The 115343-nt window shown below is 43.1% G+C and carries 89 protein-coding genes, 1 other RNA gene and 1 pseudogene (2 of these 91 running past the window's edge); 42 read left to right on the forward strand and 49 right to left on the reverse strand.

All coding sequences use genetic code 11. From position 1 onward, the window contains the following. The 3 genes from JKP82_RS05475 to sbcD form a co-directional block, all read right to left on the reverse strand. On the reverse strand, positions 1-931 hold the 5' portion of the coding sequence (locus JKP82_RS05475; protein ID WP_159528994.1) for a sensor domain-containing diguanylate cyclase. 629 nt of this gene lie to the left of the window's left edge; 931 of the gene's 1560 nt are visible here — the first part of the coding sequence; its start codon is at positions 929-931; its stop codon lies beyond the left edge, outside the window. 252 nt (positions 932-1183) lie between these two features. Next, positions 1184-4855 (reverse strand): AAA family ATPase, encoded by a 3672-nt coding sequence (locus tag JKP82_RS05480; RefSeq protein ID WP_218396146.1) that lies wholly within the window; start codon positions 4853-4855, stop codon positions 1184-1186. Beyond that, complete coding sequence (gene sbcD, locus JKP82_RS05485) at positions 4852-6198, reverse strand: exonuclease subunit SbcD (protein ID WP_218396148.1); 1347 nt, start codon at positions 6196-6198, stop codon at positions 4852-4854. Before sbcD ends, JKP82_RS05480 begins: the two co-directional genes overlap by 4 nt. A 644-nt stretch (positions 6199-6842) precedes the next feature. Here sbcD and JKP82_RS21040 point away from each other — a divergent pair. From JKP82_RS21040 to JKP82_RS05495, 3 genes and pseudogenes are all read left to right on the forward strand, one after another. Beyond that, positions 6843-7154, forward strand: a pseudogene (locus tag JKP82_RS21040) (PAS domain-containing protein); the annotation flags it as partial. Positions 7155-7337: 183 nt separating this feature from the next. Beyond that, positions 7338-7685 (forward strand): methyl-accepting chemotaxis protein, encoded by a 348-nt coding sequence (locus tag JKP82_RS21045; RefSeq protein WP_373996585.1) that lies wholly within the window; start codon positions 7338-7340, stop codon positions 7683-7685. Between the two features lie 88 nt (positions 7686-7773). Then, positions 7774-8379, forward strand: coding sequence for a YigZ family protein (locus JKP82_RS05495; protein ID WP_159528986.1), 606 nt, complete (start codon positions 7774-7776; stop codon positions 8377-8379). Between the two features lie 118 nt (positions 8380-8497). Here the strand turns inward: JKP82_RS05495 and JKP82_RS05500 are convergent, their stop codons facing one another. The 3 genes from JKP82_RS05500 to JKP82_RS05510 all read right to left on the reverse strand — a co-directional run bounded on the left by JKP82_RS05500 (position 8498) and on the right by JKP82_RS05510 (position 11717). Then, on the reverse strand, positions 8498-9034 hold the full coding sequence (locus tag JKP82_RS05500; RefSeq protein ID WP_159528984.1) for a peroxiredoxin-like family protein: 537 nt from the start codon (positions 9032-9034) through the stop codon (positions 8498-8500). Between the two features lie 137 nt (positions 9035-9171). Continuing rightward, positions 9172-11103, reverse strand: coding sequence for a M1 family metallopeptidase (locus tag JKP82_RS05505; RefSeq protein ID WP_218396151.1), 1932 nt, complete (start codon positions 11101-11103; stop codon positions 9172-9174). Positions 11104-11288: 185 nt separating this feature from the next. Then, the gene (locus tag JKP82_RS05510) at positions 11289-11717 is read right to left on the reverse strand and encodes an organic hydroperoxide resistance protein (RefSeq protein WP_218396153.1); all 429 of its coding nucleotides are present in this window, start codon (positions 11715-11717) and stop codon (positions 11289-11291) included. Between the two features lie 205 nt (positions 11718-11922). Between JKP82_RS05510 and JKP82_RS05515 the strand changes: the two genes are divergently transcribed. From JKP82_RS05515 to JKP82_RS05540, 6 genes are all read left to right on the forward strand, one after another. Next, on the forward strand, positions 11923-12402 hold the full coding sequence (locus tag JKP82_RS05515; RefSeq protein ID WP_218396283.1) for a MarR family winged helix-turn-helix transcriptional regulator: 480 nt from the start codon (positions 11923-11925) through the stop codon (positions 12400-12402). Between the two features lie 473 nt (positions 12403-12875). Beyond that, on the forward strand, positions 12876-13334 hold the full coding sequence (locus JKP82_RS05520) for a DUF3291 domain-containing protein (protein ID WP_159528978.1): 459 nt from the start codon (positions 12876-12878) through the stop codon (positions 13332-13334). Positions 13335-13367: 33 nt separating this feature from the next. Further along, positions 13368-13523, forward strand: coding sequence for a PhzF family phenazine biosynthesis protein (locus JKP82_RS05525; RefSeq protein ID WP_201299237.1), 156 nt, complete (start codon positions 13368-13370; stop codon positions 13521-13523). A gap of 246 nt (positions 13524-13769) precedes the next feature. Further along, positions 13770-13982 carry a hypothetical protein gene (locus JKP82_RS05530; protein WP_218396155.1) on the forward strand — a complete coding sequence of 71 codons (213 nt, stop codon included), beginning with the start codon at positions 13770-13772 and terminating at the stop codon, positions 13980-13982. A 473-nt stretch (positions 13983-14455) separates the two neighbouring features. After that, complete coding sequence (locus tag JKP82_RS05535; protein WP_159528974.1) at positions 14456-14773, forward strand: DUF6957 family protein; 318 nt, start codon at positions 14456-14458, stop codon at positions 14771-14773. 54 nt (positions 14774-14827) lie between these two features. Continuing rightward, a complete protein-coding gene (locus JKP82_RS05540) occupies positions 14828-15094 on the forward strand; it encodes a hypothetical protein (RefSeq protein WP_159528972.1) in 267 nt (88 codons plus the stop codon). A gap of 146 nt (positions 15095-15240) precedes the next feature. On the opposite strand, the gene JKP82_RS05545 is transcribed toward JKP82_RS05540, so the two are convergent. The 4 genes from JKP82_RS05545 to JKP82_RS05560 form a co-directional block, all read right to left on the reverse strand. Next, the gene (locus JKP82_RS05545) at positions 15241-15666 is read right to left on the reverse strand and encodes a hypothetical protein (RefSeq protein WP_159528970.1); all 426 of its coding nucleotides are present in this window, start codon (positions 15664-15666) and stop codon (positions 15241-15243) included. Beyond that, entirely contained in the window at positions 15666-22148 is a 6483-nt protein-coding gene (locus JKP82_RS05550; protein WP_218396157.1) for a toxin TcdB middle/N-terminal domain-containing protein, read from the reverse strand. The genes JKP82_RS05545 and JKP82_RS05550 overlap by 1 nt, the downstream gene beginning before the upstream one ends. 23 nt (positions 22149-22171) lie before the next feature. After that, positions 22172-22492, reverse strand: a complete 321-nt coding sequence (locus JKP82_RS05555; protein WP_159528966.1) for a hypothetical protein — start codon at positions 22490-22492, stop codon at positions 22172-22174. A gap of 392 nt (positions 22493-22884) precedes the next feature. Beyond that, positions 22885-25482, reverse strand: a complete 2598-nt coding sequence (locus tag JKP82_RS05560; RefSeq protein WP_218396160.1) for a glycoside hydrolase family 3 C-terminal domain-containing protein — start codon at positions 25480-25482, stop codon at positions 22885-22887. 461 nt (positions 25483-25943) lie between these two features. On the opposite strand from JKP82_RS05560, the gene JKP82_RS05565 reads away from it, so the two are divergent. Together JKP82_RS05565 and JKP82_RS05570 are read left to right on the forward strand one after the other, a co-directional pair. Further along, positions 25944-29000, forward strand: coding sequence for a TonB-dependent receptor (locus tag JKP82_RS05565; protein ID WP_218396162.1), 3057 nt, complete (start codon positions 25944-25946; stop codon positions 28998-29000). A 63-nt stretch (positions 29001-29063) separates the two neighbouring features. Next, positions 29064-30569 carry a tryptophan halogenase family protein gene (locus tag JKP82_RS05570; RefSeq protein WP_218396164.1) on the forward strand — a complete coding sequence of 502 codons (1506 nt, stop codon included), beginning with the start codon at positions 29064-29066 and terminating at the stop codon, positions 30567-30569. A 41-nt stretch (positions 30570-30610) separates the two neighbouring features. On the opposite strand, the gene JKP82_RS05575 is transcribed toward JKP82_RS05570, so the two are convergent. Further along, a complete protein-coding gene (locus tag JKP82_RS05575; protein WP_232370577.1) occupies positions 30611-31588 on the reverse strand; it encodes a helix-turn-helix domain-containing protein in 978 nt (325 codons plus the stop codon). 510 nt (positions 31589-32098) lie between these two features. Between JKP82_RS05575 and JKP82_RS05580 the strand changes: the two genes are divergently transcribed. Next, a complete protein-coding gene (locus JKP82_RS05580) occupies positions 32099-33784 on the forward strand; it encodes a glycoside hydrolase family 9 protein (protein ID WP_159528954.1) in 1686 nt (561 codons plus the stop codon). Between the two features lie 294 nt (positions 33785-34078). On the opposite strand, the gene xylA is transcribed toward JKP82_RS05580, so the two are convergent. Then, entirely contained in the window at positions 34079-35398 is a 1320-nt protein-coding gene (gene xylA, locus JKP82_RS05585; protein ID WP_159528952.1) for a xylose isomerase, read from the reverse strand. Positions 35399-35459: 61 nt separating this feature from the next. Further along, positions 35460-36920 carry a xylulokinase gene (xylB, locus tag JKP82_RS05590; RefSeq protein ID WP_218396165.1) on the reverse strand — a complete coding sequence of 487 codons (1461 nt, stop codon included), beginning with the start codon at positions 36918-36920 and terminating at the stop codon, positions 35460-35462. A 172-nt stretch (positions 36921-37092) separates the two neighbouring features. Between xylB and JKP82_RS05595 the strand changes: the two genes are divergently transcribed. From JKP82_RS05595 to JKP82_RS05610, 4 genes are all read left to right on the forward strand, one after another. Further along, positions 37093-38307: a XylR family transcriptional regulator gene (locus tag JKP82_RS05595; RefSeq protein WP_218396168.1), complete on the forward strand. Its 1215-nt coding sequence runs from the start codon at positions 37093-37095 to the stop codon at positions 38305-38307. Between the two features lie 32 nt (positions 38308-38339). Further along, positions 38340-39758 (forward strand): sugar porter family MFS transporter, encoded by a 1419-nt coding sequence (locus JKP82_RS05600; protein ID WP_159528946.1) that lies wholly within the window; start codon positions 38340-38342, stop codon positions 39756-39758. A 309-nt stretch (positions 39759-40067) separates the two neighbouring features. Next, positions 40068-40703 carry a PAQR family membrane homeostasis protein TrhA gene (gene trhA / locus JKP82_RS05605; protein WP_159528944.1) on the forward strand — a complete coding sequence of 212 codons (636 nt, stop codon included), beginning with the start codon at positions 40068-40070 and terminating at the stop codon, positions 40701-40703. After that, on the forward strand, positions 40700-41215 hold the full coding sequence (locus JKP82_RS05610) for a protein-tyrosine phosphatase family protein (protein ID WP_159528942.1): 516 nt from the start codon (positions 40700-40702) through the stop codon (positions 41213-41215). Before trhA ends, JKP82_RS05610 begins: the two co-directional genes overlap by 4 nt. A gap of 60 nt (positions 41216-41275) precedes the next feature. Here JKP82_RS05610 and JKP82_RS05615 read toward each other — a convergent pair whose 3' ends face one another. From JKP82_RS05615 to JKP82_RS05630, 4 genes are all read right to left on the reverse strand, one after another. Continuing rightward, positions 41276-42187 (reverse strand): hypothetical protein, encoded by a 912-nt coding sequence (locus tag JKP82_RS05615; RefSeq protein WP_218396170.1) that lies wholly within the window; start codon positions 42185-42187, stop codon positions 41276-41278. Between the two features lie 16 nt (positions 42188-42203). Beyond that, complete coding sequence (locus tag JKP82_RS05620) at positions 42204-42926, reverse strand: hypothetical protein (protein WP_159528938.1); 723 nt, start codon at positions 42924-42926, stop codon at positions 42204-42206. Continuing rightward, positions 42927-43457 (reverse strand): RNA polymerase sigma factor, encoded by a 531-nt coding sequence (locus JKP82_RS05625; protein WP_159528936.1) that lies wholly within the window; start codon positions 43455-43457, stop codon positions 42927-42929. A gap of 93 nt (positions 43458-43550) precedes the next feature. Next, entirely contained in the window at positions 43551-44459 is a 909-nt protein-coding gene (locus tag JKP82_RS05630) for a hydrogen peroxide-inducible genes activator (RefSeq protein ID WP_126873054.1), read from the reverse strand. 200 nt (positions 44460-44659) lie between these two features. Here JKP82_RS05630 and JKP82_RS05635 point away from each other — a divergent pair, with 200 nt between their 5' ends. Further along, complete coding sequence (locus JKP82_RS05635; RefSeq protein WP_126873053.1) at positions 44660-45658, forward strand: universal stress protein; 999 nt, start codon at positions 44660-44662, stop codon at positions 45656-45658. Between the two features lie 105 nt (positions 45659-45763). On the opposite strand, the gene JKP82_RS05640 is transcribed toward JKP82_RS05635, so the two are convergent. From JKP82_RS05640 to JKP82_RS05660, 5 genes are all read right to left on the reverse strand, one after another. Next, the gene (locus tag JKP82_RS05640; RefSeq protein WP_013785310.1) at positions 45764-47032 is read right to left on the reverse strand and encodes an inorganic phosphate transporter; all 1269 of its coding nucleotides are present in this window, start codon (positions 47030-47032) and stop codon (positions 45764-45766) included. A 290-nt stretch (positions 47033-47322) separates the two neighbouring features. Then, the gene (gene phoU, locus JKP82_RS05645; protein WP_013785311.1) at positions 47323-48039 is read right to left on the reverse strand and encodes a phosphate signaling complex protein PhoU; all 717 of its coding nucleotides are present in this window, start codon (positions 48037-48039) and stop codon (positions 47323-47325) included. A gap of 36 nt (positions 48040-48075) precedes the next feature. Further along, positions 48076-48882 (reverse strand): phosphate ABC transporter ATP-binding protein PstB, encoded by an 807-nt coding sequence (gene pstB, locus JKP82_RS05650; protein ID WP_218396171.1) that lies wholly within the window; start codon positions 48880-48882, stop codon positions 48076-48078. An 8-nt stretch (positions 48883-48890) separates the two neighbouring features. Continuing rightward, a complete protein-coding gene (pstA, locus tag JKP82_RS05655) occupies positions 48891-50468 on the reverse strand; it encodes a phosphate ABC transporter permease PstA (protein ID WP_159528934.1) in 1578 nt (525 codons plus the stop codon). Further along, complete coding sequence (locus tag JKP82_RS05660) at positions 50461-52644, reverse strand: ABC transporter permease subunit (protein ID WP_159528932.1); 2184 nt, start codon at positions 52642-52644, stop codon at positions 50461-50463. Before JKP82_RS05660 ends, pstA begins: the two co-directional genes overlap by 8 nt. Positions 52645-52894: 250 nt before the next feature. On the opposite strand from JKP82_RS05660, the gene JKP82_RS05665 reads away from it, so the two are divergent. The 3 genes from JKP82_RS05665 (at position 52895) to ppx (ending at position 57167) form a co-directional block, all read left to right on the forward strand. Next, positions 52895-53401 carry a glycine cleavage system transcriptional repressor gene (locus JKP82_RS05665; RefSeq protein WP_159528930.1) on the forward strand — a complete coding sequence of 169 codons (507 nt, stop codon included), beginning with the start codon at positions 52895-52897 and terminating at the stop codon, positions 53399-53401. Positions 53402-53547: 146 nt separating this feature from the next. Continuing rightward, entirely contained in the window at positions 53548-55629 is a 2082-nt protein-coding gene (gene ppk1 / locus JKP82_RS05670; protein ID WP_218396173.1) for a polyphosphate kinase 1, read from the forward strand. An 8-nt stretch (positions 55630-55637) separates the two neighbouring features. Further along, the gene (ppx, locus tag JKP82_RS05675; protein WP_218396175.1) at positions 55638-57167 is read left to right on the forward strand and encodes an exopolyphosphatase; all 1530 of its coding nucleotides are present in this window, start codon (positions 55638-55640) and stop codon (positions 57165-57167) included. Positions 57168-57296: 129 nt separating this feature from the next. Here ppx and JKP82_RS05680 read toward each other — a convergent pair whose 3' ends face one another. The 4 genes from JKP82_RS05680 to tkt form a co-directional block, all read right to left on the reverse strand. After that, positions 57297-58196, reverse strand: a complete 900-nt coding sequence (locus tag JKP82_RS05680; protein WP_218396177.1) for a fructose bisphosphate aldolase — start codon at positions 58194-58196, stop codon at positions 57297-57299. A 122-nt stretch (positions 58197-58318) separates the two neighbouring features. Next, positions 58319-59494, reverse strand: a complete 1176-nt coding sequence (locus JKP82_RS05685; RefSeq protein ID WP_159528904.1) for a phosphoglycerate kinase — start codon at positions 59492-59494, stop codon at positions 58319-58321. 77 nt (positions 59495-59571) lie between these two features. After that, the gene (gene epd, locus JKP82_RS05690) at positions 59572-60582 is read right to left on the reverse strand and encodes an erythrose-4-phosphate dehydrogenase (protein WP_159528903.1); all 1011 of its coding nucleotides are present in this window, start codon (positions 60580-60582) and stop codon (positions 59572-59574) included. A 17-nt stretch (positions 60583-60599) separates the two neighbouring features. Beyond that, positions 60600-62594 (reverse strand): transketolase, encoded by a 1995-nt coding sequence (gene tkt, locus JKP82_RS05695; RefSeq protein WP_218396179.1) that lies wholly within the window; start codon positions 62592-62594, stop codon positions 60600-60602. Between the two features lie 388 nt (positions 62595-62982). Here tkt and metK point away from each other — a divergent pair, with 388 nt between their 5' ends. After that, the gene (metK, locus tag JKP82_RS05700; RefSeq protein ID WP_218396181.1) at positions 62983-64128 is read left to right on the forward strand and encodes a methionine adenosyltransferase; all 1146 of its coding nucleotides are present in this window, start codon (positions 62983-62985) and stop codon (positions 64126-64128) included. A gap of 118 nt (positions 64129-64246) precedes the next feature. On the opposite strand, the gene JKP82_RS05705 is transcribed toward metK, so the two are convergent. Next, positions 64247-64774 carry a CYTH domain-containing protein gene (locus JKP82_RS05705; protein WP_159528897.1) on the reverse strand — a complete coding sequence of 176 codons (528 nt, stop codon included), beginning with the start codon at positions 64772-64774 and terminating at the stop codon, positions 64247-64249. Positions 64775-65092: 318 nt separating this feature from the next. Between JKP82_RS05705 and JKP82_RS05710 the strand changes: the two genes are divergently transcribed. After that, positions 65093-65563, forward strand: a complete 471-nt coding sequence (locus JKP82_RS05710) for a hypothetical protein (protein WP_159528895.1) — start codon at positions 65093-65095, stop codon at positions 65561-65563. 27 nt (positions 65564-65590) lie between these two features. Here JKP82_RS05710 and JKP82_RS05715 read toward each other — a convergent pair whose 3' ends face one another. Together JKP82_RS05715 and JKP82_RS05720 are read right to left on the reverse strand one after the other, a co-directional pair. Next, positions 65591-66145, reverse strand: a complete 555-nt coding sequence (locus tag JKP82_RS05715; RefSeq protein ID WP_232370576.1) for a 3'-5' exonuclease — start codon at positions 66143-66145, stop codon at positions 65591-65593. Positions 66146-66334: 189 nt separating this feature from the next. Then, positions 66335-67483, reverse strand: a complete 1149-nt coding sequence (locus tag JKP82_RS05720) for an iron-containing alcohol dehydrogenase (protein WP_159528893.1) — start codon at positions 67481-67483, stop codon at positions 66335-66337. A gap of 84 nt (positions 67484-67567) precedes the next feature. Between JKP82_RS05720 and JKP82_RS05725 the strand changes: the two genes are divergently transcribed. The 4 genes from JKP82_RS05725 to JKP82_RS05740 all read left to right on the forward strand — a co-directional run bounded on the left by JKP82_RS05725 (position 67568) and on the right by JKP82_RS05740 (position 74748). Next, positions 67568-68470, forward strand: coding sequence for an AraC family transcriptional regulator (locus JKP82_RS05725; RefSeq protein ID WP_218396183.1), 903 nt, complete (start codon positions 67568-67570; stop codon positions 68468-68470). Between the two features lie 121 nt (positions 68471-68591). Further along, on the forward strand, positions 68592-69833 hold the full coding sequence (locus JKP82_RS05730; RefSeq protein WP_258544342.1) for an ABC transporter substrate-binding protein: 1242 nt from the start codon (positions 68592-68594) through the stop codon (positions 69831-69833). Further along, entirely contained in the window at positions 69833-72703 is a 2871-nt protein-coding gene (locus JKP82_RS05735) for an ATP-binding protein (RefSeq protein ID WP_159528889.1), read from the forward strand. Before JKP82_RS05730 ends, JKP82_RS05735 begins: the two co-directional genes overlap by 1 nt. 155 nt (positions 72704-72858) lie before the next feature. Further along, entirely contained in the window at positions 72859-74748 is a 1890-nt protein-coding gene (locus JKP82_RS05740) for a putative bifunctional diguanylate cyclase/phosphodiesterase (RefSeq protein WP_218396185.1), read from the forward strand. 42 nt (positions 74749-74790) lie between these two features. Here the strand turns inward: JKP82_RS05740 and rnpB are convergent. The 4 genes from rnpB to JKP82_RS05760 form a co-directional block, all read right to left on the reverse strand. Further along, positions 74791-75140, reverse strand: an RNA gene (rnpB, locus tag JKP82_RS05745) — RNase P RNA component class A. A 53-nt stretch (positions 75141-75193) separates the two neighbouring features. Further along, complete coding sequence (locus JKP82_RS05750) at positions 75194-76654, reverse strand: potassium/proton antiporter (RefSeq protein WP_159528887.1); 1461 nt, start codon at positions 76652-76654, stop codon at positions 75194-75196. A gap of 90 nt (positions 76655-76744) precedes the next feature. Beyond that, positions 76745-79330, reverse strand: coding sequence for a protein translocase subunit SecD (secD, locus tag JKP82_RS05755; protein ID WP_218396187.1), 2586 nt, complete (start codon positions 79328-79330; stop codon positions 76745-76747). Positions 79331-79399: 69 nt separating this feature from the next. Next, positions 79400-79795, reverse strand: coding sequence for a hypothetical protein (locus JKP82_RS05760; protein WP_218396190.1), 396 nt, complete (start codon positions 79793-79795; stop codon positions 79400-79402). Between the two features lie 499 nt (positions 79796-80294). On the opposite strand from JKP82_RS05760, the gene JKP82_RS05765 reads away from it, so the two are divergent. The 6 genes from JKP82_RS05765 to JKP82_RS05790 all read left to right on the forward strand — a co-directional run bounded on the left by JKP82_RS05765 (position 80295) and on the right by JKP82_RS05790 (position 85142). Further along, positions 80295-81119 (forward strand): hypothetical protein, encoded by an 825-nt coding sequence (locus JKP82_RS05765; RefSeq protein WP_159528881.1) that lies wholly within the window; start codon positions 80295-80297, stop codon positions 81117-81119. Between the two features lie 125 nt (positions 81120-81244). After that, positions 81245-81973: a phage tail protein gene (locus tag JKP82_RS05770; RefSeq protein ID WP_232370572.1), complete on the forward strand. Its 729-nt coding sequence runs from the start codon at positions 81245-81247 to the stop codon at positions 81971-81973. Between the two features lie 18 nt (positions 81974-81991). Further along, the gene (locus JKP82_RS05775; protein ID WP_159528879.1) at positions 81992-82702 is read left to right on the forward strand and encodes a phage tail protein; all 711 of its coding nucleotides are present in this window, start codon (positions 81992-81994) and stop codon (positions 82700-82702) included. Positions 82703-82721: 19 nt separating this feature from the next. Continuing rightward, complete coding sequence (locus JKP82_RS05780; RefSeq protein ID WP_232370571.1) at positions 82722-83429, forward strand: phage tail protein; 708 nt, start codon at positions 82722-82724, stop codon at positions 83427-83429. Continuing rightward, entirely contained in the window at positions 83387-84382 is a 996-nt protein-coding gene (locus JKP82_RS05785; protein WP_218396191.1) for an SEL1-like repeat protein, read from the forward strand. The genes JKP82_RS05780 and JKP82_RS05785 overlap by 43 nt, the downstream gene beginning before the upstream one ends. 235 nt (positions 84383-84617) lie before the next feature. Further along, positions 84618-85142: a DUF421 domain-containing protein gene (locus tag JKP82_RS05790; protein ID WP_013785336.1), complete on the forward strand. Its 525-nt coding sequence runs from the start codon at positions 84618-84620 to the stop codon at positions 85140-85142. Positions 85143-85170: 28 nt separating this feature from the next. On the opposite strand, the gene JKP82_RS05795 is transcribed toward JKP82_RS05790, so the two are convergent. Further along, positions 85171-86370, reverse strand: a complete 1200-nt coding sequence (locus JKP82_RS05795) for a helix-turn-helix domain-containing protein (protein WP_218396193.1) — start codon at positions 86368-86370, stop codon at positions 85171-85173. 199 nt (positions 86371-86569) lie between these two features. Here JKP82_RS05795 and JKP82_RS05800 point away from each other — a divergent pair, with 199 nt between their 5' ends. Continuing rightward, positions 86570-87469, forward strand: a complete 900-nt coding sequence (locus JKP82_RS05800; RefSeq protein ID WP_218396194.1) for a DUF2306 domain-containing protein — start codon at positions 86570-86572, stop codon at positions 87467-87469. A 585-nt stretch (positions 87470-88054) separates the two neighbouring features. On the opposite strand, the gene JKP82_RS05805 is transcribed toward JKP82_RS05800, so the two are convergent. From JKP82_RS05805 to JKP82_RS05835, 7 genes are all read right to left on the reverse strand, one after another. Further along, entirely contained in the window at positions 88055-91168 is a 3114-nt protein-coding gene (locus JKP82_RS05805) for an efflux RND transporter permease subunit (RefSeq protein WP_039991983.1), read from the reverse strand. 53 nt (positions 91169-91221) lie between these two features. Next, a complete protein-coding gene (locus JKP82_RS05810; protein ID WP_007984752.1) occupies positions 91222-92160 on the reverse strand; it encodes an efflux RND transporter periplasmic adaptor subunit in 939 nt (312 codons plus the stop codon). After that, complete coding sequence (locus tag JKP82_RS05815; RefSeq protein ID WP_218396196.1) at positions 92157-93479, reverse strand: TolC family protein; 1323 nt, start codon at positions 93477-93479, stop codon at positions 92157-92159. The genes JKP82_RS05810 and JKP82_RS05815 overlap by 4 nt, the downstream gene beginning before the upstream one ends. A 72-nt stretch (positions 93480-93551) precedes the next feature. Continuing rightward, positions 93552-93947, reverse strand: coding sequence for a hypothetical protein (locus JKP82_RS05820; protein WP_007984747.1), 396 nt, complete (start codon positions 93945-93947; stop codon positions 93552-93554). Between the two features lie 87 nt (positions 93948-94034). Beyond that, positions 94035-94922, reverse strand: coding sequence for a cation diffusion facilitator family transporter (locus tag JKP82_RS05825; protein ID WP_218396198.1), 888 nt, complete (start codon positions 94920-94922; stop codon positions 94035-94037). Then, entirely contained in the window at positions 94909-95274 is a 366-nt protein-coding gene (locus JKP82_RS05830) for a DUF3703 domain-containing protein (protein ID WP_159528159.1), read from the reverse strand. Before JKP82_RS05830 ends, JKP82_RS05825 begins: the two co-directional genes overlap by 14 nt. Then, on the reverse strand, positions 95271-95906 hold the full coding sequence (locus tag JKP82_RS05835) for a cation efflux transmembrane domain-containing protein (protein WP_159528161.1): 636 nt from the start codon (positions 95904-95906) through the stop codon (positions 95271-95273). Before JKP82_RS05835 ends, JKP82_RS05830 begins: the two co-directional genes overlap by 4 nt. 81 nt (positions 95907-95987) lie before the next feature. Between JKP82_RS05835 and cadR the strand changes: the two genes are divergently transcribed. Next, a complete protein-coding gene (gene cadR / locus JKP82_RS05840; protein WP_013755210.1) occupies positions 95988-96377 on the forward strand; it encodes a Cd(II)/Pb(II)-responsive transcriptional regulator in 390 nt (129 codons plus the stop codon). Between the two features lie 476 nt (positions 96378-96853). On the opposite strand, the gene JKP82_RS05845 is transcribed toward cadR, so the two are convergent. The 7 genes from JKP82_RS05845 to JKP82_RS05875 form a co-directional block, all read right to left on the reverse strand. Then, positions 96854-97159 (reverse strand): hypothetical protein, encoded by a 306-nt coding sequence (locus tag JKP82_RS05845; RefSeq protein WP_159528867.1) that lies wholly within the window; start codon positions 97157-97159, stop codon positions 96854-96856. Positions 97160-97416: 257 nt separating this feature from the next. Continuing rightward, entirely contained in the window at positions 97417-97680 is a 264-nt protein-coding gene (locus JKP82_RS05850) for a hypothetical protein (protein WP_159528865.1), read from the reverse strand. Next, positions 97667-99277, reverse strand: a complete 1611-nt coding sequence (locus JKP82_RS05855) for a TnsD family Tn7-like transposition protein (protein ID WP_258544343.1) — start codon at positions 99275-99277, stop codon at positions 97667-97669. The genes JKP82_RS05850 and JKP82_RS05855 overlap by 14 nt, the downstream gene beginning before the upstream one ends. A gap of 9 nt (positions 99278-99286) precedes the next feature. Beyond that, positions 99287-100201: a hypothetical protein gene (locus JKP82_RS05860; protein WP_218396201.1), complete on the reverse strand. Its 915-nt coding sequence runs from the start codon at positions 100199-100201 to the stop codon at positions 99287-99289. Then, positions 100191-101489 (reverse strand): ATP-binding protein, encoded by a 1299-nt coding sequence (locus tag JKP82_RS05865; protein WP_218396203.1) that lies wholly within the window; start codon positions 101487-101489, stop codon positions 100191-100193. The genes JKP82_RS05860 and JKP82_RS05865 overlap by 11 nt, the downstream gene beginning before the upstream one ends. Next, a complete protein-coding gene (locus tag JKP82_RS05870; RefSeq protein ID WP_218396204.1) occupies positions 101482-103689 on the reverse strand; it encodes a TnsB C-terminal domain-containing protein in 2208 nt (735 codons plus the stop codon). Before JKP82_RS05870 ends, JKP82_RS05865 begins: the two co-directional genes overlap by 8 nt. After that, positions 103677-104585 carry a TnsA endonuclease N-terminal domain-containing protein gene (locus JKP82_RS05875; RefSeq protein WP_218396205.1) on the reverse strand — a complete coding sequence of 303 codons (909 nt, stop codon included), beginning with the start codon at positions 104583-104585 and terminating at the stop codon, positions 103677-103679. The genes JKP82_RS05870 and JKP82_RS05875 overlap by 13 nt, the downstream gene beginning before the upstream one ends. Positions 104586-104877: 292 nt before the next feature. Here JKP82_RS05875 and JKP82_RS05880 point away from each other — a divergent pair, with 292 nt between their 5' ends. From JKP82_RS05880 to JKP82_RS05915, 8 genes are all read left to right on the forward strand, one after another. Further along, complete coding sequence (locus JKP82_RS05880) at positions 104878-105042, forward strand: hypothetical protein (RefSeq protein ID WP_218396207.1); 165 nt, start codon at positions 104878-104880, stop codon at positions 105040-105042. An 83-nt stretch (positions 105043-105125) separates the two neighbouring features. After that, entirely contained in the window at positions 105126-105302 is a 177-nt protein-coding gene (gene mads1, locus JKP82_RS05885) for a methylation-associated defense system helix-turn-helix domain-containing protein MAD1 (protein ID WP_218396209.1), read from the forward strand. Then, on the forward strand, positions 105299-106237 hold the full coding sequence (locus tag JKP82_RS05890; protein ID WP_218396211.1) for a restriction endonuclease: 939 nt from the start codon (positions 105299-105301) through the stop codon (positions 106235-106237). Before mads1 ends, JKP82_RS05890 begins: the two co-directional genes overlap by 4 nt. Positions 106238-106245: 8 nt before the next feature. Then, a complete protein-coding gene (locus tag JKP82_RS05895; protein WP_218396212.1) occupies positions 106246-109071 on the forward strand; it encodes a type I restriction endonuclease subunit R in 2826 nt (941 codons plus the stop codon). Then, on the forward strand, positions 109068-110822 hold the full coding sequence (locus tag JKP82_RS05900) for a restriction endonuclease subunit S (protein WP_218396213.1): 1755 nt from the start codon (positions 109068-109070) through the stop codon (positions 110820-110822). The genes JKP82_RS05895 and JKP82_RS05900 overlap by 4 nt, the downstream gene beginning before the upstream one ends. Beyond that, positions 110822-112576 carry an AAA family ATPase gene (locus tag JKP82_RS05905; RefSeq protein ID WP_218396214.1) on the forward strand — a complete coding sequence of 585 codons (1755 nt, stop codon included), beginning with the start codon at positions 110822-110824 and terminating at the stop codon, positions 112574-112576. Before JKP82_RS05900 ends, JKP82_RS05905 begins: the two co-directional genes overlap by 1 nt. A 2-nt stretch (positions 112577-112578) precedes the next feature. After that, complete coding sequence (locus tag JKP82_RS05910) at positions 112579-113463, forward strand: HNH endonuclease family protein (protein WP_218396215.1); 885 nt, start codon at positions 112579-112581, stop codon at positions 113461-113463. A gap of 29 nt (positions 113464-113492) precedes the next feature. After that, positions 113493-115037: a class I SAM-dependent DNA methyltransferase gene (locus JKP82_RS05915; RefSeq protein ID WP_218396216.1), complete on the forward strand. Its 1545-nt coding sequence runs from the start codon at positions 113493-113495 to the stop codon at positions 115035-115037. A gap of 112 nt (positions 115038-115149) precedes the next feature. On the opposite strand, the gene JKP82_RS05920 is transcribed toward JKP82_RS05915, so the two are convergent. Then, positions 115150-115343, reverse strand: partial view of a YebC/PmpR family DNA-binding transcriptional regulator gene (locus tag JKP82_RS05920; protein ID WP_159528847.1) — the final stretch only. It continues 529 nt past the right edge of the window; only the last 194 of its 723 coding nucleotides appear in the window; its start codon lies off the right edge, out of view — the gene reads right to left on this strand; the stop codon is at positions 115150-115152.

Here is a 115343-nt window from a genome sequence, read left to right on the forward strand (position 1 = left end):
AGAACCTAGCCAGCATAGCAACCATTATTATCGACACCCCCAATAATACTAACTTTGCGCAGTGTACTTTATGATAAGCCGCATAAAGTATGGCTGATAAAATACCAGCCATGATAACCAGAGTTAGTTTCGACATGACCTTGTTTATCATCATGCTTACATCACTACTTAACACTAACTGAACGCTCACCAAAACTAATATGATTAGCGATAAATAGTGCAGTGCGCTTCTTTGCCACTTTTTTAGCAACGCCTTAAAATCGAGCAATTGATCTAAAAATCGCAAAGAAGCAAAGATGGTCAGCCCGGCAAAAAATACACTTAGCTGAATGCTATTTAACCACTGCACATTGGGTAATAAGGTGTAAATTACCCCTTCCTGCAACAAGAAAAAGATGGCCGCACTCGCCACGTAGAAACTGTAGGAATAGAACCCAAGACTTCGCATGCTATTGCCCAGCACCCCAACATAAATTGCTAAGGCAAAGCAGAAGCCTGCAAATGCACTCAGTGTTAACGTATGTATGGTATTAAATGCGTAGAAATCAGGCACTGAGGATATACTGGGGTACAGCGCCCTATCAAACTGGGCTTCTATATCTAAGTAGTAAGACGCTGCGCCAGTGGGAAGCATATAGGCGTGCCGCGCGCTCGGCAGTTCGATTGGCTGGGTTAAAGTAGGTGCTGCTGAACGCTGGGTTTCTAAGGTACCGGTTACAGAAGCATCAACCTCTAACCGATACAGCTCGGATTTATTAATGAAGTTGCGGGGAAAATGGAATATATGCGGGTGTGCTAAATCACAGCTTAGTGTTAAACGCTGCTCGCCTTTCACCATTGGAATAGGTGTGCCCACTTTGCTGTTTAATGGTGAGGTTATAACGCACGACGCGAACACACTCTCACTGATAAAAATGCACAAAACTGCCATCAGTAATTTTACTGACCTTCTTACATTCAGGTCGCACATGGAAGGTTACTCGCCCCCAACAATCTGTACTGATGCAAGATCCAATTTGCATGGAATTACCTTATAAACTTCACCCTGACTAAACAATATGCGCCGTTAAAATTACAACACAGATTAGTCGGCATCACCTCTAAAACCGCCGTGTTGTATGCGATAGTCCATTAAAGGCTATTTTTAGTGTAGCTTCAAAAAATAGAACCTGCCAAATATCCGTCAATTTTCTGTCGCAGAGTAACGTTTTTCCAGCGCGCTTAATCCTACGCCATTTCGCTTTATCACTTTAAGCTGGGTAGGAATACGCTCTTTCATCGCTTCTATGTGGCTAATAACACCAATCATTTTACCGCTAGCATTTAGGTTATCTAATGCATCTAAGGCAACATCTAAAGTTTCGGCATCTAGCGTACCAAAGCCCTCATCAAGGAAAAGAGAATCTATGCTCGTTTTAAAACTCACTAAATCAGACAAGGCCAGCGCTAACGCTAAACTCACCAGAAAGCTTTCGCCTCCCGATAGGGTTTTAGTATCGCGCACCACATCCCCCTGCCACGTGTCTAATACACTCAAACCTAAACTGTCTTTTGTGTTGCGGGTAAGCTGGTAACGCCCGTGCAACCTATCGAGTTGTTGATTGGCTAAACGAACTAAATTATCTAGCGTTAAGCCTTGTGCAAATCGTCTAAATTTATCGCCGCTGGCTGAGCCAATAAGAGAGTGCAAATAAGCAATATCATCATACGATGTTTCAAACTCACGCATTTCATTGATTAAGCTTTGCTGTTTTTCAATCGCCTGCCTATTACTCTCTAACTGTTGAGATAGTTGCCCTTGTTGTGCCAGTAACCGATCTTTTTCATCATCTTTCTCATTCAAACTTGCCTGTGTCGCTTCTGCAGTCGATTGTTGCCATTTCGTGGCGTGTTCATGTGCTAGTAAAGTGCTGTGCTTTTGCGTGGCGGTATTTAATAACAACTGCGCATTCTGCTGCTCACGCTCAATTAATTGCTTCCTTTGAAGTAAACGCTGGCGTTCTTCATAGGGCAATAATGCACTTAAAAATTCGGTTTCATCAGCAAACGGGCTTTGGCTTAATGCGGAATCGAATTCGACTTGCTTTGCTTCCTTGGCTTGTTGTTTTTCTTCTAACTCTGCAGTGAGTATTTTTAGTTGGGCGGTAGTATTTTCTAACGCTCGTTGCACCTCGCGAAGGGCAGTGTCACATTCTTTATAGCGCTGCTCTTTTGCTGATAGGGTGTGCTGAATTTCACGTCTAGCAGCGCCAATATCCCCTTGGGGGAACAAATCATGACGTTTAGCACGTTGCGCTTCACGCTGGGCTTCAATTTCTTGAATACGTGTATTGTATAATTGGGCTTCTTTATCTGCAGCCGCTTTAATTTCACTTTGCTCAACCACTTTATCTTTAAGGGCTTTTAACTCGTGAGACAAGGTACTGTGCAGACGAGTTTTCTCTTGAAACGCTTCCACATCTTTATGTTTTTGAGCAAGCCACTCAGCCATATTGGCACCCGGTGTTAAACCCACGCTTTCAATCTCATCAATAAGCGTGCGGCGATTATGGGCAAGTGCGGTCTCAATACTAGATTTAGTCGTGTGGAAGTCGTCTAGTTGCCCTTCTAGTTGCGAGACTTTTGCCGTTAAAAGCGCCATCTCACTGTTTATTGATTCTATTTGCTGCTGATGCAAAAGCGTCTTATTTTTGGCTTCGGCTAATTTTTCCTCGCTAGCGCGTATATTGCTAAGCTGGGCGTTTAAGCGAGATTGACGTGCTTTGCAGTTCAGCTGAAGCTGGTGAAAAGACTCAACATCTGAAATAACAACGCTAGCCTTCAAAGACGTCATTGCCCCTTGCCAGTCGGCTTCAAGTTGAGAAAAGGCTGCGAGTGCTTCTGCGATCACCTTCTCGCACTGCTGTTTTTCGAACTCGGCGGTGTTGATTTGCTCTCGCTTTTGCGTACCTAGTTTCTCTATATTCTCAAGTGAGCGGGTTAGTTCGTCGCGCTTGGCAATGGTTTCAGGCACATCAATATTCATCAAAGAAGCATCGTGCTCAGTGGCACCGCACAAGGGGCATGCCTCGCCTTGTGAGAGCGTTTGGCGTAAATGTGCAAGCTCAGCATCTAACTTAATTAACGATTCAACGTCTTTTAAATGGCTGTGCGTGGCTTTATAACTAGCCACTAACTCTGCCCGCTCTTGTTCAAGGGTTTCAATATTGGATAACAATGACGTTAGTCTTTCAGACTTTTCAGTATGGCTATTTTTATGATTGATATAAAGCCGCTGCCATTGTTCGCACGACGCAAGAACAGGCCAGTTATTATTAAGCACTGCGATATCTGCATTAACGCTGGCTGTATCACCATTACTAAGGAGTTGATTGAGGCTAGATTCACACAGTGAAACGTTATCTGCGCTTTGTTGATGTAACGCCACCACATTAGTTTTGGCGTGTTGTTTCTCAGCTAAATCGGCCACGGCACCGTCTTTAAGCTGCTGCGTTGCGGTTATTTTCTTGGTTATTTCCGCTAGCGTACTTTCGTCATCGCTAAATCGAGCCGCTTTTTCTTTCCAGCCACTGATTTCGCCTGCCATCTTACCATTTGCCGCATGAACATTAAGGTAGGTGGTTAACTCATCCAGCGTGCGCTTTTTACCTTCAAGTTCATCAGAGTATGCTTGCTGGCTTTCTTGCGCTCGGCCCTGCTTTATTTTCGCATCAGCTAGCGACTGCTGGTTTGTCTCAATGCGATTGGTAAGCTTATTGATTTCAGTATCAATCGGAATGATTTGTTCGTTAATCAGGGTTTCAATACGCTGCTGGTCGGCTCTTGCTTTGGTAAAGTTCGCCTCACTGCTTTCAAATTCGGCCTGCCGAGTTTGTTGCTGGCTTTCTAAACCTGGCAGTTGCTGTTGTTTCAGGCTGAGATTGTTGGCAATACGCTGCACATCGTCACTTAGCTGACTAAGAGCCAAGTGGGGTAAGCGAAGCAATTCCGCCGGCTCACCAGCAACTAATAGCGCTAGTTCGCCTTTTGCCTGCTCGAAAATGTTATTTGCTTCAACTAATGCCGCGTTCGCCTTAGTAAGCTCTTGTTGATTTTGCTCACACGCCTGTTGCCATTGCAACTGTTCTCGTAGCGAGACAATCTCGGTATTTACAGTAAGTAGCTGGGTTTTAAATTGGTCCAGCTGCGAACTAAGTTCGCTATGTTGCGCTTCACTGAGTAATGCTACGCCTTCCAGTTTTAGCTTGAATTCCCGTTTTGTGGTTTCTGCTGCCTTATATTTCTCATGAATCGCTTGAGATAACTGACCATAAATTTCTGTGCCAGTAAGCTCTTCTAATAATTCAGCCCTATCGCCTTCGTTTGCATTTAGAAAGGCCGCGAAGTCGCCTTGGGAGAGCATCATTGATTTTGTAAAGCGCGCAAAGTTAAGACCCGTCAGGCGTTCAATCTCTTCACACTTGGGTCTGACTTGGGTGGCCAACACTTTGCCAGATTCTACTTCTGCTAATTCCACGTCAGCAGACTGCAAATTACCATCAGCCTTCCCTCTAGCGCGCCGCATACTCCAAAACGCGCGATACGCTTTGCCCTTTATATCGAATTCAACTTCAGCTAAGCACTCTGACGTACCACGGGTCATAATATCGTTCGAGGTAGTCGAAATAGTGCCCAAGCGCGGCGTTTGGTGATAAAGCGCTAAACAAATAGCATCAAGCAATGTAGTTTTGCCTGCCCCTGTTGGGCCGGTAATGGCAAACAAACCGTTGTCGATGAAAGGAGACTGGGTGAAATCTATCTTCCACTCCCCTTTTAAAGCATTTAGATTTTTGAGCCTAAGGGTAAGAATTTTCATAGGTTCCCCTCACTTGCAGGTGAGGTATTAACAGGTGCGTTATTTTGCTTTTCATCAATAGCGCTGTTCACATCGGTAGCATTGGCATTATCTGCGGCTTCATTGCCCTTATGTGATAACTGCACATCGTCTACCACCTGCTCGAACAAGGTTTGTATTCGCTGTTTGCGTTGTTGGTCGTCGTCAGACTCAAACGCTTCCAGTGACAATCTTGCATCAAAAACCTCATGCACAGACAACTCACTTAAGTTAACCTTATTTTCTGCTGAAATAGCGCTGGCTCTTTGTTTACGCATTCGCTTTAATTGCAAAATTTCCGCGGGCTTGTCATCTATTAATGCTTGAATACGCTGCTGTAGGTCGGTTAAGTAATCTTGGGTTTCTACTTCAATACACAGCCATGCAGGGTGCTCTGCGCTTGCGGCTTGCATTACCTCGTTTTGCTTTAAGGCAAGCTCAATATCCTCTAAGTTACCTCGTAAAACTGCCATCGCTTGAAAGCGGGGAATAGGTTTACTTTCTACCTGCACTAATGTTTTGTTTTCGAACGTGGCTATCAATACTTGTTTTTGTGACTTTAGTTCATCGAAGCTTAACGGAAGAGGCGAGCCAGAATATCGAATATGGTCGCACCCTGCCACTTTTTGGGGTCGGTGAATGTGGCCAAGCGCAATATAATCTGCCGGAGGAAACCCTTCGGCTGAAAAACCCTCTAGTGTTCCTATATAAATGTCGCGCACACTTTCACTTTCACTCACCCCTAAAGCCGTTAAGTGTCCAGTGGCAATAATTGGCACTTCTACATGCAATTCCTTGCGTTTATCTAACGCAATCTGAAAAAGGTTGACGTAGTGCTGCTTTATAGCCTCGCCCAGCGCCTGACGTTTTTCAATTGCCGATTCTCCTGCTTCGCTTCTTAAAACATCCCGAGCACGGATAAAAGGCACAGCACACAGTATTGCGCCTATTTCCCCACCCCTGGTGTGTAAAGGCAGTACTTGCGCTTCGCTATCGCCATAGGTGCTAGCAATAACATGGCAGTTTAGGTAAGACAGTAACTCCCTGCTTTCATTTAATACCGACACCGAGTCATGATTGCCCCCTAATACCACTAAAGTGCATCCCATACCCTGAAAATCACCCACTAGTTGATGATACAGCTCCCGTGCGTAACTTGGCGGTGTACCAGTGTCAAAAATATCACCGGCCACAACAACAGCATCTATATTTTCTTGATCAACCACCCCAAGCAGCCACTTAAAAAATTGCTCATGTTCATTCTTGCGACTTTTAGTAAAGAAACTTTGGCCTAAGTGCCAATCTGAGGTGTGAAGAATTTTCATGTAAGTTGACTCTAAAATGCAGTTAAAAATGGATAAAAAGTGTTCAAGTATAAAAAAATAGTAATTTTGAACGTTTAGTTATTAAATGACATACCCAAAAAAGTACTAATTTCATCTATTGTCTAAACGCGTTTTAAAATTAACCGTTCTATACTCTCCGTACTTTATTAGAGATTAACGGAGCCATCATGTTTGTATCCAGTTCACGATATAATAAGGAAGTTGCTTCACTCACGGATGAGAACGCCAGCTTAGCAGCTACGCTAAGTGCATTGAAAGATAACCTTGCGTACGCGGTTTATTCAGAAAGAGGAGATTGTCTGTTTGCATCGTCTCCGCTTTTAAATATTTTAGCGCGCCCCAATACGGCTACGACTTCTTTCAACCACAAAGATCTTCGTGTCCCAGGTATTCAGAGTGATAACGATTATCGTATATTTTGGCAGTCGTTGGTAAATGGAGAATCTTACACGAATACCGTTGCGATGAAAGCAGAGACCGGCGAAACAAAGTGGCTGAATGCCAGCTATGTAAATGTGGTAAATAATAACGGCGTTGAAATTCATGCTGTTTATCATGATGTTACCGAGCAAGAAAATGCACTATTTTCTGGAAAGTCTATTACCGACGCACTTAACAAATCGATGGCCGTTATCGAGTTTGAACCAGATGGCACCATTGTTACTGCCAATGAAAACTTTACCGCGACCGTTAAATACAGTCTTGATGAGATCAAAGGTAAACACCATCGCATGTTCTGTAAAGACGACTTTTATCAGAACAACCCACAGTTTTGGCAAAACCTAGCAAGTGGTCAATTCTCTTCGGGAAGTTTTGAGCGTATCAACGCTGATAGAGAAACTTTATGGCTCGAAGCAACGTACAACCCCGTTTTTGATGGCGCGGGAAAAGTGGTGAAGGTAATTAAGTTTGCTTCAGATGTTACCGCCCAGGTTCAAGAAAAGCATGCTATTGCGCAAGCCGCCGAGCTTGCTGTATCTACCGCAGAAGAAACGTCGCAAATTGCCTCAGATGGCGCCTCTTCTCTTCAACGTAGTATTGATGTATTCCAAGTTGCGTTAGACGAAGTTGATCAAACTAATAAGTTAATGCACGAACTCAGTGAGCAATCGCTGAAAATTGAAACTATCGTAACCACAATTAGCGGAATTGCCGATCAGACCAACCTTCTTGCACTGAATGCTGCTATTGAAGCGGCCCGCGCAGGCGAGCAAGGTCGTGGCTTCGCCGTAGTTGCTGATGAAGTTCGTCAACTTGCACAGCGTACTAGTGATTCAACAGTAGAAATTGAATCTGTAGTGGCTGAAAACCGCAAACTTGCGAATAAATCGACGAGCAAAATGGCAGTAGTGAAGGACAACGTAGACCTTAACAGTCAGCAAATCACCCAAGTACAGGGTGTGATGGATGAAATCCTTAAAGGTGCGACAAACGTATCGGAAACGGTTTCAGGCATTCTACGTTAATGTAAAGTAGTTTCTAGTAAAGTAGTAAAACACAAAACGTTGTTGTACCTGTATTTAGCCTAACGCGAAATTCAGTTACAATGACGTGATGTCGTATCCCGTCCCCGCTCAACAGATTGAAACCCTGTACGAGATTAAAAAAAGTAAGTTTATTGCCTTTGCCGCTTTCGCCGATAGCCGCGAAGCCGCTATGGCACACCTCGCAAATGTAAAGCAACAATACCCAGATGCTCGCCATCATTGTTGGGCGTATTTACTTGGTAATCCCCATTCCCCATCCAGCGCAGCAATGGCCGACGACGGCGAACCAAGTGGCACAGCCGGAAAACCCATTCTTAATGTTTTACAGCACAAAGGTGTGGGCGATGTCATGGTGATTGTTACCCGCTACTTTGGCGGTATTAAGTTGGGTGCAGGTGGTTTAGTGCGAGCTTACTCAGCCTCGGCGCAGCAAGCTATGGAACAACTTCCCACGCGAGAAGAAGTGCGTCTTTATGATGTCTCTATTAATATCGATTTTAAGCACGAGCAATTTATCCGGCATTTATGCGAACAATTTTCGGGCAAGGTAGTTAGGTGTAACTATGCACAGCACGTTACCGTTGATGTGCAATTGCCAAGTCACGCCATCGACGAGTTTCAAGAAAAAACTGCTGCCATGGCTATTAGTTTAACGCGCTCTGACAATGACTAATCATTGTTGGTAATCCCAGCACTTATCTAAAATATGTAACGAGAATTTATGACGAGCATTAAAAAGCCCGCTCAGCGGGCTTTTTGTTCTTAAACATTCCATATAGCGGCGATATTAACTATCCGTTAAAGGTGCCGCGAATTGGGTAATCATTTTCTGGGTCGCGAATAAATTCCAATCCGGATACCAGCTGTTCTAAATCAGGGCGTACAAAAGGTGCATTCGCCAACTCACTGATTTGAATTGTGTTGTTTTGATTTAAAATAAACAAGGCAGGCTCAGCGAAATTATGGTCGGTTTCCTTTTCGCTGCGAGGCACAGAAATATACAAACCTAACCCTTTCATATCATCTTCGCTTAAACCCGAAGCAATAGGGAACGTAATCGATAAGTCTTCAAGATGCTCATTCAACTGAGATTGACTGTCAGCAGATACCGCGATTACATCAACGCCTAGCGCTAACAAACGCCCTTTGTAGTCTTCAAGCGCGTTTAGATACTTGGTACAAATTGGACAGTGCTTACCACGGTAAACAACCACCATCTTCCAATCGCAACCTTCACGTTTGTTGCTTAATGAAACGGCCTCACCAGTGCTCAGTGTTACCTGCACATCGGGAAATGAGGAATCAGGTTGTAGTTTTTGCGTATACATACAGTCTCCTTAATTGCGTATTAGCTACATGAACCAATTACATCGGTAATATCAGTTATCAGTAGCGCTAACCATCCCGCTAGTGCTACCAATAATACCTAATTAGTTCTACGCCTTAAGGCTTGTAAAGATCGCTTTTATTCCACAAAGCCCTCGTTGGCTCTTATGGTTAACGGGTGATAACCCGGCCTCGCTTGTTCAAAGGCACGTTTAGCAAATGCTTTACCTTCTGGGGTTTTCGATAACTCGCGATACAGCGGTTTAACCAATTTATTACGGCCAATGTTAACAAGGTACTCGTACAATCTGTCGTAGGCTGGTTTGTATTCATTTGCCACCGCAATCATCAACCAACTGTGGGCTATTTCGTTATTTTGCGTGGTGGTTAACGAGAATGCGGTATCTAATGCAGCTAATTGCTTTGCTGATAGTTCATTTGGCATATTGTTCAAGAAATATAGCCACTCATGCACAGTCCATAGTTCTGTATCTATATTTACCGCTTCTTCGTCGCCTCCTAACCAAGCACTGCGAGTAGTATCAATTTTATCAAAGGCATCCGATTCAGGTACTGGCGCACCTTCAGGAATTCCAGGTTCAAAAACCCATTTGTGAATACGAACTTTACTCAGCTTATCTGGGTATTGCACCAATAAGGTTTCATCCAAATAGGCCAAGAACGTATCGGTGGTAATACTCTTAAACGCGAAGTCTTCAAAGTACTGCATTAAAAACGCATCGAAATTTCCACGTCCGATTTTGTTTTCAATTTCGCGTAAAAAGAGCGCACCTTTTTCGTAAGGGATATTTGAGAAAACATCGTCTGGGTTTCTGCCGCGAAGGTCTATAGCTAAAATTTCATCTTCTTCGTTTAGGGCCTGTATATCGTTTTGTAAATCTTGATACCCCAACACCGCTTCTTTTTTAAATCGGTCGTGGCCGTATATCATTTCCATAATGCGGTAAGTTAAATAAGTGGTAAAACCTTCGTTTAGCCACAAGTCGCGCCACGTAGCATTGGTAACCGTATTGCCCGACCAGCTGTGTGCCAGCTCATGAGCAATAAGCGATACTAAGCTTTTATCGCCAGCGATGACGGTAGGCGTAATAAACGATAAGCGTGGGTTTTCCATACCACCAAACGGGAAAGAAGGCGGTAAAATCAGTAGGTCGTAGCGATCCCATTGATACGGACCATAGTTTTTTTCCGTGACTTCTAACATGGCTTCAGTATCTTCGAATTCTTTTGCCGCGGCATCTAATACGCTAGGTTCAGCATAAACGCCCGTGCGCTTGCCCATTGGCTTAAATTTCAAATCACCAATTGCCAATGCAATTAAGTAAGACGGTACAGGCTGCGGCATAGTAAACGCGTATTCACCATCGCGAGCAGTGGTGGGGTCGTTTGAAGCACTCATCACTGCCAATAAGTCTTCAGGCGTATGAATAGTGGCAGTGTAGGTTACCCGTACTTGAGGAGAATCCTGTAGCGGTATAAAGCTTCTCGCATGCATAGCTTGCGCTTGGGTAAACAAGAAAGGATGTTGTTTTCCGGCAGTTTGCGCTGGCGTTAACCACTGTACACCCGACGCCTCAGGCGACGTTGAATAGACGATAGTTAGCTTATCAGCACCTTCAGGCAACTCAACAGATAGCGGCGTACCAAGTTCAGGATCGGCGTCGCCCATAGTAAAAGGCACTGCATCGCCGTTTACCGTTACCGATGTAATATCCAGTGCACGAGTATCAAGAACAACCGTGTTAAAGCTAGGCGCGCTGCGTTCAACCGATAGCGTAGCACTACCGGATAATTTTGACGTTTCAAAATCTGCCGTTAAGTCTAAATCTAAGTGAGTGACTCGCACTTCTGATGGATTCGCGAATGAGTGGTAATCTTTACCCGCTTCAATTTCACTAACCACATCAACTTTAGATACTGCGCTCTGTGCAGCTACTTTGCTATCGGCGCTATCAGAAACCGCAGATGGTGTTTTAGTTTCTTGTGAGGGTTGTTCGCTACACGCAAACAATATTGGCGCACAAATGGCTACCCAGCCTATATTCTTCATAATACTTCCAGTTATTTTTTCTGTCTTTTCCATAATAACAAAGAAGTACCCTATTGCTTAAGCCCAAAAACGACAAGCAACGACACCAAAAGTTAAATTGACGATTCACGCCCTCCCTCACCTGTAAATTGCAGTGCGATAATTCGGTGAGAAAGGGAGTAAGGAGGAAGCAAGTAGTAGACGTTTTAGGCTACTGAAATTTGCACATCAATATTGCCACGAGTGGCATTTGAGTAGGGGCAAACTTGATGCGCTTTTGCCACTAGGCTTTCTGCTGCAGATTTCTCCATATCACCTAAGTCGACATTCAGTTTTACTGCAATAGCAAAGCCTACTTCGATGGGCCCAATAGATACATCGCCAGTTACACTAATATCGCTGCCCAATTTGATTTTTTCCGCAGCAGCTACATGCTTGAGCGCACCAATGAAACACGCTGAATAGCCCGCTGCAAACATTTGCTCTGGGTTAGTACCACTGCCACCCGCTCCACCTAATGCTTTTGGTGTTGAAAGGGCTACATCTAAGTTTCCGTCACTTGATTTTGCTGTACCTTCACGACCACCTGTTGCAGTTGCTGTACCGGTATAAACCACCTGTTGAAGTGTGTGCATTGTATAAATCCTCGTTTGCCTTGCTCATAGTGAGCATTCTGTTGAACATAAATAATGAATAAGAAATGCAAATTTATTTTGCATGCAAAATAAATTAACACTAATGCGGCTTGTAGATCAAGTCTTTTGCATGCAAAATATTAATCATACCCTTTACACCCTTTTAGGAGCACTCATGTCTGATAACGCTAGGCTTGATGAATATATGCCCGACGACTGCGGGGCTGAAGCGCTTTCATCAGAAGCACTTAGGCCCGATTCGCTCAAGTTAGAAAGCCAGTTGTGCCATCGGTTTTACACGCTATCTAATGCGTTTACTCGCGCCTATCGTCCACTGCTGAAAAGCCTTGATATTACCTACCCACAGTATGTAGTGATGATGGCTTTGTGGGAGCAGTCTAATGTGACCATTGCCGAGCTACTCGCTAAAACCGTGATAGACGGCGGCGCTATGACACTGATCCTTAAAAAGCTAGAGCAAAAAGGGTTATTGGGTGTGGTCAAAGATGAGCATGATAAGCGTGTACGCCGAGTTGTGTTGTCGAAAGCAGGTGAAAATGCCAAGCTGAAAGCGCTTGATGTGCCTGCGCAAATGTTATGTAAATTGGATGGCATGTCGAAAACTGAAGCGAAGCAACTTGTTGTATTAATGGATAAACTACAAGGGTGCTTTAACGTAGATTGAATACACGGTTAGCGAGTCCCCCAAACATTGCTAATGCCAATTTCGCTTTAGCACTTGTGTATAGTGTAGTCATAGTTTGGTTGGTCGTAACTTTTATCGCTACAAGGACTGTCACTTCTGTTTATGAAGAGCATCATCGTTTCCAACATTTTTGGAAGAACTAACCATCATTTCGTACTACCCTTATATTCCCAGCATCAGAATTGTATTTTTCAGTGAAAGAACTAATGGATAAGTTAGGCTGCAACAGCACCATAAAATGTAGACTAGTTTTGTATCTTCATGGGTTTATGAATGCTCATTCTGTAAGTTATAATCTGCAGGGTTGTAGGCAAGAAATGTTGGTGTTGCGCGAAACATTAGAGGGGGTTATAGAAATCACATAACTAGACGCTCGCTAAAATTGATACGTCCGCCTATTATCCAAGACGATATGCTGCACCTGAACTTAGTAGACATCAAAGAGAACTCATATGCATCTTGCACAATTAAATATTGCCAAAGCAAAGTATTCTTTAGAATCTACTGAGATTAAAGAATTCGTAGATAATTTAGACCCTGTTAATCGTATAGCAGAATCAAGCAGCGGCTTTATTTGGCGATTAAAGGACGACAGTGGAAATGCTACTGAAATTCAAGCTTTTTCAGATCCGAATATTATCGTAAATATGTCAGTGTGGGATTCGGTCGATGCGTTGAAGAACTTTATGTTTAGAACTCACCATAAAGACTTCCTTAGTCGTAAAAAAGAGTGGTTTTTTGAAATTCCCGAAGATACTTATGTTTTATGGTGGATTCCAGTAGGTCACATCCCTTCACTTGAAGAGGCGGTAGAAAAATTAGAATATCTACGGAGTAATGGCGAGACTCCAAAAGCATTTTCTTTTAAATGTAATTTTAGTGCCACTGAATTCATCCTGAGTAATACCTAACACATTGGCCAAAAAATCGAAAAGAGACTATTGATGAATATCGATGTTGCATTGGTAAGTTCCTTTACTGAAAATGGTAAAGTCGGGAACCCTGCGGGTGTTGTCTTGAATGTTGATGGCTTGTCTAATGCGCAAAAACTAAAAGTCGCGCAAGCGGTAGGCTATTCAGAAACGGCTTGTTACCGATGATGACGAAACAGACCAAGTTGGTGTAGCGTCTGGTGCTCATTTTGTGTTTACTGCCGGTAATCACTTTTTGAAAAACGACAACTGATGACTATCGTTAATCAGTAAGTGTTTACCGTAACCGTAGAACACATCGAAGACCTCCACGCGTTAAAATGGCTATCGACGAGTAGCATCAGCCATTGAATCATTTCTGTCTATTTTACCTGCTACACTTACAAGGCGTTTACCGATTAATGGGGAATAGAAATGGCTCAGCACAACAAATCAGAGGTGACACTTGAAGCGTTAGAGGCAGAAATAGCCGACCTTATCGATGACCCTGCACTCAGAGAAGAATGGCTAAATAGCAACGTTCCCATTCTGGAATCAAAAACGCCTAAAAGCTATTTCCACACTCCCTCGGATAGAACGAGGCTTATGCAAGTTGTGCTTGAAATGAAATTTGGTGAGATGGCTTAGTAACACTTCAACATTTCTCTGGGCGTCCAGAGCGGAAACGGGAACAATCCTCCCCATTGAATGCAAATCCGCCTGAGCGGGTTTGGTTTCAAACAAAGAATGTTTAAATTAATCAGTTACTTTCCACGATTCGAGTCTAGAAAAAACGACACTCGAAATAACCTGTAAGTTTTCAACCATGTTTTTTTCAGACGACGTGAACCTAAACACAAGATTTTCACTGCTTATAGTTATTGCATACTCCGGTTCTAACAGCGCACCAGTTCATATTAGATAGCGGCTTAATCCAGTTAAGCCAGCGCACGATTCCGTCTGAAAAAACGCAGTTGCTTTTTTAATTAATTCAGCAAACAAATTTCCTTTGGAACGAATCATGCTGAAGAAAAAACTCAAGATTAGAACCACGCATTTGATATGTTTTTAATCCATATTTTTCTAACATAAGTCATCAAGCAAAAAGCGAGGAGCGGCTTATGAAAACCACCGTAGAAAATTGGTACATTGTTACTGTTATGGATAGTGAGCAATTGGTCGGTGAAGTGCTGTACGGTACAGTTATAGAAGATGCGACCATCCGCTTTTATGAAGGGGACTATGTGACCACCTCTCGTATAGTAAGCAAGAACTTAAAAGAACATACGGTTGTTACTGCAAGTAACTCATATTATCAGCTCAAAGGAAGTGGCAAACGAGCTATTATTGATTTAGACGATTTCGAACTCCTACGGCACGGATTTTCGCCAGAGCAGATTCGAGCGTTAAACAGTTCATCGCCTCTTTTAGCCCATTAGCTTTTGCACCAAGCTGATTTTCATCGTTCAACCACTACTAAGTTGGAGCAAATAATGCCGACAAGCAAAATTGATTTTCACAATGCCGAATGCTCGGCCTGCTGCAAAAAGCATGTCGATATTAGAACTGAAATAATTGCGCCATCACCAGAAAGGCCAAATGCTATTCGTAAGAAAATAATCTTTCGATGCGAAGATCATCTCGATTGCGATGTCGATGAGATTGAAAAGCTTGCGCTTGTCAAAAAGCGTTTTCAAAATCTAGACGAAAATGACCTTGTTGATGGCGAAACATTTTTTAATCAATTGGACTCTGAATAGATATAGCTGCGCCTCCCAGCTTTGGCACCAACCCAAAGGAAGCGAAGCGCCAACCCAAAAGTTAAACGCCAGAAAAAAGAAAACCAGCTCCCGCTGGCTTTCCTTTGCTTAGTTCCGCCTAGATTTGCACCCGACAGTGTGTACTTTTAATTAATAAGACATTTTTGAGTATCGTCATCAATTATAATAACGAGAGGTTTAACACTCCTTTCAAAAACTAGTTTTTCACCCGCTAAGTCACAGACATTTCTTTTAATTTCTGCTGCCGCTACTACTGAGTGATCAACTATAATTGCAATTAAAGTTATGTCATCCCTTACCTCAATATCAGCAAAATCTAGCGAATAATCATTATCTACACCATGTTTTCTAAGCACTTGTTTACTATTGTCGTAAGGCTTTAAAATAATCATCTTTTCCCAATTATTTACATAGTCATCTATAGATGCTTTTCCATTTTTTAGGTCCTGATAAATTCTTTCACTAAAATCTGAAATATTTGACTCATTGGTGCTTTCAGAACATCCCTGCAAAATCAAAAAAATTGAAAGTATTAAAAATATTCTTTTCATTAATGTGATACCAACTGCCCATCTTTGATATACCAAAGTTGGCCGCTATTTAAGCTATTAGTTACCGCTGTTTGCAATGATAGCCTCATAGCACCATCTCCGTACCTATGAGTAAATCCACTAGGTAACCATGTCGTCTCAGTGGCTAACGCTCTACCTATAGCATTGTTATGCATATCCATAGTATTTTCTATTGCTGGACCACCACCAACTTGTTCATGCAATGAAGTAAATGCCTCTGCATGTTCTGCCGAAGTATACCGCGTTATCAGTGCATTCCAATATGCATGTCTAAATGCATCACCTTCCCCGTTATGTAGTGAATTGGGGTAAAGCTCGGCTGCTTTGTTATATGCTTGAAGAGTTGCTGCCGCAATTCCGGGAGCGGCAAGTTTATTATCCATCAAATATTGCCACTCTTCATCAGAAACTCGGTCTTTCAATCTCATTAACAATTTATGTGAATCTTTTGCATAGCTTTCACCATTAAACATTTGAGAGAAGGCACCAGTTGTAGCTCCGTTCGCAAATTTACCTCCCGAAATTACCGAGGCAGTACCGCCAATTACAGCAGCCGTAACAACCCTTGCACCAGCGTTTTCAGGAGCATAACCAAACTTTTCGTAAATCATTGGCTTAGCTGCGGCAGAAAAACCAGCAGCAAAGAACCCATGTCCAAAATTTCCTCCTTGCAGATCGGACATAACACCACCAACAACGCCATTTCCAACAATATTTCCAAATGTTCCGGGATCGAACATTTGTCCTACGCCATAGAAAGCGGCTGCGCTAAATGCGCCCCTTAAGGCCCCTGTTAGGATGTTTCCTCCATTAGCAGCGGCACCAACAGCGCCAGAAATTGCTCCGGCTGCCGCAGCACCATACCAACTACTTACAAACCAACTTGCTGTTCCACCGGTAAAATATATAAGAGCAGCTCCAGCTATAACCCCAGCAAATTTCTTAACGCCTTTCCACAACTTGCTAAAGAAATACCCACTAGGATCGGTATAGCTCATAGGGTTATTCAGAACATACGAATAACGATTGTAGTTCTGGCTATTTAACGGAGCCTGAATAAACGGATCAGCCTGTAAGAATCGACCCAAAGTTGGATCGTAGATCCGACCGTTCATATGGATAATCCCAAGCCCATCCATCATATTATGGCCAGTATAGCCTCGGTCGGTCGGCTGCATGTAACTGGCATTCGCAAATACCGATGCTTGGTGGATTTGAGTGCGCTTTCCAAACGGGTCAAAGAATGCCTGCTGTACTACAGTGCCATTAACGTTCGTTACCGTGGTAATAGATCCCTGATGGTCTTTATGTAAATAAGAGTATTCTTTTGTCCCGTTACTTCGGTGTGAAATAACAATGTCTCCGGCTACGTAATACTTGTGTTCCGTTGATGAGCCACTACCACCGGTCCTTCTCACTTCTTCATAATTGCCAAGGTAGATAGTTTGATATTCGTTCGTCTTTCCGGCTTCGACACGTTTCTCTTTCTTAAAGTAAAGTTCACGATCCACACCGTACTTCATGTCTGCGTATAGGCCACCTTTGGTAATTCGAGTAGGCTTATCGTAGGTGCCATAGTTGAATGTGCGTCCAGTGCCGTCACTACGGATGTTACCGTTATTGTCGTAGGCAAACGAACCAAAACCTGTAGCTGAGGTAAGGCGATGTACGCGGTTTGCATCACTATAATTATAGTTACTAACACCATTTTTCTTTTTCAAATTACCGAAGCCGTCATATTGATAATCGATGTTATCATCGAAAATTGAGGGCATGTTAGCCCCCCAATCGGCTACGCTCACTGAGCGGTAATCGAGGCGGTTCAGGTCATCGTAAGTGTAAGTCTCGGTAAACTTCGCCCCCACACCTGGGTTGGTACCGTACTCTGTCGTTCGAGTTTTTACGTTACCCATTTCATCGTGAGTCACCCCCGAGTAGAAAATTGCCGAAGATGAACGCATTACGCGCGTACTCGTGTGCCAACCAGTATCTCCACGGTAACCAAAGTGAGTGCGAATATTGTTTCCGTAAAGAATCTCAACTGCTTGACGTCGTCGATCGAATTCTTTTACTTCTTTAAGCAACGCACCAGTGGCGTTATTGGTAATCTTATAGAGGGCTCCGGACGACGTCTTGTAATGCATTTTCACTTGCAGTCGGTTGCCTTGGCTGTCTGCTGGAAAGGTTTTTAAAGAAGGACGGCTATAACCGTCAAAACTGGTATTCTGGTAATAGGTTTTTCCACCTGCGTAAGTACGGGTTTCAATTGGGCGTTCTGCACTGTCATACTTGAAGTACTTACGTATTGTGGCCGCGGTGGTGGGCGATGTACCGCAAGACTGGTTTTTACCATCATATTTTGCAGTCGCAAAGAGTCTACCCGCTTTGTATGCATCTCTGTTATCGCTGTTATTAGTGGCGTAATGCCAACAAAGTGTTCCTTCGTTCGCTTGGTAACTACGAATCTTTCTGCCTAATTTGTCGTAATTAAGCGTGAAGGTATGTCCGCGAGCAGTTTTCTGTGTATACAACTCACCAAACGCATTGTAAGTGTAAATCCAAGTACCTTTATCAGGGTCGGTCATCTTGGTTTTGCGGCCGTACGTATCGTACCAGTTCTGAATTTTGCTGCTCTTACCGTCGGCTTCGGTAATGGTTTCTTTCAGGTTACCATACGCGTCATATTTAAATTGTACCTCTCCACCTAATGCGTCAATGGTTTTAGTTGTCTGACCAAAACCGTTCGCATATTTGAAATAGGCATTGCCACGCTCGTCTAAAGTAGATTGCTCCAAACCATTAACAAAATAAGTGACTATTTCACCGTTGGGCTTGGTGACTTGGTCAACCTGCCCAAGTGCATTATAAGAATAGGTGGTCCGGTAACTGGTAGAGGATGGCTCGGTAACATAATCTACTCGCCCCTGATCATCATAGTACGTAAATACTTTATCCCAATCCTCTTCCGCGCTTCGAACATAACGAGCGACTTCACGCCCCCACTTATCATAATAAGCCTTAACCGCAGATTTGCCCGATTCTGTCTTTGACTCGTAATAGTAAGATCCAGAAACACAATTTAAACACCAATTTCGGGTTATCAAAGTAATGCGACTATCTGGATGGTCAATTTTGTAAGCCCGCCCAAAGTCATCATAGAATGTTTTGGTAGGCCGTGAATTAACAGAATATACCGTTGAGTTTTTAATCAAGCCAGATACAGCGTTTCCATACACACCGTTATACTGGTAGGTAACATAGTTGCCCATAGCATCGTGCTGACGGTGTACGAAGCGCCCATTCCCTTGATATTCAGTTTTTGTTGTACGAGTCTGTGTGCTGCCCGTATTCGTAGAATATCCTGCAACTGAAACCTGTGTTTTATTCCCGTAAGTATCATAAGAGTAAGTAGTGGTTGTTTTGTATTTGGCGTTATCCGGCGACACAATTGCCTGATGAAGATAATTACTACTGTTGTAAGTGAATCGGCTATTACGAGTAATTTTACCTCCACCATTTACGGTTTTTTCAACTCTCGTCGTTTCCAACCGTCCCCAGCGTCTGTCCTTGTACGTATTTACCGTATAGGTCTTCTGGTTGTCACCATATGTACCACTGAAATCGTTACTATCTTTATCGTAAACCGTAACACTGATGTTATCGACATTGCCCCAGGTGTCTTTTACCGTTCTTGTGTTAGTCTGGCTTACGAATTGTGTATTAACCCCGTCATATGTGTAACTTTTCTCAAAGGAATCATAAATATAAGCGTGATATCCCCCCTGTGCAGTCTTCATCGCTTTCAGGTTATTTTTCGCCCACGAGAGAGCATGTGTGCCGATAAATTGCGCCGTAATACGAGGAATACCCGTCAAGACAAAATTAGTATTACCGTGATATTGGTGGTTATAGGTTTCTGTGACTACCCCAGTTTGCTGGTCAATGGTTCTTAGTACTTCAAACCCCAAACTTCCACGGCCTTTTCGATGAAGTAACAATCCACCGTACTGATATTTCACAATAAGATCTTTACTACTTGTGACATCGGTTCGTACTTCAGATACCAGCTTCCCTCCAGCAAATGGTGAAAAGACGTTAGTATGCGTGTTGTATGAAGAGTCTTGACGGAAATATAACGCCGTGTTTGTCATTGGCGTGTATTTAATATTGGTCGCAACACCAAAGCCGTTGGTGATTTTATTCACCGTATATTCGTTTTGGTTTACACGTATGGAGTAACGCCGCCAGTCACTTGAAGAACCAATGTATAAGTCGAGATTTCCATCTCCGTTACCGTCACCAAAGCGAATAGTATTGTTACTGCCGAAACTCCGAGTTCTCACATAAGTAAAATTAACTTTGCTTGGAGATGTGGTTAGACTGCTAACATAAATAGTCCAAGAAGAGTTGCTTGTTGCGTAAAGCATATCTGCCTTACCATCGTAGTTAACATCAACAAACTGAGAGTAATTTGCGCTGTCAGTATCGTATGGCTGCGTCAATATCTGCTCGGCACCGAACGTTTTTCCATTTGATAAACGGTAGCGCCATTTACTCGCATAGGAATAAATCATATCCGTCAAGCCATCACCATTTAAGTCGGCATAACGAATATCTTTATAAGAGGCGGAGAGCGTTTGTACTTTACTGAAATAGGGGTCATTTGCACTGTTGGTTTTGGAAATAAATACCTGTCTATTCGACGTTGTATTCTCTTGCCACGTGCCCATCAAATCACCTTCACATTCTCGCCGAGTTTGGGCGAACAACCGGTCTCCACGGGAGTTGGTACAGTATCCGTCGGTTGACGTGACTTGAAGAATAATATCTGATAAGCCATCACCGTTAATGTCTATAGCGCTGGCGGATTTGATGGTAGCGCGATACATCTGAGCGTGCCCAAATAATGCGTCGCCGCTCAACTCTGAACTAAAAGTGAAAAGGTGATTGTCGGTAAACGATTTATTCCCCGTGTTTAGATAAGCACGAACCTCTTTACCTTTGCGGTAAACAATATCCTCAAAACCGTCGCCATTGACATCCATCACGGCGGCACCACCTTTAAAACCCCAGGCACGCAAGTTAGCCCCTGACGAATTTTTAATATATCCTTTTTTCAAGCTTCGACTTACGGTATGGCTGGGGCATTTGCTCGTACCTTCACATCGAGCTGGTGCTGACTTAGTATTTTCGTAGTACACGATATACCAGTTTTTATCCTCACCATCGGCAACTAGAAGGTCGCGTACACCATCGCCGTTATAATCAATGTTGAGTGCATATTGGCGCTGTGAACCACTATCTCCAATATTTGTTAGCGTAGTGGTTGAAGTAGAGGTCGCCGACTTTAAGCGCCAGTAACCGCTTTTTACGTACATCAGATCAGATTTTCCGTCGCCAGTTAAATCGAAAACCTGAGCTTCATAGCGGTTGTGCTCATCCCCAGTAATGTAAGAATATGCGTTAGTATAATCTACTGCTGTCGTAGTATTTGGGTGTGTCCAAGTTAGGGTCGTAGGTTTTAAACAGTTAGTAGTAGAAGAAGCTAGCGTCGGGCATTCTTGAACAGATGTGAGCATTCTGCGCTTGCTCTCATTATATGCCAATTTGTAAGCACGATATTCAACACCGTCAACTTTGGATACCACACTGGTAAGTACCTTGCGACGCATAGAATAGCCTTTATTGTTGTAGCCCGATGCGTAGAAGCTTTTATTAGTATAATTAAAATTGATAGACGCGAATGGCGCTAGCTTCTTTCCCAGGTGCCCCGAATATTCCACTTTGCTGATATAAGATGAGCCATATTCCTTAAGATAAGAAAAGCGAATATAATTACCCTTACGGTCTCGAATAGCTTTTAACATCCAAGTATTTGCTCTGGCGCTAGAAGCTCCAGAAGCAGTAATAAAGGCATCTGTTCCTGGGGTTACGCTTCCCACAGTCGAATCGTTTCGAGTATCTCCGTAATAGAAAAGCTCACCAGACTTTTTCCATACGACAAACCAGCGAGGGCCGTTTTCAGTATCGCCACCCAATGCTTTCGCATGACTAAAATCGTCATTCTCCAGATAATAGTTAGTGTTTGGCGCACCGTAACTGCCACTTTTAACTTTCATTTTCTGGCCATCAAGACAGAAGCGATCGTTTTTATTAATATTGACCCCTTCAATTCTGCCATCTTGAGAAAGGTTTTTCGGACAGCGCGATATGGCAGACAGACCACTAATATTCCAGCCTACGCCCAAAGGGCCTTCAAACGAGTTAGATGATGAATAAGACAACGCCATCTGTGGCTGAACACCTGCTCGACCAGTAGGCGCTGCTATTGGAATTGTGTAAGTTGCCGACCCACTTTCATCTACTCGAAAATCACCGGGTGTGAGCCCGACTTTTTCTGCAAAGGCAAAAGTTGGCAATACCGCCAGCACAATGGCAAACAATGAATGCAAAGCTTTCATCGGATCTTCCCTGTTCTGTTTTTTTAATTAAAGGATGTAATTACATCTGTCGCACAGTCTATGTATGGCAGCTCGACTGTGAACGTGTTGTCGTTGTTATGAAGGGTAATACTCGTATCATAAATGACGTCATTTCCTGACATCACCTGAATTAAAAGGCTCGCATAACGGTCATCTTTGAGATCATATTCAATGAATGCAGCAATGGGGCCGCTCACGGGACATTCTTCAGAATCTTCATTATCTAGAATGGAAACAGAAAGTACCTCAGGGATCAGGTTTTCTGCGGCACAAATTAGCGGGAATATTAGGAATAAAGATAACAGCGTTGGTTTAATTTTCATTGTAAACAAATCCATGTTTTCATTTTTAGAATGAGTCTTTCCATATATCACTCGTCGACAATATACGTAGTTTTACCTCACCTCGCGTTCAAAAATCAACCAGAAACTAACAGCTTTAATAAAAATTTAACATTTATGTAGATAGCAACTTCAATAAGGCGGGTTTGAAATGGTTTAACGCTTTTGTGCACGTAAGTGAACTGACGCGCCGAAATGTGAGCTTTCTCCATTATTTGATGTGTGCGAGAAAAAAAACTTTTGCATTCAGATGTACCTATCTACTCGTACACCCTTCTTGGTAGAGGTAGTCAGTGCCATCGTTAAGGCACTGACTATTGCAATATTATGAGGATAACCGTTCAACCATTTAATAGGGAAGAACGAACATAATATCAGGGAAGATTAATGGTATGTTGCACAACGTTATCGCTACGCTTCACACCTTGTCCCCCACCTATAGTTACCCGTAACTTACCCTTATAAGGTTGGCGCTGACCCTGTTCATCAACATAAATAAGTTGAGAATCATCAATGATGAATTGCATTGACTGGCTTTCTCCCCCCCCTAAGCTTACTCGTTTAAAAGCAACCAACTCTCGCTGTGGCGTACGAGTGGGCGCATCAGGCATTCCAAGGTAAACTTGAACAACTTCTTGGGCACCTACATCACTTTTGTTGGATAACGTGGCGGCAATATTAAGCCCGTTGTCGGAGTGGGTAACATTGAGCTTATCGTAATGAAAGTCTGCATAGCTAAGGCCGTACCCAAACGGATAAAGCGGGGTACCCTCGAAGTACTTATAGGTTCGATTTACCATACTGTAATTTTTAAAGTCGGGTAAGTCTTCGACAGACTGATAAAAAGTGACTGGCAGTCTGCCAGAAGGGCTAGTGTCACCATAAAGAAGATTCAGCAATGCCGGCCCAGTTTGCTCCCCAGGATAGAAACCTTGAATGATAGCGTTCAGGTTTTTGTCCTCCCAGTTTAGTGCTATTGCGCTTCCGCTCATGTTAACCATAACAATGGGTTTGCCCAGTTTATGAAGCGCTTTTAGTAGTGATGATTGGCTCTTGGGCAGTTTGATATTCGTTCTATCTCCATGAGAGAACCCATCAATCTCCAGAGGCATTTCTTCTCCCTCCAGTTCAGCGCTAATACCACCAACAAAAACAATAACATCAGACTGTTTTGCCACTCTAATGGCTTCACTCTCTAAATTTTTATCTTCTAATAACCATTTGAAACTGATTTCTGGTTCAATCACATTACTGTGCCAGAACCGCTGAATAAGTGACTCAGCCTTAAAGTCATAGGGTTTACCTGCCTCAAGATAGCGACTTTCGGTTGTCAGTTCTCCGTCTAGATAGACCTCGACATTTTTCATTTTAAAGTAATAATTTCCAGATTCTTGTGGGGTAATTTTGCCCGTCCAACGCACTGCAAACTCTTGATTTGATGATTTGTTAAACGGTATATCTGCGTTCGTAACATTGATGTTTTTTTCAATTTGACGCTTGCTAGGCTGGAGATTGAAGTGACTTGAAGAGTAATAGTTAGCGACTAAACCTGAGTTTGATTCGCCTTGCATATTTACATGGGTGAAAACCGTGGAAGGCACAGGACTAAAATGCGTAAAAATGGTTTCCGTAATACTGCTCCCTGGCGCGTAACCTAATTGGTCTGAAGGCAGCGCCTGCGAAAAGGCTTCTTTCGGCGTAACAGGCGTCACGGGAGTGCCATGGTAATTACCCACAAGTATGGCGGGATTGTCGGCATTCGGCCCGATAAGCGCTATTTTACTATTACGTTTTAGGGGCAACACACCATCATTTTTAAGTAAAACCATGGATTTCTCTGCCGCTTCTCGTGCCAATTCAGTATGGTTTTTAGCACCCACCACAGACATAGGGATTTTGGTATAAGCATGTGTACTGCTGCTATCAAACATTCCCAGTTTCATGCGTGCAGTCAGCAAACGAGTAAGCGCTCTGTCAACATCACTTTCATCAACCAAATCTTCGGCAACAGCTTTTATTAGATAACTAAAGGTGTTGCCGTGGTGGTCTCCGCAATTTAAGTCCGTACCAGATTTCAAAGCACTCGCTGCCGCGTGAGCAGGGCTATCAACTACATGATGGGAATTTTCATCATAGAAGTCAGCAATAGCACCGCAATCTGATACAACATAACCGGAGAAATTGAATCTTTCTCGTAGGGTATTTTGAAGTAGTTCTTCACTACCACAGGCAGGCGATCCGTTTACTCGGTTATACGCGCACATCACAGATGATACATTTGTAGCCGCAATGGTGTCTTCAAAGGCTCTCAGATAGGTTTCAGTCAAATCTTTTTCGGACGCGGCGTAATCGTCGCTGTGTCGAGAAACTTCAGGGCCACTGTGCACCGCATAATGCTTCAAGGTGGCGACCGATTTAAGGTAGTTTGAGTCATCACCTTCAAGGCCTTTTACAAAATTGATCGCCATTCGAGAAGTTAAATACGGATCCTCTCCGTAGGTTTCTTGGCCTCTGCCCCACCTAGGATCGCGAAAGAGATTAATATTAGGAGACCAATAAGTAAGGCCTGTGTACATCGCATTAGTATCTTCGCGCGAAAACGCGTGGTGCTTAGCACGTCCTTCGTCTGAAATTGTAGACGCTATCCTATAGATAAGAGGCTCGTCGAAGGTTGCAGCCATGCCGATAGCTTGGGGAAATACGGTGGCTTTACCTGCTCTTGCCACGCCGTGTAACGCCTCGTTCCACCAATAATATTCGGGAATGGAAAGGCGCTCTATTGCTGCTGATTTATCAAATAATTGACTCACTTTTTCTTCCAAGGTTAACCGGTCAACTAAATCTGCGACACGAGTCTCAACCGGCAGCGATTGGTTTTGAAATGGCAGTGTTTCAGCATAACTGAGGGAAGTAATTAAAAAGCAGGCGGATATGAGAATTCGCTCAGGCAGTTTTTTGATTATTCGATTCATGAATGTAAATGTCTCATGTCTTTCCTAAGGGACAGTTACGCTAATCATTTGAAATGAAAAAATCGTCAAAACAAAGTTACTTTTGCGTATTTGAACGTTCACGTCATCTCGGATTGATGTGAAAGGGCGCGGAGTAATTCCACAACGCGTCCTATGGGAAGCAACCTCAACAAAACGGCTACTCTCACCACATCACAATGATAACAAAATGTAACAAATATGTTTATTTATTGCCTCACCCAACTCATTCGTCGTTCATTTATACGTTTTTCACAATATTGAACTGTTTTTTTAAATTCATAAAATCAACAAGTTGAGAACAACCCCCTATCTTAAAATGAGATCTTTCGTTCAAATTAGCCGTTCACATCTACGCTGGGCGAAATGTTGTATTTATGTTGTTATTTTTAAATGGAGATTAAACGCTTTGGTGTTTATTAGAAACATGACTAGGGAAAAAAATGAAAAAATATAATAAATCGACGATAACTAATATAGTGAGAAAGCCTAGCTTTAAACTCTCGCTTGTTTCCAGCGCCCTCTTAAGTACGCTATTAGCCTTCCAACCCCAGCTCGCCTTTGCGCAGTCAAACTTCCCCTCAGAAGACAGTAAAAAAAACCAAACTGACGAAAATGTAGAAGACCTTGAGGTCATTGAGGTGCGAGGAATAAAGGAAAACTTAGCAGACGCACAGTTACTTAAGCGCTACGGTGATACCTTTCTTGATGCAATCTCAGCAAAAGATATCGGCGCATTGCCTGACAGAAGTGTGTTGGAGGCTATCGTTCGATTGCCTGGTGTTTCCATCGAACGTTTTGCAGGTGCCAACGATCCAGACCATTTTAGCGTTGAAGGAAGTGGCGTCGTGGTTAGAGGGTTAACCCACACCAGAAGTGAATTCAATGGTCGCGATACCTTTACCGCCGACTCAGGAAGAGGACTTAGTTTTCAGGATGTTCCCCCTGAATTAATGGGCGGTGTCGAATTATATAAGAATCAATCTGCAGAAATGATTGAAGGAGGTATTGCGGGTACCGTAAATTTAATCACTCGCAAACCCTTTGATAGCGACAAGCGTATTTTAGCTTTTTCTGCCGATGCCACCTATAGCGATTTTATAGAAAAAACTACGCCAACCTTTTCTGCATTGTATTCGGATGTGTTTGAAAGTGACTACGGCAAATGGGGCCTGTTGCTAAACTTTTCAGATTCCACGCTTAAAGCGCAATCAGACGGTACCCAAGTCGGTCGATTTGAAACACAAAACCAGCTAATTGACGGCGAAAGTGTCATGGTACCTCGCACCACACGGTTAACTCGAAAGCAAGATCTTAGGGAACGTCAGGGGCTAGCAGCAGCGCTTCAATGGGAGAGCGTAGACGATACTATACTCGCCACAGCACAGTTTATACGGTCAGATTCCTCGTTGTCGTGGACAGAACGCGCCATTGAATTGGCAGACGATGCCGTCATTAATGACTTAATCCCAGCAGAGGGTACAACATTTGATATCGACGAGCAGGGGCTGTTCGAGTCTGGAATAATTACGTCTAACGCGGGTTGGAGAGGAGATGATGCCGAGCGCCAGCCTGGCGGTATTTTCGGTGCTCAACACGCGATGATCACACGCGCCAGAGAGCAACATTCTGTGGTTGATGATATCGGATTAAATGTACGGTACCGCCCCAATGATGAGTGGGCATTTAGCGCAGACTTACAATACGTAGAGTCAACGTCAGATATTGTTGATTTCTCGGTAATGGGCGCTACACGTGCCGTGGTTGGAATCAACAATAATGGAGGCAGCACGCCTGATATATTTCTGACCGACCCAGCTAACGCCGGCGACGAAACGCATTTCTCCAACCCTTACAATTATTTTTGGCGCAGTGCGATGGACCATATTTCAGCCAACGAGGGGGATGAAACCGCAGTAGCGTTAGATGCAAAATATACCTTCGAAGATGGACTGTTTACGTCTATGAAAATAGGAACCCGCTACGCACAAAGACAACAGACCACCCGCCAGTCCACCTATAACTGGGGGTGGTTGTCAGAAGCTTGGGCGGGGAACGGCAATGCTTGGTTCGATGCACAAGGTGATGAGCTTGGCGCTGGACTAGGCGACTTATACGAGGCCGTGTCTTTCCAAGACTTTGCAAGAGGTGGTGTATTAACAACATCAGGAGGAAATACCTTTCTTTTCCCTAAAGAGTCTATCGCTGATAACTATCGTGATGCTGAGTCTACGTTCGCCAGCCTTTCGCCAGGCTGGGCTTCCTTAGCAAGCAGGCCAGGTGCCATAGGTGATTTTTTGCCAAATGAAATTAATGAGACTACCGAAACAAATAACGCATTTTTCGTTCAAGGTAATTTTGAGGGGGAAGTTAAAGGGCTCTTTTTCAGCGGTAACGTTGGTGTGCGCTACGTTAAAATTGAGAATAAGACAGACGGGTTTATTACATTCCCCGATAATCTAGCGGTTCAAGATGATGATCCTGAAAACTTTTTACCGCCTGACCAAGCCGCATTCGGCAATGCTGCCTCAAGGGAACAAACAGCGGTTAGTGATTACAGTAAATTATTACCAAGCTTCAATCTTAAATTAAATCTAAACGACGATATGCTGCTGCGTTTTGGTTACTCCAAAGCCATTGCCCTTCCTGATCTTGGAAACCTTCGCAATTACGTCGAAATACAGGGCGATGATTTGCAGGTTGAATACTCAGGTGAAGGCGATGATAGAGAAATAACCAGTGCGCAATACCAACGCTATACCGCAAAATCTGGCAACCCCTTTCTTAAGCCGATGGAAGCCAACAACTACGACTTCGCCTTTGAATGGTATTTTCCAGAAACCGTTGGCTCGTTGACCACATCATTCTTTTATAAAGATTTAAGTAACTACTTTATCAACGGTTCCACCGATCGCGTATACGAAAATAACGGCGTGTCGCAAATTGTTCAAGTTGATGGCGCTACCAATGGCGATGAGGGCAGCGTTCAAGGTGTGGAGATTGCTTATCAGCAGTTTTTCGATTTTCTACCAGGTGCGTGGAGTGGTTTGGGACTGCAATTTAACTATACCTATGTTGAAGATGAAGGCTCACCCAATCCGGGGTTATCACCAGACAAACCAGATTCTTCTGAAGGTGAAGGCATTGCTTTTGATAACTTACCGCTTGAGGGGCTTTCCAAAGACAACGTGAATATTGTAGCGATGTACGAGAAAAACGGCTTTAACGCCCGCCTTGCTTATAATTGGCGCTCTGAATACCTGTTAACCACGAAAGATGTCATCACTCAGCTTCCCATTTTCAATGAAGCAAATGGGCAGCTTGATGGTTCGTTCTTCTACCGGTTCTCAGACAATATTGAATTGGGGCTACAGGGCACAAATTTAACCAATACGGTCACACGTACCTCCATGCAAATTGACGCTGAAGGGAATCAAGTGGGCCGGTCGTGGTTTGTTAACGATCGCCGAATAAGCTTGGTCGCTAAAGGGACTTTTTAAAAGTTTGAGGATAAAACAGGCATGCCACATATAATGGCATGCCTTTAACGTTATGGGGAAGTTATGTCTCAATCAATGTCTATAAAGTCTATCGTGATTGTAGGCGGTGGGTCTGCAGGCTGGATGACCGCAGCGACCCTCAGCAAGGTCTTAGACCTATCAAAATATAGTGTCACGCTTATCGAAAGCAAGGACCTTCAAGGGGTTTCTGTGGGTGAGGCGACTATCCCTCAAATTACTTTATTTAACCGAATTTTGGGTATTGATGAAGCTGACTTTATCCGTGCCACTAACGCGACGTATAAGCTGGGTATTGAATTTAAAGACTGGAAGCATCAAGGTCATGCCTATTTTCATCCCTTCGGCACGTTCGGTATTAATATGGAAGCATTGCCGTTTCATCATTTCTGGCTTAAGCGTTTTAACGAAGGTGCTGGTGGCGACCTTTGTGCGTATTCCGTTGAAGCGATGGCGGCTAAAGGTGGGCGATTTGGCAAGGTTAAGGCGCAGAACAATTCCCCCCTCGCCAATATGAGTTATGCATATCATTTCGACAGTACTTTGTATGCTAATTTTTTACGCGACTTTGCAGTAACGCGCGGAGTTCGGCATGTTAGTGGTAAAGTTGAAACGGTTTCAAAACACCTTAATGGCCATATTAATACGCTTACCTTGCAAGATGGCCAATGTATTGATGGTGAGTTTTACATAGATTGTAGTGGTTTTCGAAGTTTACTTTTGGAAAAAGAAATGGGTGCGACGTTTAGCGATTGGAGCGACCTATTGCCCTGTGATAGTGCCATTGCAATCCCGTGTAAATCTGCCGATAGCATGTTAAAACCCTACACCCAATCAACAGCGAAAGCCGCAGGTTGGACATGGCGAATTCCTTTGCAGCATCGAATTGGTAATGGTTATGTGTACTCGAGTAAATTTACGGAAAAAGACGTCGTGCTAGATGAGCTCATGGCGCAATTGGAGGGAGAACCTTTAGCGGAGCCAAACTTTTTAGCCTGGAAGACAGGAATGCGCCCTCAAAGTTGGATAAAAAACTGTTTAGGCATAGGATTATCTGCTGGGTTCATTGAGCCGCTAGAGTCTACTGGGTTACATTTAATTCAATCGGGGATAGCGAGATTGATGACACTCTTTCCAAACAATCGGTTTTGTCAAAGCGACATTGATATGTACAACCGCCAGACTGAAAAAGAGTTTGAACAGATTAGAGACTTTATCGTGTTGCATTATGCTTTGACAGAAAGAAACGATAGCGAATTTTGGCGATACTGTCGCAACATTTCATTGAGTGAGTCGTTGAATCAAAAAATGCAATTATACAAAGATTCAGGTCGTATTTTTCGCATAGACAATGAGTTATTTAATGAAACATCGTGGCTTGCCGTCATGCATGGGCAAGGGTTACGAAGTGAAGGATATCACCCGTTAGTGGATAGAATGAGCACATCACTCATTGATGAACGACTTACCCATATCGCGAGTGTAATCGATAAGTCAGCTGCTGTACTTCCCGAACACGCACAATTTATTGCACAACTAAGTTCAAAGTAGCTCTTAATGACCACATTGTTAAGCGGCGAAATTGTTGCCGCTTATTCCCAGTAGTCTTTTCGATACTGGGTAGGTGTTTTCTCTGTTAACTTTTTAAAGAACGTATTAAATGTGGCTTTACTGTTAAAGCCCGCTGCATCCATTATATCTAACATGGTCGCGCGGCGATTCGACTCGCTTTCTAATAGCAATTTACTCTCTTCAATTCGGTAATGATTAATAAACTCAAAAAAGTTTTTATTAAAATGATGATTAATAATATGAGAGAGAACCCGAGGGGGGACGTCTAATTGGTTTGCCAGATTTTCCAACGTTAGTAGATGGTTCAAATAAGGCTTGTTTAAATGCATGTAACGGGTGATTTTATCAACCTGCCGAACGTCTATTTTCGGTTTTTCTTTTGTGGCCGCGGGGGTAAGTTTACTGTCAATTCCACGAAATATGGTGGAATAACCTGCACTAAAGAATATCAGTCCAGATATCATTAACAAAACCGCATAGTTTGAACTTAGACCTATAAACCCATGGTCGATATAGAGCCCAAATTCATACGCAGAAACAATGGCAAGCGCCGTTACTACGGCAATAACTCTAACAACTAAAAAGCCTATAACTAACGCTTTTAACCACGTCAAATCCACACTCTCAGTTTCTGCAACTTGTTGTTTAAGCTGCCTCTGATAACTATTGAGTTCTATTAGGCACAACACCCCGCACGCCACTCGAAAAGCTTCACGAAACAAATATATTGCTCGCTCTACGAATGGAGTATTGGCAATAATATCCCCCTGCAAGGCGGCAATTTTCACAGCCTCATCTTCAAGCCACCAATTGTTAGCAAAATAGATGGCGTAAACCAAGAAAGGCAGTAAGAAAAGCAGGTCGTAGCGTCTGAACTGGTAGTCTTTGTATATTAGACTACGAATGTAGAAAAGTAATAATGGCGCTTCAACCCAGTACGCGAGTCCGAATGAGTAAAAAAGGTTTGGTGAAAAAGACAACGCTATAGAACGAAACATCTCTCCAAAATTGATTAGATTGTCTAAAGGAATTGCCGCTTGTGAAAGTAAAAAGGCGGCGAGCAAAAAATGTGTTTTTCTTTTGCCGCGCTTGAGTGTCGCCAAGAAAAGAGCAAATAAAAGGCACTGAAAAACAGTGAACAGCAAGACCATATCATGAAAGTTAAACAAAACGATTTTCATTAATAACCAAACACTTTTTTATTGTTTTATAACGTGTTCAATACCGTGACGCAAGAAGCGAATTGACCTAAATTGTGTAAATGGAATGTTTTTTTTCTTAGCCATCAACCAAACATGTCTACATTCGTTTAAATACACGTACAAAGCGTCTATTTCTACGCTTTGCGCCTTTAGTAAGACGACTTATCGTTGTATTTTGACAAAAATGTAACAACTTAAAACCACATAACACTAGGGTCTCTAATGTATCGCTTCTTGTCAGTTAGTTCGCGAATTATGAACCGAACCTTATTTCTTTTGCTATTAGTCGGTCTGACGAGTTTGATCTTGAACGGATGTGCAGATGACAATGGCAAATCTAAATTTCAACAAGCTCGCTCAGAAAAGCCCTTGAGTATTAAACTCAATCAGGTGGGATACCTACCAAATGGGAAAAAGCATGCACTTGTGCCAACGTCAGCATCAGGCAAATTTTCAATAAAGCGCTCAACGAGCGATGACGTTGTCTATCAAGGAGAGTTGGAAGTAACTAGCTCGTGGGACCTTAGTAATGACCCATCGTTAAAATTAGCGAGTTTTAATGACTTCGATGAACTTGGAGAATTTTACTTAGACGTTAAAGGTATACCGCCCTCTTTGCCCTTTACCATAAGCCCAACTATTTATGATGACGCCCATCGCGCTGCATTTAAGTCGTACTATTTTAATCGCTCTGGTATGGCGCTAAGTGAAGAATATGCTGGGCAATGGAAGCGACCAGCTGGTCATCTGGATACGCAAGTTAGTGTGCACTCCTCTGCCGCCACCTCTTCAATGGACGCTCTTAGCGCTCTGCCCTCTGAAAAGGGCTGGTATGATGCAGGCGACTACGGAAAATATACTGTTAATGCTGGCATTGCGACTTATACGTTACTTGCCGCTTACGAGCACTACCCTCAATACTATGAAACGGTAGACGTCGCGATCCCAGAATCAAACGACGGGGTTGCCGATTTACTAAACGAAGTGCGTTGGAACCTAGACTGGATGGCAAGTATGCAGCGCCACGACGGGGCCGTATTTCATAAGCTCACGACGTTAGAATGGGCAGGTGTTGAAATGCCCCACGAAGATAATGCGCAGCGGTTTATGATTGGTGTATCCACAAGCGCTACGTTAGATTTCGCCGCCACAATGGCAATGGCGAGCCGTATTTACAAAGACCTAGCACCCGATGTAGCCCACCAATGGTTGCAACAAGCTGAAGCAGCGTGGCAATGGGCGACCCTCAACCCTGATGTTCGCTATGTACAACCTGATGATGTACAAAGCGGCGAGTATGGCGATGACCAATTCGACGACGAATTTTTCTGGGCGGCGTCCGAGCTATACATCGCCACAGAGAATACCCGTTACCTCAGTCAAATTGAAAATAGTGAAATCAATTTTAGTATACCTGGGTGGGCAGATGTTGAAACATTAGGCCTGATTTCATTATTGAAAAATGCGCAGGACAAGCTGTCAGTTTCGCAGCTTATTCGGCTAGAATCTGCTTTTATCGCGCTGGCTGAAAAAATTACCGAGCAGGTATCTACCTCACCTTATTTAGTGCCAATGCAAGAAGATGATTTTGTGTGGGGGAGTAATAGTGTGCTCCTCAATAAAGCCTTTATTCTTTTAGCCGCATATGAAATCAACGGCACTGCAAAATATAAAGATGCAGTCTACGACAGTATTTCTTATATCTTCGGCATGAACCCAACAGGCTATAGCTTCGTTACAGGCTATGGAAGCCTCACGCCTATGTCACCCCATCACCGTATTTCAGCAAGCGATGGAGTGATAGCGCCTGTACCTGGCATGCTAGTGGGTGGGCCGCATGCAGGGCGTCAAGATGAATGCGATTATCCCTACCCTGAACCAGCAGAATCTTACATTGACGATTGGTGCAGCTTTTCTACCAATGAAATTGCTATTAATTGGAATGCGCCCTTGGTATATGTTTTAGGTGCTATTAACGCGTTGCCACAGTAAATCTGCATGGTAATGCCATTCAAAAAGAACGCGCATGGTATAAAATTTCAACCCTGCTGCGCTTTTTTATACTTCATTCGTTGACGTCGGTTAGCATGAAGGCGTTTTTGTATAAAGGTGTTCTGGCATGGAACGCCCCTGCACAAAGTGAGTTGGCATCATTGGCTTCGCGCCATCAGCAGCTTGTATAAACTGGTGTAGTGAATCTGGGGTGAAAAGACTTTTTGTAAACAGTGCTTGAATAAAGCAAAAAAAAGCTGCCATTGGCAGCTTTTTTTATTTCTTCACATGCATTTATTTATAAATAATTTGGTTTACGTAGTTCTCCAGCCCCTCTTGTTTTCCAGAGAATGGCTTAGGATCTAAGCCATTAGCTAGCGCATGTTTCGCCAGGGATTCTAAAGACATATTACCTTCTAAAATTTTCTGCCCAACTGTTGAACCCCATCCAGCATAGCGATTTTCCACATTCTGTGTGAGCACGTCATTTGAAAGCATTTCATATGCTTTCTTTAAACCCAGCGCACAGGTATCCATTCCACCTATATGACCTAAGAACAGGTCTTCTGCATCCAAACTTTGGCGTCGTAATTTGGTATCGAAGTTAAAGCCGCCCGATGTGTAGCCACCATTTTTCAGTATTTCATAGCAAATGAGGGTCATTTCTTCTACCGAATTAGGAAATTGATCGGTATCCCAGCCTAATTGCGCGTCTCCACGGTTCGCATCAATGGAACCAAAAATACCTAGCGCAAAAGCTGTCGCTATTTCGTGATGGAAAGAATGGCCAGAGAGTGTGGCGTGATTCGCTTCAATATTTACCGCAAATTCTTTCTCTAAACCAAACTCTTTTAAGAAGCCATAAACAGTTGCAGTATCGTAGTCGTATTGATGCTTAGTAGGCTCTTGTGGTTTTGGCTCAATTAATAATAATCCGTCAAAGCCGATTTTGTGTTTATGCTCAACAACCATGTTCATAAAGCGCCCAAATTGCTGACGCTCTCGTTTTAAATCTGTGTTTAAGAGCGTTTCATAGCCCTCTCGCCCCCCCCACAAAACATAATTCTCACCGCCAAGTGCCTTCGTTGCATTCATGGCGTGATAAACTTGGGTCGCGGCACGAGTGAATATTTCAGGGTTCGGGTTTGTGGCAGCGCCAGACATGTAACGTGGGTGACTAAAAACATTGGCTGTGCCCCAAAGCAACTTCATGCCAGTCTCTTCTTGCTTACGTGCAAGCACATCTGTCATTTCTGAAAGATTGCGAATGTATTCGTTAACTGAATTGCCTTCAGGGGCGACATCAATATCATGAAAGCAATAGAATGGTGCGCCTAGTTTTTCAAAAAAAGAAAAGGCCACATCGGCTTTTTGCTTAGCACGTTCCATGGGATCACCGGCTGCAAGCCAGGGCCTATTGAAAGTACCAGTGCCAAATACATCAGCACCATCCCAACAGAAATTATGCCAATAGCACGCAGCAAACCGCAGGTGCTCTTCCATCGTTTTCCCACCCACCTCTTCTTTCGGATTATAGTGTTTGAAGGCAAGAGGATTAGTCGACTCCGCCCCCTCATATTTTATGGTAGGGATGTTTTCGAAGTAGTTATTCATGGTTTTTCCTTTATCTAAAATGCGTAATAAATGACGATAAGCTTTGAGCTCGCTTGCGTTGCTACGTGAAGAAAGGCTCTACTGCGTAATAAAGTTCTCGAAACTGTTGACGCTTAAGAAGGTATCTATTGTGAATGTCTTTCTGAGGGCTGTAAGACGCTTCAAGAGGCGGCTTAAAACAAACATCACTTGGCGCTAACTGAGGGTTAGCAGCAAGCTTGGCTAATCGCGCGGCACCCAAAGCCGGCCCCACATCGCCGCCCTCTCTATACTCTAAAGCGTAGCCGCTGATGTCGCTGAGAAGCTGTCGCCAGAATATGCTTTTAGCGCCCCCGCCGATGAGGCTAATAGATGTTGTCGTCACGCCACTTTGGTGTACGGCATCGATGCCATCTGCAAGCGCCATCGATACCCCTTCAACAACAGCGCGAGCCATATGTACACGGCGAGTCGACGCCGACACACCAAAAAAAGCGGCTTTTGCAGAAGGGTTATTGTGAGGTGTTCTTTCACCCGTTAAGTAGGGTAAAAATAAAGGGGTTTCTGAATCTAACTGGGTGGTATTGCGCTGAATGTCTTCCATCATTTCAACTACATCTTTGTAGCCACTTTGAAGGCAATACCATTCTAAACAACTTGCGGCACTGAGCATAACGGACATCATATGCCACCGGTCAGGCAATGCATGACAAAAGCTATGAACCGCTTGTGCAGTATTCACTGAAAACCTTTCGGTAACAGCGAAATAGACACCTGAGGTACCTAGTGACAACATGGCATGTCCGGGCTCGAAAATACCACAGCCTATCGCGCCAGCAGCATTGTCTCCTGCGCCACCAGCAATCACGACATTATGCATACCCCACCGCTCAGCCAGTGAAGCTTTTAAAGTGCCAGTCACTTCACTTCCTTCAAAGAGCGCAGGCATATTATCAACTCCAAGACCACATGATGCTAATAACACTTCATCCCATTGACGCGTTTCAGTATTCAACCACATGGTGCCAGCAGCATCAGACATATCAGATGCAAACTCGCCGCTAAGTTGATATCTTAAAAAATCTTTGGGTAGCAACACTTTACTTACTTTCGCAAATACCTCGGGCTCATATTTTTTAACCCAAAGTAGCTTGGGGGCGGTGAACCCCGCCATAATGACGTTGCCTGTGCGCATAGCTGAATCAGGAACGGCCTTGTTTAGCTCGTCACATTCGGCAACACAGCGTCCATCGTTCCACAGGATTGCTGGCCTTAGCACGTTCCCTGACTCGTCAAGCAGCGTTGCACCGTGCATTTGGCCACTTAAACCTATCGACTTAACATTGGACAATTCAATCTGTTCAGATAGCTCATCTAAACAATCGCACGTTGCCTTCCACCATTCGCCAGCATCTTGTTCGGACCACAACGGCTTAGGCATGGATACATTAAGCGGCCTGCTTACTGAGACCGTAATTAGCCCCTCCTCATCCATTAACACTGTTTTTACACTGGATGTGCCTAAATCTACTCCTAAGTACATAGTCTTTCCGCGGTTATATGAGGCTATGCCTTAAATATTGATTACTAAAAGCGTCAATATCAATTATGAAATTTTGTAATCGTTTTGTTAATTACCACTTACTCGTTTAGTATATTTAAAACTAATAAACGTAATTGGCTTTACGTAATTTGTTTATATTCAGGAATTAACTATGGTTGAAAAAGCGCACAGTATTACGCTGCTTTTGAATGCAAGTAAGATATTTGATAGGCAAATAATTGAAGGTATCGGAAGCTACCTGCAAGTATCAAATGCCGATTGGGACCTGTATTTAGAAGAAGACTTTTTAACTCGTCTTGAGCATTTTGATGAGTGGAGTGGCGACGGCGTTATTGCAGACTTTGACAACCCCGCTATTGAGCAAGCGCTGAGTAACACCAAGATACCAGTCGTAGCGATAGGCGGCTCTTACCAAGATGATGCTAGCTATCCAAATGTACCCTATGTGGCGACAGACAATTATGCTTTAGTGGAAGCCGCTTTCAATCATTTACGGCATAAAGGAATTGAAAGGTTTGCATTCTACGGCTCGCCAATTGGCAAAGCGCAAAGGTGGGCGCAAGAAAGAGAGCAAGCCATGCTGTCTCTCGCGACACACTATGGCTATGAATGTTATGTCTATCGAGGCCATGCGGTTAGAGCCGAAACGTGGCAATATTCTCAGAAGCGCTTAACCGATTGGCTTAAAAGCCTACCCTCTCCCACAGGGATAGTGGCAGTGACAGATTCTCGCGCGCGCCACCTTCTTCAAGCGTGCGATCACCTAGGCTTTCTTATTCCAGAAAGGTTTGCCGTGATAGGCATTGATGACGATGAACTAACACGCTTTTTAAGCCGAGTTAGCTTGACGTCTGTACGACAAGGTAGTTTGGAAATGGGGTATCAGGCAGCACGATTACTGCACAAGCAATTAAACGGAACCGCAATAAAAAACAAACAATTGTTAGTCCCCCCTGTGACGGTAGCAGAACGCCAGTCTACTGATTTCAAAGCAATTAAAGATCCACTTGTAATGCAAGCGTCCCATTACATTCACATGAATGCGTGTAAGGGAATTAAAGTAGACCAAGTGCTAGATCATGTAGGCATCTCGAGATCTAACTTGGAATCGCGATTTCGAGAAGAAAGAGGCCATAGTATTCATACAGAAATACACAACGAAAAACTAAACCGCGCATGCCAAATGCTCAAAGAAACTGATGCCAATAGTGGTGATATAGCCAAGCGTTGCGGCTATCCGTCGGTGCAGTATATGTATGCTTTGTTTCGAAAGCACTTTGATAAAACGCCCGTTGAATACCGTCAAGATTCACAGCCCAACCATTTTGAAAATGAGCCAAGCTCATCAGTCATAAAAGCCAGTTGATATCGGAACCTTACCTTAAAGAGAATAATAATATGGACACTACAACAAATATTGACCTGCCTAATGAAGCCTCGGGGAATGGCTTCGTTTTATTTATTACTATCGTGGCTACCATCGGAGGCTTTCTATTTGGATTCGATAGCGGGGTAATTAATGGAACTGTAGAAGGGCTAAGCGTAGCATTTCAATCAGAGAGTGTCGGTACAGGATTTAATGTATCCAGTATGCTACTTGGATGTGCAGTAGGTGCTTTTTTTGCTGGTCGTTTAGCTGATAGATACGGAAGGAAGTCATTGCTCCTTGTAGCCGCAACCTTTTTCCTGGTTAGTGCATGGGGCTCAGGTATAGCAGGCAGCGGATCGGAATTCGTTATATATCGTATTATTGGAGGACTTGCCGTAGGGGCAGCGTCGGTTATGGCACCTGCTTATATTGCAGAAGTCGCACCGGCAAAGTATCGCGGCATGCTGGCGTCTATTCAACAAATAGCCATTATTAGCGGCTTGTTCGCTGCTTTTCTAAGTAACTATTTTCTTGCCGACTATGCGTCAGGTTCTACACAGGTGCTTTGGTTAAATTTTGAAGCGTGGCGTTGGATGTTCTGGATGGAAGTCATCCCAGCATTGCTGTTTTTCCTCATGTTACTTTTTATACCAGAAAGCCCTCGCTTTTTAGTGGTTAAGAAAAAAACAGATAAAGCGAGTGAAGTATTGGGCAAACTTTATGGCGCTAATGGGCAAAAGAAACTGGCCGAAATTGAAGCGTCTTTGTCGCAAGATCATAAACCGCAATTAAAAGATCTTATTGATAAAAACTCTGGAAAAGTAAGATCAATTGTTTGGATAGGGATTGGGTTGGCTGCACTTCAGCAGTTAGTTGGGATCAACGTTGTATTCTATTACGGTGCCGTATTGTGGCAAGCCGTGGGCTTTTCAGAAGCAGATGCACTACTCATTAATGTGATAAGCGGAGCTATCAGCATCGCGGCATGTGTTGTGGCGCTATCTGTTATCGACAAGATTGGAAGAAAACCATTGCTTAAATGGGGTTCTATAGGCATGACGGTATCGCTTGCCGTAGTAACGTTAGCCTTCCTAAACTCAGAACAACATGTTGATGGCAGGCTGGCGTTAAATGAATGGGGGCCTGTTGCACTCATCGCTGCCAATCTTTATGTATTCTGCTTTAACTTTTCTTGGGGGCCGGTAATGTGGGTAATGCTAGGAGAAATGTTTCCTAACCAATTAAGAGGCTCCGGCTTGGCCGTAAGCGGGTTAGTGCAGTGGTTTACTAACTTTGTTATCACATGGTCTTTCCCAATGCTTCTTGCAGGAATAGGCCTTGCGGGTGCTTACGGACTGTATGCTTTCTTTGCCTTGCTCTCTATCGGCTTCGTTCTTCGCTATGTTTATGAAACAAAGGGCTTAGAGTTAGAAGAAATGAAGGGTTAACTACGCCCATGACTACATAACGTAAACAAGACTCTACGTTCAACACTTTTACTGATTGTCATTCACACGCGATGAGATAAGTGACGAATACTTTTAGCGACAATGATACGAAAGGTTACGCCTTCATCAACGTACAATGTAAAATTGTCATACTCGTCGACAACGCTTCTGTTATACTTTAGCGAACAAGTGTACGCTGAAAGCGCGCTAAATGAATTACACGCGTTAAGGTACAAACATATCGCACAATTGTATTAGCAATAAACGTATCAGTACGGCCGCTAGATTAAAATAGAGTTGGAGGAAGTCATGACAAGTATTACGGCAAAAGCCTATTCTGTATTGGAAGAATGGCTTAACAGTATCAGTCATGGTGTTGGTTTTATTGCTGCCATTGTAGGTATGGTATTTCTACTCTACCGCGCAGATAACACCCTAACCATTACCGCCGCTGCGATATACGGCGCTACGCTCATTCTTATGTTTTTGAGCTCTACCCTTTATCATGCTACGTCACACCATAAGGCAAAGGGCTGGCTAAAGCTATTCGACCACAGTGCAATATATTTGTTGATAGCAGGTACTTACACACCTTTATTGTTAGTGTCGATTGGAGGCGTACTTGGCATCACCATGACGGCGGTAATTTGGTGTTTAGCTCTTGGTGGCGTTGCCTTTAAGCTTATTGCGCAGCACCGTTTTCCAAAAATATCCGTGATGACCTACTTATTGATGGGGTGGATTGCCATTGGGCTCATTTACCCGCTGTATGTTGCGCTACCAGGTGCTGGATTATGGTTACTGGTCGCGGGTGGTTTATGCTTCAGCCTTGGGGTGTGTTTTTATGTGGCGAAAAAGGTAAAATATACTCATGCTATCTGGCATGTGTTCGTATTAGGCGGGTGCAGCTGCCATTACTTCTCAATATATTATTATGTGGTATGAATAAAAACGAATCATCATCTGTATCCCAAGGTACAAATCGCCAAACATCCCTTGCGTGGTTTTCACTTAGCGCTGGAAAGATCTGTCTGGGGCAAAAACCGACATCTGATACCTATGCAAGGTTGAAAGGGTTGGGGGTTACTCACCTTGCCACGGTACAAACCGGTGAAGAAGATGCCCCTGTTATTCGCGATGGAGCTAAAGCAGCTGGGTTAGAGTGGATATGGCTGCCTTTTTTACACCCTTCAGCAGATTCACCTACCGATGATGTTCACTTGCATCAATATCTGCACGAACTGTCGCAGATGCTATCTGAAGGCGCCAGTGTGTACTTACACTGTGATGGTTCACAGCATCGCTGTAGCTTACTGTTTTATGCCTTGTGTCATTATTGCCGCGTGCCTTCAAACAGTGCTTACAGTGCATTACATAGCTTTGGGGCAAGTTCGGCAAATGGGTTGTCGCGCGGTGAACTACAATGGGCGGCAGAACTCGGCCATACCGCCCCTTAGTTAGTGTCGTAATCGTATTGCGTACGCGCTGGTTTTGAATGTCTGGTTTTAATAGTACAGTTAAAAGGTATAAATAGTAGCGCTAGTCAATAGTGCTTCGGCGTCAATTTTCTCTTGTACACATGCTTTTATTTTGGCTTTGCTGAACACATAAATTCGGTCGTGCTTGTTATTATCATCGCCGTATTCAAAGTCTTTTAATATCATGCTGACGTGTTCTCCCTCAGGTACCCCCCTAAGTCCTGCGCCAAATCGGCAAAATGTGCTGCCAATACTGGCTTCAAAGTTAGCCAAAAATGAACGATAGGCTTGCTGACGACTTTCCTTTTGTTTCGCTAATTTTACTTGCTGCTCACCTTCTAATTGACGTACTTCTTCTTCTAGTTCCGCCGACTGGGCATTTATTGATGCTAAAGACGATTCAAGTTCCTGCATTTCTTTTTCAAGCGCTTCTTTTCTATCGTCATCAGCTTGTCTTAATTCAAAAGACATATCGCGCTTGCGGCGCTCGAGCTCGCGAGTTTCCCACGCTAATTCTCTAGAGCGAGAGCGGATATCACGTATTTGGTCGTTGTTATCTTCAAAAACCTCGGCAATTCGACGGCTTGCTTCGCCCGCAAAATCTTCCCATTCACGGCTTAGCTCAAAAACAATACCACCACCTTCTGGGGCAACCGGCGCTGCTGGAGGCGTTGGCATGCCTTCCACCATGGCTTCAATATCGTGGATCCAATCAGCACTTTTGCCTCGTACAGACACAGTGAACACTGCCCCCTGCCCCGCTAGATAACTGCTTTCTAGTCGCGATACTCGCCACCCTTTTGGATTAGCGTTTTGACGAAAAGCGGTGTTCATTACGCCCGACATAATTTCCAATTCATCTGACAAAGACGCATAAGAAGTAGCATTACTTTGGGCAAAGGTTAACGCACTAACACTGGTTAGTAAGCAAAGAGATAATAGTCTTTTCATAAGGGCTACCTATTGGTTATTCGTCTAATGGAGACGCTGAATTCGAGTTGGGAAGCACAACGCTATATCCCATACCTATGCCATCAATTTCATCTTGTAACTTGCTAAACTGACGGGCGTAAAATCGCTGATCATCAATGCGCTGATCGTTAATAAATTGAAGCAACTCAGCAAAATCTTGCTTACGCGCCTCTCGGCTAGAAGCCAATAAATATTGAGTGAGCTCGGCACTCGTCTGCTGTTGCTGTGCAGCAAGTGATTGTGCATATTCTTTAAACAACACTTGATTCGCTTCTTGGTACATTTCCCGCTGCTGTTTTACTTGCTGGCGCACTTGCACACGCACTTGTTCGGCAACCAAGCTTGATAGCTGCTCGGCATCTACATTGTTTGGTGTTTGCGCCGTTAGTAACTTCCCATTATCTTTATTGGGCATACCCGTAAACACCAATACAATGGCAACCGCGGATAGCGCACAAGCCAGTGCAGGGAAGCCTTGCCACTGAAACCAACTCGATTTATCTTGTGCTGGAAATAGCTGTGCTTTATTCCAATCAGGCACTGGGGGCGCAACAAATTCACTGGCGCAGCCTGCCAGAGCACTGGCATTATCAGCCGCGGCTGCAAACACGCTATCTTGGGCGTATTTTTTAGAAAATGTCGCTTTTTGTTCTTGGGTAAGGCTGTTGTTTACCCACGCGATAATTAATGCTTCATTGGTATGGTCAGGTTGATTCATTTATTCCAACTCCAACTTTAATTTGGTTAGTGCGCTATACAAACGCGACTTGGCGGTATTAACCGAAATATCCATTTGCTCTGCAATTTCTTCAAAAGTGAACTGCCCAAAAAATTTCAGCTCCACCACAGCTTTTTGTGCCAAGGGCAAAGCTTGCATAGCTTGCGTTACCGCCCGACTTTGGCGGTCGCTGGTAAGCTGCATTTCAGGGCATGAAGCTTCACATAGAGGCTCTGAAATATCATCGATATCGGTAAACGCTTTTCGCTTTCGGTACAGCTCCATACATCGACAATGGGCTATTCGATACAGCCAGCTTTTAAATGTGCCGTCGCCGCGATAATTCGCCAGGCTTCGATAAACCGAGACAAAAATATCCTGCATCAAATCAGAGGCGTCATGGCTATTTCCGGTCATGCGGATACCGTATTGGTACATGGCCGTTTCATAGCGCGAAATAAGCGTGAACCACGCTTTTCTGTTGCCTTTTAATGCTTGTTGTACGAGTTTTTCATCCCGTTTTATGAACACTGCGTTCCCCGCGATATAGGTGTTTTTTTATATTCCCTACTCTTACAGTCGACGCAGTGGGCGAAAAAGTTTGAAACTTTTTCGCCAAAAACATTATTTAAGGGTGGGAACAGGTAGAAGAGGAGAGATGATTTCGCCAATACGACGAAACAATTGCATACGCGTAGTGCCTGAACGCCACACTAAACCTATTTCTCTAAAGCCTTGCTCTTCGGCGGCAAAACTTTTTAAGTTGGTGTGTGCCAAGATAGATTGGTTAATGGCAAGCTCGGGTAAGAAGGTATAACCCATTTTACTGTTTGCAAGCTGTACCAAAGTGTACAAGCTACTGGCAGCTACAGAGCTTATTTGGTCGCTGTGCTGAAGGTTACATGCACTAACCGCGTGGCCGGTCATACAGTGCTCTTGTTGCAGTAAGAAAATACTCTTCTTGGGTAAAGAAGAAATATCGACGGGGTCGGGCAATTTGTCAGCCATTTCTTCATGGGCCACAAGATGGAAAGGGTCGTGCCCCAATACCATTTGCTTACACCCTGGCGTTTCCATCGGTAACGCTAAAATAAGTAAGTCTAAACGCCCATCAATTAACTGCTGAAGCAGCTTTTCCGTAGTGTCTTCTTGCATCTCAACATTGATGTCAGGCAAGAAGGCGTTAAATGCTCCCAGCATGCCTTCAAACAAAAATGGCGCGATGGTGGGGATAACACCTAGCTTCAGTGTACCTCGTTGCCAATTCCCTGCATTTTGTGCGTATTCCACCAGCTCACCGGCTTCTTGCAGCAGCAACTTGCTTCGTTCAACAATATCTAACCCCAATGAAGTAAACACAAAAGTCTTGTGCTCCCGTTCCAGCAACTGGCTGCCAAAATGTTCTTCTAGGTTTTGAATTGCCGTGCTCAATGTAGATTGGCTTACATTACAACGCTGGGCAGCGCGGTGAAAATGCTGCTCTTGATATAGGGTAACTAGGTAATGTAAGTGTTTGAGATTAGGCCACTTCATAACAACTCTTTACTGATTAGGAAATTAGGTTTTAATCTAGCACAAAGATTACAAAAGACCCAATAAGAATACGGTTATTACCCTTTTATGAAATCGCACTTTGTTATGATGTAAATCATGCTTTCAAGGTAGCAAGCTTGCAAATCAAGCGTTAGGATGAAGAATAAGAACGTATAGCGCCTCAATAGCTAAGGATTTCTATGGACAGCCATTTTACTAATATTTTATGTGTACTCAGTGACTCACATCGCCAAGACGATGTGGTTGCCCAGGCCATTCATATTGCAAAGAGCAATCAAGCATCACTAACCATTATGCTTACCTTAGAAGCCCTGCCCCCTAATGCAAATATGGTAATGGAGTCATTTGCCTATATCGACTCACACCAATCTATGGAGTCTCAGGCAAGAAATTGGCTTACCGAGCAGGAAGAAACATGGTCGAAAGAGTACCCCGTGCAAACCGTAGTCAAAATCGGACACCCACTGATTGATATTGTAACCGACGTGCTAAGACACCATTACGACTTGGTTATTAAACGAAGCGAAGAAGGCTTTTTAGACCGCCTATTTGGCGGGTTAGATATACGCCTGTTTCGTAAATGCCCCTGTCCGGTTTGGGTGTTAAGTAAGAAAAACCGTAGCCAATATAAAAACGTGGTGGCGGCACTCGATTTAAATTATCACTACCCTAAACACGAAATCTCAATTCGCAAAAAGCTTAATTTAGATATATTACGCCATGCTGCCCGCATCGCTATGTTGGAATTTGCACAGCTTCATATTGTGCATGTTTTTGATGCAGTCCCGGAGAACATCGTACGAGATGGTTTTATTACCGTAGACAATGACCAAATGGAAACCGACCTCGCCAAAATTCATGACGAGAGAGAGCAAGCCCTCGAATCGTTATTAAGCGAATTAGAAAGTGAACTAGCCCCTGACATTATCGACTTCTTGCAACCTGAAAAGCATATTGTGCATGGTTATCCTCGTAGAGAGATAGCGGCTACCACAAAATCACTTAATACTGATGTTATTGTAATGGGTACTGTGGCCCGTATTGGCGTTCCAGGCTTTATTATGGGCGGTACGGCAGAAGAGACTATTCAACAACTTAACTGCGCGGTGGTAGGCATTAAGCCCGAGGGGTTTGACTCTCCCATCAAGCTTGATGAATCTGAACAGGCTGAAGAGTAGCGAATACAAAATAGCGCGGGCTTCCGCGCTATTTAAATATACGCGTTATTAAAAAAACAAAAACCGCGTTAAACGCGGTTTTTGTTTTCAAATCTTAATAGGCAATTAAACGCCGAAAGCTGCCTTCAGTGCGAAGAAGAAAATAATGGAAAGAATTGCGCCTGCAGGCAGGGTAACAATCCACGACACCACAATATTTCTTACGATGCCGAGATTAAGCGCAGAGACGCCTCTGGCCAGCCCCACACCTAACACCGCGCCCACAAGGGTTTGCGTAGTTGAAATAGGAAGACCGGTTCCTGACGCTATCACTACAGTAGTAGCTGCCGCTAATTCGGCCGCGAAACCACGGCTTGGCGTAAGGTGAGTAATACCTTGGCCGATAGTTTTAATGACGCGGTGACCGAATATGGCTAAACCAAGCACAATACCCAAACCACCAAGCGGTAAAATCCACCATGCTAGGTTGGCACTGGCATTAATTTCACCGCCAGAAGTCACCACACTCACTACCGCGGCCAAAGGCCCAATAGCGTTAGCAACATCATTTGAACCATGCGCAAATGCCATACAACAGGCAGTAACAACCATGAGTAAGGCGAACACTTTTTCCACATTGGCAGCTTGTAAATCAGCGTCTTCTGAACCGCTGAACTTCATGCGACCAATAAACCACTTACCAATTATGGCTAATATAATAGCGATAATCACAGCCAATATATAACCGTTCACGGCGCTCATTTCTAAGCCCACGTGTTTAAGCCCTTTTTTAATGGTAACTAGCGACATAATGAAGCCTGCTAGTGCCATATAGAACGGAACATAACGCTTGGCATTTTCAAACGGAGATTTGGTTTCAAAGATAAGTTTATGGGCACTCATGAAAATAAGGTATGCAATAATGCCCGAAATAGCTGGCGTCACTACCCAACTACCAACAATGCCGCCTACTTTGCCCCATGCTACCGCGTCCATACTAACGCCAGTTGCGGTAAAGCCGATAATAGCGCCAATAATAGAATGCGTAGTAGATACAGGCCATCCTAGCCAAGATGCAAAGGCTAACCATATACCTGCTGCAAACAGAGACGAAATCATACCGAGTACGAGGTACTCAGGAATAGCGGAAAAATACTCTGGATCAATAATACCCTTACGAATGGTAGAGGTTACTTCCCCACCCGCCAAGTATGCTCCGGCGAACTCAAAAATCATGGCAATAACAATTGCCTGTTTTATTGTTAACGCTTTAGAACCAACAGATGTTCCCATTGCATTGGCGACGTCATTTGCACCAATACCCCAAGCCATAATGAAGCCGACACCGGCAGCAAGGAGAATAAGAATGAGACCATAACTCTCGAAAAATTCCACGGATAACCGCTCCTGATCTTTACGCGATTTAAGCTAGCTACTGCCACATCACCCGACAAATGTACGGCTATGATGAAGACAAAAAATGATAGTTACACGGCAAAACGATTCTTAGCAAAGGCTTAGATTATTTTTTGCACGAATTATACTTTGCTGCGGCGCATGATAGCGTAATCGTCTGCAGAGCCATAGTGAAAATCTACGAAAAAACAGAAAACGCAACGGAATTAAATTCATACGATGATAATTTGGGCAAGTGTTGCGGTTTTGTGACAGTTTTTGAGCATTTTTTAACTCAAATCTTCTAACTTTTGATGAATGTTTTCTAGCGGCGTATGCCTTACATCCGTCCCCCTGGTTAAATAAACTACGTATTCGCACACGTTTTTACACCTGTCTCCAATCCGCTCTAAGGAACGCATGGCCCACAACACGTCTAGCCAGTCTTGCATATCTTCTGTGGTTTTTTCCATTTCTGTGGTGGTGTAGGTAAGCAGGCGTTTATATTCGCTGTCTATTCGGTTGTCTTGTTTATACACCGCCAAGGCTGCACTTTCATCCTGACGCGCAAACGCATCGAACGTACCCCGCATCATCGCCGCTACACGTTCGCCGATTAACAACATGCTGCTTTTAATAGTGTCAGAGCTGGGTAATTTATTACGGGTGACCAGCTTAGCGATACGTTCTATTTCGTCGCCCATTCTTTCAATGTCGGTGATGGCTTTAGAAATGGTCATGATTAAGCGTAGATCGCTTGCCGTAGGATGGCGCTTGGCGATAATTCGAATACATTCTTCATCTATCTGGATTTCCATAGAGTTAATCTTAAGGTCATTCAACACCACTTTTTCTGCCAAGCCAGGGTGGTTTAATTTAAGCGCTTTTAAGGTATCTAATAATTGCTGTTCTACTTCGCCGCCCATGGTTAATACCGAGTTTCTTAAATTTTCCAACTCAATATTAAAGGTTCCGGAAATATGGGTATTCAGTGCAACCTGACGCATTGTATCGCTCCTATTCACTACTGCTGATTTTGCTAATTAGCCGTAGCGGCCAGTAATATAATCTTCAGTCTGTTTCTTCTCTGGCATAGTGAATAGCGAATCGCTGTCTGCATATTCAACCAATCGCCCCTGATGGAAGAACGCCGTGTAATCTGAAACTCGAGAGGCTTGCTGCATATTGTGGGTAACAATCACTATAGTACAACGCTTCTTAAGCTCAGCCATCAACTCCTCAATGAATAAGGTCGTTAATGGGTCTAGCGCTGAGGTAGGCTCATCTAACAACAAAATGTCGGGTTTGAGTGCTAGCGCTCTGGCAATAACAAGGCGCTGTTGCTGACCACCGGATAATGCATTAGCCGACTCAAACAACCTGTCTTTAACTTCATCCCATAACGCTGCTTCTTTTAATGCGCTTTCTACCGCATCGTCTAGATGGCGACGAGTTTTAATGCCTTGCAGGCGAAGTCCGTAACATACGTTATCGTATATACTCATGGGAAAAGGATTAGGCCGCTGGAATACCATACCTACTTGGGTACGCAGCCGCGACACGTTCACTTTTTTACTATTGATGTTGCGACCACCAATATTAATTTCACCCTCGTATTTGCAGCCATCGTACAAATCGTTAAGCCTATTGAAGCAATTAACCAAGGTAGATTTCCCGCACCCACTTTGCCCGATTAATGCGGTGATTTTGTTTTTTGGAATACGCATAGAAATGTCGTTAAGCACATGCTTATTTCCAAACCATAAATTAAGGTTACGCACATCGATAGCCGTGGTCTCATCAGTGATGTCAGCCACGTTGAGCGTATTGCGTTCAAACAACTTCAGCATGTAAAAGGTTACCCTTGTAAATAGCGCTTTCTTAACCGCGTTCTTAGTATAACTGCCAGCACATTCAATACAAATACCACTATTAGCAGTAGCAAGCAGGCGGCAAACATCATTGAAGAATTCTTCGCATCAGTATGACTATGAAAAGCGCCATCATAAATAAGTACGCCCAAGTGCATGAATTGACGTTCTAAATGCAGATACGGGAACTCTCCATCTATAGGTAGCGTAGGAGCAAATTTCACCGCTCCAACCAGCATTAGAGGCGCGACTTCGCCTGCAGCCCTAGCGATTGCCAAAATGACGCCTGTCATTATTCCGGGTGACGCTATGGGCAGAATGGTTTTAGCGATAGTTTCTACCTTGGTGGCGCCAAGTGCATAACTTCCCCGCTTCAACCCTTCTGGTACCCGCCGCAAGCCTTCTTCGGTGGCAACAATAACGACTGGCAAGGTTAAAATAGCCATGGTCAAACTCGCCCAGAACACACCTGGGGTCCCCATGGTGGGCGCTGGCAATCTATCAGCAAAGAAAAGTGCATCTATATTGCCACCCAAGGTATAAACAAAAAAGCCTAAACCAAAAACCCCGTAAACAATTGAAGGTACGCCCGCCATATTACTAACGCTTATTCTTATAGCGGTGGTAAACGGCGTATCTGGAGCGTATTCACTCAAATAGATAGCCGCAAGTACGCCAAAAGGCGTCACGATAATGGTCATTAAAAATACCATCAGCACGGTGCCAAATAGCGCGGGATATACCCCTCCAGACGTATTAGCCTGTTTGGGAGAATCAGTAAGGAAGGTAGCAATACGACTAAATACCACCTGCCATTTTTCAAAATAGCTAAGCTGGCTTACATAATCGACGCTTTTAATTTCCGACACCCGAATAGCGTACGCTTGCGCATTGGCAAAAGTGACGCTGAGTTCGTATTCGTCTCGCTCTTCCTCTAGATGAATAACTTCATGCTGCCAGCGTTCAAACTGAGTCTCTAAGCGCTCTCTTGCCGGTGCATTTTGATCAACACCTTTGCTATCTAGTGATGCCAAAGATTCATGAATGGGCGATAGTCGCTCGCGTCTAATTTTCTCAATTTGAGCACTTAGTGCCGATACTCTGTTTTGAATATCTGAAAACAGCGACAAGTCTTCCCGTCGGCTGTCTGGTGTAGATAAAAACTCTGGCTGTCCCAATACAAAGCGACCATCTTTTGTTTTTATTTCGGCACTGCCGTAAGCAAGTTCTTTGTTAATAATATCCGCACTGGCCAACTGCATTTGTGAGCCGTAAGGGCTTTGTTCGTCAGCAAAGTGAACTTGATATATTTGCTCTACTTCGTCTGCCATATAAAGCTGAGCGAACATTTTATGTTCGGATTTAGCACTTTCATTGGCTCCGGTAACTTTATATGTCACATCATAAATGGGCTCAGGCCAAAAATACGCACCACCACGAAAGGTAATAAGGAACAACACACTCACCAAAGCAATTAACAGCAAGCTAGTAAAAAACGCCGTTAACGATATCACTAGCGACTGGCGATGAACGGCATTAAAGCCGCCTTTGAACATATTATTCATAATAAGATCTACTGCGTAAGCGTTGACGAGTAAATTCAGCAATCGTATTTACAACAAACGTGAAAACAAACAGTATGCCAGCGGTAAAGAACAGAATTTGATAGTGTGCAGATGACACATCGGCTTCGGGTAATTCTATGGCTAAGTTGGCCGTTAATGCCCGTAAGCCTTCAATTAAGCCCCAGCTCGATATTGGGGTGTTTCCCGTCACCATGAGCACAATCATGGTTTCCCCGAATGCGCGACCAAAACCCAGCATAATCGCCGCCATAATGCCCGGAAACGCGACATGCAGTACTATATATTTAAGGGTTTGAAGCCGCGTGGCGCCCAACGCAAATGATGCATGCTTTAACTCATCGGGCACGCCCCCAATGGCATCTTCAGCAATGGAGTAAATACTCGGTGAAATAGCCACACCTAAGGCTATCGCCACCACTATCGTCGTTTTTCCTATGGGGCTATCAGACTCAGCGGCTAGCATGTCAAAACCATCTACATTAATTAAGCTAAAGAACCATTCTGGCGCCCATGCCACACTAATGTAACCCAATATAAAAACGCCAAGTAACGCAAAGCCCAACTCAGCGCCATGTCGAAGTTTAGCGGGTAGGCGGTCGGCAACAGGGCGTTGAAAAAACGCCACGGCAATGAGTACAAATGGAACAACAATAAGAAAAAAAGCAAAAGAAAATAGAAACTGTTCAGCCATGGGGGCTAGCCAAATGGCAGCGATAAAACCAATAAGCACACTGGGAACAGCTTCTAGCATTTCGATAGCGGGCTTCAGGGCATGGCGAAGTCGCTCTTTTGCAAAAAAGGCGGTGTATATCGCTGCACCTATTGCTACCGGTATAGCAATAAACAAAGCCAGTAGCGACGCTTTCAAGCTACCTATAATTAACGGCGTAAGACTAAACTTGGCCTCTTGGAAATCCGTGGCGTTTGTGGTTTGCCACACCGTATCTGCTTCGGTATATCCCTCATAATGTTGCGGCGCAAATAGCGACCGCCACGTAGTAATGCCGCTTAAATTATTCGCCCGCCAAATGAAAATAGAATCATCGTTATAGCCGTAAAGACGGTTGCCAAACCAAGAGATTGATTGCATGGGTTCAGGCAAATCAATTGTCGTAACCACTTCACCTGATACTCGATTTATAAATAGTAGGCGTTGTTTATCGGTAAGCGCTGCCACCACATTAATACTGGCATGCTCTTTTATATCAATCAGCCGTTCGTCCGCGTTCAAAAGGAACTGGTAGGTTTCAATGAAACCGAGCGTGTTCGCATCGCGATGTAATACCCAGCGGGTAACTTGGTTAGTGCCATCTTGTAAGAAAAACGTTCTGTCTTTCTCTAGAGATAAAATAGAAATGTCATTACGGCTGAGTTTATCAAAAGACGCTAACAGCGAGAGCTGTGATTCATCCTCGAAAAGCCGTGAAAGGAACAAGTGTGCTCCTTTTTCTACCAACACCATTTGTGCACCAGGTAACAAATGTACTTTATCGACATTGGCAAAGAACTTATCAACCATTTGCGTAGGATTGAGTTGGTTCACTCCTCGTATATATGTGCCCGACTGTGTATGCAGCGCTATTGCCGCCCACTTAGATGAGAACGCAAATTGCCAAGACGTAGTTTGTGACCAATACTTGCCCGGTAGAGCAAAAGATATTGTAGAGGACACAAGGCTTGAAGGTTGAGCTAAAGGGTCTGAATGATTCGCGATTATTACACTGCGATACGCTAACGATCTGACGGGCACCACCCGAACTTGCCCGCCCGCAGAGATATCCACAATCGCATTTTCGCCCATTAAAGAGGTCGTCGACAACTGATGTTCACAAGGGCGAATATAGTCGTGATGCTTAGCGAAATCATTATCTTTGTAGCCATATAAGCTTAAACGGCAATCCTCACCGTTAGTTACCACTAATTGGCCGCCAAGCAAATCTCCAGCGCTTTCTACTTGGCTACCTTCGGGTAATGCAAGCTGGTGCTCTTTCTCAATATTAGGCACTAACGCCAGAGGTAAAGCCTGACTAACAAGGTGCGAAATTAAAATAACCAGCGTCAGCAATACCAGCCCACCAAAGCCGGTGACGATATATCGCCCCCACTTATCATTGCGTTGGCGTTTTTTATTGATGCTATCGCTGTAGGAAGTCATTCTTATTTAATAATATTATCAGGTGTAAATTACACTGGTGAGCAGTGTAAGTTTTGTTATGCTAATAGCAAGCGAAAACTTTTGGGTTAGTTCCGGTGAATAACGCCTAAAGTAAGCAGCCTCAAACACTGTTGCTAACAAGGTTTATTAACAATACTAACCAGTAGCGCTTTTTCAGTGTGACTTATGGTATTACCGTAAAACCACAGTAGCAAACGTATTTCTACAGATTCTGGAATAGGAGTTTCTCATGCAATCGCTCATTATTAGTATTATGGGTAAAGACAAGCCTGGTTTGGTTGATACGCTAGCTAAGTGCATTTACAAGCACAAAGGTAATTGGCAAGGCTCTAGCTTTGCACATATGGCGGGCATGTTTACCGGCTTTGTTGAAGTACACGTTCCCGCTGACGAGAACGAAAAACTTGTCGACGCGCTAAATGCCATTTCCGATTTATCGGTTCAGTCTGTGGCAGTGAATACATCAACCAATTCATTAACGAATCAACTTACCGTTGATGTAATGGGCAACGACAAAGCCGGCATAGTGCAAGAGTTAACCTCGGTGCTAAACCAATTTAACCTTAACATCCTCAACTTCTCATCACGCTGCGAAAGCGCACCTAACTGGGGAAGTTTAATCTTTAAAGCTAATGCAGTTATTGCGGTGCCTGAAGGGTTTGATGACGATGCGTTGCAAGACGCCCTTGAATCGTTGGCGAACGACTTGGTAGTGGATATACAGGCCAAGCAATAAGGCCCTAGCGACACAGAAAGGTTTCAAATCACCTCGTTGAGGTAAGGGACTACGAATTAACCCTATTATATCTAAGGGTTGTCACAGTAATGTCATTGACTGATGTCAGTCTTTGGCCATTTTAAGAAGTGAAAAAACGATAAATTATGGATAACCCAGAACTATATTATCCCAAAGAACTTAGCTGGTTAGCATTTAACGAAAGGGTTTTGCAGGAAGCTGCAGATAAGAACAACCCTGTAGTAGAACGTATTCGGTTTTTAGGTATTTACTCCAATAATCTTGACGAATTTTATCGTGTTCGTGCTGCTGACGTAAAACGCCAAATAACGATTGCCCAAAATGATGGCAACGAAGAAGAGGCGGAAAAGCAAACCGCGCTAATGGCGATTATTCAGCAAAAGGTTGTTCAGCTTTCCGACAAGTTCGACCATATTCATAAAGACGTTTTAAAAGCGCTCGCGCGATACAATATTCATATTCTGCAAAAGCATGAATTAAACGAGTATCAAAAGCAGTGGGTACGTAACTTCTTCGTCAATAAGGTGCTTCGCCATATAGCCCCTATCATTATTGACAAGAAAATGGACTTGTTAAGCCGTTTAAATGGCACATCTGTTTATTTGTATGTCGCGCTGCGCCGTAAAGACCGCAACACGCGCTATGCGGTTATTCAGGTGCCTACGTCTGAAATGTCTCGCTTTATGCTTATTCCGCCGGAAAAGAGTCGAAAGAAAAAGCATATTATTATGCTCGATGACATGATTCAGCTTAGCTTAGAAGACATCTTCCGCGGCTTTGTTAAATTTGACGAAGTCGAGTCATTCTCATTCAAGATGACCCGAGACGCCGAATACTCTATCAATGACGAGATTGACGAAAGTTATGTAGAAAAAATGTCTGAGAGCATGAAACAGCGCTTAATTGCCGAGCCTGTTCGGGTTATTTACGACAACGATATGCCTGAAGATATGATGCAGGATTTACGTAAGCGTTTACGTATAACTAAACTCGATACCATGCATGCTGCAGGGCACTATCGTAACTTTAAAGACTTCATTGGCTTTCCAAACGTGGGCCGCGAATATTTAGAGCATGCTCCGCTACCGGCTATCGACAGCAACGCTTTTTCCAATTTTAATACGGTATTCGATGCCATTACCGCCCACGATATTCTACTGTATTACCCATATCACCGATTCTTACATGTTACCGAATTTGTCCGCCAAGCAGCATTCGACCCTAGCGTAAAATCTATTCGCATTAATATTTATCGTGTGGCCAGTAACTCTCGCATTATCAACTCGCTCATTGATGCCGTTGATAACGGTAAAAAGGTGACCGTAGTGGTAGAACTGCGCGCTCGCTTTGATGAAGAGGCCAACATTGAATGGTCTAAACGCATGACCGATGCGGGTATTCGCGTAGTGCTCGGCGTGCCAACCTTAAAAATTCACTCGAAGCTTTGCGTGATCACCCGCGAAGAACGTGGCGCGATGATTAACTATGCGCATTTTGGTACGGGTAACTTCAACGAAAAAACCGCAAAAATCTATACCGATTACAGTTTATTCACTCGAAACCAAGAATTGGCCAATGAAGCGGTGGCAGTATTTGACCTTATTCAATACCCTTTCCGCCGGTATAAATTTCAGCATTTGCAGATTTCACCGTTAAACGCGAGAACCCGAATTCAGTCACTTATTCGTCAAGAAATTCAGCATTTAAAAGAAGGCCGTCCTGCACAAATTACCTTTAAGATTAATAACCTTGTTGATAAGGAATTAATGGATGATTTGTATCGGGCCAGTCAAGCAGGGGTGAAAATTCGCGGTATTGTTCGCGGTATGTGTTCCATAATACCTGGCTTAAAAGGTATTAGTGAAAACATTGAAATCATCTCTATTGTCGATAGGTTCTTAGAGCACCCTAGGGTGATGGTATTTGAGGGCGGTGGCGAGAGAAAAGTGTTTATCTCTTCTGCTGACTGGATGACCCGCAATATGGACAACCGCATAGAAGTAGGCTGCCCTATTTACGATAAAAACCTGCAACAGCGCATTGTCGATATTATGGATATACAATTCCGTGATACGCTTAAAGCGAGAGTGATTGACAAGGAACAAAGCAACAAGTACGTTGCTCGAGGCAATCGCAAGAAATTACGTTCACAAATAGAGATTTACGACTATCTTGTGAAAGAAGAAGAAAAAGAAGCAGGAAAATAAAACCCTAAATGACTCAGCATGAATCTGTTTTTGATACCGTTGAAAGCCGTGAGGTTAATAAAGTAGCCGCGTTAGATATTGGCTCGAATAGCTTTCACCTTGTGGTAGCGCGTATTGTTGCTGGGTCTGTTCAAATTCTGCATCGCGTTAAACAAAAAGTAAGGTTAGCTGAGGGGTTGGACGACGACAATATTTTGTCTGATGAAGCCATGGAGCGTGGTTTAAAGATGCTACGTATTGTGGCTGAAAGTCTACGCGGTTTCGAACCCGACTCGGTTCGTATTGTGGCCACACACACTCTGCGCAAGGCCAAAAACGCCGACCACTTCATTAATGCCGCGAAAGATATTCTGCCCTACCCTGTAGAAGTAATTTCAGGCGTGGAGGAAGCCCGCCTGATTTACTCTGGCGTAGCACATACTAACCATGCTGATGGACAACAGTTAGTGGTGGATATCGGTGGGGGCTCAACAGAATTTGTGATTGGCGAGGGCTTCAACCCACTTATTTGCCGCAGTTTGCAAATGGGCTGTGTTAGCTACACTAAGCGATTCTTCCCAGACGGGTCATTAAAAAACAAATCTTTTGAGCTGGCCATTACTGCGGCTGAACAAGAGCTGGAATTTATTCAAGATAAGTACCGCAAGCTGGGTTGGGTACAATGTGTTGGTACGTCGGGCACAATTCGCTCGTTGTTCACTTTATGCCAACAAGATAGACCCAACGACCACGATATACCCGTTACGCTCAAGAGTCTGCGTAACTTAATGAAGCAGTTTATTAGTGCAGGTCATATCGACAAACTCAACTCCCCTGATTTAACCGAAGACAGACGCGTGGTTATTGCCGGCGGTTTGGCTATATTAGTGGCAGTATTTAAAGCGCTAGAAATAGACACTTTGGTTTATTCCCCTGCTGCATTACGCGAAGGCGTGATTTACCAGATGGAAGATGAGCTGCATCATGCCGATATACGCGGCAGAACAGCTAGCAGCTTAGCTACCCGCTACGATGTTGATACCGCGCAAGCTACGCTTGTGCTTAACACGTCACTTAACCTCTTTAGCCATGCTGAAAAAGCCTGGAAACTTAAACACCACGACTTTAAAAGCATGTTGGGTTGGGCGGCGTTGTTGCATGAAGTGGGCATTCAAATTAACTCGCGCGGTGTGCAGCGCCACAGTGCCTATATTCTCGCTAACGTAGATATGCCTGGATTTACGCAAGAACAACAAGAATTATTAGCCACCCTAGTACGTTTTCATAGAAAGAAAGTGCGGGCGAACGATCTTCCCAACTTTAACTTGTACGATTTAGCGGCCGTTAAAAAGCTTATCGCTTTATTACGTATTGGCGCGTTGCTCAATATCAAACGCCAAGAAGGCTTCTTGCCGGATATAGAGATTGATGCAGATAAGAACGGCTTAAGCCTTACTTTTCCTAAAGATTGGTTGGAAGAAAAACCAATTCTGGCAGCAGACTTGGTTCGAGAAAGTGCGTATTGGAAGGCGTTAGACTTAACCCTTTCTATTAAATAAGCCGGTTTGCGAGCAATAGAAAAGGGAGCATTAATGCTCCCTTTTTACGTTTTACGTCAACGTATTTCAGGACGGGACATAATTAATAAAAAAGGGGCGCTGACAAGCGCCCCTTTTAAACAATAAAACTTATGCTTTTGAAGCTTGGTAAATACCTTCAATCGCACCATCTAGTGTCGCTTCAAACTCGTCATCAGACTGTTTGTCAGAAACACCTTCAGTTAGTGCTCTTGAGAAACTTGCGATAATGCCTTGGTTTTCTGAAAGCTTCGCATTGGCTTCTTCACGGTTGTAACCGCCAGATAATGCTACCACTTTAAGTACACGAGGATGATCAACAAGCTCTTTATAGAAGTTAGCTTCATTAGGCAGTGTAAGCTTTAACATCACTTCTTGGCCTTCGCTCAACAAATTAAGCTGAGTAAGAATTTCAAGTTTAAGCAGTGCTTCTGCTTCCGCTTTTTGAGGACTATGAATATCTACTTCAGGTTCAATGATAGGCACTAAACCTGCTGCGATGATTTGCTTACCTACTTCGAACTGCTGCTCTACCACATCTTTAATACCTTGATGATTGGCCAGTTTTACCACTGAACGCATCTTGGTGCCAAAGACATCTTGGGCAACGGCTTTAGCCAGTAACTCATCTAGACCAACAATCGGCTTCATCACCTGTACACCGTTGTTCTCTTCAACAAGCCCTTTATCCACTTTCAAGAAAGGAATAACGCGCTTCTTCTGCCACAAGTAGTGGGCAGTAGACATACCTTCAATTTCACGGTCTAGGGTATTTTCAAATAAAATAGCGCCTAGAACACGCTCGCCACTGAAAGGGGTGCTGGTGATAATACGTGTACGCATTTGGTGAACAAGGTTAAACATTTCTTCGTCAGAGCTGTATTCTGACTCTTCAATGCCATATAAACGTAGCGCTTTTGGTGTACTACCGCCGCTTTGATCCAAAGCTGCAATAAAACCAACTTGCGTGTTAAGTTTATCTAGCATGGCCTGCTGTGCTTGTGATGCCATTGCAACACTCCTTTTTTATAATACTGCTCTAAGAACAGGTGTAGGGTTTATCGTTATATGCCGACGTACTTCAATGTATCGCCGGCGAAAATCGGAATCGATTTTTTAGTAGTCTGCTAATTTTATTTGTTTTTTTCTTCTAGCATGGCTACTGCAGGTAATGTTTTGCCTTCTAAAAACTCTAGAAATGCACCACCACCTGTAGAGATATAAGATATCTTATCAGCGATTTCATATTTATCTACTGCTGCCAGTGTATCACCACCACCTGCAATTGAGAACGCATCGCTATCAGCAATGGCTTCGGCTAACGCCTTTGTACCAGCACTGAATTGTTCAAATTCAAATACACCAACAGGGCCATTCCAAACAATAGTGCCCGCATTTTTAATAATGCTTTCAAGAGCTTTTGAGGAATCAGGGCCAATATCAAAAATCATGTCATCGTCAGCGACATCGCTAACGGCTTTAAGCGTCGCTTCTGTGTTTTCATCAAAGGCTTTACCCACTACCACATCGGTAGGTACTGGAATATTCCCACCATTTGATACTGCATCGCTCATTAGCTGCTTAGCTTGCTCGGTTAAGTCCATTTCAACCAACGACTTACCTACGTTATGACCTTGCGCGGCAATAAACGTATTGGCAATACCGCCGCCAACAATAAGCTGGTCAACTTTTTCCGCTAAGGTTTTCAGTACGGTAAGCTTAGTTGATACCTTAGACCCGCCTACAATGGCTACCATTGGACGTTTAGGGTTATCTAGGGCTTTGCCTAGTGCATCTAGTTCTGCCGCAAGAAGTGGGCCTGCACACGCTTTAGTGGCAAATTTTGCCACACCATGGGTAGACGCTTGTGCACGGTGCGCGGTGCCAAATGCATCCATCACGAAAATATCGCAAAGGGCTGCATATTGCTTGGATAGGGTTTCGTCGTCGCTTTTCTCACCTTCGTTAAAGCGTACGTTTTCTAGAATAACTAATGAGCCTGGTGCTACATCAACACCTTCCAAATAGTTTTTTTCTAAAGTAACCGGTACGTCTAGCGCGTCGTTCAAATAATTCACAACAGGCTGAAGTGAGAATTCCTCCGCTGGCTCACCTTCGGTAGGACGGCCTAGATGCGACATTACCATTACCGCAGCACCAGCATCTAACGCCGCTTTAATAGTAGGAATGGAAGCTTTAATACGCGCATCAGAGGTCACTACGCCATCTTTTACTGGCACGTTTAAATCTTGTCTAATTAATACGCGTTGACCATTTAAGGCCAAATCACTCATACTTGGAATTGCCATTGTCTTTCCCTTGTTAATCGAATAACTGTGAAAGCTGCCAAGGCTGGCGCTACCAACCTTGGCAGCAAAATTCTTAATTAGCTTGCGTCATACATTGCTTGCGCAGTGTCGAGCATTCTGTTTGCAAAACCCCATTCGTTGTCACACCACACCAGTGTTTTTACCAGTTGCTTATGACTTACGCGGGTTTGCGTACCATCCACAATACAAGAGTGAGGATCGTGATTGAAATCAACAGAAACTAGCGGCTCTTCAGTGTAATCTAAAATACCCTGCAATCGCCCTGCTTTCACTCGCTTGAGTGCTTGATTGACATCCGCAATAGTCACTTGCGTACTTAAGGTTACACTTAAATCCATTGCAGTAACATTAATGGTTGGCACCCGTACCGCAATAGCTTCAAATTTACCTGCAAATTTAGGCAAAATACGCTCTATGCCCGCCGCTAACCGTGTGTCTACCGGAATAATAGACTGACTGGCTGCGCGAGTACGGCGTAAATCTGGGTGGTAAGCATCAATTACTTGCTGATCATGCATAGAAGCGTGAATAGTGGTAATCGTTCCGCTTTCAACCCCAAAGGCCGCGTCTAGCGCTTGAATAACCGGCACGATACAGTTAGTGGTGCACGACCCGTTAGACACCAACTTATGCGCCGCTTTCAGCGTGTCATCGTTAGTACCAAAAATGATAGTATTGTCTAAATCTGGCGAGCCTGGAGAGGAAAAAAGTACCTTTTCTGCGCCTGCATTAATATGTGCCTGCCCCGATACTCTATCATCGAACTTACCTGTGCATTCCAGCACAATATCTACCCCAATTTCGCGCCAAGGTAGTAAGTTGATATCCGGTTGTGCTAACAAGCGAATAGCATCGCCTGCCACGTTAAGTGTGTTGTTTTCTAGTGTCACATCAAAACCGAACCGCCCGTGGGCGGTATCGTATTTTAATAAGTGAGCTATACCTTCTGGCTTAGCAACATCGTTAATCGCAACCACATTAAAGTGGTTATTGCGCCCGCTTTCATAAAGCGCGCGCAATACATTGCGACCAATACGACCAAACCCGTTTATGGCAATGTTTACCATAGACTGCGGTGACCTCGTTAGCTAAGAGACAATGCTGCCTCTACCACTGCTTCAGTAGTAATATTGAAATGTTTGAACAAGTCACCTGCTGGTGCTGATTCACCGAACGTATCCATCCCAATGATGGCGCCGTTGAAACCTACGTACTTGTACCAGCTTTCTTTAGATAACGCTTCAACTGCAACGCGCTTAGTTACGCTAGAAGGCAATACGCTTTCACGGTAATCCGCTGATTGACGGTCGAAAACGTCGGTAGAAGGCATAGAAACTACACGAACCGCTTTACCATCTGCAGTTAGTTTATCTGCTGCTTCAACAGCAAGTTGAACTTCAGACCCTGTAGCAATAAAGATGTATTCAGGCGTGCCTGCACAATCTTTAAGCACATAACCACCTTTGGCAACGTCAGCAACTTGCTGTTCGTTACGTTCTTGCTGAGGCAAACCTTGGCGAGTGAAGATCAACGTTGAAGGACCATCGTTGCGCTCAATCGCGAACTTCCATGCAATAGCAGATTCAACTTGGTCACATGGACGCCAGTTATCTAGGTTTGGTGTAGCACGCAGCGCCACTACTTGCTCTACAGGTTGGTGAGTTGGACCATCTTCACCCAAACCAATTGAATCGTGAGTGTATACGAAAATAGCAGGTTGCTTCATAAGCGCCGCCATACGTACCGCATTGCGAGCGTATTCCATAAACATTAGGAATGTAGCACCGTACGCTTTAAAACCACCATGAAGGGTAATACCGTTCATCATGGCCGACATACCGAACTCACGTACACCGTAATAAATGTAGTTACCCGATGCGTCAGTGGCTTCAACGCCTTTACTGCCATCCCAAATAGTCAGGTTTGAACCGGCTAAGTCGGCAGAGCCGCCTAGAAGTTCTGGTAACAAAGGACCAAATGCATTTAATGCATTTTGTGATGCTTTACGTGACGCAATGTTTTGCGGGTTAGCTTGCAAATCAGCAATGATTTTATCCGCTTTATCGCTGAAGTCTGCTGGCAATTCGCCATTTACACGACGCTTAAATTCAGCGGCTAATTCAGGGTATGCACTTTCATATGCTGCGAAGGCGTCGTTCCACGCGCTTTCAGCATCGCCGCCCTTGCCTTTAGCATCCCAACCGGCATAAATGTCGTCTGGAATTTCAAATGCACCGTGCTTCCACCCAAGCTTTGCGCGGGTAGCGATAATTTCGTCATCACCTAATGGTGCACCGTGACAAGACTCAGTGCCTTCTTTGTTTGGTGAACCGAAACCAATTACGGTTTTACAGCAAATTAGCGTAGGCTGAGCGCTGTTCGATTTAGCTTGCTCAATAGCTGCTTTAATTTGTTCAGCGTCATGACCGTCAACACCTTCAATCACTTCCCAGCCGTAGCTTTTAAAGCGTGCTGGTGTGTCGTCGGTAAACCAACCTTCTACTTCACCATCAATTGAAATGCCGTTGTCATCCCAAAAACCAATAAGTTTGCCCAGGCCCAATGTTCCAGCAAGTGAACAGGTTTCATGAGAAATACCTTCCATCAGGCAGCCATCGCCCATGAAGGTATAGGTGTAGTGATCGACAATATCATGGCCATCACGGTTAAACTGAGCCGCTAATACTTTTTCAGCTAGCGCCATACCTACTGCGTTACTAACGCCTTGGCCAAGTGGGCCAGTGGTAGTTTCAACACCTGGTGCATACCCATATTCTGGATGGCCTGGCGTTTTAGAGTGCAGCTGGCGGAAGTTCTTAAGCTCTTCAATAGGCAGTTCATAGCCTGAAAGGTGAAGCAAAGAGTACAACAGCATAGAGCCGTGACCGTTTGAAAGCACGAAGCGGTCTCTGTTTGCCCAAGACGGGTTTGCTGGGTTGTGTGATAGAAAATCACCCCATAGTACCTCGGCAATATCGGCCATCCCCATAGGGGCGCCTGGGTGACCAGATTTGGCCTGTTGAACAGCATCCATGCTTAAAGCACGGATGGCATTGGCAAGTTCACGACGAGAGGGCATGTTGTCTCCTGGTTTATTTTGTAGCTGAATTTCGCTAAGGGAACACTGTGGGCAAAATCCCTTTGTTCAACCTTAAAGCGCTGCTTTGCTGTATATCGTAATGTGGGCGTTATTCTTACCTATGCCACCATTCAGTTCAATGGCTTTTCATTGCCATTACCGAAAGTTGGCTAAAATAATGAATATTCACATCATTCCTTTGCAAGCCAATGTCGCTTCACTAGGAAAGCGTGGCTAAATTTACTCAATTATCTATAAAAGTGATCCGCGACTGTCAACAAATCGTAACGAAAGGACTTTTAGACGTCTAGAAGTAAAGACTGGTATTTATACCTTGTTTTAGTACAATACTCACCTATTTTGAACAATAAACGCTTATGGAGCATGTATGGCCACGCATTTATTCACCTCCGAGTCAGTGTCTGAAGGACACCCGGACAAAATCGCCGACCAAATCTCAGATGCGGTTCTAGATGCTATTCTAGAACAAGATCCTCGTGCCCGCGTGGCCTGTGAGACTTACGTTAAAACCGGAATGGTATTGGTAGGTGGTGAAGTCACTACCTCAGCGTGGGTTGATATTGAAGAAATCACACGTAAAACGGTAAGAGACATAGGCTACGTTCACTCTGATATGGGTTTCGATGCTGATTCTTGTGCCGTATTAAACGCTATTGGTAAACAGTCGCCAGATATCAACCAAGGCGTTGACCGCGAAAGCTTTGAAGAACAAGGTGCAGGCGACCAAGGCTTGATGTTTGGTTACGCCAGTGACGAAACTGATGTATTGATGCCAGCGCCTATTACTTATTCTCACCGCTTGGTACAGAAACAAGCTGAAGTGAGAAAATCTGGCAAGCTAGACTTTTTGCGCCCTGATGCGAAAAGCCAAATTACCTTTAAGTACGAAAACGACAAACCTGTAGGCATCGATGCCGTAGTACTTTCTACTCAACATTGTGACTCAGTTTCTACTGCGCAAGTACGCGAAGCGGTAATGGAAGAAATTATCAAACCAGTGCTTCCTAGCGAATGGATTGATAGCAACACCCGTTTCCACATTAACCCTACTGGTCGCTTTGTTATTGGCGGACCTGTCGGTGATTGTGGTCTAACTGGTCGTAAAATCATTGTAGATACCTACGGTGGTATGGCCCGTCACGGTGGTGGTGCTTTCTCAGGTAAAGATCCTTCAAAAGTAGACAGAAGCGCGGCATACGCAGGCCGTTATGTTGCTAAGAACATTGTTGCTGCTGGACTAGCTAAGCGTTGTGAAATTCAAGTGTCTTACGCCATTGGTGTTGCCGAGCCAACCTCTATCAGTATAGATACTTTCGGTACCGGCGTAGTTGATGAGAAAACGCTAGTGGCCTTGGTTCGCGAACATTTCGATTTACGCCCTTATGGCTTAATCAAAATGCTTGATTTAGAACGCGCTATTTACTTACCTACTGCTGCTTATGGTCACTTCGGCCGTGAAGCCTTCCCGTGGGAAGCGACTGATAAAGCTGAAGCGCTCCGCTCAGCGGTTTAGTCTGCTCAGCGCCGTTAATCTAGCTCAAAACTGAAAAAGGGTCGCTTTGTAAAGCGACCCTTTTTAATTTCAGGTCATTAATTTGCTATAGCTTGGCGATAGCGTGCTTATATTTTGGCTATATGGAACCTGCGAGAATGGAAGCACTTTTCGTACTCCCACTCGCTATGACCATATCAGGCAAGCCAAATCGCGCTAACGCAACATTTTGAAATTCTTTCTTGTGGGTCACTTCCGTTTCAGCAAAATCTGGCGGCAAAAACTGTCGACTACTCATTTCACTGTCAAATTCAACTTCCACTACTTTCAACGGTGCTAAGTTACCGGTGAAAATATCTATCACCAGCTGAGCTCCAAAAAAGTCGATACGATATCGCTGCTTTTCCACCCGCATATTTTGGGTTAAAGGCCATAAATCAGCGAATTGCTCAGAATCCAACGCAATTCGCGTGTCTCTGCGTTTAAGGCCAACACCTTGTTTAACGGCCATGGTGTAGTTACCGCCTTCATCTCTAATTCGAATATGCTTATCCGGCTCGGTGGCTAAATAACCTTGTCTTATTGCCACAGGTTTTCGTGTATCTAACAAACCTTCTGGCACATAGCTTACTAAAAACTTTCGTTCAAATTCCCATTCCGTTTGCATCACTCACCTCCGGCCATGTTCCCTATTTGAAAGTACTGCTTTGCCTACTAAATTGAAGTAAGTCTTACTACTACCCTTTAAAAGTTAGTTCACAATAGAAATATCTAACAAGTTTATTTTTAACCTTTTAGATAAAAGACTACACTTACTATTCAGCACTCATTTTTTGTTTCAGTTTTGTGTCAAATTTTTATTTTAAAGTTAGGCACATAGGGCGAACAAAATACACTCGTGGCTATGAAGCTACCACTTATATTTATAATAATCGGTAGTCATTAGAACAAGTTAACGCTGTCTCACTCGACCAGGAAATTTTTCATGAAAACATACCCAACTTGCGTGGTTTGTTTAATATTGCTTGCCCCTTTGAGTGCCGCTTATAGTGAGGCCGCTGATTGGGACAGCTACTACGGCCCTATCGTGTTTAAAAGCGAAAAGATAGCAAAGTGGAAAATTAAAAGTCGCTTCAATGAAACGCGCCTCGAATCCATACCTGGCTACGATAGTCATTTTAATGCCAGCAAAAATAGTCAACTATCAATTCGCGCTCACCGTGCGTTAACGCTACTTTTCGAACAACAAATATATGCCTCGTTTAATACGAGTCACTCACCTTTACAGTACTATCCTGAATGGCGCTATATACCCGAAGACTTAGGCACTTTTACTCGATTGGGTTGGCTAGTTGGTGACGAGAGTGGTTTAAATATGGCGCTGGAATTTGAACATCGAGAAGTAGGAGATAAAGAAAATAATGCGCTTACGTTAGGTGTTCAATACTTTTTCTAATGTCTGGAAGAACCCTTAATGCGGGTTCTAATTTTTGTGTTTTGCTGCTTCCACCTGATTACGGGTTTCCACATACGTGCTTTGAATAACTTTTGCATCGGTACTTGCTCGATGGCGACGGTCGTCGCTTTGCGATTCAATATTTGATTTAACGCCGTGCCAAAGTGCCATTTGAGGTTCGCTTAACACATACTCTAATGCACGACATGAAAAAGACATTTGAACCGAGGCTGCTGCAAAAAGTTTAATAAGCCAAGGGTTATCTACCACCCAACCATCGCTGTACACAATGGTATTGCTTAAAAAGGCGTTAAGCTCGTGGCACACTTTGACCGGACAAACGCCGTAAGTGTTCAACATGGCTCTGGTGATACCATGCAAAGACTCTGCTTCTTTATCCCAATGAACCCAACTATCAAAGGGACGAATGAGTTTGCACCATTTTGCACCATCATAGCGCACTATCCCTATTTCAATAGGATAACTACGGGCACCAAACCCACTGGCTTCCAAATCAATAATGGAAGGGGGATAATTTCTCTGCAAGCTAACTCCCATCTGCGCTGACGTAAAATGCGCCATACCTTCTTTAAACCTAATAAATTAACTCAGAAAGCGCAAACGGAATTGAAAATCATACTTCTGTTGTATAATTAAAAAACAAATCGACACTTCATCTACCGTGTTAATAGTAGAATCGTGCCAATTTGTATTATTGTACAATCAGAGCGCGAGCTATAAATAAAGCGACAGCCCGCTTTTAGGTGGTTATTACTCAGCCACTGCCAAGTTGAGAATTTGCTCACTTACTTCTGGGGTAATGGCACCCGTTTCACCGAGTGAGAGCATTTTGTTTCCTTTCAGCTTTTCGACCACAGCATTAACGGCACTTTGCTTGTCGCCTTCATGCTCAGTAAGCTGGGTAGCGACTTCAAGACTCTGATAGAACGCTTCGATAGCGTCGATAGTTCGAAGCGCAATATCATCGCTCTCGTCTAAACCAAATACATTTTGGCCCATCTGCGACAACTTTACTGACTTAGTGTCAAGTTGAACCCGTAGTAGTGACGGCTGAACAATCGCTAATGAACGAGCGTGATCTACACCATAAAGTGCCGTGAGTTCGTGGCCGATCATATGGGTAGCCCAGTCTTGCGCAACACCCGAACCGATAAGACCGTTCAATGCCTGGTTTGCAGACCACATTAGGTTAGCGCGCCATGCATCATCTTTGTTATTAATTTTTCCGCCAAGTTGAATGAGGGTTTTCAGCAAAGTCTCGGCGTAACCATCTTGAACCGGTGCATTTTGCGGGAAGGTTAAGTACTGCTCGCAAACGTGAACAAAGGCATCGACTAAGCCGTTAACTACTTGGCGATGCGGAAGGCTTTTTATTACATCAGGGTCTAATACAGCAAATTGCGGATAAACCAATGGAGACATAAACGCCAATTTTTGCTTTGTCGCTTTTTTACTAATAACAGAGCCGCCGTTAGATTCAGAGCCTGTTGCTGGCAAGGTCAGAATGGCACCGATAGGCAGCGCGTTATCAACGGTGTGCTTGCCCGTTAGAATATCCCAGCCTTCCCCCTCATATACGGCGCTTGCCGCAATATATTTGGCACCATCGATAACGCTACCACCGCCTACTGCAAGAATATAGTCAACGCCGGTCTCTTTAATTAGCGCAACAGCTTTGTCTAGCGTTTCAATGGTTGGGTTGGGTTCAACGCCACCGAAAGATTCCCAATTGTAGCCTACTAGCGCGTTTTCTACTTGCTCATACACGCCATTTTTTTTAATAGAACCGCCGCCAAATAACACTAATACGCGGCTGTCTTTTGGGATCAGGGTATTGATTGAGCCAATCTGCCCTTGGCCAAATTGAATGCGAGTTGGGTTGCTGAATGAAAATTTCATAGTCTTTCCTCTGTCATTACATGCTTGTGTTAATGCATAATAGTGCTATTACGCGTAAACAAACCGTCTATTTCTGGAAAAAATTTGCCTATTTCTACAAACAATACTGTTTCCACTCCTGATATGATTTTATTAAGTCAAATTCTAAAGCAGTTTTTAAGCACCCTCGGTAAATCAGCGCTTAGTGGCGTGAGCAAAACGGATATAGAGGGCATACGAGTTTTTCGCGACCCTCATGGAAGCCCCAAGCAGCCTCTACTTTATCAGTCAGGCATTATTATCATGTTACAAGGCACTAAACGCTTGTATGTTGATAATCGTGAAATAGAATACAAGAAAGGCGATTACATTGTTTTCGGTGTGCCCTTGCCTGCTCAGTGTGCAGCAACCTTGGATGATGACGACTGCATATTGGGTTTAGTCATTGATATTCCCGCTTCGTTACTTGTAGAGCTTTCCCAATGGCGTGACGCCAAGGCAAAAAATAGCCCCGCTCCTACCTTCACAGTAAGTCAGCAGTCATTAGATAAAAACATAGCCGATGCCACACGCAGACTACTTCAAGCTTTAGCCCACGGTAATAGTGCAAAGGCATTGGGCGCAGGTTTTGTACGAGAAATTGTATATTACATCCTTAATGGCCCTGCCGGTCATGTTCTTTGCGGCCTTACCGACAACGGACATTATGCGAGAATCGCACAAGCTTTGCGGACGATTCATGATGAGTATGCCTCTGCGTTAAACGTAGATTCACTTGCCGCCCGTGCGAATATGAGTGTTTCTGGTTTTCACCGCGCATTTCGGGAAGTAGTATTGGATTCACCCGTTCAATATATAAAGAAATTTAGACTGTCTAAAGCCAGAGAGTTGATCGCATTAGGTTATCGAGTGGGAGACGCTGCCGACGCGGTGGGTTACAACAGCCTGTCTCAATTCTCTAGAGAGTTCAAACGCTACTACCAATTCACCCCAGTACAAGACCGTTAATCTGCTCATTAATTGCCGTAATATAACTAACTTAACGCTGTTATTCACCGAACAAAACCTTGCTAAAAGTGCGGTTTATGCATGACTAATAATTAAACAAAAATAGACGAAAGAATAATGTTTGGAAGGTAAAACTAACCAATTAATGCTATACAATTACAAGCCTTACCCTCAACTTAAAGATTTTATGCGCTTACGTTTCACTTTTTGGCTGTTAACGTTAATGACATTAAGCTTTCACTCTAACGGCAGTGAGGCGTCTTCACCACTTTATATTGGTATAGACGCAGACTTTTCGGCTGTCGCCGTTGACGGTGGTGTAGCTATTAAACGGGGCGTTGAACTTGCGGTAGATGAAATTAATAAAAAGGGGGGCTTACTAGGCCGTCCAGTTAATATCATTTTAAAAGATCATAGAGGCAACCCTGCCCGCGGCATTCACAATATTAAACAGTTCGCCACCAACAGCGATTTAATCGCCGTAATAGGGGGCGTACATACGCCTGTTGCGTTAGCCGAGCTTGAGTCTATTCATCAACTTAACTTGCTATATCTCGTTCCTTGGGCGGCAGGAACACAAGTAATTGACAACCAATATGCTCCTAACAATGTATTTCGCGTGTCAGTTCGTGACGCAGAGGCGGGGAAAGTACTTATTCAGCATGCTGCTTCTCGTGGTATTGAGCGTGTAGCACTGGTGTTAGAGCGTACTGGGTGGGGTCGCTCTAACGAGGCATCACTCACCTTAGCCGCTGCCGACATGGGGATAACCATAACGACTATTCGGTGGATTAACTGGCAGCAGAAAAAATTTGAAGAGGATATATCTGCTATCAAATCAGACAAAGCAGAAGCCATCATTCTGATTGCCAACGCACCTGAAGGTGCGGTAGTAGTAAACGAATTAGCAGCACAAAACCTCACAGCTTTACCTGTTATTTCCCATTGGGGCATTGCTTCGGGGAACTTTATAGAGCGTTTAAACGTTGAGCCGGACTTACTTAATTTGTCGGTTCTACAAACCTTCCACTTTGATTATCAAAAACATGCAAAAGCCCAGCAGTTGTTAGAAGCTTATCACAGCAAATATGGCCTAGTCGATCCTTTAGCTATTCACGCGGTTACAGGTATTGCGCACGCTTATGATCTTGTCAATATGCTAGCGTTAGCGGTAACCAAAGCAGGCAGTACCACGGTAGATGCGCTGAGAAATTCACTGGAAGATTTAGGTAGTTTTGAAGGTGTAATCAAAACTTATGACCCAGCATTTACACCCACACAGCATGACGCATTAATGGCTAAGGACTATTTTATGGCTTCATTTGATAAAAAAGGTAACTTGGTCGTTCTGGAAAATCAGTAATGCAATTTCAGCCACCACCGCTTAGAAAGCGCTTATTAACCAGTATGCTACCCCGTTTGTTCGGGTTGATTTTAATTGTTGCGTTAATGCTTTTTGCGTTTGCCTTCTTTTTTGCCAAGCAGCAAATCGAAACTGTACAACAACAGTCTATTGAAGGCTTAAAACAAGACCTTTCTTTTATCGTTAATGATACGACGCGACAATTATCAGACCTGGCGTCTAATGACATCATTATTAATTCCCTGGTCGACTTTGAGCAGAGAGACAATTATCTCCCAATGTTCTTTAGGTCGTTAAAGTTAACCCAAACCCGTAATGTTGAGTTTGCGTTGTACGACTTTTCCGGTGAGATGGTAATTCAGAAAAATTGGAGTCATTCTATTTCTGAAAAACTAGATACTGCGTGGCAACAAAGAACACTAGGCGCGTCGCTATCATTTTCTTCAATCACCCAAAATGGGGTGCTTTTTTCAGTTCCGGTTTTGCTTGGCGGTGCGGCAGAAGGGGCATTGGTCATGTATGTAGAAAGCCTTCAAGCCTTATTAGCCCCCTACCCTAGGCTAACTAACCAAATTGTTACTGAAGAAAATGGGCTGGTACTTTTCAGCAGTGATCCTGAATTTATCGTTCCCGGCACACCGTTTAGTGATGTCGATACCATGGGCTATGTGTTACAAGACTCGCGCTATCAAAACTTAATCCTGTATAGCATTAAACCTATCGGCAATGCTCTAAAAGGCTTGTATTGGTTGGCGCTGCTCATGCTGGCCATTATTGTAGGTATTGTCTTAGTTAATTTTCACATGATTCGAACCACTGCACTACTTGCAGAGAATACCTTATCAGCCCTTTATAAAGACATTGTTAATCGTATTAAAGATACCGACTCACAAGAGCCAGTGATTGTAGAAGAGGCTAGAGAATTAGCCAATATTCGCAGTGCGTTTGATACCTTAATTTCTGACCTTGCAGAGATGTCCTTATCGAATGAACAGTTTTCTAACGTTATTGATTCGATGGGAGACATGCTCTTAGTCGTAGATGAAAACCACCGCGTAATGTTAAGTAATAAGCGATTCGATGCTTTTTGTGACGATCAATATGGTGAGCGTGAAGGTACGGTTAAGTACATTCTCAACAAGCTCATCAATAAATCGGCAGGAGAGTTAAAACACTTCTCCATCGAAGATGGTTTAGAAAAGCATATTAAGTGGACGAACACACCACTTGAAGATGCTAACCATAAAATTAAAGGCGCAATATTCGTAGGGGTCGATTATAGCAACCAGCGTTCGCTAGAAAGCCATGTGCAAATTCTTAATCACGCTATGGATGAAGCCACTGTCTCTATTGTTATTGCGGATATAAAGCGTACGGGTCAACCAATTATTTATGTAAACAATGCGTTCAACCGCCTGACTGGTTACAATAAAGAAGATATTATTGGTAGAAATTGCAGGTTTATGCAAGGAGAAGGTACTGATAGCAATACCACCGCACTAATACGAAGCGCTATTGCTAACCGCGAGCCAATTGAAACCACCATTCTCAATTACCGTAAAGACGGTGTCTCTTTCTATAACAAACTCATACTCACACCCGTAAAATCCGATGGCGAAGTTACACACTACATTGGTTTTCAACAGGATGTTACACAGCAGCGCCAAGCGGAGCGCTATTTACAAGATGCGAAGCAAAAGGCGGAAGAGTCAGCGCATATGAAATCTGGCTTCCTTGCCAGTATGAGCCATGAAATTCGTACGCCTATTCACGGTATTTCTGGGGTACTGCAGTTGCTATCAAATTCACCATTGAACGACGAGCAAAAGCATTACCTCTCGCTTGCTAATTTTAGTATTCAAGGCCTACTGCACATCGTTAATGACATTCTTGATTTCTCTAAAATTGAAGCAGGGCAGCTTCAAATTGATGATCAACCCTTCGATTTACTCGAAACCCTTGAAAGCTTGCAGTCGCAATATGCCATTTTATGTCAAGAGAAAGGACTACGTCTGCATTTTCATTTTAACCTTCAAGGCTTTCACGTAGTCATTGGAGACTCTGTTCGCTTCCGGCAGATTCTGTCTAACTTGATTGGCAACGCGGTTAAATTCACTGAGAAAGGTGAAATTGACGTAACTACCACCTTAGAACACACCAACAACGACAAGCTTCGCTTAACCTGCGCAGTAAAAGATTCAGGGATAGGTATCGCGAAAGACAAACAAGCAGGAATTTTTGATGTGTTTACCCAAGAAGACCTGTCTACAACCCGCAAATTTGGTGGCACCGGGCTAGGGCTTTCTATTAGTAAACAGCTATGTGAACTTATGGATGGTGAAATTCGTTTAGAGAGCGAGAAAGGTGAAGGGAGTACATTCACTTTCAATATCATGCTAAAAGAAGGTGATGACAGCCTAGTTACTCCCCAGCGAAGTAAAACCCATAGCCACAACACAGCAACGCACAAACGTAAAATTCTCATTGTTGAAGATAACGACATCAATCAAGTCATTGTGAAACAACATTTAAGCGCTCACAAAACATTGAGTGCGAAATCGGGTATTGAAGCATTGGAAGCCTTAAAGAAAATGAAAGTGACTTTTGATTTGATATTGATGGACTGCCAAATGCCTGACATGGATGGTTTTGAAGCAACCCGCCGTATTCGTCGCGGTGAAGCTGGCGAGCGATATGTTAACGCCCCCATCATTGCACTAACAGCGAATGCCATGAAAGGTGACAGAGAAGACTGTTTCAACGCTGGTATGAACGACTATTTGAGTAAGCCCTTCGATGTTCAAGACCTATTAGAAAAAGTAGATTACTGGGCTGATAAAAGCGCCGTAGCCAAACTTCAGCTTAGCTGATTCATTACTCTTGTTTACCTCAAACACTATGCACTTTGAATAGGGTAGATTTGTCGTCTATCCTATTTACACCCATCAAAAAAATAACTTTTCAATAGTAAATACCGTTAAGCAGCAATGGCTTAATATCATGACTTAATGAACTCTTGGTAAACATGACTCACACCCCTGAAATTACAACAGGCCAACAAGAAATGTTGGCAGTACGATACCGTCGACGCTATAGGCTCTGTCAGGTTTTAACTATATTAGGGGTGCTTTTCCTATTTGCGTTAGGGATTTTTAGCGTAGTCGACGGCGCTCATGTCTTAGGCACCATATTAATCGTTAACGCTCTGGTCGGCCTACTAAACCTTTACCTTTTACAACGTACCGGAAATATTGAGCGCGCAGCCACCATTTTAAGTGGTATTCTTTTTTTCTTATCAATGAGCTTAATAATTACAGGCGGCAAGAGTAATACTGGAATCTTATGGGTTTATCCTATTGTTGCCATTAACCTTTTTATCAATCGCTTCTGGCCTGCGGTGTTTTGGTTTGGGGCTTTCAGTATTGCCAGTGTTCTACTGCTGTTTACACCCGTTTCAATTTTATTGATAGCTAGCTACTCACTCGTAGAAGCAATTCGGTTTATTTTAACGATGCTAGCACTAAACGCGATCTGTCTAGCTGCCTTACGTTCCGAGGAACAAGCCTACCGAACGATTATGCAATTGCATGATGATGATATCCGGCAAATGGCCTTTTACGATACGCTGACAGGCCTTCCTAACCGCTGGAGCTTCAAAACTAACCTAGAACGTCTGCTAACCCGAGCAGGAAAAGATAAACAACGCATTGGCTTGTTGTATATTGACCTAGACAACTTTAAGCAAGTTAATGACCAATACGGCCATGAAGCAGGCGACCGACTATTGCTTGGGTTCAGTGAACGGCTTTGGGAAGCAATACGTCCCACCGATCAACTGTTGAAGCCGGAAGCAGAAAGTTTGGCAAGACTCGCTGGCGATGAGTTTGTTGTGCTACTTCCTAATATCAAAGAGCCGCTCGATGCCAGTGTCGTCGCAACACGTATACTAAATATCTTCGATGGTGGTTTCGAAGTCGATGACGTAACACATATAATTTATGCCAGTATTGGCATTGCCGTGTATCCCGATGATGCCACCGAGTCCTCTATGTTACTTCATCATGCAGATGCGGCAATGTATGACGCCAAAGATAACGGCCGTAATTGCTTTAGGTTTTTCACCCAGAAAATTGCCGATACGATGCACCAACGACAACAGATTGAAAGAGGCTTACGACAGGCGTTAAGTGAAGAGCATTTCTCTTTGGTTTATATGCCTATATTTGACTGTAAAGATAACACTATTGTAGCCGTAGAAGTACTACTTCGCTGTCAAAGCCCTGAACTAGAAGGGTTTGGCCCAGACCACTTTATACCGGTTGCGGAAGCTACTGGCTTTATCAAAGAAATCGATTTATGGGTCATCGACAATGCCCTGCAAGCGCTAGTAATCTTGCAGCAAGAACATTATTTTAAGGGACAAATCTGTATAAATATCTCGGGGGTAGAGCTGCACAATGAACCATTTCCCGCACAGCTTAAGAACCTATTAGAGCGCCATAACATTGCACCTGAAAGTGTAGAGCTTGAAGTCACTGAAACCGCATTTGTGGCTGATGATGCAATCGGCTTAGAAACGCTAAAAGCACTGGATGAGCTAGGGGTGTCGTTAGCGCTCGATGATTTTGGTACAGGCTACACTGCTTTTAGTCAGTTAATACATTACCCTGCTGATTGTCTGAAAATTGATCGTTCTTTTGTTAATGACCTTTTTTCAGAACGTGAAGCACGCAACAAGATGGTGATGATTATTCAAAATTTGGCAAAGCTTTACGATCTTCGCGTTATTGCTGAAGGCGTTGAAACTGAAGCTCAGATGAATTATCTACGTGAAAACGGCTGTGACTGGGCACAGGGATATTATTTATCGCGCCCGCTGCCTTGGGATGACTTACTTAAATTATTGAGCGATTGATGAAATGGCAAGTGAAGCAGACGCTTCACTTACTCAAAAGAAAGGTGGAGTTGGCCGATAAGCCGGGTTCTGTCGTGGGCAACCATTCCTCTAGATCAGCAATTACTCACTGATTCAAGCAACCTACCCGATCCCCATGCGGGCCACACGTTAAGGGATCCTATTTGGTCTTGCTCCGGGTGGAGTTTACCTTGCCACAACCTGTTACCAGGTGTGCGGTGCGCTCTTACCGCACCCTTTCAGCCTTACCGGCCATTGCTGGCTTAGGCGGTCTTCTCTCTGCTGCACTTGTCGTCGGCTCGCGCCGCCCAGACGTTATCTGGCACCCTGCCCTTTGGAGCCCGGACTTTCCTCCCCTTTCTTACGAAAGCGGCGATTGCCTGGCCAACTCCGCGGCGCATTCTACATGAAGATAGCCTATTTAGCGACAATCACTTGGCAGCTTTTAGGTATCGCCGTAAAAGCAAGTCTCTACCACGTTTTTATCAAGTAGTTTTGTTATAACAAAAACCTGATCTTCTGCCCGTAAAACTGTGCTCCCTTTGGGAATAAGCGTACTTTCACCACGGGCGACTAACGCCACAACGGTATCTTCGGGTAACCCCAACTCTGAAATACTTTTGCCTGTTGAGGCAGACATAGCGTGAAGCACAATTTCAATTAACTCGCGTTTGTCTTTAGCCACTTTAACGATTTCTAGCGTGTTCGATTCACCTCGAGGGTTATCGAGTACTAAACCCAGTTTGCGCGCAGCAAATGGCAAACTTGCCCCTTGTAGTAGGGCTGAAATCATAACAATGAAGAACACCACGTTAAAAATAAGTTCGGCGCTGGGTAATTCAAAAATGAGTGGAAAAATTGCCAGAATAATAGGCACAGAACCACGAAGCCCTACCCATGAAATAAGCACTGAAGCTTTAAATGAAAACCGACTGAGTAATAACAATGGCATTGCCACCAGCGGCCGGGCCACAAAAATAAGTACTACGGCAATCAACAAGCCTTCTTTCCAGGTATGTAGAAGCTCAGAAGGGGTAACCAACAAGCCTAAAATAACAAACATCGCTATTTGACTTAGCCAAGCCAAGCCATCTATGAATACAAAGGTATTTCGTTGATAGGAAAATCGGCTATTACCCACAATTACGCCGGTAATAAAAGTCGCCAAAAATCCGCTGCCATTTAAGTTTGAAGCTAAACCAAAGGCCAACACCCCAAATAACATAACGAACACTGGATATAAACCAATCGCCATAAGCGTTACGCGCCTAAACAACGCAACCGCTAGGCCACCTACTACTGCACCTGTAATGGCTCCCACGCCCATTTGGCTGACAAACAATAACGCTAATTCTGACGCCTTTGTGCTGCTATCTTGAATAAGTGTGATAAGACCAATGGTAAGAAAAATGGCCATAGGATCGTTTGACGCACTTTCCAGCTCTAGGGTTGCTTTTAGTCTTGATGGAATAGTAATGCCCGCATTGCGCAGTACAGAGAATACTGCCGCAGCATCGGTAGACCCAACAATGGCACCAAGTAATAACCCTAAATAAAGGGGCAAATCGAGAATGTACATGGCTGCCACACCGGTTATTGCCGCTGTGCCTACCACGCCTATAGAGGCAAGTAATGCAGCAGGCTTCCACGCCCGCCTAATCGACTTCTTTGAAGTTTGAAGCCCCCCATCAAATAAAATGAGGATAAGCGCAAAGGTCCCTATGGAATGGGCTGCATCGGCATTATCAAAAGAAATGCGACCGATACCATCTTCACCAGCCAGCATGCCCACACCTAAAAAGAGCACTAATACTGGCACGCCAAAACGGGGGGACAGTTTGCTGACCAATACGCCAAATATCGCTAACAAAGCACTGAGTAGAATGATTTGGTCTACAGCAAACACACGTTATCTCCCTTTAACTTAGTAATAATAGTATACAGATGAAATGAGCAAAGCGGTATTTCACCGCTTCGCCTATTTCGATTTTAGCGGTTAAGGTATATGTGCCAGCGACGCTTTTACCTCCTCAGAAGTAGGACGAAGTTGAGCCTTCCCTTTTTGCTCTCTACGTTTACCCAGCATGTGAAGTAACGATGAAGTAATAAACAAAGTCGACGAGGTGCCAATAACCACTGCAAATACCATGGGTACGGCAAAACTGCTAACTGCATCTCCTCCTACTAGCGCCATCGGTAGCAAAGCAAGCAGTGTGGTTAACGAAGTAAATACCGTTCTGCTTAGCGTGCTGTTTACCGCGTCGTTGATAATATCAGCTAGAGAACGCTCTGGGCCAAAGCGCAGCAACTCTCTTACGCGGTCTAACACTACCACTTTATCGTTAATTGAATATCCTATTAAGGCCAGTAGCGCGGCCACTGCGGTAAGATTAAATTCAATACCGGTTAAGGCAATAAAGCCAATGGTTTTAGTTAAATCAAGTAGCACGGTAAGTAAGGCTGCGGTAGCAAAATGTGCTTCAAACTGAAACCATAAATAGGCCAGCATTCCACCTCCAGCAATAAGCAATGCTAAAATGGAAAGGTCGGCAAAGCCATCACTCACCTTCGGCCCCACAACATCAACCTTATTAAATATCACGGTGCTATCGGCGTCTTGTATCACCTGTTTTAGCGCTTCGATGTTGCTACCTTGCGGGGCTACGGTACTGGATCCGGCATTAGCTTCAGTAATAGGTACAGTGTTCGATTTTGCTGATACTGGCGCACGCAATAAATACTGATTTTCGGCGCCATATTCTTGAATTGCGATGTCTTCAAAATGATGTTGTTTTAGCACTGTGCGCAATTGCTCAGTAGATAGTTGCGGTGCAGAAATTTCCATCATAGTACCGCCGGTGAAATCCACCCCGTACTGCAAGCCAGGTTTAAAGAAGAGCGCCATGGAACACAAGGTTAATATCAGTGAAATACTCAAAGCTAACTTTTTAGATTTTATAAAGTTAAACGGCCCTAATTTATCCGCCATGGTTAACAATGGCGAAGATAAATTAATTGGCTCTCTTTGATGCTTCCTTGTTGCCCGCTGCATAAGTAACTTAGTAAGCGCCACCGAAGTAAACAGTGAAGTTATCAGGCCTATTGCAATAGTGACGGCAAAACCTTTCACTGGACCACTACCAAAAACAAACAATAAGCTAACGGCAATAAGGGTTGTGAAGTTTGAATCAACAATAGTACCAAACGCCTTATCAAAACCAATTTTAAGGGCACTACCTGCTGGCCTGCCTTTTTTCGTTTCCTCACGAATACGTTCGTTAATGAGGATATTTGCATCTACCGCCATGCCCATGGTGAGTATCAGCCCAGCAATACCAGGCAGAGTAAGTGTGGCACCAAACAACGTAAGCACGCCAAATACCAGCGCCATATTCACCGAAAGCGCAACACTCGCAATTGCGCCCCAACGGCCGTAAATGGCTAACATAAATACTAAAACCCCGAGTGCCCCTGCAATGCCGCTTTTCACGCCGGTTTCAATAGCATCACTGCCTAAATCTGGCCCTACCGTGCGTTCTTCAATAATATGCAATGGAACGGGTAGTGCACCAGTGCGCAGCATTAGTGCCACATCTTGCGCTTCGCTCATGGTAAAGCTACCGGTAATCTCTCCTCTGCCACCGGGAATAACACTATTGATAACCGGCGCCGTGACGACCGTGTCATCTAGTACTACTGCTAACACGCGACCAATATTGTTTTTCGTCATGATAGCGAATTGTCGAGCGCCATCGTTATCTAAACGAAACGTCACCACGGGTTGACTGGTTTCAGGGCTAAACGCCGCTGACGCGTCGGTAATATGCTCACCTTCTAGCGCAACATGCTTTTCAAGTAAGTACTGCCTGCCGTTAATGTCAGCCCGAGTAAAGCTCTCACTATTTTTCACCTGAGTTTGCCAGTGAAAACGCATTTGCGCTGTAGTACCTAGTAAGGCTTTCACACTGGCTGGGTCTGAAATACCGGGCATTTGCACTAAAATAGCATCGCTACCTTGGCGGGTAACACTGGGTTCTGTGAGGCCGGTTTCGTCAAGTCGTTTGCGTACCACCTCTAGGCTACGATTAATCGCATCTTTTACTACTGCTGCTTGGTATTCCTCAGTAAGCTCAAGGATAATCATATTCCCTTTTTGGCTAATACCTTTTGGAGCAGTGCCTTGCTGTGTCAGAAGCAACGCGCTACTGCCATCTGATTGCAGCGACACTTCATTTGCCCGTTGCTTAACGTTGTAAAGGTCATCGGGGTTCGAAAGCGTAAATTGTACTGCTAACGCGTTTTTGGAAGTATGTTTAACATAGCGAATGTTTTGTTCTCTTAAGTCACTAAAAAGCGCAGAAGAGTAGGTATCTAATTGCCGAGCAAACAACGCGTCAGTATCAGCTTCCAGCAATAAGTGAGAGCCCCCTTGTAAATCTAAACCAAGCGAAAGCGTGTGTTGGCTGTACCACTGTGGTACATGCTGCTTAAGTGAATCGGGCAATATATTGGGCGCGGCGCTAAGTAGGCCTAGTAAAATAACCAGCGCATACACTAGGCCACGAAATGAAAATCGTGTCATAAAAATCCTGCAATAAACCTTTAAAAGTTGAGAAGCACTGCAACTGCAGCGCGTGATATCAGTAAGGTATTACAGGGAATAAGGTGGGCCGCGATTCGATATGCCCTTCCAATAAAAGGCAATATATTCAAAGGGAGTGCTAAAGATAGTATTCGAGAAATCGACGAAAGCTAAATGATTTTGATATCCAAAGAGAAATACATGTTCATCTGAATTATCTAAATCGGCATCTTGCGGTTGAGTGTGCTGAGTAAACCCAAAGCGTGAAGCAACAGAAAGCCCGAAGTCAGAAAAGGATATCTGCGGGGTTTGCTCATTAAACGATGCGGTATCGTTTGCACAATAGGCTGAAAATGGCGCGCTGAATACAAGCACCGACACCACAATAGAAAAGACCCACGCATAAACTGAAGACGCGTAGTTTTTCTGAGAAGGTGAATGAGCGTCATTGTGACGTTCAGGCATAAAACGATGCATAAGGGCGGTAGTGATAACTTTCTATTATTCCGTTGCGCTGTATATGGGTACGAAATAGTAAAAAGCAAATTTGAGAGTTGCTCTTAATGCTTTTTTAAAGATTTTGTACTCTAGAACACTGCAATGACTATCTACACTGACGTTATTAGGCCGCTCCAATCTTGTAGAGACGTTAGGTTTTTATTATCCCTTAGTATCAACTCCCAAGTGCAACTACGGGCACTTCCACTACCGCTGCTTTAACTTCAAGCCTATCGATATTCGCACTCCTGAAAATGGTGATATTGACTGATAATGAGACGGACTCGGCTACACAACCACTCACTTGACTAACTCAATATCGATGTCAGGCTTATTTACATAAAATTTACTTTATATAAACATTTTTCACTGGTTGAATTATAAGCAGTTGAATTAGAATGCATTTAAATCATTGGCTCGATTAATGCCTATTAATCCATCAATTATTTAATTTTTGGAAAACACTATGAAGTTACGCTTCACACTTTACGCTCTTATTGCCGCTTCATTACTTACCTTTCAAGCCAGCGCGGCCATTATCCCAACTGGCTTGAACATTAGTGGCGTTTTACTAACAGATTTAATTGAAGGTGATGGAGACATTATTGCCTCTTTAGATAGAATCGAAAATAGTATTATTGTCCCATCGACGACAATTTCTGGCCCATTGGATACTTCAACGACCATTGGTGACGACCCATTAGAAATAGATCGGCTCACACACACCAGTTCTGGCTTTAAATTCGAGAGCAATTTTAACGGTGTAGCAGGTGCATTGGGTGAGTCCTACCTTGACGGTCAGTTCATCTTCGTTGCAGATAACCAAACCACTGATGACTTTGCGCTTACATGGTCACTTGTCTTTAGCTTAACCGCGAGTGCAGGCGATGAAGCCACCGGTGACTTCATGAATACTTACCTAGTCTTAGATAATGTTTTTAGTACCTTATTCGAACGAGATTTATTTTCTGACACCGTATTAAGTGACCTCCTAATTACCGATGGCGTAGAGTCTGAACCCGGTACACGAGGGGCAGCCATTAGTACCTCGGGTGAGTTCTTTTTTATGCAGACAGTGAGTGCCGGTAGCTTTGATGGATTTGGCGGAATCTTCGGATTGCAATCTATCCTTGATAACGCACTGGGTACCCACAACAGCTTGATTAGCTTTGATATTACATTGTCTGGTATTGAAAACTTAACCACCCCACCAACCACTGTCAATGGGCCAGCGCCACTTGCACTCGTATTTCTGAGTCTTGGTCTTATGCGTTTATGTCGTCGCAAATAGACGAACAAGCTCAACGAAATTAGGTTAGAGCATATATTTAGCATTCAAATTTTAGTTTATTAGTTATAAACACGACTTCCTTGAAAGTTTGCAGTTGGGAAGCGCGATAGAATAGGACGTTTTTTATGAAAAAACTCAGATGTATCACGCCACTTGCCACAGCAAGCTTGCTAATAGCCAGTATCCCGTTAACCGCACAAGCAAACTGTGGCCAGGAGGCTTATATTGCCAGTATGTGTCCATTTGCTGGTAACTTTGCTCCACGCTCAACAGCCTTTGCGCATGGTCAGTTATTAGCTGTTTCAAACAACGAAGCACTATATTCATTGATTGGCACTACTTATGGCGGTGATGGACGCACCACCTTTGGCTTGCCCGATATGCGAGGCAGAGTTGCCATCCACCAAGGGCATGGGCCTGGTTTGTCAAACTACTCCATTGGCAGTAAAGGGGGCCTTGAACAAGTCACATTATCTTCTAACCAGCTTCCTTCGCACACGCATGCAGCAACAACAGTAGCCACGGTGTCCGTTAACAATACAACGTTAAATGCTGATAGCACAGTAACCTTAATGGGAAGTGATTCAGCAGCTAATATCTCTTCACCAGCGGGCAATTCATTGTCGCAGTTGGGCGGTCGAAGGGCACGAATGTACAGTAGTGCCACCCCCGATGTAGTGATGAGTAACGACGCAGCCACGCTCAATGTTAGCGTTGATGAAGCATCGCTTAGTGCTGGTGTAGCAACAACTGTAGGTAATAGTGGAAACGGCCTATCCCATGAAAATCGACAGCCCTACCTCGTCGTTAATTGGATCATTACCTTGCATGGTATTTTCCCTTCACGCAGTTAACTCAAGAGAACTCGTATAATGAAAACAATACTTAAGCCTGTGTTACTTACATCGGTAGTACTAGCAGGAATTTACACAAGCCCTGCGAAAGCTTGTGACTCCGAGCCATTGATTGGCAGCTTATGCACTTTCGCCTTCAACTTTACACCACGAGGTTGGGCAATGGCGGATGGACAAATTTTATCTATCAACCAGAATCAAGCTGTGTTTTCTCTTTTTGGAACGACTTACGGAGGTGATGGCCGCACAAGTTTTGCCCTACCGGATTTACGCGGTCGGGGGGTTATTGCTCCAGGCCAAGGGCTGGGGCTTACTAATTATAGTTGGGGACAAAGAGTTGGCGTAGAGTCAGTGGCGTTAACCGCTGCGCAAATACCTGCTCACACTCATTCAGCATCGACAACCATCTCGGTCAATATTGCAGATGATAATGACAGCGTTACCGCTGTAGCAGTACTAAAAGGCGCAACATCTTTAGGTGATTCAGCTACCCCTTCCGCAGCTATTTTTGCTCCAAATGTTGGCAGCGCTAACGCATATTCAACCGCTACGCCTGATGTTGCACTAGACGCTGACAGTATTGCTGTATCGCTATCCGGCAGCACTAACGCAACAGTGACAACGACAATTACCCCAGCAGGAGCAGGACAGGCACATTCCAATCGAATGCCTTATCAAACCCTCACTTGGGCAATCGCGCTTCAAGGCCAATTCCCCAGTCGCTCATAATATAAAAAGGAAATTAATCATGAATAAATTTACGTGTTGGATTATTGGTGCGGCAGCAGTAACTGGGTCTATGTTCACTCCTCATGCCATAGCATGCCCATCCATTCCGACCATTGCGCAAATGTGTGTGGTAGGTTTTAACTTCGCCCCCCGAGGATGGGCGCTTGCAAACGGCCAATTCTTACCCATTTCTCAAAATACTGCTCTGTTTTCACTGATTGGCACTAACTATGGTGGTGATGGCCGAACAACGATGAAGTTACCCGATGCCAGAGGGCGTGTTTTAATTGGCGCAGGTCAAGGGCCTGGCTTATCTAACTACAGGCTGGGGCAGACTGGCGGTGTTGAGTCAGTAACTCTGACAATGCAAAATATGGCTAATCATAACCACAGCGCCACATCCACCGCGGACATTACTGTGGAGATCACTGGTACGCTACAATTAGCAGGTGCTAGCGGCAGAGCAAATCAAGCCTCTTTAAATGCAAATACCATGGCCAGAACGAGTGGTTCTACGCGAGTTTATGTGGTGGCAAATGGTGATGTTCCTGTTGTTGATATGCATGCGGATAGTATTGTGGTTACTTTGCCAACAATTGACGTTAATGGCACAGGCGAGACAACACTTGGAGATGCCGGTGGCAATCAACCACATGAAAATCGCGCTCCCTCATTAGCGATGTATTGGATAATTGCGTTGGAAGGAGCATACCCATCAAGAAGCTAGCACATTCATATATTGCATTGCTTTGTCTGCTGTCAGCAGGAAAGGCTATTGCTGATACACAGAAAACTGTTGATTCGTCGTTGTGGACAGAACAAGTAAATCAAGCGCAAACACTAGAACAGCAAGGCCAACGTGTTCAAAGTGTGGCTTTGCTTAAGAAGTTTGCTGATGCTGGCAATGGGTTAGCGCAATTTAGCTTTGCATGGCGCACTAAATTAGGTTCCAGTGAAATAGCTGCCAATCGCTCCCTTGCGTGTGAGTACTTCGTTAAATCTGCGCAATTAAATATTCCTGTGGGGGCACAAGAGGCTGGTCATTGTTATCGCGACAATATAATAACTAGTTCACAAAGCAAACATACACAGCTAGCGAAGCGGTACTATCAAATTGCTATCGACAATGGTTTAGTTGCTAGTTATTGCGATATAGCTGCGTTACAACAAAGTAAGCCAACAATAGAACTTAATCAATTGGTTGCTCAGTGCGAACAGGTCGCTGTGCAAGGCGCTGTTTATGCCCAAGAAATTCTCGTGGATATTTACGCAAATACCAAAGGTATTAATAATAATGAAAAAGCGATTTATTGGTTAAAAATTGCTGCTGATAAATCGGCTAAGTCGGCTTATCGCTACGCGCTAACCCTACATCAATCGGGGCAGATCAAACCTGAATTGATTCGTTACTATTTTGAATCAGCAGCATCTAAAGGGTATATTCCCGCCTACTTAGAGACAGCGGCTTTGTATTATAACGCAGCTACCGAAGAAGTATCTGATGACAACGCTGGGGCACTCATTGCAAAAGCCTATTTGTGGTCTAAAGCGTGGCAAGTCAGGAATCCTCAGGTTGAAGTCCCAGAATGGGTTATACAAATAGGTCAGCAAATACCGACACAGTGGAAAGTAGAACTTGACCAGAAAGTGACAGAGCACGTTAGTCTCTATCCGATTTAAAGGGTAATGGTTTTAAGAATTAATTGTAAAGACCTAGCGCTAGATATTTTGGGATCGCAATTGATAGAACCGGCAAGCCCTCTCCCCTACTCTTTCCTCACTTATACTGGAGGCCATGAAGGCTATTGACCTCCAACCCACTACCCTTTGCACACTAAACAATATGAAAAATACTAATCTCTTTACTCACTAGCAGGGTACAAACATTGTTAACAGCCACGTGAAGGAATACATCATGTTTAGCGCCATCCCTACCCTAGATTTACTGCTAAAAGGCTTACTGTTAACCACCATGGGCATGTTCTGGGTGGTGCTGCTGGTACGCGTGAACGGGTTGCGTTCCTTTTCTAAAATGACCAATTTTGATTTTGTGATGACAGTGGCGGTAGGTTCGTTACTAGCGAGTGCGTCTCAAACTAATAGTTGGAGCGCGTTTTTTCAGGCAATGATTGCTATGGCAGCATTGTTCTTAGTGCAGTTTGTCACTGCCCGATTGCGCAGACGTTCCGATAAAATTGAAGCACTTATGCAGAATACCCCTGTTATATTGATGCGCGACGGTGAAATTATCGATTCTGCGCTAGCCGAAACGCGGGTCGCCCGTAGCGATCTCATGGCAAAGCTTCGAGAGGCGAACGTGCTTAACATGCAGCAAGTTAGAGCGGTAGTACTGGAAACCACCGGCGACATTTCTGTGCTTCACGGCAACCATTGTGCAGATGACATGCTAGAAGGCACTAAAACTATTGGTCATCGATGATTCTTAGTGTAAATCTGAACTGCTGTTTTTATAGGATTGGCACACTACAATTCATTGTGCTTCCCTGCTTTCTATATTCATTTGGCATTTGCCCTGAAATAGCTTTAAACACCCGATTGAATGTTGCTAAGGACGAGAACCCACTCTCCAATGCTATTACCAAAATGCTCCATTGCTGGCATTCGTTGCTTCGTAACAATTGCTTAGCGTGTTTTACCCTGAACTGATTTACGAAAAGGTTGAAGTTAGCAGCAGCAAAATAGCCTCTGATGGCCTTGCTCACTTTGTATTCCGACGTATCTAACGCTTGCGCTAAATGAGCAATTTTTAAGTTTGGCTGCAAGAATATTTGTTCTTGATGAATTAACCTATTTATTCCTTTCACAATAGACATATCAATGGCTTCATCTTGTTGTATTGCGTCGCCCTCGCTGCAAGTGCTAGTGAGACAAGAAGAAGCAGACATGCCGCCATTTAATGATTGACTAGATGTGTCAGCGTTAACTTGATTTCGTGGTTCATTCTGTTGTTGTTTTTTTATTTTTCCACGTAGTTGAACACTCATTTTTTGCGCGTGAACCACGTACTGAATAGCGCCAAGAATTAGCATTGCCGAAGAACATATTAACCAGGGTGCGTAATATTCAATTTCTGTGGGCGTGAATAGAAACTTAGGTAATATTGATGAATTAAATAAGCCAAGGAAAAAGGCAGTGGCAAAGACAATCGACTGGCGCTTTTGGATGTTATTTTTGCTCTTAAACCCGCGTAAAGCTTCCCAAAACGACAACGCTAAAATGCTGGATGAAAGCAAGGTCGTAATTTCATTCATTCCCTGTTTAAGTTTAAGCATCTGTGCTTGGTTTAGCAGGTGTGGAATATCGCTCGATACTACTAAGTGCCACGTTTGATTAAATATCACTAATCCTGCAATCACAAATGCTACCACAATATGCCTACGACTTAAGGGCTTGTGCTCTCGAAATAGCGTTCTTGCAATTAACCAAACCACATTGCATGTCGCACAGGTTGCTAGCCCAATAACATATTGATATACACCAAGGGTATCAGCACTTAATTTCTGCGTGGCCACCATGCAAAGGGACGCACTAAATATAGCGACTAAATAGTTTACCAATTGCTTATCTTTTTTGAGTGCATGAGTAAGCATTATGCTCAAACTACAGCACACTAAAAGGTAATAAGGTAACTCGTTATGCCATGACACAGGGGTTCTACGCCTTAATATATAGCTCTGCCCTCAGTGTAAGAAGAATCACCGCCAAGCACAAAATAACTTTGTTAAGGAGTATGTCAAAACCGCTAATTTAAGGTGTTCATTTTTCGAATTTGAGAAGAATGAGCCCTTATTTTCTTTACGATAGAGGGACATTAGAGGGCAAAGCATTTATTCAAGAGGCAAAGATATGTTGGCGAAAAGTACCTTAGCACCGGTTTCTCTTAAACCTGAAACCCCAACTCCCGATCCACTAACACCCACGACCTTATCAGCCGCATCGAAACTTTATGATGCGATTCAGAAAATAGCATTTTCTTGCTTGCTCATCGCACAAGCTTTCTTTGTTAGTTATCTGATTGCAGGTTATGGCTTTACAGGTGTGACTGCTGGAGTATCTCAATGGAATCGCTTTAATAGCACGGCCTATGTTGCCGGCGACTCACTTGGCAATGCGATGTACGCCGCGCATGTTTTATTGGCGATAGTAATGATCATTGGCGGAAGCTTGCAGCTAATACCAGCCATTAGGCGTAACTATAAAACGTTTCACAAATACAATGGCCGGCTTTTTGTCACCCTTGCGTGCAGTATCTCGCTAGCGGGCATGTATCTCCTGTTATCTCGGGGTACCGTTGGGAATCCTTTACTACATGGGTTAACGGCTTTTTCGGGCGTAATGGTGATTGTAAGTAGTTTCTTTGCGATTCGTGCCATAAGAAACGCTAACGTGACGCTACATCAAAGGTGGGCGCTACATTTGTTTTTAGCCGCCAATGGCGTGCTCTTTTTTAGGTTATTCATATTCGCTTGGATGACACTTTTTGGCACGCTTGGCATTAATACTGCCGACTTTACTGGTCCTGCCGTAATAAGTGTCAGTGTGCTTTCTTATGTCGCGCCTCATATTATTGCGCAGTTAATTTGGGTAGTTAAAGTAACTGCTACCGATCGTGCTACTGATAATACCAATCGAGTATCCCTACTCAAACACCTAATAAGCGTAACGCTGCTTGTTGTCTCTGCTGTGTTTATTATCGGTCTTTTTGGCTTAACATTAGGGAGTTGGTATCCCGCCGTTGTCGCCTAGTTTTACCTTAGGAAACGACCCTAGGAAATGGGCCTAGAAAATAGAGCCAGAAAATAAACGAAGTGTAAATGTAGACTAAAAGTACTCTGACCCCATTTTTCCAATAATTTCGTCAAGCCTATACAAACGAAAAAGCCCTCAATCATAGAGGGCTTTTAAAGAGTAGATCGTGTTCGGCTTAGTGTTTACAGTAAATAAGTTGTTTAATGCGAACCAGTAAACAAAGGCTATCTAGAAAGCCCCTTTTGTAAGTAAGATGTTTACCAATATGACGATTAATAGCATCAAAGTATAAGGTGGATTAGGTGTAGTAGCTTATACTTGATCTTACACATTCATTTATAGATTTAGACACAATCTGACAGACGGCTTTAGACAAGGAGCGGACGTTCAGGCCACACGGTTCTTGATTCCGGTATGTGCCAATGTGCAGATCATCATTCGACCTTGATTGAATTGGTGTTAATTTTAGTATTCCGGTGAATAAGCTTCTTATTGGTGAATATACAGTTCAGTAATCATTTTCAATTGTTTTGAATTTCCAGACGAAGAGCACCGTACCTTTTGCAATACGGTGCCTAACCATCATACTTTGATTAGTTTCGAATGCATGATCCGATATAAAACCGGTAATATGATCAACGTTAAAATAGTGGACGAGATGATCCCGCCAATCACCACCGTTGCAAGCGGTCTTTGCACTTCAGCCCCCGTTCCGACATTAAGTGCCATGGGAATAAAGCCTAAACTTGCTACCAGTGCTGTCATCAAAACCGGACGCAATCTTGTGATAGCTCCGTCAACGATTGAGTTAATTAAGTCACCTGTTTCTAGTACTCGCTGTTTAATAAATGACAACATCACTAAGCCGTTTAGTACCGCAATACCAGAGAGCGCAATAAACCCAACTCCGGCAGATATAGACAGTGGCATGTCACGCATCCAGAGCGCGAAAACACCACCCGTTAAGGCTAAAGGCACGCCAGTGAAGATGATCAAGGCATCACGAAATGAGCCAAACACCACCACTAGTAACACAAGTATTAGAAAAAGCGTGGCAGGCACCACGATAGACAGTCGCTGACTGGCACTTTCAAGCTGCTCAAACGTGCCACCATAATCCAGCCAATAGCCTGCGGGCAGTGCAACCTGTTCGGTTATTTTTATTTTTGCTTCGTCAACAAAACTCCCTAAGTCGCGTTCTCTGACATTGGCGGTAACCACGACTCTACGCTTACCGTTTTCTCGACTAATTTGATTGGGAACAGACGAGTAACCCAGTGTAGCGACTTCTGATAACGGTACAAATTCCCCATCGGATGTAATAATAGGAGTGCTGCCAATGGCATCTAAATCTGTGCGCATACCTTCATCAAATCGCACAAGCAACTCGAATCGTCTATCTCCCTCAAAAATTAAGCCAGCGGTATTACCCCCGATAGCTGACGCCAACCACTCCTGCAAATCGGCGACGTCCAATCCATAACGTGCCAACTCGACTGGCTTAGGGTTGATAGTGAAGATAGGAATATCATCGACCTGCTCAAGTCGTGCATCCGCCACGCCGTCTATTGATTGCAAAACCGTTAAGATGTCGTTTGCAGAGGCAACAAGCGTGGTTAAATCATCTCCAAAGACTTTTATACCAAGGTCAGCCCTTACTCCACTTATCAACTCGTTAAAGCGCATTTGGATAGGTTGGGTAAACTCATAGTTATTGCCTGTCACCGCTTGTAAGTCTCGCTCAAGGGTTTCTACGAAATCCGCTTTTGACAAAGTTGGATCTGGCCATTGCGCTCGTGGTTTTAGCATCACAAAGGTATCGGTTACGTTGGGCGGCATCGCATCGGTAGCTACTTCTGCGGTACCGGTTTTCGCAAAAACTGTAAGTACCTGTTCGTATTCCATCAGGGTAGATTCAAGTGTTTTTTGCATTTCGACGGCTTGCTCAATACCTGTGCCCGGTATTCGCATGGCGTGGAGTGCGATGTCTCCTTCGTCAAGCTGGGGAACAAACTCAGAGCCTAGTCGCGCTGCCAGCAATAAGCTGCCTACTACTAGCACGACTGAGCCGACAAGCACTATCCAGCGTAATTTCAGTGCAAGGTGAATGATGGGGCGATAGGCGGATTTGCCTGCAACAATAATAAAGCTTTCTTTTTCACTGACTTTTCCGCCCATAAACATCGCGACTGCCGCTGGTACAATGGTAATAGAGAACAGCATCGCTGCTATCAGCGCCATGATGACCGTTGCCGCCATTGGCTGAAACATCTTGCCCTCAACGCCTGTCAATGAGAACAGCGGGATATACACCACAGTAATAATCAATATACCGAACAAGCTAGGACGAATGACTTCGTTGGTCGCTTGAAAAACCAGTTCTAGCCGCTCTTTTAGTGGCAAGACTCCACCTGTGCGCTTCTGAGACTCGGATAACCGCCTGATACAGTTCTCTACGATGATCACCGCACCATCGACAATTAATCCAAAATCCAAAGCCCCAAGGCTCATCAGATTGGCAGACACACCGGTATTAACCATCCCTGTGATGGTCGCCAACATCGCTAGCGGAATAACTGCCGCAGTGATGAGCGCGGCGCGAATATTGCCAAGCAATATGAACAAGATCACTATGACTAATAACGCCCCTTCTACTAAATTCTTCTGAACCGTCTCGATAGCTTTATCGACCAGTAGGGTGCGGTCGTAGACTGGCTCAATGACAATTCCATCAGGTAAGCTGGATTGAATGTCCTTCACCTTTTTGGCAACGGATTGGGCAACGGCTCGTGAGTTTTCGCCGACTAGCATCATTGCTGTACCTAAAACGGTCTCTTCACCCTCCTGCGTTGCCGCACCCGTTCTCAGCTCCTTACCAATAACTACACTGCCAATGTCTTTCACCGCAACGGGGACAGTATTAATGCGTTTTATTACCACATTTTCTATATCGCTAAGTGTCTGAAGTTGACCTTGTGAGCGCACCAGTATTTGTCGCCCATTTCGCTCAACAAACCCCGCCCCCTGATTCGTGTTGTTTCGCTCCAGCGCACGATGGATATCACTTAGACCAATGTCAAAATTCAGCATTTTCTGTGGTTCAGGATTCACATGATATTGTTTTACGTAACCACCAATGGCGTTGACTTCAGTGATCCCCTTAACCAGTGCGAGCTGCGGTTTTACGATCCAGTCGTGTATCTCGCGAAGCGCCATGGCATTGTACGGTTCACCGTTTTTTTGCATGGCATTTTGCTTGGCTCGCAAGGTGTACATGTAGATTTCGCCTAACCCAGTAGCGATAGGTCCCATTTCAGGCGCTAACCCTTCAGGTAGCTGACTTTTGATTGCACCTAATCGGGTATTGATGAGATTACGCGCAAAATACAGATCAGTGCCTTCATCAAATACCGCTGTTACCTGAGATAGCCCGTAGCGAGATAAAGAGCGGGTGTAGGACAGGTCAGGTAATCCCGCCAGTGCTGTTTCTACTACGAATGTGATCCGCTGCTCGGTTTCCAAAGGCGAATAACCCGGTGCTTGTGTATTGATTTGCACTTGCACGTTGGTGATATCGGGTACCGCATCGATAGGTAATTTTTGATAACTGAATATCCCCATGCCCAGCACAAGGAAGATCAACATTAGCATTATCCCTCGTCGCTCTATGGACAAACGTAAAATGGATTCAATCATGTGTTCGCCCCCCAATAACAGAGACGCCTGACCAAATAGATAGCATTGAGTTATTAATGATCATGACCTGCCTCCGACTTTTCTAAATCGGCTTTAAACAGGTAGCTGTTCTGGCTGACAATCACATCTGCAATGTGCAGACCTGATAACACTTCAATATTGTGGTTATCTTGTTGACCTAAGGTAACGGGCACGGGACGGTATTCGTCACCTTCTTTGACAAACACGACAGAAGCATCCTCAAACTCTTGAATCGACGCTTTAGGCACCATCATTGCGACATCAACGGTGTTGATAGTGACAAGGCCTTTGATAGCTGCGCCAACCGGCCATTGACCTGAGGTATTGGATATTTTGGCATACGCCAAGACATAAGGCTTTTCATCGGGTGAGGGTAAGATATGTTGGATAGTGGTGTCTAACGCTGCCCCTGACAGGCTAAGCTGAACGGGTTGCTGCTCTGCTATATCTGATAGCTGTTGTGGGAAGACTTTAAGCTGTGCCCACACGTCATCATAGTTTGCGATTGAAAATAGCACTTGGCCATTTGATAACTCGCCTTCATTGGCATGTCTGGCAATCACGGTGCCTGAAAACGGCGCGGTAACGGGATAGCTTTTCAGGCTTTCGTTGGATTCAACTACCGCCAGTGTCTCGCCTTTTTTAACGTTGTTACCTAAATTTGCATTGACCTTGGTCACCATACCGTCGAATCGTGCACGCACATGACTCAGTGAAGCAGGGTCGGTCACAATATTTCCGTAGACAGTGGTGGTAATATTGAGATTACCCGTTTGCACACTTTGCGTCATTACGCCCATTTTTTGCGCCAAGCTATCTGACATGAATACGCGTTCATCCTTATGGGCTTCCTCTTTACCATGCTCGCCTTCTGCTGCTTGTATTGTGGTGCTTGAAAAAAATCCCAAGGCACTGCAAACAATGAAAACTAACAGCGTGTTTTGCTTCTTAATTAATATATTTTTGTTCATTTTGCTTTTCTCGAAAAAGAGGTGTTGATCGTATCCACAAGAGGCTGTGCAGTCAGTGATTCGATATCTGCACCACGCTGATGAGCTTGCTTCGCTGAATGAATTAAGGCTTGTTTGGCATTGAGTAGTTCTTGACGTGTACTCACCCATTCAAGGTAGCTGAATCGTCCGTTTATATAGGCTTGCTCTACTAATTCCAGCGCTTGAACTAAGGGTGGGATAATAGAGTTTTGCAGTGTCTGTACATTGAGCAGCGCATTGTTTCTGATCATCAAGGCCATATTTAGCTGATGGTATAGGCTTTGCGTCGCTGACTCTTTTTGTTGTTCTAGCTGTGCCTGAATTGCTCGCTGCTTTTCGTACTCGCCAAGATTTCGGTCACCGGCAAACAGAGGCATACTCACGCCTGCTACAAAGGCTGTTTCATCTATGCCATTCATGCGCCTAATACCAGCCGTCCAGCTTAAATCCGATTGATTAGCTGCTTGAGTAAGACGGACTTGAGAAGCCTGCAATCTCGATTCTTGCGTATAGACCTCAAGATTGGGACTGTCCAATAAGGTGGTGAAAAGCGCGGTTAACGAAGGAGACGATTGCAGCGCAAATAAGTCTCCCTCCACATCAGTAAAAGTGGGATCTTTTTCCCCCCACATAATAGCCAGACTATTTATCATGGCTTGCTTAGTTTGCTGTGCGGTCACCACATCCAATCTGGATCTTGCTAAAGCTGCTTCAGCGCGTTTCTGTTCAAATGCAGGGGAAGCACCTGCATCCACGCGTTTTGTGACAGCTTGATAGGTATATCGAGCAAGTGTTTCTGCATCTTTTTGCGCGTCAATTAACGCTTGTTGCGCCAGTACATCGATGTAGCGACGTGTCACTTCAGCCAGTACATCCAAGGTGTGCACTTGTTTTTGCGCTTCGACTAAGGTGGATTGCGCCTTAGCAAACGCCTTACGCGAGTTGAGTTTATTGCCCAATTCAATGACCGACGACAATGTGAGAGTCAGCTCGGTGTCCTTAATGCCAGAGACCTCGCCTGTTCCTAAGAAGTTTTCCACTTCAATGCCTACGTTGAGGGCTGGTTTAAGAGACGCAGTTTTGATTTCTCCCTCAATTGCTTGTTGCCTATATGTGAACTCATGCAATTCGGGCGAATTCGCTAATGTTCGCTGTATGACGCTTTGCAAGGTCATTTTGCGATTGGTGATACTGTTTGTTTGTGCTACTACCACGGTGTGTGTTGTCAGAAGAACAAGCATCGTGAAAATCACCCAAGCGCGCACACGCACAGGGCGGCTCAATGAAATATGCATCATTGTTTTATTCCTAAATTATCAAAAATATATATCGCCAAGCTGTTGGCGAACGGTGTTTGATTAGTTCAGGGGTTATGCTTTAGGTGGGCGTAGTAATTGCGTGACCGGTGCATCTACTACTTTTGATAAGTAATAGAAACCGTGATGGGTGGCAACCGAAGCAAGTTCAATTGCGGTGTTATTTCCAAGCCATTGGGCATGGGTTCCATGACAGTGACCACAATGGTGGCAATCAGCAGGATTGTGAGAAATATCTACGGGGGCGTTATCAGTATCAAGTTGTTCGTTAGATTGCAGTTGAGCATGCGTCTTCACAGAAGCGGTGTTATCTCCCGCCTGATGTTCATGTAATTCGCTTAGATGTTGCGAATCAATAGCATGAAAATCCAAGGACTTGGCGACAGCAGAAAACGACTGAAACAAAATCAGCGAAATCAACAGGTAGCTTGTCACCCTTACACTAAACATATCTATCTACTCTCATCTTTTTCATATTAACAGGTATTCGAACTAAGACCAATCGACCAACTGATACAAAGTGTTTCTATCATTGGATTACACATCACGGCAATCTTCATCGGCAAATTCGATTTCTATCGTAGTGTGCACAAAATCGAACCCAGCTAGGCCGTGACGAAGTTGTTCCTTGAGTTTCTTAAGTTGAGATACAGAAATATCATCATTCAGCTCCACATGGACAGTCATAACGCTGTGCTCTCCATCCAAAGACCAAATGTGAAAATGATGGATATCCATCACATCATCGCTAGACATAAGCACTTTATGAACCTCTTCCATTTGCTGTGCGTCAGGTGTCGCTTGTAAAAATAGCAGTAAGGTTTCTTTTAGATTTCTAATGACATTAAATAAAATGAATAATGTGAAGCCAATAGATAAAATGGGATCTAAAATCGCCCAAGGCTTGAACATCAGCACAATCGACACGATCAGTACTGCGACCCATCCCAGAACATCTTCGAGCAAATGCCAGTTTAATACTCGTTCATTTAAGGAGTTTCCTTCCCTGAGTTTATACGCTGCAAAGCCATTGACTGCTATCCCGAATATAGACAACCCTAACATGCCTTCCACTTGGGGCATTTCAGGGGCCAGTAATCGTGGAATAGCTTCGAACAAAATCCAAATCGAACCAGCCGTTAGTACAACTCCATTAATTAACGCCCCAAGGAGTGAAAAACGCTTGTAGCCGTAGGAAAAAGTAGCATTTGCTTCTTTATCACTGAGTTTATTTAAGCCCCAAGCAGTACCAATGGATAAACTATCGCCCAAATCATGCACTGCGTCGGCCATTATAGCCGTGCTGTTTGTCAGCCATCCGCCTATAAATTCAATGATGGTGAACAATACGTTCAATGAAAATGCCCAGCCTATCCGCTTAGATGCGCTGCTACTCTCGCTATGATTATGATTATGATTGTGCATGATTAATTTTGTCCAATATCGCTTGATTTTCTGCGCTGATTGGCAGTCGCTTAAAAGGGCTGATGTCAGTGCCGCCTGTATTCCCTTTAGGTACAAGGCCGATAGCTGTTTTGGTTGCTGCGCCAACTATTCTTATTGCTTGTCCAAAAACGGCTCTCCAATCTTTGTTTAGAAGACCATGTCGCAGCATTTTATAATGAATTAAACAATGGAAATAAGTAGAGTGCTGACCAATTACATGCGCATCCTCCAGCGCTGCAAATGCCTGCCTCTCATTATTGTTAGACATTGCATCTGAGTAATCTGTCAATTTGGAATCGATATGCGGCTTAACGGCTTTATTGTATGTCATAGTGGCTCACCCACTTTACCTTTCTGTACTTCGTTATTAAGTACTTCCTGCTTGGCGTCTTTCAGGATCATCCACGCTCCGCGCAGCACGACAATCGACACTATACAGCCGATAACCAGATCCGGTACTCTGCTATCAAGCCATACCACTAAAACTCCGGCGATAATGACACCCATGTTGGCGATGACATCGTTGGCCGAAAAAATCCAGCTGGCTCGCATATGTACTTCGTCGTTTTTATGATTACGAATAATCATCAAGCAAGCGACGTTTGCAATTAGTGCAATGAACCCCATTCCTATCATTAATGATGAGATAGGCTCACTGCCGAAGAATAACCTTCTGGTAATATCAATGAGAATAATTACGCCCAGCAATAGCTGAAAGTAACCACTGATTTGCGCAGCTTTGGCTTTATGAAGTATAGATTTACCCACAGCATAAATACCTATGCCGTATACAACCGCATCCGCTAGCATGTCCATAGAGTCTGCTATCAAAGCAGTAGAGTCAGCCAAAATACCCACGGTCATCTCAACGAAAAACATCACCGCATTGATGCCGAGCAGCCAATACAGAACCCGTTTTTGTGAGGCATCTTTGATTTCCACTTCACAGCCGCATCCACTCATTGTTCAACTCCTATTCCCAAAACTATAGCTACAGTGTAAAGTCTATACCTAGTATAGGGTCAACAGCACAAAGGCACGTTTATGAAAATAGGTGAGCTATCAAAAAAAAGTGGGTGCTCTATTCAAACGATCCGTTTTTATGAAAAACAGGGGTTGTTTGAAGCTTGCAATCGCAGTGAAGGTAACTACAGAATTTACGACGCCTCATCGTTGAGGGCACTGCGATTTATTAAACAATGTCGCTCATTAGATTTGACCATAATAGAAATTAAACAGCTGTTGGATACAAAAAATAATCCCAATAAAAGTTGTTCCAGTGTGAACAATTTGATCCATCAACATATGGTTGACGTCACGCATCGCATTGCAGAGCTTGAGGAGCTAAAGCTTACCCTATCTGAGATGGCCTCGGCATGCACAGATAATAGAAAAGTTAAAGAATGTGGGGTATTGCAGTTGCTTGAAGAGTGATACTGATATCTATAAGTCTTATCGTTTTACCTTTGCCTACGGTTTCATAAGGTTACAGGTTCGACGAATTGAAATTCGATAAAGTAACTAATATACAATAAATAGCTACGTCCGCAATTTTGGGCTAAGCAGTCGTTCGACTGAGGTAGGTCGAACGACTGGTGATCGCTCTTTGTCGCTGCTCTATTGTCAATGTGCCAATGACCGCTTAACGTACACAAGAGACTGTCAGCTTTAGTCGCATTCTGTTATTGAAAATGTCAGACTAGATAATGACTAATCCAGATTAGGCCAATTCCCTCCCTCGCTTCGTATCACAGAGCTGGGCTAAACCTGACAATCAGCTCTGTGCCAATTTCAGCTCATCACGCTCTAGTATGAAAACGGCAGTAAAGTACGCTTAAAAGACCCTGTCTCAGCAGCGATGATCTTGTGATCGGCCAGAAACAGTTATTCGCAATAATTTCATTAGAAAACTAACAGCGATCTGAGTTCAGACCAAACTTTTCGTCAGGGAGGTTATTTTCATCATCATCAAACATGAATAAAGATCTTTTGTGGTCTTTTAGAGCGAGAAGAGCAACTTTGAAACATCTTTCGCACAAATCGAGATGATATGTGTTTCCGTCTTCTTTCGATTTCGACCCGTAGCCCCATTTTGCTTTTAACTCACCAAATTCTTCAACTCGGCCTTCACCAACGTCTGTCATCACGCTTTCTTTGCAAACGTCACAGACACGATCAACGACAGTTTCAACTATTCTTTCTTCGAAAATTTTCATTCGTACACCTTACATTCACATTGATACCGCAATAAATTACTCATGGGTTCCTCAACGGACTGTGTTGACCATATGTTCCATTTTGGAACCCATGAGTCATTTGTGAAGACGTGTTTGCTCAACGTCTCTTGATCGCTCGTTGCTAACTATCAGATTTGGGCCAACCCTTCGAGAAAATATGTCAGATAGGATATGACCCACTATATATCAGGATTCGGAAAGTTCTAGGCGCTAGTGACATGGACTGGTTAACGGTTTCAGTCTCTGACTCTTTCCTTTTCATTTACCTTATCAACTAAAGCTATTTCAAACTCACCGGACATCAATTGCAGTTGCTCTAGCCCTGTTAATTTTTTTTCAGCTGCACTGCCAAGGTATGCCCATTGCTCAATCTGCTCGGTAACAGTTTTAGGGTATCTTTCTAAAGCTGCTTCAGCTTGCGTAATTAGAAAGTTGTCGATATGTATATCAACAGTACCTTCATCAGTTGACGCCTCTGCTTTTTCATTATTTTTTGACATTATCTATTCTCCTAGCATTGTGATTAATTTTAAATTTAAGCTTGTCGTACATACGCTTACATTTGGTCAATTTGTCGAATTTGCATGTAAACCAACGATGATTACCAAATGCTTTGTCTAACGCATATTTACTAGGCAATTTATTGGTTGTTTCTAGTTGTTGTTTAAGGAAATATTTGAATTTTGGAAAAAGGGATGTGTCTCGCTTCTCCCAAATTTTTGTACTGTGATTAGCATGGTTGCCTTGGATGGGAAACGTAGCATCAAGCCATTTTTTGTCATATTGATATGCCCAGTTCAAAGCATTTCCTTGACGCTCTTTTAATTCTGCTCGGTTAATTAAGCCACTACGATTTAGCTCCTCATTTAAAGTCGCTCTTACGGCATCCCGCTTTTCATACATTCTTAAATATTGACGCCATAGACTTAGCCCATCAACAGACTGAACTACTCCAGTAATCGATGGTTCTGACACACCAAGTTTGGCTGCAATATCTTTACAACTCATATTTTCGATTGCCATTTTAGTTGCTTGTCGCTCTATATCAGCGGTGACAACTTGTTTTCGCTCAGTTGTTTTGACTCCAGTTCGGTTGGCTAATTGTTTTACATAGCCATGACTCACTTTCAAGCGCCTGCTTATCTCCGCAACGTTAAATTGATAACTTTGTAATAGTGCTATTGCTTGTGACTCAATAGTCTCAGACATCTTCAGGGGTTTAGGAGCAGGTATTGAGGGAGGCGATGATTCTTCGCGCACTCCTTTTACTGCAAATTCGAGCAAAATAGGTTTCAATGGATGGATACTTAAATCTTGGTCGAAAACTATTCGACGAATACTTCTGGTATTCAACACATTGGGAACACAAAGCGCTTCAGCTACTTCAATACAACGTTCTATCACTACAGGCATGCGAATATGCATTTGCGATGTCAGCAGCCCACGGGTCTTAAATAGACTTCTAAAGTGTTGCTGGCCAGCATTTTTAATAGTGTTGCTACGTAGCAATTGCAAAATATGCTTTGCAAACTCTATCTGGAGGGTATTAGCGCCTGAAGGAACAACAGATTGTATTGACTCAAAATAAAGCGGGAGGCGGTATTTTCTGGGGTTAAAAGGCACACTGGTTAATTCACTGCCATGTTTGTAGCATGCCCTAACACCCCACAATTGGTGTGACAAATGCCAAAACGCGATACCTATTTTAGACACGTCTTCTTTAGCACACTCAGGACAGTAATTACTTTTCGTTAATGAACCAAATGCCAACTGTGGTGAGCATGAAAGGTTTGCTATATTCATATCACCAGCGCCACACATTGACGCCTTCAGTGCGTCATGGCGGGCGTTATAAAGAATATGCAAAGGGTAAGCTGTATGGTTATGTAGAAGATGGTCTATGCCGTATTCTGAATGACGAGAGATATCCTGAATATGGCTAGGCAAAAGCTGATTTAAACACACCCCTTCATATCCGAACCAATCGCTCGCAGTATCTTTATATGAGACATCACCCCATAGCCAATGACACCGAGCAACATACGAAAACAAAGTTTCATCAGGTTGAATTCGCGGTGTGTTTAACGTCGTTGTCATCAACCTACCTCACGCTTTGTACTCAAACATATAAAACGATTTGAATAACAATAGTAGTAATGGGTGAACTTGCTTGCCGTTATCCATCATGGCTTTTATCCCCACATTTTCAGACTGAATTCGATACCAAAGCTCTTCGCGATGAAACGGAAACAATATATACAAGTAGCGCCTTAGCGCTTCTATCCATTGAGCACTCAGCCTTTTGTCCGTTTCAGTGTTTTTTACTTTGTAAAAAGAGCTTTCTAAAAACACGTTTCGGCACATTTCGAACAATTCGTTGCTGGCACTGTTATTTGACGCCATGACAAGTTCAGTTTCAAATTCAAGCCATCTGTGAAACATTGTAATCTCTGGCTGAATCCCACCTTCCTGTTGAAACGCACTTTCACTTTTCCCGTCAGGCACGGGTTGTATCCTTTGAAATTTTTGATGTAATACATCGCCATGTATTGAACAGGTAAAGACGGTTGCTAATTGATTACGGCTTTTCCAAATTGGAAACCCAAACCGTTCCAACTCTTCGTCTCGACATCGTTGGCAATATTTTAAAGGTGAAAACTTTGCTAGCGGCTTCTCCTCAGAGAAAAGAAGACGTGTCGTCCCCTTCCTCTTAAGCTGCTTTACAACGAATTGTTGATAAGTATCGTCGTTAATAAATGGCCGCCAAAAATTTCCACACAAGTGCTTATCGATGATGTCGCTAAATGGCACGCCTAGCACACCAGATTGTGAAAGTTTCAATGCCCAAAGAGGCAAGTAGCCCTCTGATGTTCGAGGCACTCCTAAGCTAAATGATTGGTAAAAGTCTTGCGGTTTTATAAACGAACCATACGATAACAGTCGTGAAACATAAGCAGGCAGGTATTCACCAGCTTTGATATTAATCGAGTTCGTCAACAACGATAAAGTATTACTGTCCATGAGTCCCCCCCGTTATAATAAAGGCGTCTTCGAAATCATCCTCATCTTCACATGAGTCCTCAACAGTAGTTTTATTTGCAGTGTTTTTTTGAGGTTTACTGGACGTCGCTTTACCGCTTAGCTTTTTACCCTTACTTTGAGATAGCTGAATAAAAGGCGTCTTTAATTCTTCAAAAGCGCCTTTTTCTTGGCTATAAGCTTCATGTATATGTTCGGCAGTGATATTTCCTGTCACTTCTCGTCGCAATAGATTTCCAACTATTGTTTTTAAGCGGCTTGCATTGCCTTCAGTGTAGTAATGAATAATATGATAAAAGTCATTATTAATATGGTCACTGTCCATACCAAGAAATGAAACAAACATCGTTTTCACCATGTCTCGCCAAAACGTTGAAGTGACTGAATCCGAATTTATTTCAATCATGCCATTATGAGCTAAACGCCGCCCTGTTTGCTCGGCAAACCCTTTTAGTTTTTCAGCTTCCGGCGTTCCTATAAATACAAGAGGAATACCTAATAGATTAAAAAGTTGTTCAAGGAATTCGTTAGTGACTTTTTGATTAGCATTAGCGGCTGTTCCTGATAATGCCCACTGAACATCATCGATGACAAGAACCCCTAAACAAGCCATCCGGCAAACCTTTATCATGTATAGGAAACGTTCATCTTCAACATATCGACTGGGGATCTTTGCCGCAAAAGAAGTGCCTAACACCTTATCTATTTCCTGAATGACATTACGATAAAATGCCTTTCTACTCGCGCCTTTACTCATATCAACTTTAACCCACGAAACTTGCCTTATCTCTCTTCCCCCAGTCAAAGGGCTTGGCGGGTGTTCGATTACAGTTGGGATAGTATCTAAGACGCTCTCCATTAGCGTTGTTTTGCCCCCTCCTGACCTCCCACGAATAAAAATTGAGTTCCCTGTTCCTTTCAGTTTTTTGGGCGCAGGAATCTTCTTTAAGTCAGCTAAATGAATATGCTTGTCATAGTCATACGATGCGGGGTGGCGTTTGACGTACCCCATCATCATGAGTAAACGAATTCGACTGTATAGTTCGTATGCGTGTGGAGGAGACATAAAAAAGCCAGTATCTAATCCCACTTCCATTCCGGCGCAATCCCACTCAGCAAAACCCAAGTTGTTGTCACACCGAACTGTGATTTTGTGACTTAAGTCATCTTCCGATAGAGCACGCTTCTCTATAGCTGTAACTAAGGGATTCCCTTTAACAAAAGTATCCATGAATGTGCTTGTTGACATAGGCTGCTTTGACTTACTCATCAGAACCTCCTTCTGAAGAAGAGTGGCCACCTAGTTCATCGCACTCAAAGCCAAACAAGGTGCGGGTATCATTAGTATCAAGGAGAGTCTCTATCTTGGCCTCGATTTTAGAGTTTTCGTCTATGCCTTTAGCCATAGATTTTTTGCCTTTAGCTTTTGACCCAACAGCGCTATTTTCTTTGCTTACCTCGACAACTTTTTCGGCCATATGAGAGTGTTCAAACCCACGACTTTGGCCGTTTAAACTTTTCTGCGCAGCCTCCACTCTTTCAAGTTGATGAATTTCAATTTCAGTCAACTCATCAAAGCGTTTATGTTCTGAAGCAAGATTAAATTCAACTATTGTAAAATCTTGATCAGGATCTGCGTACCAAGCAAATCTAAAATCATCGGGGTTATAACGCATTTTAATTGTGAAGCATGCTTTTTTGCTTTTCAGTTTCGCTTGTCGTTTGGCAAATACTTTATTGTTAGATCTAAAGCGAACCTTCACGTTTTTAGTATCCAATTCGATATAATCTTTAAAAACTTTCGCTTGCCCTTGATTTAACAATGCATATTTCACCTCCTCAACAGGCTTGGTTATGCCACCGCCGATATTAGTATCAATGTGTTGCGCCCAAATCGCGTTAGGAGTCGCCTTAATACCTTTAACGACGTCAGCACTATGTAACCGAGTACAATTAATTTTGCTGCGATTAGAAACAAGAATTGCCTCTATGATTAAACGGTTCAACTGCTCAATATTAATTTCAGATGTTGTGGAAGGGTGTACAGAATCTTTCGCTCGTTTGGGTTTCACACTGCCATCCAATCGTTGGATTACGATGTTATCAGTAGAATCAAATGACACCTCTACCGTACCTCTGGCACGACTTAAATAGGCGGGGGCATACGAAATCCCCTCAATACCTAAATCAGCTGCGAGGGCATCGGAAAAAACGGATTCTGAATAATCGGCCCCCCTATCAGAAAACAGGTATAGACAAATATGCTCACAAGCCCATTCACTTTTATCAATATGAATCCCATAGCGAGCACAAAATTTAACTTTGTCAGTAAAGGCATTGTACAAAGCTGACTTAGCAGCCATTGCATTGCGCTTAAAAGTAACGCTGAATCCAACAATTTTTCCCGAATAGACGTCTATCACATAATACAAATACGGACGGGCTAGACGTATTGTTTTTAATACTCCCGTGCCTTGATCACGAATTCGAGTAACAACATATACATTCAAGGTAGTTGAATCTATTTCGTATAAATAAGTTGGCCCGATAGTGGGGTCTTGAGCAACACCAAAGCGCGGAGCATCATCATTATGTGCCTTCTTAACTCCTTTACTGCATTCATTGAAATACTCAATGTCGACTGTTTTTTCAAAATGATAAGAGAATTGATCGTATGAGATATATTTCGATAAGTTGACATACCTTTGCGCAACATATTGCAATTCATCTGGCGCAGCGTCTTTACAGTATTTATTAATAAATATGGAATATAAGGATGTAATTTTGTAGTCAGGTTGATTTCTTAAATCGTTTGCTATGAATTTATCTAGCCTGCCTTGATCTTGTTGATTAAAAATTCGTCTTATGAAATAAGGCGAAATAGGATCATTACCTAAGTTTTTATTTGCTGCAACCATGAAATTTGCGGGTAGCGGCCTGCCTACACCGGAATTAAAATGGCCGGGTAAAAGAGCTGTAATATGCGAGCCATAAGCGAGGTATAAATTCAACCAATTATAAATTGATTGAGGCGTACAACTTGCCCGTATAGCGCAAGCTTCAATGTCTTCTGTAAGAGGAACACCACGAATATAAAGCTCAAGTTTGGACTCAATATTCTGCTCAGTTGACCCGACAATGGGAAGTATTGCGTTATAGCAAGCTTGCGCTCTTGACCATGCGTTTTCACTAGCCTTTTCAACAACCTTTCTCTTATTAAAATTATTGAGTTCGAAATTAAAATTTTCCCAAGCGAAACCCTGTATTGCACTCCCGAATGTGATCAAAAAAGGTTTATTTGGCTTGTTTTTTTGTAGTGATAACGCCAGCTCGTTTAAGCTAGGGAATATTTTGACTACTGTATAGCGCATATCTCCATGCGTTATTACACTGTTCACTGGAATGTCGGCGATATGAAAGATATCAGAGGTATGTACACTTACCTTATTTTTATCTGTTATAGCTGCCATGCGAAGTCCTCCCCCTCGAAAACATATCCACCACCTGCTAAAGGCTTGAAAAGATCAACGCGTAACTTTTTAGTCCACACAAAATGCCAAAAAGCTGCATATAAACGACCTTCCGGCAAACTGGTCTCCATTGATAGGTTTGCTATCACATCAACTAACCTAAGCTTGCGTTGTTTGCCATAATTCAGCGTTTTAATAAAGTGAGCTAATAGAGAAACCTTCAGAACTGGGGGGATGTCAAGATTACGGTGTACTCGTGCGCAGGTGAGGTTTTCAACAAGGTTTTTATCAAACATCCAAAAGGCACTCGTTATAATTTGAAATTCAACACCTTTTAGCTCTTCCCAATAGTACTTTTCGATACGTAGCTTATCTTGTGTTCTTTCGACAACCCTATCATTACCATCATAAGGGACTATGTCCTTTTCATACTTCAAAGAGCACGCGACAGTCTTTACTTCCCCAGTACTGCTGTCGACTAAATCAAACAAAAAATCGGTTGTCATAATTGCAGCTTGGAATCCCTTGTTGTGATCAGCAACGGATGCACTTGGCTCGTATCGCGGGTGCATTAAATTGAGGCTGACAGCCACTTCCAATGTTTTTTTTACCTTGAGCAAAGGAAACTGAGTTTTAACGTTTGAAACGTTAGATAAAAAGCTCAGTACTAAGCCAAATTTACGCTCTAGCTCACTAAAGTACTCGTGACGTTGAGAGAACAGATCGAGCTGTTCACTTGTCGCTTTACCGAAAGATGAAAATTGACGTGCGGATCTGAAGGGTAAATATCCTCCAGCGAATTTTACTCGCGCTCTATATTCCGATATGTGCTTGTAAGTAAGCTTAGTGGGACTAGGCTGCGTTAACTTTGGTTTAGATTCTGGTTTAAGTTTCATTACTATTATTCCTGTTCATCAAACCCACTAATTATGGCATTTGACACTAGTAATAAAATATAGCAGAGTTTCAGAGCGGAATTATTGGCTTTACCAATAAAATCAATATCTTATAATAACAAAAAATCTTCAAAAGTCAATTTCACCATAAAACGGAGCAACATAAAACTTACACTTATGAGGATCTAAATCTAAATACCTACCCAAACCGACAAATATCACAAAAACTTCGTTTGTCAACAAAGGGTGAATTGGTAACACCAACAATTACAATAAGTTAAGAGGAATCGAAATGAGGATCAGTGAAGATGATTTAATATATTTTTCAACTTTTGTAGCTAAATTTAAAAACAGAAAAGATGCTTTCAGAGAGTTTAAAAAACTTGAAACTGAAGGAGCTTTCACAAATAAAAAGGAGGTTTCCAGAGTAAAAAATAATTCAAAAATAAATAAATAAAAATGTCTCCACACAACTTTATTCATTTGTAGATTCCCGAATTTTCCCATATTCTCTCATTAGCACTTTTTGTGAGACTGACAATGACAGAGCAAATTTTGACCCTGAAAGAGGTGGCAGCGTATCTAAAGCTAACGGAAAAGACGGCGTATCGATTAGCGGCTGATAAGACACTGCCGGGATTTAAAGTCGGCGGGTCATGGCGGTTCAAGTCTTCGGATTTAGAAGCGTGGATAGAAAATCAAAAGGACAAGGAATGATCCCAAATTATCAGCAATTCATGCGACCATTTTTAGAGGTTGTACAAGCAAATAATGGTAATGAAGTTAAACTACGAGACGCTATCAATCACCTTGCTGATACATTTGACTTAACTGACGAAGAACGCAATGAGACGTTATCCAGCGGAAGGCAAAGTATCTTAGATAATCGTATTGGCTGGGCGCGAACTTACCTTACTAAAGCTGGCCTATTAAAAGCGACTAAAAGGGCACATTTTGTAATCACCGCGCGAGGCATTCAAGCTCTACAAGACACTAATGCTGTCATCAATAACGAATACCTCAAGCAATTTGACGAATTCATTGCATTCAAAGAACAGAAAAACGAAGCCAGTGAGACTCTAACAGTAAAGAAACAAGATCCCCTCCTAACATCTACAACAAGTGATATAACGCCAGACGAAGCGTTACTGGACGCATACAAGACCATTAACGAAGCACTGGCCTTAGAACTGATATCCCGCACTCGTGAAGCCACCCCAGCCTTTTTTGAAGATCTGCTTATCGAGTTGCTATTAGCAATGGGTTACGGCGGCACGGGGGAAGGCGCGGCGCACGCACTAGGCAAAAGTGGTGACAACGGTATTGATGGCGTCATCGACCAAGACCCCCTTGGCGTTGACCAAATTTATATACAAGCCAAACGTTATGCTGAAGGTAATAACGTTGGTGCTGGTGATGTTCGAGATTTTTTTGGTGCATTGAATCTTAAACGTGCGCAAAAAGGTATTTTTATCACAACTTCAGATTTCACAACATCAGCACAAGATACTGCCAATAATTTAGGTACTCGAATCGTTTTAATTAATGGTAAAGAGCTAGCCAAGCTCATGCTGCGATACAACATTGGTAGTAGAGACGAACAGGTATTGCACCTGAAGAAAATCGACGAAGAGTTTTTTGACGAAATTTAGGACTTTATATGGATATTGAAGGCTTACAACCAGAAGCCCAAGCGAGAATAACGATAGATGAAAAGCTCAAGCTCGCTGGGTGGAAAGTACAAACTTGGCCTAACACCAACCTTGGTGAAGGGGTAGGTGTTGCTATTCGCGAATATCCAGTTGATAGTGGTAAAGGTAAATATACCGATAGCGCTGATTACCTGCTATTTATTAATCGTAAAGCAGTAGGCGTTATTGAAGCCAAAAAAGACGAAACTATTTTATCCCAAGTGGAAGACCAAACACTTCGCTACGCAAGCAGTAAAATTAAATTTCAGTTTAACAAAGATCCCCTGTCATTCTTATTCGAAGCTACAAGCCAAGTTATTCACTATACCGATTTAAGAGATCCTGCCCCCAGAGCAAGAGAAATTTTCCACTTTTTCAAACCAGAAACATTGCAGGAGTATTTACAACAAAGTAATTCACTTCGCCATCGTCTTAAAAACGAAATTCCAGAATTACCTAAAGCCAAACTTCGAGAATGCCAAATAAGCGCAATTACAGGTTTAGAAAAATCTTTGGCTGATAACCGACCTCGTTCACTAATTCATATGGCGACAGGTGCAGGTAAAACGTTCACTGCCATTAATTCTGTATACCGTTTAATAAATAATGGTGGCGCTAAGCGAATATTATTTTTAGTTGATACCAGAAATTTAGGTAAACAAGCACAGCAAGAATTTCATGCCTTTAAGCCACAAGGTAAAGAAACCTTCTTCCATGAAAACCATATAGTGCAGCGATTAAGCAGCAGTACCATTGATAGTGCGGCTGAAGTTTGTATTTGCACTATTCAACGCATGTACTCAATTTTAAGTGGTAAGCCTATTGATGAAAGTGCAGAAGATTTATCACTTCATGAAATTAAGCAAAATAAACAGCAAGCTAAATTAGTCAAATATAATCCAGCAGTCTCGATAGAAACGTTTGATTTTATTATTGTTGATGAGTGTCACCGCTCAATATACAACTTATGGAAACAGGTCCTAGACTATTTTGATGCCTTTATTATTGGTTTAACAGCCACTCCAGATAAACGCACACTTGGTTTTTTCAACGAGAATATCGTTGCCGAATATAGCTATGAAGATTCTGTGCTTGATGGCGTAAACGTTGGCTATGACGTTTATGAAATTGAAACTGAAATTGGCAATAAAGGTGCTGAACTAAAGGCAAAAGAATGGCTTGATCATCGTGACAAATTAACGCGTAAAAAACGTTGGGCACAAGCAGAAGAAGAAAATACGTATACCAGCAAAGAACTAGACCGTTCTGTCGTAAATACCAGTCAAATTCGCCAAGTTATTAAAGCGATGAAAAAAGCGGTTGAAACAGAAATATTCCCTAGTCGAAAAGAAGTCCCTAAAACACTCATATTTGCTAAAACAGATAGCCATGCAGACGATATTATCCAAATTGTTCGAGAAGAATACGGGCAAGGTAATGAGTTTTGTAAAAAGGTCACTTACAGCGCAAAAGATCCAGATGCCATACTTAATGACTTCCGCAATGACTTTAATCCTCGTATTACCGTTACAGTCGATATGATAGCCACAGGTACAGACGTAAAACCATTAGAAGTACTGCTCTTTATGCGAGATGTTCGCAGCAAAGGTTACTACGAGCAAATGAAAGGCCGAGGGGTCAGGAGTTTAGGTTTTGAAGACTTACATAATGTAAGTAAAAGCGCGACTAGCGCTAAAGATAGATTTGTACTTATTGATGCAGTCGGTGTTGAAAAATCTCAAAAAACAGAAAGCCGCCCGTTAGAACGCAATCCAAACCTTTCAATGAAAGACTTACTGCAAGGTGTAGCTATGGGACATCGTGATGATGACACCATACAAAGCTTAGCAAACCGTTTAACGCGTTTAGGAAAGCAAATTGATAAACGTGGTCACGATAAAATTGAAAAACTAACAAACAAACCTATTGCTCAATTAGCTAGAGAGCTATTAACGTCACTAGACCCTGACGCAATTAACCAACAAGCATTAGCTAATGCTAAGCAACAAGGTATAACTCGAAGTGAAGATTCTTTAACAGATAATGAACGTGAAACAGCAAAGCAACAATTAATTGACAAAGCCTGTGAAAGCTTTGATAACCCTGATGCGCGGGAGGTAATTGAATCGGCAAGGCGGGAACGAGAACAATTAATTGATCACATAAACCTCGATACCGTAACGTATGCAGGTTACAGCAATCAAGCAGAAGAAAACGCTGAAAAAGTCATACAAAGCTTTAAAGACTTTATCGAGCTACATAAAGAAGATATTCAAGCGTTAAGCTTTTTTTACCAGCAGCCTTATCAACGTAGGCCATTAACATTTTCTATGCTGGAAGAACTTCACGAGACATTAAATAAACCACCATTGTTACTGACAACAGAAAAACTATGGAATGCCTATGAGCGCATTAATCCAACAAACAGTAATAAAAAAAATAAAAAGGCAAACACCCAAAGACAACTAACCGATATAATCTCACTCATTAAGTTTGCCATTGGATTAGATGAAGAATTAAAACCATTTGCTGAACATATTGATAGCAAGTTTAAAAAATGGATTTTCCGTCATAACGCCCAACGAAAAACCGCCTTTACCGAAGAACAAACAGGTTGGTTAAGGTTGATAAAAGACCACATCGCTGCCAGTTGTTTTATTGAAAGAGACGATTTTGACTACAGCCCCTTTTCTGACCATGGCGGGTTACAAAAAGTGTGGCGCTTATTTAGTAGCGAAAATAAAAACGAATTAGATAGCCTAATGGCTGAAATGAATCAGGAATTAATTGCGTGAGTAATAATATAAACTTACCACAAGGTTGGGAGGTTTCGCAGATTGGAGAAGTATGTGAACCCTCACAGTACGGGTATACTGCGAAGGCTGGCACTAAAGGTAATTATCATTACCTTAGAACAACCGATATTACAAAAAGTGAACTAGATTGGTCAAATGTACCTTTTTGTGAAATATCAGATGAGGAAGCTACTAAATACCTTCTGAAAGACAATGATGTCGTTATCTCCCGTGCTGGCTCTATCGGCTATTCATACTTAATATCAAAAGCAAAAAAGTCTGTTTTTGCGTCCTATTTGATAAGGTTTCGGCCCTTGTTAAATCCAAAATATTTTAGATACTTTTTGGATTCTCAGCAGTATTGGAATGCTATTTCAGCAGGAAGCTCAGGGATAGCAGTCCAAAATGTAAATGCTAAAACTCTTTCTCTTATCGATTTGCCGATAGCACCGGAAAAGGAACAAGCCCGAATAGTTGAAAGACTCGATGAACTTTTTTCAGAGTTAGACGCAGGTGTAAATGAACTTAAATCCGCTCAAAAAAAATTAACTCTATATCGCCACTCATTGCTGAAAAGTGCTGTAGAGGGAGTTTTAACTCAAAAATGGCGCAATGAAAACAAAGAAAGAATAGATGAAACGGGTGCAGAATTACTAGAGCGTATTCTTATTGAACACAAAGAACGCTGGGTACAGCAAAAGCTAGAAGAATTTAAAGCAAAAGATAAAACGCTCCCTAAAAACTGGCAAGACAAATACTCAGCACCAATAAAGCCAGATGCTTCCAAATTACCTGAATTACCTCAAGGTTGGGCTTGGGCAAGTTTGTCACAGTTGGTAGAAATAATACAAATTGGTCCGTTTGGTTCTTTGCTTCATAAAAGCGATTATATATCTGGGGGAATTCCTTTAATAAACCCGACTCATATAAAAAATCTTGCGATTGAACCTGATAACAACCTGACCATCACTGAAGAAAAGCGAGTTGCTTTAAACAAATATGTAATGTCTGAGGGAGATATTATTATAGGTCGCAGGGGAGAAATGGGTCGGTGTGCACTTGTTACTGATAAAGAGAATGGTTGGCTATGCGGTACAGGAAGTTTATTTGTTCGGTTACTGAAAAGTCTAAATCCAGAGTTTTATACTTGGGTGCTAAGCTCCAAAAGAACAAAAGACTATCTGGCTGAAGTAAGTGTTGGCACCACGATGCAAAACTTAAATCAAAAAATACTCCATAGTATTCCCGTGCCTCTTTTATCTAAAGCTGAGCAAATAGCTGCTTCAGAAATACTCCATAACGAGTATGAAAGAATTGATAGGCAAATTCAAGATATTGAAATAGCACTAAAGCAATCAAATGCTCAACGTAAGAACATACTGAAATCAGCTTTTTCAGGTCAACTTGTATCTCAAGATACAAACGACGAACCTGCATCAGTATTGTTAGAAAAAATCAAAAAAGAACGAGAGGAGTTAGCGAAACAAGCTAAACCTAAGAAAACACGCCAACCTAAAAAAAAAGTTAATATGATGGATACGTTATTAGAAGTTTTAACGGCAGAAGATAGATGGATTGACGCTCAAGAAGCATTTAAAAAATGCGGTATTGTTGATGGTACTTCAACAGACAGGGTAGAAGAAATTTACACGGAATTACGAAAACTTGAAAAAGCAGGTCAAATTGAAGTTGAGCGCAACGGTAGTTATGACCAAATAAGACTTATCAAGCAAGCAGTTAAGGAAGATTAATGCGATTAGCCTCATTTACTATTGGCTCAGAGCGAGATGGTATTCGACAGCAGTTTAAAAACCTTAAAAACGTTACCATCGACTTTGAAGAAGAAGAATGGATCACGCTAGTCATCGGTTGGAATGGCACGGGTAAATCAAACGTACTTGAGGCGTTAGCGGTACTGTTTCGTGATTTAATCATGGGCAAAAATGATAAAGGCGAAAAAGATAAACCTTCCTTTGCTTATAGCCTACGATATTTTTGCCATGAAAAAGAGATAAAGATTGACGCTGACCCTGACATTGCAAAAGAGACTTATAAAGTCAGTTACAAAGATCTAGGTGAAGTTAGAACAGAACAAACGTTACAAGCTGACCTATTAAGTTTATTAACAGGTGAGCCTGAGTTAGCTTCAATTAAATTTGCTGAATTTAAAAAACGACAAGACGACTTTTTACCTAAATATGTTTTCGGTTACTATTCTGGCCACAGTGACAGAATGCAGTCTGTGTTTAGGCCGTACCTCCAGCAATATGATAAAAAACTTCGAAATGCCAAATCAGAAGATCCCGGCTTAAGACGATTGTTTTATGCGTTACCTGTGCATAGCCAGTTTGTACTTTTAGCGTTTGTATTAAAACAAGATGATTTAGTCAGGCACTTTTTAGACACACAGTTGGGCTTAGAGACCGATCAAAATGCAGAAAGCATAGACTCGGTTCTATTAGAACTAAATGAACCATCTTGGAACCTAAATAAAAGTAAAACACCTAAAGGTAGCCATGATGCTTGCCAAGAGACACCTGATATATTCTGGGGTGCAGAAGGGGTTGTTCGTGAATTCCTAGATCGTGTACATGAAGTTTCTACGGCACCAATAAAAATAAAAAGAAAAGATGAAGCTACTTTATGGAATAAAAAAGATCGTGAATACCTTTATATGTTTATCAAAGATATTAGCAAATTGGATGAACTGGTTGGCGAACAAGAACCAAGGGAATTTTTCCGTGATCTTGAAAGTACATACGTATCTGAGTTAATCAGTGAAGTACGTATCAGAGTCAAACTTAAAAAGAACGATGGTAGTGTCACTTTTAGAGAGTTAAGTGAAGGTGAACAACAGCTATTAACGGTTTTGGGGTTATTAAGATTTACTGCTGAAGAAGAAAGCCTCTTCTTACTTGATGAGCCAGATACTCACTTGAATCCTAAATGGAGTGTTGACTATATTGATTACTTGAACAAATTCGTGACCTCAGGATCTAAAGGTGAAAATAATAGCCACATAGTACTCACCACTCATAACCCTATTGCTATTGCTGAATTAACACGCGATCAAGTACAAATCCTTAATCGTGACGAAGAATCAAGAACAATTGCATCGCACAAACCGCATGATGATCCACAAGGTATGGGATACGCAGGGATCATTACTAGTGATATGTTTGGCCTTGGCTCAGCACTCGATAAAAGATCTCAGAAACGCTTAGAGACATACAGAGCTTTAACTAGCATAGAAGACAAAACCACTTTTCAGAAGATGCGTTTACAGATTCTCGTAAAATGGCTGGATAAAGACGGGTTCACGCTGACTCAACGTGATGACGATTACGAGAGGTATATTAAATTTAGAAATCAAATTCTAAAAGAAGAATGTGACACGGAAGATTACCGAAAATTAGCGAAACATGCGCTTAGCCTGTCAAAAGAAGATAGGGATGCTCTCGCAAAAGAAGCTATAGACATGGCATTTTCTAAGAGTAGTAATTAAGCATGTATTATATAAATAATTCGAGAGTTGATTTTCCCGAAAACTGGGAAAGAAGATCTGAAGATGCCAAATATAAGGTTATGGAAGGTGAAATTAATTGCGAGGCTAGAGATTATATATGGAAGGAATTGAAGCTTCAGTTAGCAGACTGCTCAAATGACAAATGTTGGTATTGTGAAACTGCAATTCCTCGGACAGACAACGCCGTTGATCATTTCAGGCCGAAAGGAACTGTCCAAGGATTATCCTTAGCTTATGAAACAGACGAGCTTAATAAATTTAATCTAACCCCTGAGCACAAAGGTTACAAATGGCTGGCGTTTGATTTTGATAACTTCCGATACTCATGCCAACACTGTAATGAATATAGGAAGGACTTAGAAGGAACCTGTGGCGGAAAATGGAACTACTTTCCGTTACTAGATGAAAGTGACAGAGGTTATATAGAAGGGGATGAGCACTATGAAGAACCTATCCTCCTTGACCCATGCAATCCTGAAGACTGGGAGCTTTTATCTTTTAATCGAGACGGTAAGCCATTTTCTAGATTTGAAAATGGCTCAGAGAATGATCTGAGAGTCCGTTACTCGATACGAATTTATCACTTAGATAGTAAGCGGTTGAATGAAAGTAGAGTCAGTCAATGGAAACTACTTAGACCAAAAGTGAGTAAAGCAAAAAAAGCTTTTCTTAGGAGGATAGGTAATAAACCGGGCGCTAAAGCTGACTTTAGCAATAGCCTTAAAGAAATAACACAATTCATGGACTCTCAAAATAAATCTTTATATCGAGGATTTCTTTTGTATCAATTAGAAATTGAAAGAGAGAGTGACGATAACAAAATACACTCATCATGGATAAATACAATTATTCGTTCTGCGAAATAACATTAAAAAAAGACTACTGAGTTATATTTATGAATGCTCCTGCATTAGTACAAAAAGTTTGGAATTACTGTCACACATTACGTGATGATGGTGTTGGTTATGGTGATTATTTAGAGCAGCTAACTTATCTACTGTTTTTAAAAATGGCGCATGAATATGCACAACCACCATACTCAAGAGATACTAAAGTCCCGACAGATTATAACTGGGAAACGTTACAAGGTTTAACTGGCGAAAAGCTAGAAGAGCAATACCGTAAAGTACTGAAAAACCTAGCAACTGAAAGTGGCATGATTGGCGCTATTTTCTTTAAGTCTGAAAATAAAATACCTGACCCTGCGAAGCTGGCGCGTATCGTTAAGATGATTAATGACGAGAATTGGATCAGCTTAGATTCAGATGCAAAAGGTGATTTGTATGAAGGCTTGCTGCAAAAAAACGCTGAAGATACCAAAAGTGGTGCGGGACAGTACTTCACACCTCGCGCATTAATTGATGCAATGCTTGCCTGTGTTCAACCTGAACCGAAAAAAACAATTGCAGACCCAGCATGTGGGACTGGAGGTTTTTTCTTAACAGCAAGTGACTGGATAACATATGGTGATGAGCAATGGATAGAAAAAGGCATGAGCCATTGGAATCCATCCAAGCATGATGAAAACACCTTAGCAAAATCAAAGCTGAACAAAGACCAAGTTAAGTTTTTGCGTGATGAAACTTTCCGTGGCAACGAAATTGTACCGTCTACTCGTCGTATGTGTTTAATGAATTTATTCTTACACAACATCGGTAGCATAGATGGTGAGCCTGAAGTTGAAAGAGCTGACGCATTACTCACAAAAATTGAAGGCGAAAATAAAGTAGATTACGTTCTTGCTAATCCTCCTTTCGGAAAGAAAAGCAGCATGACAATTACGAATGCTGAAGGTGGTGAAGACAAAGATGCACTAACTTACGAGCGACAAGATTTTTGGGCAACTACTACCAATAAACAGTTAAACTTCTTACAGCACATAGTTTCAAGCTTGAAGGATACTGGTAAGGCTGCGGTCGTTTTACCTGACAACGTTTTGTTTGAAGGTGGTGCAGGTGAGCGCATTCGTCGCAAGTGGTTAAATAATTGTGATGTTCATACTATTTTAAGGCTTCCTACAGGTATCTTTTACGCTAATGGTGTAAAAGCTAATGTTGTGTTTTTTGACAATGCTACCCGTGATGAAAAAGTACATACCAAAGGCATTTGGTTTTATGATTTAAGAACAAACAAACACTTCACGCTAAAACAGCGCCCAATGACACTTAATGACTTAAAAGACTTTATCACTTGTTACAACCCCGCAAATCGTCATGAGCGCGAAGAAACAGAAAGATTTAAGTACTATAGCTATGATGAGCTTATTAATCGTGACAAAGCTAGCCTAGATGTATTTTGGCTCAAAGACGATAGCTTAGATAACCTTGATAACTTGCCTGCACCAGACATTTTACAACAAGAGATTATTGATCATTTAGAAGCTGCATTAGCCGCATTTAAAGATGTTGCTGCTGGCTTGCCTGAGAGCGAACTTAAGTAAATGTTGAAAGTAAAAAGCCCACTTTTAAGTGGGCTTTGGTTATCCTTTAAAAATCTTATTTACTATAAAAATCTTAATTAAAGCCTTTAAACAACTTATTTAATATGAACACTTAGTTCGGTGTTATACCGTTATGGTAAACATCTTGTACGTCGTCGCAGTCGTTCAGCATGTCCATGAATTTTTCAAACATCGGCATATCTTCTTCGCTGATTTCTGATTCCGTTTGCGGGATCCAGCTCATCTCTTCTGCGTCAAAGCTAATATCTGGGTAAGCTTCAGTAAGGGCAGTTTTAACTTGGAAGT

The organism is Alteromonas lipotrueae (assembly GCF_019249215.1).
GTDB lineage: Bacteria > Pseudomonadota > Gammaproteobacteria > Enterobacterales > Alteromonadaceae > Alteromonas > Alteromonas lipotrueae.

Bases quoted from the DNA above. Each gene is read 5' to 3' on its own strand.
- JKP82_RS05480 (WP_218396146.1), bottom strand. From the start codon at position 4,855: ATGAAAATTCTTACCCTTAGGCTCAAAAATCTAAATGCTTTAAAAGGG.
- sbcD (WP_218396148.1), bottom strand. From the start codon at position 6,198: ATGAAAATTCTTCACACCTCAGATTGGCACTTAGGCCAAAGTTTCTTT.
- JKP82_RS05495 (WP_159528986.1), top strand. From the start codon at position 7,774: ATGTCGTATCCCGTCCCCGCTCAACAGATTGAAACCCTGTACGAGATT.
- JKP82_RS05500 (WP_159528984.1), bottom strand. From the start codon at position 9,034: ATGTATACGCAAAAACTACAACCTGATTCCTCATTTCCCGATGTGCAG.
- JKP82_RS05505 (WP_218396151.1), bottom strand. From the start codon at position 11,103: ATGAAGAATATAGGCTGGGTAGCCATTTGTGCGCCAATATTGTTTGCG.
- JKP82_RS05510 (WP_218396153.1), bottom strand. From the start codon at position 11,717: ATGCACACACTTCAACAGGTGGTTTATACCGGTACAGCAACTGCAACA.
- JKP82_RS05515 (WP_218396283.1), top strand. From the start codon at position 11,923: ATGCCCGACGACTGCGGGGCTGAAGCGCTTTCATCAGAAGCACTTAGG.
- JKP82_RS05520 (WP_159528978.1), top strand. From the start codon at position 12,876: ATGCATCTTGCACAATTAAATATTGCCAAAGCAAAGTATTCTTTAGAA.
- JKP82_RS05525 (WP_201299237.1), top strand. From the start codon at position 13,368: ATGAATATCGATGTTGCATTGGTAAGTTCCTTTACTGAAAATGGTAAA.
- JKP82_RS05530 (WP_218396155.1), top strand. From the start codon at position 13,770: ATGGCTCAGCACAACAAATCAGAGGTGACACTTGAAGCGTTAGAGGCA.
- JKP82_RS05535 (WP_159528974.1), top strand. From the start codon at position 14,456: ATGAAAACCACCGTAGAAAATTGGTACATTGTTACTGTTATGGATAGT.
- JKP82_RS05540 (WP_159528972.1), top strand. From the start codon at position 14,828: ATGCCGACAAGCAAAATTGATTTTCACAATGCCGAATGCTCGGCCTGC.
- JKP82_RS05545 (WP_159528970.1), bottom strand. From the start codon at position 15,666: ATGAAAAGAATATTTTTAATACTTTCAATTTTTTTGATTTTGCAGGGA.
- JKP82_RS05550 (WP_218396157.1), bottom strand. From the start codon at position 22,148: ATGAAAGCTTTGCATTCATTGTTTGCCATTGTGCTGGCGGTATTGCCA.
- JKP82_RS05555 (WP_159528966.1), bottom strand. From the start codon at position 22,492: ATGAAAATTAAACCAACGCTGTTATCTTTATTCCTAATATTCCCGCTA.
- JKP82_RS05560 (WP_218396160.1), bottom strand. From the start codon at position 25,482: ATGAATCGAATAATCAAAAAACTGCCTGAGCGAATTCTCATATCCGCC.
- JKP82_RS05565 (WP_218396162.1), top strand. From the start codon at position 25,944: ATGAAAAAATATAATAAATCGACGATAACTAATATAGTGAGAAAGCCT.
- JKP82_RS05570 (WP_218396164.1), top strand. From the start codon at position 29,064: ATGTCTCAATCAATGTCTATAAAGTCTATCGTGATTGTAGGCGGTGGG.
- JKP82_RS05575 (WP_232370577.1), bottom strand. From the start codon at position 31,588: ATGTTTCGTTCTATAGCGTTGTCTTTTTCACCAAACCTTTTTTACTCA.
- xylA (WP_159528952.1), bottom strand. From the start codon at position 35,398: ATGAATAACTACTTCGAAAACATCCCTACCATAAAATATGAGGGGGCG.
- xylB (WP_218396165.1), bottom strand. From the start codon at position 36,920: ATGTACTTAGGAGTAGATTTAGGCACATCCAGTGTAAAAACAGTGTTA.
- JKP82_RS05595 (WP_218396168.1), top strand. From the start codon at position 37,093: ATGGTTGAAAAAGCGCACAGTATTACGCTGCTTTTGAATGCAAGTAAG.
- JKP82_RS05600 (WP_159528946.1), top strand. From the start codon at position 38,340: ATGGACACTACAACAAATATTGACCTGCCTAATGAAGCCTCGGGGAAT.
- trhA (WP_159528944.1), top strand. From the start codon at position 40,068: ATGACAAGTATTACGGCAAAAGCCTATTCTGTATTGGAAGAATGGCTT.
- JKP82_RS05610 (WP_159528942.1), top strand. From the start codon at position 40,700: ATGAATAAAAACGAATCATCATCTGTATCCCAAGGTACAAATCGCCAA.
- JKP82_RS05615 (WP_218396170.1), bottom strand. From the start codon at position 42,187: ATGAAAAGACTATTATCTCTTTGCTTACTAACCAGTGTTAGTGCGTTA.
- JKP82_RS05620 (WP_159528938.1), bottom strand. From the start codon at position 42,926: ATGAATCAACCTGACCATACCAATGAAGCATTAATTATCGCGTGGGTA.
- JKP82_RS05630 (WP_126873054.1), bottom strand. From the start codon at position 44,459: ATGAAGTGGCCTAATCTCAAACACTTACATTACCTAGTTACCCTATAT.
- JKP82_RS05635 (WP_126873053.1), top strand. From the start codon at position 44,660: ATGGACAGCCATTTTACTAATATTTTATGTGTACTCAGTGACTCACAT.
- phoU (WP_013785311.1), bottom strand. From the start codon at position 48,039: ATGCGTCAGGTTGCACTGAATACCCATATTTCCGGAACCTTTAATATT.
- pstB (WP_218396171.1), bottom strand. From the start codon at position 48,882: ATGCTGAAGTTGTTTGAACGCAATACGCTCAACGTGGCTGACATCACT.
- pstA (WP_159528934.1), bottom strand. From the start codon at position 50,468: ATGAATAATATGTTCAAAGGCGGCTTTAATGCCGTTCATCGCCAGTCG.
- JKP82_RS05660 (WP_159528932.1), bottom strand. From the start codon at position 52,644: ATGACTTCCTACAGCGATAGCATCAATAAAAAACGCCAACGCAATGAT.
- JKP82_RS05665 (WP_159528930.1), top strand. From the start codon at position 52,895: ATGCAATCGCTCATTATTAGTATTATGGGTAAAGACAAGCCTGGTTTG.
- ppk1 (WP_218396173.1), top strand. From the start codon at position 53,548: ATGGATAACCCAGAACTATATTATCCCAAAGAACTTAGCTGGTTAGCA.
- ppx (WP_218396175.1), top strand. From the start codon at position 55,638: ATGACTCAGCATGAATCTGTTTTTGATACCGTTGAAAGCCGTGAGGTT.
- JKP82_RS05680 (WP_218396177.1), bottom strand. From the start codon at position 58,196: ATGGCATCACAAGCACAGCAGGCCATGCTAGATAAACTTAACACGCAA.
- JKP82_RS05685 (WP_159528904.1), bottom strand. From the start codon at position 59,494: ATGGCAATTCCAAGTATGAGTGATTTGGCCTTAAATGGTCAACGCGTA.
- epd (WP_159528903.1), bottom strand. From the start codon at position 60,582: ATGGTAAACATTGCCATAAACGGGTTTGGTCGTATTGGTCGCAATGTA.
- tkt (WP_218396179.1), bottom strand. From the start codon at position 62,594: ATGCCCTCTCGTCGTGAACTTGCCAATGCCATCCGTGCTTTAAGCATG.
- metK (WP_218396181.1), top strand. From the start codon at position 62,983: ATGGCCACGCATTTATTCACCTCCGAGTCAGTGTCTGAAGGACACCCG.
- JKP82_RS05705 (WP_159528897.1), bottom strand. From the start codon at position 64,774: ATGCAAACGGAATGGGAATTTGAACGAAAGTTTTTAGTAAGCTATGTG.
- JKP82_RS05710 (WP_159528895.1), top strand. From the start codon at position 65,093: ATGAAAACATACCCAACTTGCGTGGTTTGTTTAATATTGCTTGCCCCT.
- JKP82_RS05715 (WP_232370576.1), bottom strand. From the start codon at position 66,145: ATGGCGCATTTTACGTCAGCGCAGATGGGAGTTAGCTTGCAGAGAAAT.
- JKP82_RS05720 (WP_159528893.1), bottom strand. From the start codon at position 67,483: ATGAAATTTTCATTCAGCAACCCAACTCGCATTCAATTTGGCCAAGGG.
- JKP82_RS05735 (WP_159528889.1), top strand. From the start codon at position 69,833: ATGCAATTTCAGCCACCACCGCTTAGAAAGCGCTTATTAACCAGTATG.
- JKP82_RS05740 (WP_218396185.1), top strand. From the start codon at position 72,859: ATGACTCACACCCCTGAAATTACAACAGGCCAACAAGAAATGTTGGCA.
- secD (WP_218396187.1), bottom strand. From the start codon at position 79,330: ATGACACGATTTTCATTTCGTGGCCTAGTGTATGCGCTGGTTATTTTA.
- JKP82_RS05760 (WP_218396190.1), bottom strand. From the start codon at position 79,795: ATGCCTGAACGTCACAATGACGCTCATTCACCTTCTCAGAAAAACTAC.
- JKP82_RS05765 (WP_159528881.1), top strand. From the start codon at position 80,295: ATGAAGTTACGCTTCACACTTTACGCTCTTATTGCCGCTTCATTACTT.
- JKP82_RS05770 (WP_232370572.1), top strand. From the start codon at position 81,245: ATGAAAAAACTCAGATGTATCACGCCACTTGCCACAGCAAGCTTGCTA.
- JKP82_RS05775 (WP_159528879.1), top strand. From the start codon at position 81,992: ATGAAAACAATACTTAAGCCTGTGTTACTTACATCGGTAGTACTAGCA.
- JKP82_RS05780 (WP_232370571.1), top strand. From the start codon at position 82,722: ATGAATAAATTTACGTGTTGGATTATTGGTGCGGCAGCAGTAACTGGG.
- JKP82_RS05790 (WP_013785336.1), top strand. From the start codon at position 84,618: ATGTTTAGCGCCATCCCTACCCTAGATTTACTGCTAAAAGGCTTACTG.
- JKP82_RS05800 (WP_218396194.1), top strand. From the start codon at position 86,570: ATGTTGGCGAAAAGTACCTTAGCACCGGTTTCTCTTAAACCTGAAACC.
- JKP82_RS05805 (WP_039991983.1), bottom strand. From the start codon at position 91,168: ATGATTGAATCCATTTTACGTTTGTCCATAGAGCGACGAGGGATAATG.
- JKP82_RS05810 (WP_007984752.1), bottom strand. From the start codon at position 92,160: ATGAACAAAAATATATTAATTAAGAAGCAAAACACGCTGTTAGTTTTC.
- JKP82_RS05815 (WP_218396196.1), bottom strand. From the start codon at position 93,479: ATGATGCATATTTCATTGAGCCGCCCTGTGCGTGTGCGCGCTTGGGTG.
- JKP82_RS05820 (WP_007984747.1), bottom strand. From the start codon at position 93,947: ATGTTTAGTGTAAGGGTGACAAGCTACCTGTTGATTTCGCTGATTTTG.
- JKP82_RS05825 (WP_218396198.1), bottom strand. From the start codon at position 94,922: ATGCACAATCATAATCATAATCATAGCGAGAGTAGCAGCGCATCTAAG.
- JKP82_RS05830 (WP_159528159.1), bottom strand. From the start codon at position 95,274: ATGACATACAATAAAGCCGTTAAGCCGCATATCGATTCCAAATTGACA.
- JKP82_RS05835 (WP_159528161.1), bottom strand. From the start codon at position 95,906: ATGAGTGGATGCGGCTGTGAAGTGGAAATCAAAGATGCCTCACAAAAA.
- cadR (WP_013755210.1), top strand. From the start codon at position 95,988: ATGAAAATAGGTGAGCTATCAAAAAAAAGTGGGTGCTCTATTCAAACG.
- JKP82_RS05845 (WP_159528867.1), bottom strand. From the start codon at position 97,159: ATGAAAATTTTCGAAGAAAGAATAGTTGAAACTGTCGTTGATCGTGTC.
- JKP82_RS05850 (WP_159528865.1), bottom strand. From the start codon at position 97,680: ATGTCAAAAAATAATGAAAAAGCAGAGGCGTCAACTGATGAAGGTACT.
- JKP82_RS05855 (WP_258544343.1), bottom strand. From the start codon at position 99,277: ATGACAACGACGTTAAACACACCGCGAATTCAACCTGATGAAACTTTG.
- JKP82_RS05860 (WP_218396201.1), bottom strand. From the start codon at position 100,201: ATGGACAGTAATACTTTATCGTTGTTGACGAACTCGATTAATATCAAA.
- JKP82_RS05865 (WP_218396203.1), bottom strand. From the start codon at position 101,489: ATGAGTAAGTCAAAGCAGCCTATGTCAACAAGCACATTCATGGATACT.
- JKP82_RS05870 (WP_218396204.1), bottom strand. From the start codon at position 103,689: ATGGCAGCTATAACAGATAAAAATAAGGTAAGTGTACATACCTCTGAT.
- JKP82_RS05875 (WP_218396205.1), bottom strand. From the start codon at position 104,585: ATGAAACTTAAACCAGAATCTAAACCAAAGTTAACGCAGCCTAGTCCC.
- JKP82_RS05880 (WP_218396207.1), top strand. From the start codon at position 104,878: ATGAGGATCAGTGAAGATGATTTAATATATTTTTCAACTTTTGTAGCT.
- mads1 (WP_218396209.1), top strand. From the start codon at position 105,126: ATGACAGAGCAAATTTTGACCCTGAAAGAGGTGGCAGCGTATCTAAAG.
- JKP82_RS05890 (WP_218396211.1), top strand. From the start codon at position 105,299: ATGATCCCAAATTATCAGCAATTCATGCGACCATTTTTAGAGGTTGTA.
- JKP82_RS05895 (WP_218396212.1), top strand. From the start codon at position 106,246: ATGGATATTGAAGGCTTACAACCAGAAGCCCAAGCGAGAATAACGATA.
- JKP82_RS05905 (WP_218396214.1), top strand. From the start codon at position 110,822: ATGCGATTAGCCTCATTTACTATTGGCTCAGAGCGAGATGGTATTCGA.
- JKP82_RS05910 (WP_218396215.1), top strand. From the start codon at position 112,579: ATGTATTATATAAATAATTCGAGAGTTGATTTTCCCGAAAACTGGGAA.
- JKP82_RS05915 (WP_218396216.1), top strand. From the start codon at position 113,493: ATGAATGCTCCTGCATTAGTACAAAAAGTTTGGAATTACTGTCACACA.